Origin of the sequence: Escherichia sp. WS1118, assembly GCF_046487695.1 — a bacterium.
Taxonomy (GTDB): Bacteria; Pseudomonadota; Gammaproteobacteria; order Enterobacterales; family Enterobacteriaceae; genus Escherichia; species Escherichia coli.
The window spans coordinates 173015-273555 of the sequence record NZ_JBJQIZ010000008.1; the positions used below are offsets into that span (position 1 = coordinate 173015).

Here is a 100541-nt window from a genome sequence, read left to right on the forward strand (position 1 = left end):
ATTACACATTTACATCCAGATGGTGATGGTGTGGTAGGACGAGGCGGTGCTGGCTATGGTCTGGTGCTGTCGTTAACTATGCGCCCGGCACTGATGGTAACGGGACTAATAGCCGCTTATACGATGCTTCCGATACTTGGTGGGGTGATTAATGAAACGTTCTCCGGCGCGTTCGGTATGATGTCAGCCAACGCCGGGATTAGCATCATAGAATCACTGGCCCTGATTGCTGTTTACATTGCGCTGATGTTTACGGTTGTGAAGAAATCGCTTTCGCTGATCCATGTTATTCCAGATGAAATTATGAAGTGGCTTGGCGTTCATAGTGGTCAGAGCATGTCGGGTTATGCTCAGTCGGCATCGAAAGGTGTGGAATCGGCAGTATTGGCAAAAACAGTATTAGATCAGTTATCACATTCTTCGAACGCGTTAGGTAACCAGATCAGAAACGGGCAAATGAATAAAGACCGTGAACAACAACGTGAGCTTCAACAGCAGCAACAAGTTCAACAAGGGAAAGCTCAGGCTTCCAGTAGATCCAGTGATACTGGATCTGCATTCCGCACCCATATGAGTAATGCAGGACCGCTTGATCAGCAGGATGAATATCAATCTCTTGAAAGTGCCAACTCTGCTTACAGTGCGGCTGAGGCTGCAGATGCTGTTGGTGATACAGCGGGAGCTGCTGGTTATATGGATGTCGCTCAAAAAGCTGCTAACAGAGCGGTATCTTTTGGCGAGCATAACAGGCCATTGTTGCCACTAAATCTTCAAAGTAAAGCGTCTCCTATAGAGAGTTTTAAGACTCCGGGTAAAGGTGATGGTGGCGGATCTTCTGGTGGAAGTGAAGAACCGAGTCAATGATGAATAAAGGTATTAGAGGGCTTCGGTCCTCTTTTTAATGGATTGTATCCTTCATCCTTATTGTATTTTCGCCTTTGACGTGTTTTTAGGATAAATACATCATCAACAGGGGCAATCTCTTAGAGTTGCTACACAAAATATAGTTTTCCTATCTATTTAAGAACAAAATCTATATATCTAAGTAATAAACTAACTAACTAACTAACTAACTAACTTAGTCTCAGTAGGTTTAATATGAATGTGTTGCTGTTCTTTAACAGACCCTACCGGGAGTGTTGTTAAACCTGAGAGGGGCAACATTTCTTAATTGTCATTAGTTCTTTCTTCATATTTCTGGAACGCAGATTGTATTCAAGGTATCTTTAGCGAAGTGAGAGTTTCTACATTTCATGAATGTCAAACTGAATGTTAGAAAAGGAATATCTCATATACATACGATTTATAACTCGGGAGATGACATGTTAAGAATCAATCAAATAGTAAAGATCCTTGGTGAAATGAAGGCATATGCCCCTTATACATACAAAAGTAAAACAGATAAAGTGGTTGATAAAATACATGGTAGATTAGTCAGGCTCGGGGTTTTTATCATCGCTTTACTTGCTTTATGCATTGCTTTGTATAAATTCAATAGTTGTTTTAGAACCGAGACAGTTGTAGATGTTATTTTTGGGTTGTATTTTACAGGGGTGCTAATAGGATTAGTAATAATGGCATTGCCACCTATCTTAGGAATAAAACATTTGATTGATTGGAAGAAAGAAGCTTTTAATGACTTTATTTGCGAAATATCACATGATGAAGATAACGCAAAGCGTCTTTTAGATTATTCAGAAAAAGAATTATTGTATGCGATTCACTGGATACAACTTAAGATTAATAGAATAACGATGAGAGTTAGTAGCTTTTTTGGCGAAAAAACAGCAGTACTCTCGGTATTGGGTCTCTGCTATTCGGCAGTACAGGCATCAATTGGCTTTGATAAATTAAGTCAAACATTTATTGGAGACCTTTCTAATGCGGATTCTACTAATACTATTATCATGTTTGGATTAGCACTTTTGCTGGGTATGTCATTGGGGGCATTAATGTTGAAAAAAGTTGCCAGCCACCAGTTATATCTGAAAGAAATTGTTGAGTTGGCAATAAGAATCAAGAAAGATGTCGAAAACAAAGGAGAAATATCGGAATAAGGTTAGTGTCATACATAAATATCAAACATGAGCCATGTAGAAATCATGGCTTAATTGCGTATGTTATAATATTATATTTGACAAATGAAATATTAAGATGTAAATAGAATGAAGATACAAAAAAAGCCAACTTATCAAAGTTGACTTTTTAAGGACTAAAAAAGTTTTGCCGACTTTTGAAGCCTCGTAATCAGTTAACCAGATAACATGACTACAAATATAATAAAGTATTAAATAATCTTTTTATATTTGTCAAATCTAAATCTCAACTTTTTACAAGTCTGTCAAATACCATTTCCAAAAACGAATCTAGTTCTCAAAAGCAATAACGTTAAACCTGATTGTACGGGTCTGAGAAGGTAGGAGCGAAAGTGTTTGATTCATTCTCAAGGTTATTGTCGATGCCAAAGCGGGGAGTCTGCGTAACATCAACTCGAAGCGCACATCTAAGGCTTATAAAAACAGCAGTGTAATTTTCTTTAGCAAAACGAGAAAATGTTTTTATAGCTATGATGTTGTCTATGGGAGTGCAGAAGGGTGTCGCAATATGGAAACGTATTGCAATTCTAAGTCATAGCATGAGAAGCGTCTTGTCCTATTACGTGTATAAAATTTGAAAATCTTGAGATTGTTTTGAAACTTTAATATGCGGATTAGGAGAGGCGAAGCTCTAGAAAAACCATACTACTCCTGACGGAGTTCCCTCTAAAACCCTAAATCTTTTAAAATAAATTAAATAGTAAAACTAGTACAGAAAAATATAAATCTAAAGTGATTTGTGAAAATATGCATTTTAAATGGTTTTAAAAAAACGAGTTAATTTGAAAAAAAAAATTTTAATTGTATTAAATAGATAACTTACATAATAAAGAGTCAGAAAAATGAAAAACGAAACTGAAGAAGGTTCTGTAACAAATAATAACGAGGGAAGTTTTAATGGAACCAATATTGAAGATGGAAACAAAAAAACAGATCTCGGGATTAAAAAAGAGAAAAAACAAATGGATAAAAATATGAATAAGCATGGTCGTTTAAGAAGCGTGACAGTATCGGAAAAGAAATTTCTTGATGATGCAGTGTGTGAGGCAACGAAAGTGAAAGGTAAAAATCTTACCAAAGAAGAACGAAGAAAGGTATTGTGTGTTGCTCGTGAACAAATTTGTTCTCAGCGTAAAGCTAATCAGATTAAAAGTGAAAAAACTAAAGCAAGACATGCTGTAGTGTTTGAATGGAAACGCCCTGATTCTTTTCGTCGCTAAAAAACTCCATCCGAATTTGTTTAAATATTATAAATCGACATGGCAATTCTCTTAATGATGATTCAGGAGTGAATATATTAATCTGAGTTGGTTTTAAAATCTATGCTTTTTAAAAACGATAAGGGATCATTAAGCATAGTCAGAACAATTGACAATTCATTTTTAATTTATTAATTAATAAAGAATGTAATGAATTAAAGGGAGTGTGTGATGAGTCATGGTAATTTCAAAATAAAAAGAATAGCAGCGACTTCGATTTTGTGTTTTTCTGTTCTGTATTCAAATACAGCTTTTGCTGTCTGGCCCGTCACGGAAGAAGTATTGACACCTTACGTAATGGGGGCATCCCCTCAATCTATGGGAAATGGAATGATTGAGACATTAGTCTCAATGAATGACAAACTTGCACAGGCTAATATTACTGCTAATGAGAATCAAAAGAACTCTGTTATAAGCAATGCAAACCAAGCTATTCAGGAGCAAAGAATGCAAAATATCCTTAAGCGAATTCCAGATGCTAATGCTTGTGAGGAAGCTACAGCAGCAGGAGGTAGAGGGTCGGCAGGATCAAACACAAGCTCAGCTAAAGCTGCTTTAGCTGAAAATAGTGTGAAAATGTTTACGGGAGCAAGCACCGGTATAAATGAGGCTAAAAATAACGTGATGGGCCGAGTCTCAATTGAAGTCTGTTCTGACGAGGATGTGAAATACAACAGAGGTGGATGTAGTTCTATTGGTGCATATGCTGATAAAGATAAATCTGCTACCTCACTCACCACACCACCGTTATCCATATCTGATGCTCAGGGGAATAAAGTTTCAAACCAATCTTATGATGTTAAACAGATGAAAGTGGCTGATGCTGCTAAGCGAAATCTGATTGGTAATTTACCGCTACAGCAGCTAAACGACAGGAGTCTTGAAGATACGAAAGAAGGACGCGAATACCTGTCAGCATTCTCGAGTTTTGTTGCCAGAAGCACAGCGGGAACTAATGCTGTTGATTCTATTCTGGCAATAAAGAAATCTGGTGATGTATCAGTAAACTCAAGAGGGGTAAATATCGGCTCAGGACTGGGTGCTACAGCAGGAGCAAGTCAGGCGTGGACTGATGCGTCTGTGAAAACCAAGTATGCGACATTATTCCCCGGAGCAGAGTTCCCGTCTAAACCTTCGGAATGGGAAATGTTGAGATATGAGATCTATTCTCGCTATGCGGATACTACTGGTGCTGATGCATGGCAGGTCAAGATCAGCAGTACAGATGAAAAAGAAACCGCACATGAGCAGGCAAGAATGCAGGCCATTGATTTAAGATTACAGATGCTTCTAATAGAAAGAACAGAAGACACAAATATTTTATTAGCAGCTCTATTAGGGCAGCAACTACAACCTGTTGATAAGGTGATGTTGAATAACCTGAAAATCAATGCGACAAAATCAACACAGGCAGCAACGAAATAATAATTTATAAGGTTAATATGGAAAATAAAAAATGTAAAAAGATGATCTCAATAAAAACGATACTCATGAAGAAAAAACTATGGATGAAATTTCCGTTTTTACCTTGTTTTTCTACCTGTTATCTGCGTGATGATAACCATCATCAGTGGAAAACTGTGTTATTTCTATTGGGTGTTTTTTGGATAAATATCGTAAAAAAAGTAATGTTAAGTCAGAGATGTTTGTATGAAAATAACAAGCGAAAATATTTTTTATGTTAGTGGTAATGCTAAAGAAGCTGTAATTTCAAGATATTTTTATTTTTTACTTGAAGATAATGTATCATCTTATGATGACGATAGTGACTATTTTATGTTGTATAAATATATTTCCTTTTCTTATAGTGAATGCAACAGATTAGATGCTTTTATTCATTCATTAATATCAAAAAGTGATCTTAATTTTATTCGAGCACTAGAGGATTATAGGGCTTATAGATCCAGAAAAGATTTTAAAGTTATTTTGTAAAGAGCGTAAATAATGAGTTATTTTTGTTCTAAAGATATATTTAAAAAAGGCACTTCGAAAGAAATACATCAAATGATTACAGGAAAGTTGCCACCTATTGATGGAGCGTATATATGGCATGGTCGTGGGCTAAACTTATCTCTTTTGCGCAATGATGTTTCTTCAACACCAAAACGTTCAGCGATACGACGTGCGCCATCGTGTCCGGCAAGATAATGATTAACGGCAGCTAATCTGGTTTCGAGAGAATATTTTGGCTTTGCCACAAAAAACTGCACCTTAATCAGTTGGGTGTCCAACTTTTGGGGCGCAGTCCATTATGCTGAGGCTTATTTTTAAGGTCTCGGTCTTCTTAGCTTAACTGGAGAGATATTTTCTACACCATGCTCTTTCTCTAAATATTCGAATAATTTCACTTTTTCCTCGTCGTGAAGGTTGTCGTATTCCTCATTAGAATCTTCAATTTTTTGGTATGGGGATATGTCCTTGAGTTTATCGGGTGAGCCGTCTTTGAATTTGGCTACTTCTGCCTTGTAAATGGGAATACTACTGTAGTTCAACTTATAGCATTCCAGAATAGCGGCTTTTTCATCATCAGGAAAGCTGTTCTTGTATGTTAAACCTACAGTGTCGTAAATAATATACATATAGCTCATTTCTGATTTATCTATTTTTCCTTTAATAACTTCACTGGGAGCAATATTGCTCATAAGATATTTTGGAAGGACGATTAGCTGTACAACATACCGAGGATTAGAAACGATGGTCATATTGAACGTTCCATAAGGTGAGTGAATTTTAGACGTATTTGTAGGAGACACAGTAGAGAAGTGTCTTATTGAAATTTAATTGAATGTTATGAAAAAATACTTAGTTTCTTCTTATGTCTTGTTCTTTATCTCGCGCTCTGGGTAAGGGAATTTTAAGCAATTAGCTTCTGGTGTAAGGCCACCATCATTGACCCATTTCCACCATTTCTCTTTGTATTCTTCAACCGAACAGTAATCTTTCTGGTGTTGAATTTCGTCTAAGATGCTTTCTTTTTTTTCAGGCCATTGCTCTTGAAGGCGATTTAACGTTCTCTCAAATATATTTACCTTCATGATCAATTTAAAAGAAATTGCTTTTTGTTCTTCCAAACGCTGCTCATAATCAGCAATAGCCTTTTTATGACTGTTGATTGTATTATTCAACTGCACCTGTATTCTACTAACCCTGTCATTAGCCATAGATGCTTCAAACTGAGCTTGCTGAGAGTTCAGTCTGGCCTCATTAGCCTGTTGATATGAATCTACTATCTCTCTGTTGCGTTGTGCTGCATTATAATCATAATTCCAGAATGGATTTTTTCCAGACATAAATAAACCTCATTATTAAATATTACATGTGTATATAATTAAATATTAATTTCTAAAAAAGCAAATATATTTGCGGTTTCCTTTATAAAAGAATTAACATTTTATGTTTTATTTTATATACTGTTAAATATCTGCTCATCAAATATGTTAATCCATCTCTCACAAACTCTTTCATTGTCTTCCGACCTAACAGTAAACTTCCATAAAGCATTGTTGCTTCCAGATGTGAGAATACAGATCTCTGCCTCACCGAAATCAGTGTTTTGTAATGTGTAATTAATTTCCCGGATTTGGTCATAGTCATATGCGGCATTCATGCAAGATACATTATTGAATAGCCGCACAAAACATTTATTCAGATCAATGGAGAATCCTGACTGTTCATAGACATATGATAAAACAGCACTGTCAGACATTGTTTGAATGCTGCCGGTTTCCTTGTCGATGACTTCCATATCCACCTCACCAGATCCTACTGAACGACCTACGCGAAGCATATCATTTTGTGAACAGATCTCAATAAAATGATCGATATAAAAGATCGATAATTGATTATTGATAGGTTTTGACGATTGATTGTGCGTTTTCGAGCGGTGATTAATTGTTATAATCGATCGAATATCTATTTATGATAGTTAATAACTATCACGTGGTCGTTTTTGATCGTTTTAAACGATATGACGAGACGCTAAAAGAATTGAATCCTATCAATTGGTTAAGCGGTGGTTTTGCCATGTGATATCAGCCGGATCCCGCAACAACTCTAGCCCTGACCGAATTAGGTCAAAAATTTAGGCACTTTGATTATCAGGATGGATAAGCAGATGAAGAAGATTTTACTTGTTGTAGGCGCAGCTCTGGCACTGGCGGGATGTGGTGAGAAAGGTGATTTTGAGAAAGCGATCAATGCCAAGATTGGGCAGGATAAATACTGCTTCTCGCTGGATAACAATAACACCAGTTTCCCCATCCGTCTTGCCAAGCCACTACTTGATTCGACTGGCACAGGGACCAATTCATTGATCCTCGACGGTTTTATTGAGCAGGGCCTGATGGTTTTTGAACAGGGCTATGACTCGAACGTATTAGGGATAACAGAGGAAGGCAAAAAAGCCAAAGTCTGGAGCACAGCAGACGGTGCCTGTGTTGGTCGTCGTGCTGTTGACGAGATTAAGGAATGGACTGAGCCGGGAAACGGTAATCAGAAAGTAGTTCGCGTGACTTATACGTGGAAGCTGGTTGACGTTCCGGGCTGGATTGACAAAAAAGCCTTCGCCAGCGTTAAAGGGATGAATGAACCTGCTGATGCTGCAATGAATCTTGTTAAAACAAGTAATGGCTGGAAAGCCAATTAAGGAAACCAATATGGAAAACAATACCATCAAATGCCCGTTCTGTTTCAAAGAGAGCCAGCGTGGGGTTCACGTCTGCACAGGCTGTTTAGCAACGGTGTTATATGGCACTTATCCCGGCTGGTATGCTTTCGTGATCATCCTGTTGTCTTTTGGCATGTCTTTTCTCATTGGCATCTCTACAGGTATGGCTGGAGCTACTATCAGTTTGCCAGTAATCGCTGCTGTTGGGTTTGTCGCAGGTAAAGCAATTTTCTCTGATAATGTTGTGTTCAGGAGAAGGATGTAATTTTTAAGGGGCTGGACATTTTATTGACCAGCCCCAGAATTTTAAACATCAGGCACTGAAGATAGGAGTGCTATTATTTCCTTAATGGTAGTATCAAGTTGTTCTATGAAATGCCTTTTTAGCATAGTCAGATGGGGTATTTCTTGCGAGATTATATTTTGTAACTCAATCCAAAACGCCTCTTCAACTTTCAAGTAATTATATGCTCTCAGACCATTGAGAGTATCTCTTGAAGTATAACGTTCCTCTATAATGTGATTAAAGTAAGATGTTATGTGATTACTTGATTGCAATAAGACCTTCATTAAGTCTTCAGCATTTAATTTATTGAAAAATGGCTCAAATTGATTTTCAGTATATAAAATATTGATCAGCTCATCCTTGTTTCCTTGCGAAAGATATGTAAATATTTCATTTGCTCTGATGATTTCTGCTTGGTGCTTTAATTTGTCAGAGATAGATTTGCGTTCAGACCTGAGTAAATTAAATAGTTTTCTAAAGTCTTCATCTGAATCATTGTAGTAGCTATAGCCAGTATTGTTTCCAAATACTATATCTTCATTAGAGCGATTGTCCAAAATAGCCCAGCCGTCTTTATAGGTTTTAATGTATTCATAAACTGTATTGTTTATTTCATCGATTCCCTTGCTAATTAGAGCATTTTTTGAGAAGTAAATGATTAAGGCTAATTTATGTAAGTAAACCTGATGCTCTTCCTCCTGAAGAGAGTCGAACTCCAAAACTAGCTGATTGGTAAGAGAAATAAACTGTTCTTCATTCAGTGTGCTAAAATTCCATAATTTGAACCAGAGGGGATGTTCATTGTTTTTTTGTCGTTTAAAATAAACAAGCTCATCAGTTGCTGACTTTAAATTACTTGCATCACCCTTGAACAAAATATCAGCCCATAGATCACCTGCATACAAATTTCTGTAGCTAATGTCATATTTATAAAATACATTATTAGAACCATCGCTATTGGTTTTTCCATTTTTGAATGGTTCATTTTTTCTTAATTCACTCTCGCTTAACTCACCACTTTTAATTTCTAATGATAAGGCAAAGAAAACGCGTATTAAAAGCGATGAATACTCGTCATTTTTAAGTTGTTCTTCATCGATATAATTTGCAATGTATCCAAAATCTAAAATACTTTGCTTAATTTTTCTGAGATTTGTATCATCTGAGCGTATATAGATATTTTTAATGACATCCCTATGTCTCTTTAATGGCTCACATTCTGATTCATTGAGGAAACTATCCAAAACATTATCAATATTATGTTTTATTTGGAATGTTTTACCTATAACTTTTTCTTTAAATTTTGAATAAACATCCTTAGTTTTATCCTCGGATGATTTATCCTTTTCATGTAGGATTTTTTCATTAGCTATGAGAATGACTTTAACCTTTGAAATTTCTACAAGATAATTAACATACCCAAGAATTTCTTTTAACGGGATATCAGTGCGCTCAAGATCATCTAACGCGATAATTATTTGTCCGGTATCCGTATTAGTGGAGAATATTTCGCTGAATTTTATTTTATCTAAACTTGCATTAATATCTACATCTGATTTGCTATCACCGTTTATATCTATCTTACAACCGAGCTTTAATGCTCCCTTTAGAATATTACCTGCTAACTTGGTATATCGGTGGCCTAATAGTGGATGTAATGATTGGAAAATCATTTCATCAATGCTGGATGTGGTTTTAAAACCGAACAAACTTATTTTTATTATTTTATTTCCAGACTGATTATCAATGGCGTTTTTATTATATTCCTTTATGAAACTTTCTATAAAATGGGTTTTTCCCGCTCCCCACCCACCAGTAATCATGAAAGCATATTCTGGAGTGTTTGTATTTAAATAATAATTTAAATTATCAATTATATGATTATTAAGATCCATTTTTAACAAACCATTCGATGTAGAGTGGTTTTACATTCTATATCAAAAGTATTTGGTTGTCATTTGCTCTTAGTGATATTAGAGCCTGATGGTTTGAGTTTTAGAAATTTTACCCCCTTCATTAGTTCGGGAGGTAATGAAGGTGATGCCCCATTATCGTAATCACTAACGGATTTAACGCTATTAATACGACTTGGGAAACGCCTTATCTCATCCGGTGTTGGCTTGCAATCATCTTGGTTAAACTTAGCTCGTTTCTCATATTCAGCACGTGGAACAGGGTGACCTAATACTTCGTCAAAGACATAGTTTTCAGCAATACGCTTGTCATGATCAGCATCAATGGTATCGGGTTTCCTTCTCGCCCATACAAATCTCTCTTTGAAGAAGTCCACGATGAGCAGTGTAAAACGTTTAAACAAACCGTTCTGGCGAGGCTTAGTCTGCTTTCTGATATGTATAGGAGCACGGTTCATCGCTCTGGTGTTTTGAAGAGATGGTGTTTTCAATTTAGTGGATGCAGTTGGTTCAGGAACAACCAGAACAGGGGATTTCTTCCCTGAAACATTTACTTTACTGACCTTACTGGGATCACGGTAAGATTTTGCTGCTGGTCTTCTGCTTGTGGTAGGTGTCTCCATAGCAGGTTGCTGTTCTACTGTTGCAGGGGAGTCTGGAAGAACAATCTCTTCGGGTTCAGCAAGATGTGTAATCGTAAAGCTTCTGACATCAACCACGATCTCCAGTGGTAGCTCACTGAATGTGGTGTAGATCTTCTTTGCTTCCTCAATTTGATGATCGCGTTGAGCTTGTTCAGCAGAGCGCTGTTCCTGTGACTCGGCGTCATTCCATTTAGCACGATGAACACGTTGCATTGCCGGACGGTTTGTTTCCGTTGCTTTGGCAAGCCAGAATGCTTTCTCTTCAGCGCTGAATGCTTCTTCTGCCTGAGCAAGGGCATCAGCACATTGAGTTCTGAGAGAACGGTGATCGATACGTTCTTCACAGCCTGCGGCTTCAAGGTAGCTGTTTGACATCGTGGCCCATGACTCACGCCATTGGATCATTATCTTCTTATCATTCCAGCTTCTGTCTTTTTTACCGAAGCCAGCAGCGGTGATAGTTTTCAGGGTTAACATGACATGAGCATGGGGATTCTTACCATTCAAATCGTGGAATGCGATATCAGCAATCATTCCTTTATCAACAAAGTTCTTCTGGCAGTATTCGGCAACTAATTTTTTCTTGTCATCGTTGTTGAGTTCTACGGGAATAGCGACATCAAAATAACGGGCTGTTTGACCATTGTTCTGGCGTTCCACTCTTTCAACTTCATTCCAGAGTGCTGAGGAGCTTTCAATAATATGAGCAGGTGTGGAAACAGGGGCTAATATAATATGACCATGAAGATCTGTTCTGTGGCTGAAATCAAATGTTTCGCCAATGCGATCATCTGTAATACGTGTACGGGCATGGTAGGCCGCTTTTGCAACGGAAGTCATGCCCTCGCTTCGTTTCACAATTTTAAAATCCAGATGAAAAATCGCCATTAAAAATATAACCTCAAATATATAAGCTGCTGTTAGTTTTTCGTAAGAAAAACTTCGGGGTTGACGTTGACCTTGGTTTTGCTTTTAGCCTGCGGCAGGCAACCGTCGGTAGACCCCACACACTGCGTAGCAGTGTATAGGTGGGCATTGTCTTTAAGAAAATAAGGCAATGTAAAATGCCCCTCTTATTAATTAATACGAAATATATGTATGGTTGTAAAATAATACGCCGGAATAAGCGGCGCAAACTGGATTAAAGGTGTAGGTTTCACGTCCACAGAACAAAAAGAGTAAAGAAAAGGCCCGTAAGGGCAAAAGAGGTATTAATTATTCCCGCCGTAAGGCGGGATAGCTAAATTTGATGGAAAAAACCAATAAAACAGAGAGTGTTATGTGTTGCACAATTCACAGGTTGAGGTGAAAATATAGAGTTAAAAATTGATAGGTGAAAATAAAATCACGAATGCGTAAAAATAAGTAACGCGGAGAGTGCCAGATATTTTTAGTTAGTAATTACTATCGTATGTGTTGCATTATTTTGTTTATGGATGCTCCAAATCTATTTTATCTGACAAAATCGTGTAAATTTGACGTTATTCATCTTTGTGATAATTAAATACGTGTAAACAACAAGAGGTGATAACTATGGATAATGAAATTAAAAAAACAAGAACAGAAAAAACATTAAAACAAAAGGTGGCTTTTGCTCAGCTTGAACTTAACCGACTTAAGTCTCTAGAAAAATCAGAACGAAAGAAAGTTGAAACCCGGCTAAAGATTATACTTGGTGCGGAAGTAGCTAAAGCTATGCATTGCGATATCGAACAGGTGGATAAGGAACTTGTCATGGGGATTTTGCTTTCAGTTTCTGACCTGAATGATATTGAAAGAATAAAGTATATAAAAGCAGGGAGATGGTTTCTTGCTCAAATGGATGGAAGACAAAAATAAAAAAACTAAATTTATTTTGCTTCAGGTATTGATATCTAATTATTATCTGTTATCTATATAAAAGAACAGAACACAGGATCATCCTTTATTAATATTTTTTCCTTTTTAATCATGCGTTCTGTTTGACCAGTAATCTGTTAATTTTTATCTTTATGTAGTGAACGTCATTATTACTTTTTTATCAGATATGATAAATATCCCATGAGGAAGTAGTAATGACAGTAGTAGTGATAACAAATGTTGTTTTTAAATCTCCCGGGAGGCAAAGAGAAATCTTTGCCTTTTTTAATTCATCCGTCTATCAGATAGAGTTAAATATATCTTGCTCTTTCTATTGCCAGATAGGAGAGAAGCGTTATAACAGGAGTTATCATTAAAACAAAAAAGGAGATAATAATGGTTTTATTAAATAACAAAAGAAAAAGCAAGAAAGGTTTCTCACTACTCGAACTATTACTTGTTTTAGGCATCATTGCTGCATTAGTGGTAGCGGCTTTTATCGTTTATCCCAAGGTTCAGGCTTCACAAAGAGCGCAGGCAGAATCCAATAACATTGCCACCATACAGGCAGGTGTTAAAGCGTTATACACGTCGGCATCAAGCTTTACTGGCCTGACAAATACTGTGGCTGTTCAGGCAAAAATCTTCCCTGACAATATGTTAAGTGGGTCAGGAACGGCAGCTAAACCCATCAATGCCTTTAAAGGTAATGTGACGCTGGTGGCTACAGCTACAGGTCCGTCATCAGCAGCGGGCTCTTCTTTCACTATCACATACGATAATGTGCCAGCAGCGGAATGTGTGAAAATTGCGACAGCGGCAGCAGGTAATTTTTACATTACTACGGTTGGAACCAAGGTTGTTAAAGCTGCTGGAGGAACACTCGATGTGGCAGCTACGGCAGCAGCATGTACGAATGCCACAAGTAATACATTAGTTTTCACGTCTATTTAATGAAGAGGGCGCAGGCCCTTTTCATTCTTATTGCTAAAACAGGGAGATAATTATGATAAAGAAAAAAGGATTTACCTTACTGGAAGTGACTATTGTGTTAGGTATTGGAACGCTTATCGCTTTTATGAAGTTTCAGGATATGAGAAACGATCAGGAAGCGGTATTGGCTGATAATGTCGGAACACAGATTAAACAGCTTGGTGAAGCGGTTAACCGCTATATCAGTATTCGCTATGACAAGATATCCACACTGTCATCATCCAATAATCAAAGCAGCGATCCGGGGCCAAGAACCTGTTCGGCTGCTGGTTGTGAAATCACTTACCAGACGTTAATTAATGAAGGTCTGTTGCCTGTAGGCTATACAGGAACTAACGCGCAAAAAGCATCCTACAAGATTGTGTTAAAGCGTTCAGGAGCAGCGCCTGATTACGTCATTAATGGCCTTATAACAACAACCAGTCCGTGGACAGAAGGAAAGAACATTCGCTATGACCTGTTAGGAAAAGCGGTTCAGGCGGCAGGTGTTGATGGTGGGATGAGCAGAAACACCAAGATAGCTTCCGGCTATGGTGGTCAGTGGAGTGAGAACTCTAACAGCTACAATAACATTACGGGTGGTGGATTACTGGCTTACCGCGTAGGGTATAACTCTTCAATGTATTCTGTTTATCTGCGTCGTGATGGAACGTTGCCTATGACGGGTGATCTAAATCTTGGTGGGAAGAGCATCAAAAACATCAAAGACATTACGGCATCAGGGACAACAACAACGGGAGAACTAAAGACAACGGGTAATGCGTCTGTTGCATCAGATCTGACAGTCGGTGGAACCTCTACCCTTAATGGTCCTGTAAATATCAACAACAACCTGAAGGTAAAATCCGATACCTATCTGAACACGCTATCTACAACCGGACTGGCTAAGTTCGGAGGACGTATAGCAACCAACGGACTTAATCCAAACGATTTGCCTGCTGGGTGGGCTGGCGGTGTTCGCACCTATGATTTATATGCGTCAGGGACTGTTGGTGCTGGAACAGGGAAAACAGTTAAAGCTTACATGAACAATGCGGGTAATATTTACGCGTCAGGTAATCTAACTGCCGGAACGATAAAATCTAATGGCACAATGGAATCAACTGGCAGAATCAAGGTTGGTGAATATCTTCATTTGAATGGTCAGGCAACGTTAAATGCGAAATGTACGCCTAATGGTCTGGTGGGGCGAGACAGTACAGGTAGAGTCTTATCGTGTGTTAACGGTAAATGGCAGACAGCAAGCGGTGATGGCCTGAAAGGTATTTTTATAACAATAACCGATCAAACATCTGGATATAAATGTGTAATACCAAATAGTGATACAGGTGCATGTGCCTGCCCGGGATCAACGTATAGTCCTCAGTTTGGTTATATATCTGGAACACTTATTGCGGAATATGATGAACGTCGTTGTAGTGGTAGTAAGAACGAGCACTGTTATAGTAATTTCAGAAGGTTATATGCATGTAAATAAAAGTAGTATACAGAATTGATTTTGTATTAATTATTTGAATCAAAAATGCACGACATAGTAAGAATTAAATGTGTTGTGCATTTTGATTTCAACAGCCTACTTTAACCGAAAAGAGGAGTTGAACGATGATCTGACGATTTCTTTACAGTTTCTGTGCTATATCCCAGATAAAACCAAATGGGTCTTTCACACGGGCTTTTAAATCACCCCAGAACATTTCAGCAGGTTCATTTAGAACAGTCGAGCCAGCTTCAACCATTTCATTTACCAGAGTGATCATATCATCTACATACATATAAAAAATAAAGGGAGGCATAGCTCCCGAAGTATTTGGGCTTTTCAGGTCGGAATCCCATCCTTCCTTATTTATGGTGAAGTTTGTGCCACGGTAACGGATACGAGCAAATAATACATCACCACCATCACCCTCAAGTTCAGAAATTACCACCATCTTCATTACTTCAGTGTAAAAATTAATAGCTGCTTTTACATCAGGGACATTTAGTGCTGTTGTCAACCATGTCAGCCCCATACCTTCCCAAGGATGTGGGCGATTTTCTACGTTATTGAACCAGTCCAGTTTACTCATTTCATTTTTCTCCTTAAAAACAGCATATTCATGTGAAACGTTTCTGTCGTATATTACTCTAAATTGATAAATCTTATACAATCATTAAGAATTTATGGTGTCAGTTCATAAAGGGCGGGGACTATTTGTAGCTAATTAGAACTTCTAAGAAACACAATACCCCGACCACTCATCCATCAACGCCATCCGCTTAGGCCATAAGGTCCCACGTTGATACGCTGCCTCAGCCTTATCTGCCAACTGATGAGCTAACGCATGTTCAATTACCTCACGCGGATAGTTGGTCGTTTCACCAGCCCAATCACGGAATGTCGATCTAAACCCATGCTGCGTTAAGTCGGTATGTCCCATTCGCTTTAGGACTGCCAGTAAAGCAGTATCCGAGAGTTGTCCCTTCCGAGTGGCAGGGAATACAAAATTTATACCCTTAAAGCGTGGTAAAGCTTTTAACAAGGCAACAGCAGCGTTAGACAGAGGAACTCGATGTTCCTTCGCTGCTTTCATTCGACTGGCGGGTATAGTCCATGTTTTACCTTCAAGATCGATCTCTGACCACTCGGCACCACGAATTTCACCTGAGCGTGCTGCGGTCAGTATGGCAAACTCAAGCGCACGAGGAGAAACGCCGCTTCGTTCACGCAACTCTTTCATAAAGGTGCCGATCTGGTTATAGGGAAGGGCGGCATGGTGTTTGGTGACCTGAACTTTACTTGGCTGAGGCAGGAGAGGTTTCAACATACCTTTCCATGCGGCAGGATTATCACCTTCAAAGTATTCTTTAGCCTTAGCGTAATCAATCACTGTTTCAATGCGTCCACGTAGACGACTGGCGGTTTCATTCTTGGTTAACCAGATAGGTTCCAGAATTGCCAGAAGATCCACTTTGGTGATTTCACTAACGGCCTTTTTGCCAATGAAAGGGTAGGCATAGGTTTCCAGTGTGGAACGCCATTGCGCGAGATGTTTTTTGTTCTTCATCTCACTGTTTTTGACTTCCAGAACTTCTTCACAACATTCAGCAAAGGTCTTTTTCTTCCGGGCCAGTATTTCCTGCCGGGCTTTTTGTTCGTGTTTTTCTTGAAGGGGATTAATACCATTACGGATTTGTTTACGTAGCTCACGCGCTTTGTCACGCGCTTCGGCTAAGGAGACTTCCGGGTAAGGGCCAAGCCCCATATTCAAACGTCTTGGAACTGTTCTACCGAGATTGTTGATTCGGGTTCCCATAGCCACGCAAAGAACCCATGCGCGAGACTGATTTCTGATGCGAAGGTATAAACCATCCACACCACCAACGGCATACATGCCTTCGGATTTTAATCGTGAAACGACGAGTCCTGAGAGTTCCTTGGCCTTCTTTGGCATAGCAAAATCCTGTCATACAACCCGCCATACATACGGTACTGCATAAAATAGCTGATTGTTTGCACAGTAGCAATACGCCACCGAACAAAAAAATAATGACAACATTTTGTTTTTAAAGGAAAAATAGCACTTAGGTGGGCATTATCGGACACTAAAAATTTAGACCCTCTCTCCGCCACTTTATCAATGACTTATCTCCCGACTTCCCGCCTTGCTTTTCCTAAACAGAACAATCGTAGAATATTCTTGAAGGGTTAGATCGTCACTGTTTTCTGTTCGATACTGTGACATTCAGCACTTGATTCGCTATGGAGCTGACAGGAAGGTTTCGAGCGAAAATCTACAGTTATTCAGTCGTTTTCTTATCGATCACCATTATTCTTTTAGACATTGATCCTATGAAACTGCCGCAAAGTTGCTGGCGGGAACTGAAGTTGCGTAGAGAAGGGGTCAATAATTGAGCCAAAAAAGGAACGCGGCCGTCAGATTAAAGCCGCGGGACAAAGTCCATAATTTCCAAGAGTTGTTGAATTTCCCAGCTTTTTTGAAAGCCTTTGTATCATACTAACAAATAAAAAAGGTTTAAACACCAAAATTAACCTATATTTCTGGTTAGCTTTACCATGACAGATGACTTGCTCCTGGAAACATTTGCGCTGCCAGTCTGTATGGCTGAGTTGTGTATTTATTGTTCGCCTTTTTCGCAGTTTTTTTCTACAGACATAATAAAAAAGACACGACTCAAGTATGAGCGTGTCTGAGTTTGTCTTACTTATTTGTCTTGGCAAATTATTGTTGTTACTACCAGGCACTGTTCTGTTAAATAACTGAAGTCAGCGCAAAAAAATCAATGAGACATCATCTCCTCGACCACTTCTTCGCTACTCAACTGATAGGGATAATACGTTGGCCAGTTTTCCATTTCATTCAATAAAGATTGCTGGGAATCATTACCCATAAAAATGTGAAAATGAGATGATTTTCGTGGTGCAATTATATGATCGCTAAATTGTATATATTTAGGGGCTTTGCTTTCAGGATCTTTACATTCGAATAAGTAACGAACGCCTTTCTTGCCTGATTTATAGGTGAGTATTTTGTATCCATCGTAATCATATTTACAGGATGTTGTTTCATTATTTCTATGGAATTCGACAATGCCGTCCTCAATGCCAATCATTTCGATATCTGTCGCATAACCTTTGCGATAATAATCTTTAATTTCAGCAAATGTTTTGGTTTTATCTGCATCCGCTTTCTTCTGAAAGACGGGGTCAAGTTTGCCACTTTGCAGTAAAGGGTAAACGGATTGCCAGACTCCATCCCAGTCACTGAGCGTTCGGTTTTGTACATTGGTATCATCAAAAACACCATTAGCAGCTTTTTGTTCGACCTCTGTTAAGGGTTTGCCATGAGAATGATGACCATGCGAAAAGGCAGGAGCGCTAACAATAAAGACACCTAAAGCAACAGCCAGTTTATGAAGACGAATCGCCAAAACAATTTCCTCCAGAGTTAATGTACATGATGTGTAATGTTATATTGTAACATATGAAAAAATGCAACAACTCATTAGGAAATGAGAGCATGGTATTCTCAGGTGTATTGAACTATCTTATTGAAATAAAATAAATTATTCTGGTGATGAAAGGTTGATGACAAACGAAACATAACTTGATGCGATCTGTGTGGGCCGGATAGGGCGCTCGCGCCGCATCCGGCCGGGATAACGCGAAGTTTGTCGGCAATATGAAGTTATAGAGATAATTTGTTGTGGGCCTGCTTGCGTAACCGGTTGAAAAGGGAAAGCAACTTCTTATACCGTAAGGCTAAAAGCAGTACAGCCAGCCCAGCGTAGATGAGTGGCTGCGGTGAAATAATCTTCACTGACCACAGATAATGTATTGGGGTCAGGATCGCGACAAGATAGACGAAGTTATGCAACTGTTGCCAGTGTTTGCCGAGTTTTCGCTGCATCGACTGGGTTGAAGTGAACGCTAAAGCAAGCAAAATAACCCAGCTGATAATTCCTAACGTTAAATAAGGCCGGGTAATTAACTCCTTACCTAATAACGCCAGATTATTCACGCCCAACTCCAGCAATGCGTAACTGGTTAAATGCAGTGTCGCCCAGGCAAAGCACCATAAGCCTAACAGGCGGCGAGTGCGTATCAATAACGGCTGTTTTGCGTAGCGTGCCAGAGGTGTGATTAACAAGGCCGCAAGCAAAAATTTCAGTGCAGTGCGACCGGTAAAATGCTGAATATCTTTCACCGGATCGGCACCTAGTCCACCGTGATTGATCGCCCAGACCAGCCAGAGAAACGGCAACAATCCGGCAAGATGCAGGCAAACTTTCAGCCATATCACCTGTTTTGCTGTCAGGCGCATTTAGAAATTCTCCCGCAAATCCAGGCCACGATACAGCGATGCCACCTGGTCGGCGTAACCATTAAACAGTAGTGTTGGCTGGCGCTGAACATCGAGAATGCCGCCTGAACCAATAAATCGTTCGGTAGCCTGTGACCAGCGCGGGTGATCAACATGCGGATTAACGTTGGCGTAAAAACCGTATTCGTCAGGCGCTGCCAGATTCCAGGTGGTTGGCGGACGCTCGCGGGTCAGCTTAATACTGACGATCGATTTAATCCCTTTAAAGCCATATTTCCACGGCACAATCAGTCGCACCGGCGCGCCATTTTGCGGTGGTAACGCCTTGCCATAAACACCTACGGTCATCAGTGTGAGCGGATGCATTGCTTCGTCGAGACGCAATCCTTCGACATAAGGATATTTCAGCCCGCCGCCGATAAAGCGGTCCTGCTGGCCTGGCATCTGTTCCGGCGCATAAATCGTTTCGAAAGCGACATATTTCGCATTGCTGGTGGGTTCGGCAAGCGCCAGCAATTTGTGTAGCGGAAAACCAATCCACGGCACCACCATCGACCACGCTTCCACGCAGCGCATACGATAAATACGCTCTTCCAGCGGGAAGCGACGGGTTAAATCATCATGATCGAGGGTCAATGGTTTTGCCACTTCGCCGCTGATTTTCAGTGTCCATGGATCGGTTTTCAGGCTACCAGCATTAGCCGCGGGATCGGCTTTATCCAGCCCGAATTCATAGAAGTTGTTATAACCAGAGACTTTATCTGCTGGCGTCAGTGGCAGGTTATTTTGCCAGGCGGCAGGCTTGCTGAACTCCAGCGGTTTTCCGGCGGGGGCGGGCGGACGATCGTTCCCTTTAAACCAGCTAAGCAGATCGGCATGCGCAGCGTGAGGCAAAGAAAATGCAGCTGCGCTGATGCCCAGTGCTTTTAACACCTGCCGACGCTTCATAAAGAATACCGACTCGGCCGTAACATCTGATTCTTTTAAAAATTGATTCTTTTTCATAAGCCATCACACTTTTTTGTCGTTAGCCAACAAGAGCCGTTTACTGTTAATCTGTCAGGGAGTCACCTCCCTAACAGTAGCAGAGATCAGCTTTTACATATTTACGCATTAACTGCCACGATAGGTTGAATACCCATATTGGCTGAGTAACAAAGGCACATGATAATGCTCGTTCACTTTATTAATATGAAATTCAACGGGAATCTCAGGGAAGAAACTTTCAAGATTTTGTTTCTTGAAATAGTCCCCGGTTTTAAATACGACACGGTAATCGCCAGTAGTCGCAGTTTGCTCGGGCCACAGTGCCTTAATTCGTCCATCCTTATCTGTTTTGGCGGTATTAAGTTGTAACCAGCCGTTATCCGCTTTCTTTTCAAGAGTGACTGTCACGTCGGCAGCGGGTTTTCCTGTTTGCTGGTTCAAAATGTGCACGCTAAGAATGTTTTGTTGTGCGGCATAAACCAAAGAAGGTAATGAAAATGCTGCCGTTGCTACCGAGAGTACTAAATAACGCTTTAACATGTTTATATCCTTGTCATGTGAATGAGTTTTGAGGATAGCGAAAAAACGTCCAGGGTAACCTTACAGCAGCATTACAATTTTGTAATGAACCAGGTTGTTTCTATAACATATGATTTATGGCATATTATTTTCATGAAGATTCTACTTATTGAAGATAATCAAAGGACCCAGGAATGGGTAACGCAGGGGCTTTCCGAAGCGGGTTATGTCATTGATGCCGTTTCTGATGGCAGAGATGGGCTTTATCTTGCGCTGAAGGATGATTATGCATTGATCATTCTGGATATTATGCTTCCGGGTATGGATGGCTGGCAGATCTTACAAACGTTAAGAACGGCAAAGCAAACCCCTGTTATTTGCCTTACTGCAAGGGATTCTGTCGATGACAGAGTCAGAGGGTTGGACAGTGGGGCAAATGATTATCTGGTAAAACCTTTTTCATTTTCTGAGTTGCTGGCAAGGGTTCGGGCACAATTAAGGCAACATCACGCTCTGAATTCAACATTAGAAATCAGTGGCTTAAAAATGGACTCTGTCAGTCAAAGTGTGAGCAGGGACAATATCAGTATTACACTGACGCGCAAGGAGTTTCAGTTACTTTGGCTACTGGCCTCCAGAGCTGGCGAGATTATACCCAGAACGGTTATTGCGAGTGAAATTTGGGGAATCAACTTTGATAGTGATACCAATACGGTGGATGTCGCCATTCGCAGGCTCCGCGCAAAAGTTGATGATCCTTTTCCTGAAAAGCTAATCGCCACAATCCGGGGGATGGGCTATTCATTCGTAGCGGTAAAAAAATAATGAAAAGATTATCTATAACCGTCCGTTTAACCTTGCTTTTTATATTTCTGCTGTCTGTTGCTGGCGCTGGAATTGTATGGACTCTCTATAATGGCCTGGCAAGTGAGTTGAAATGGCGCGATGATACAACACTCATTAACCGGACAGCGCAGATCAAGCAGTTGTTAATTGATGGGGTAAATCCAGATACGTTACCTGTGTACTTTAACCGGATGATGGATGTTAGTCAGGATATTTTGATCATTCATGGTGATGGCATCAATAAAATTGTTAACCGGACAAATGTCAGTGATGACATGTTAAATAACATACCTGCTAGTGAGACAATCAGCGCAGCAGGTATTTACAGAAGCATTATTAATGATACAGAGATAGATGCTTTCCGAATTAATATTGATGAAGTTTCGCCATCATTAACGGTTACTGTGGCTAAATTGGCTTCAGCCAGACATAACATGCTTGAACAGTATAAAATTAATAGCATTATAATTTGCATTGTCGCCATTATATTGTGCTCAGTATTAAGTCCGTTGTTAATCAGAACGGGGTTGCGAGAGATCAAAAAGTTGAGTGGCGTAACGGAAGCGCTGAATTATAACGATAGCCGAGTGCCGGTTGAGGTTAGCGCATTACCGAGAGAACTAAAACCTCTTGGGCAGGCGTTGAATAAAATGCATCATGCTTTAGTCAAAGATTTTGAGCGCCTTAGTCAATTTGCTGACGATCTCGCTCATGAACTTAGAACGCCAATTAATGCATTACTGGGTCAGAATCAGGTTACGCTCAGTCAAACCAGAAGTATCGCTGAATATCAAAAAACAATTGCCGGAAACATTGAAGAGCTGGAAAATATTTCGCGGTTAACAGAGAATATACTGTTTCTTGCCAGGGCAGACAAAAACAATGTTTTGGTGAAACTGGATGCGCTTTCTCTCAATAAGGAAGTTGAAAATCTTTTGGACTATCTTGAATATCTTTCAGACGAGAAAGAGATTCGTTTTAAGGTCGAGTGCAATCAACAAATCTTTGCGGATAAAATTTTACTGCAACGAATGTTATCGAATCTTATTGTTAACGCCATTCGATATTCACCAGAAAAATCGCGTATTCATATAACCAGTTTTCTTGATGCCAACGGCTCTCTTAATATTGATATCGCCAGTCCTGGAACGAAAATTAATGAGCCTGAAAAACTCTTCCGTAGATTTTGGCGGGGAGATAATTCGCGTCATTCCGTAGGTCAGGGACTTGGCCTTTCTTTAGTCAAAGCGATTGCCGAATTACATGGAGGAAGTGCTACGTATCACTATCTCAGTAAGCATAACGTGTTCCGAATTACGTTACCGCAAAGAAATTAACATCGGGCTTCAGTACGCCATAAGTTAACCGTGAAAAAACGCAGCCACGTCGTGAGTATTAACGTGGCTGCGATTGATTATGCGCTTACATTACAATGTAACAGGGATTAACTCGCGTAAGCTGCCAGCATTTCCTGCGCCGCCAGTTTACCCAACGCATTCGCTGCAAAAGGACTGTCGCCGGTGAGAAGTTTACGGTCCTTATGTACTCGCCCGGTGATGTCGTCATTAATGATGTTCATGCCCATTTTCTTCAACTCTTCGCCGAAGTACCAGGTGAGATGACCCGGCATATAGCCAATATCTGGCGTTTGTTTGTCTGCGGCGTCTGGGAATGCGCAAATAGAATAACCATTCAGTGGGTTATCGCTGTGGCGAAGTGCCAGAAAAGCCGCCGGACCGTGGCAAAGGGAGATAACAAAACGGTCATTTTTGATTGCCCACTGTAAAGCGGCAGCCACGTCCTGGCTTTCTGGTAAACCAATAAGTGCGCCATGCCCACCAGGAACAAAGATTGCTGCATATTCGCTATCAGCGTTGAGGCTGGCGACAACATCCGCGAGTTTCTTCGGATTACGGAATAACGATTTATGCTGTTCAAAGAATGGCATTACTTTTTCATCTTTGTGCGGCATAGCCCAGTATTCAAACTTGGTCATCAGACCGGAAATGGTCGCCACTTCGAATTCGAAACCTGCAGCATGGAGATGATACAACGGCAGCAACGTTTCAATCGGATGGTTACCGGTCGAGAACAGTTTTCCGTTATCGGTCGGCAAATAACGTTCGTCCGCGGCGATCACCAGAATTTTATGTTTACCGCGATACGGTTTTGGATAGTCCACGCCATCAAGATCAGAGACGGGACTCGTATATTGGCTAAGCGAATATTCTGAAGGGAAGAACGCATTATCTTCAGCAATATCGACCTGCGGGTTTTTACTTGTTTGAACAGTCATAGTGTATTCCTTATTGTTGCTTAGTTAGGGTAGTCACTATATTTGCGACTGAGCTGGTCGCTATTTTTAACCAGGCTGAAAAATTGAGTCAATATATCGAAAGCGGTAGTTGGCGGGCATAAGTATGTAATGATGATGCTGCACTGGTGTTGAATATTATTCACGCCAAACTTTCCTTATTGAGTAACGTCGTCGCAAGTGGCCTCAATGATTTTAGACCATTATCAGAGGTTTGGGGGCGATGGGGAGAGATTTAGTGCTGTGGAATGTTGTGGTACTGATGAATATTTATATCCCGGATTGGTAGGGAAAAAGCTTTTTTCATGCACTATTTTTGCAAATATTTCTATATGGGAAGCGGTTTTGTTACAGATTAAATTTATAAAGAAATGCATTTGGGGTGTTGGCTGGAAGAGTTGCTGGTAGAGGATATTGTGCCAGTAGGGGCAGGGTAAGGGGCTGTATCGATATGCTTTGGCAATTGCGTGCGCCGCAGATGGCGATGAAATGCAAATAAAAAAAGCCTGAGTTCGATGAGGGACGAACTCAGGCTGGTGTTATGTTTTACAGTAACACGCCTCGGCGCGTTGGCTGATTAGAACTGGTAGACGATACCAACTGCCAGTTGGTCGTCGGTGTTCAGTCCATGAGCGAGAACATAATCACTCTTATCAAGCAGGTTGATCTGATAAGCGGTATATACGTTCATATTCTTATTGAAGTAATACCAGGTACCGATTTCAATATAGTTCAGACGATCAGAATCTTTGTAACCTGCTACGTCCAGTGCTTTAGAATAGGAGTAACCGATGGATGGACGCAGACCAAAGTCGAACTGATATTGCAGAACAGCTTCGAAGTTTTGTGTTTTGTTCACAACATCACCGTCGTCGGAATTCATGTTGTGAGATTCACCGTACATCACAGCAGCATAGACATTGTTAGCGTCATATTTTGTTGACAACGCCCAAACTTCGGCTCTTTCGCCTTTACCATCACCAGACTGCCAATCAGTACGGTCAGAGTTTGCATAAGCACCAGCAAATGAGAAACCGTCAATAGTGTAAGTTGCAGATAAACCATGGCCATCGCCATTTGCTTTGTAGTTGCCTGTACCTTCATTTTTACCCTGATATTGCAGAGCAAAATTTAGACCTTCAACCATGCCAAAGAAATCTGTGTTACGATAGGTTGCAACACCGTTGGTACGGTTGGTCATGAACAGGTCAGTACCAGCCCATGAGTCACCGCCCCACTCAACAAACATATCAGTAAATGCTTCTGCATCATACGCGACACCGACATTACGACCGTAGTCGAATGAACCAAAATCTTTGTAACTCAAACCAGCATATGCCAAACGAGTTTGGTCAGGGTTGTGTCTGTTTGATGCTTCCAGGTCTAGTTCAAACTGACCGTAACCAGTCAGTTCAGGGTTGATCTGAGTTTCACCTTTCACGCCTACACGGGCATAAGAGGTATCTTGAGAATTATCGCCTTTTTCACCATTTTCACGGTCGGTCAGAATTCGCTCACCAACCATCTTGCCGTATAGCTCAACTTTATTGCCATTTTTATTATAAATTTCAGCCGCATTTGCTGCGCCAGCAACTAATAACGCCGGGACCAGCATTGCCAGAACTTTTCTTTTCATTATGTATTCCCTTGTGATTATAATCTTCATGAATATATCAATAAGTGCTGTTATCCAAAAAAAGCACATTTGGATACTATTCTATGAAGTTCATTTTATTTTAAAGATTACATGTAACAAATGTATTTAAAAGATTTCAAAATGTTTCTAATCTATTTAATATAATTCATAGTTATGAATTCTGAATATAAATATTCACGAATATTATGGATATATATCAATATGTTATGAGTTGATCGAAAAGATAGGGAGTATCAATGATTGTTGCGCTAAACGGCTGGTGTGATCTCGCGCACATTAATGAAGGCATAAAAAAAAGCCGGCATCATGCCGGCCCAAAAAATATAAACAAGACGATAAAAGGCTAATAACGGAGGCATGATGACACAGAAAAATAAAAAGGTATAATTGTAATCAGTACCAATATATTGATTGAATGAATTAATAAAGCCGAAATCAAAGATAAATAACATCGTTCAAATCGATTTTTCCTGTATTCACCGCCGTTGCGCAAAATTTATCTATTTGTTCAAAAAATGATTGAGTCTTGACTGGCTCATCCAATGTGGAAAAATGTGACTTTTATCACATAATAGTTCTAAGTCTGAATTTTCCGGGTTATCTCAAAATGGAATACGGTTCGACAAAGATGGAAGAGAGACTCTCTCGCAGCCCTGGCGGCAAATTGGCTTTGTGGGCTTTCTATACATGGTGTGGCTATTTCGTCTGGGCAATGGCGCGATACATCTGGGTGATGAGCCGGATCCCCGATGCCCCCGTGTCGGGATTTGAAAGTGATTTAGGATCTACCGCGGGGAAGTGGTTAGGAGCATTGGTCGGATTTCTGTTTATGGCCCTGGTTGGTGCCTTGTTAGGCGGCATTGCATGGTACACCCGACCTCGTCCCGCACGTTGCAGACGCTATGAATAAAAACTGCTAAGGTTGCGACTCTTTGGCAACGGAGCGCGTATGGAGTTACAACACTGGCAGGCACAGTTCGATAACTGGTTGAAAAACCATCATCAACATCAGGACGCGGCGCATGACTTGTGTCATTTTCGCCGTGTCTGGGCTACGGCACAGAAACTGGCGGCAGATGACGATGTCGATATGCTGGTGATTTTAACCGCCTGTTATTTTCACGATATCGTGACCCTGGCGAAAAATCATCCGCAACGGCAGCGTTCTTCAATCCTGGCGGCAGAAGAGACGCGTCGCCTGCTCCGTGAAGAGTTCGCGCAATTTCCGGCGGAGAAAATTGAGGCCGTTTGTCATGCCATTGCCGCTCACAGTTTCAGCGCGCAAATCGCCCCCTTAACAACGGAAGCTAAAATCGTCCAGGATGCGGATCGGCTGGAAGCCCTGGGGGCGATTGGCCTGGCGCGCGTATTTGCCGTTTCAGGGGCATTGGGCTTGGCGCTGTTTGATGGCGAAGATCCGTTCGCACAGCATCGCCCGCTTGATGATAAACGCTACGCGCTGGATCATTTCCAGACAAAGTTACTGAAATTACCGCAAACCATGCAAACCGCAAGAGGCAAGCAGCTGGCACAGCACAACGCGCAATTTTTAGTCGAGTTTATGGCGAAGCTCGGTGCCGAACTGGCGGGGGAGAATGAAGGTATCGATCACAAGGTGATAGATGCGTTTTCACCCGCTGGCTGAGCGCGTGGCCCTAAACGGCAGTAATTATGTTAACCTGTCGGCCATCTCAGATGGCCGGTTAAATCTATGCAGGAAAATATATCAGTAACCGATTCATACAGCACCGGGAATGCCGCACAGGCAATGCTGGAGAAACTGCTGCAAATTTATGATGTTAAAACGCTGGTGGCGCAGCTTAATGGTGTGGGTGAGAATCACTGGAGCGCGGCAATTTTAAAACGTGCGCTGGCGAATGACTCGGCATGGCACCGTTTAAGTGAGAAAGAGTTTGCCCATCTGCAAACGTTGTTACCCAAACCACCGGAACATCATCCGCATTATGCGTTTCGCTTTATCGATCTATTTGCCGGAATTGGCGGCATCCGTCGTGGTTTTGAATCGATTGGTGGACAGTGCGTGTTTACCAGCGAATGGAACAAACATGCGGTACGCACTTATAAAGCCAACCATTATTGCGACCCGGCGACGCATCATTTTAATGAGGATATCCGCGACATCACCCTCAGCCATCAAGAAGGCGTGAGTGATGAGGCGGCGGCGGAACATATTCGTCAACACATTCCTGAACACGATGTTTTACTGGCCGGTTTCCCTTGTCAGCCATTTTCGCTGGCTGGCGTATCGAAAAAGAACTCGCTCGGGCGGGCGCACGGTTTTGCCTGCGATACCCAGGGCACGCTGTTCTTTGATGTGGTGCGCATTATCGACGCGCGTCGTCCGGCGATGTTTGTGCTCGAAAACGTCAAAAACCTGAAGAGTCACGATAAGGGAAAAACGTTCCGCATCATCATGCAGACGCTGGACGAACTGGGCTATGACGTGGCTGATGCAGAAGATAACGGGCCGGACGATCCGAAAATCATCGATGGTAAACATTTCCTGCCGCAGCACCGTGAACGCATCGTGCTGGTGGGTTTTCGTCGCGATCTGAATCTGAAAGCCGATTTTACTCTGCGTGATATCAGCGCATGTTTCCCTGCACAGCGAGTGACGCTGGCGCAGCTGCTGGACCCGATTGTTGAGGCGAAATATATCCTGACGCCGGTGCTGTGGAAGTACCTCTATCGATATGCGAAAAAACATCAGGCGCGCGGTAACGGCTTCGGTTATGGAATGGTTTATCCGAACAATCCGCAAAGCGTCACCCGTACGCTGTCTGCTCGTTATTACAAAGATGGCGCGGAAATTTTAATCGATCGCGGTTGGGATATGGCCACGGGTGAGAAAGACTTTGACGATCCGCTGAATCAGCAACATCGTCCACGTCGGTTAACGCCTCGTGAATGCGCGCGCTTAATGGGTTTTGAAGCGCCGGGAGAAGCGAAATTCCGCATTCCGGTTTCGGACACTCAGGCCTATCGCCAGTTCGGTAACTCGGTGGTCGTGCCGGTCTTTGCCGCGGTGGCAAAACTGCTTGAGCCAAAAATCAAACAGGCGGTGGCGTTGCGTCAGCAAGAGGCACAACATGGTCGACGTTCACGATAAGGCCACCCGCAGCAAAAATATGCGCGCGATTGCCACGCGTGATACGGCGATTGAGAAGCGCCTCGCCAGTTTGTTAACCGGGCAGGGCCTTGCGTTTCGCGTTCAGGACACCAGTCTGCCCGGACGCCCGGATTTTGTCGTTGATGAATATCGCTGCGTGATATTTACCCACGGCTGCTTCTGGCATCATCATCACTGCTATCTGTTTAAAGTGCCTGCGACCCGAACCGAGTTCTGGCTGGAGAAGATAGGTAAAAATGTTGAGCGCGATCGCCGCGATATCAATCGCTTGCAGGCACTCGGCTGGCGCGTACTGATTGTCTGGGAGTGTGCGTTACGTGGGCGCGAGAAGCTGACGGATGAAGCGCTTACCGAGCGTCTGGAAGAGTGGATCTGCGGCGAAGGTGCCAGCGCGCAGATCGACACGCAGGGGATTCATTTACTCGCTTGATGCATCCTGAATAACTGGCGCGACAACGGGTTTGGCCGGGAAGAGATATTTTCCCAACGTGACCAGTACCACCGCGAAAACAATTACGCCGAGCGCCAGCCATTCAATCTTCGACAGCGTCTCTCCGCCCAGTCCCGTACCCAGCAAGACCGCGACCACCGGGTTAACGTAGGCGTAGCTGGTGGCTAGAGCCGGACTGACATTACGGATTAAATACATATAAGCGTTAATGGCGATAATCGAACCAAACAGCGCCAGATAGCCGACCGCAAGGAAGCCTGACAGGGAAGGGAGCGCCGTCAGTTTTTCACCCGCAATCATCGACGCGATCATTAACACCACGCCTGCCGCCAGCATCTCAATCGCACCCGCCATCATCCCTACAGGTAAGGTAATGCGCGAGCCATAAACTGAGCCAAACGCCCAGCTAATCGAGCCGATTAAAATCAGAATCGCGCCCCACGGATTGCCGCTTAAATTTCCACCGCTATTGAGCATGATGATTCCGGCAAGCCCAATGGCGATACCCACCCATTCCAGTTTGCGCGTTTTAATGCCAAACAGGCGACTGAAGCACAGGGTAAAGAGGGGCACGGTTGCAACCACTACGGCGGCGATGCCGGAAGGAACATTTTGATGTTCGGCAACCGTCACCATGCCATTACCGACAGCCAGCAATAACAGGCCAATCAGCGCGGCATTGAGCAGCGGACGTAGCGGGGGAAGTTTGTGTCCGCGCAGTAGCAAAAATGCCAGCAATAAAATACCGGCTGCCAGGAATCGAACGCCCGCCATCATTAACGGAGGCCAGCTTTCCACGCCAATCCGAATGACAAAATAGGTTGAGCCCCAAATGATATACAACGCAAACAGCGCGCCAAAAAGCGGTAACAACTGGCGGAAACGCATAATCCCTCACGGCGGAAATAAAAAGGTGGTTCATAGTAAACGTGAAAATCATTCTGCTGGCGAGAGATATAATTGCACTTGATTGTTAAATAAATGTTGACCTGTGAAGCAAGTATCAGAGCTGCCGTTTTTGCTTCATACTTACACCCTTCAACAATAAAAATGAGAGGGAATGCTTTTGGCCGGGAGTAGTTTACTGACGTTGCTCGATGATATCGCCACACTGCTGGACGATATCTCCGTGATGGGCAAACTGGCGGCGAAGAAAACCGCCGGTGTATTAGGGGATGATTTATCGCTCAATGCGCAACAAGTTTCAGGCGTGCGGGCCAACCGGGAACTTCCCGTGGTCTGGGGCGTGGCGAAAGGATCGCTGATCAATAAAGTGATTCTGGTGCCGCTGGCGTTGATCATCAGTGCGTTTATCCCGTGGGCGATTACGCCACTGTTGATGATTGGTGGCGCGTTTCTCTGCTTTGAAGGGGTAGAGAAAGTGCTGCATATGCTGGAGGCGCGTAAACATAAAGAAGATCCAGCGCAGAGCCAGCAGCGTCTGGAGAAGCTGGCGGCGCAGGATCCGCTGAAGTTTGAAAAGGACAAAATTAAAGGGGCGATTCGTACCGATTTTATTTTGTCTGCGGAAATCGTCGCCATTACGCTGGGGATTGTGGCAGAGGCACCGTTGCTTAATCAGGTGCTGGTGCTTTCAGGCATCGCGCTGGTAGTGACCGTGGGCGTCTACGGTCTGGTAGGGGTTATCGTTAAGATTGATGACCTGGGGTATTGGCTGGCGGAAAAATCCAGCGCGCTGATGCAGGCATTAGGTAAAGGGTTATTGATCATTGCGCCCTGGCTGATGAAAGCATTATCGATTGTCGGCACGCTGGCGATGTTCCTCGTCGGCGGCGGGATTGTGGTACATGGTATTGCGCCGCTGCATCACGCTATTGAACATATCGCCGGGCAGCAAAGTGCAGTGGTGGCGATGATATTACCGACTGTTTTAAATCTGATTCTTGGATTTATCATCGGCGGCATCGTGGTGCTGGGAGTGAAAGCAGTAGCGAAAATGCGCGGTCAGGCACATTAATACTCGCACTGGCTATTATGCAAAATTCGCCATCTTCAACTAAGGTGAACAAGTTTCACTCGAAAAAAGGAGGCGAGTATGAGCTTTATGGTTAGTGAGGAAGTTACGGTTAAAGAGGGCGGCCCGCGGATGATTGTCACTGGATACTCCAGCGGTATGGTTGAGTGTCGTTGGTATGACGGTTACGGGGTCAAGCGGGAAGCTTTTCATGAAACCGATCTTGTTCCGGGGGAGGGGAGTCGTTCTGCGGAAGAAGTTTGAAAGGGTATCATTAACACCAGGCCGGATCACATCCGGCCTGGTGTCCCAATGCCTGCAATGAATGATAGTCGCGTCTTATCATGCCACCATTATAAAATTATCGCTGTTTTGCGGTACGCTATCGCCGGGTTATGCCAGAATCATAAAAAAGCAGGTTGGGAGTCGTCAGGGTGCAGCACGAGACAAAAATGGAAAACCAGAGCTGGTTGAAAAAACTCGCACGCCGCCTGGGGCCCGGTCATGTCGTTAATCTCTGCTTTATCGTGGTATTGCTTTTTTCCACCTTGCTCACCTGGCGTGAAGTGGTGGTGCTGGAAGATGCCTATATCTCCAGCCAGCGTAATCATCTGGAAAACGTAGCCAACGCGCTCGATAAGCATTTGCAGTATAACGTCGACAAACTGATCTTTTTGCGTAATGGCATGCGCGAAGCTCTCGTGGCGCCACTGGATTTCACCTCTCTGCGTAATGCCGTAACCGAGTTCGAACAGCATCGCGACGAGCACGCCTGGCAAATCGAACTCAACCGACGGCGCACCCTGCCAGTCAATGGCGTATCGGATGCATTAGTCAGCGAGGGGAATCTCCTGTCTCGCGAAAATGAAAGCCTCGACAATGAAATTACCGCTGCACTGGAAGTTGGTTACTTGCTGCGACTGGCGCACAACTCCTCGTCGATGGTTGAACAGGCGGTGTATGTCTCGCGTGCTGGATTTTACGTTTCGACGCTGCCGACCTTGTTTACGCGCAATGTACCAACGCGTTATTACGGCTATGTCACCCAACCCTGGTTTATCGGCCATTCACAACGAGAAAATCGTCACCGCGCGGTACGCTGGTTCACTTCGCAACCGGAACACGCCAGCAATACTGAACCGCAGGTTACCGTCAGTGTTCCGGTAGACAGTAATAACTACTGGTATGGCGTGCTGGGGATGAGTATTCCCGTGCGTACTATGCAGCAATTTTTAAGAAACGCCATCGATAAAAACCTCGATGGTGAGTATCAGCTCTATGACAGTAAGCTGAGATTTTTGACCTCTTCAAATCCTGACCATCCAACAGGGAATATTTTTGATCCTCGTGAACTGGCCTTGCTGGCGCAGGCAATGGAACATGACACGCGGGGCGGCATTCGTATGGACAGTCGCTATGTTAGCTGGGAACGTCTGGACCATTTCGACGGTGTGCTGGTGCGCGTCCATACGCTAAGCGAAGGCGTGCGCGGCGATTTCGGCAGTATCAGCATTGCATTAACCCTGCTGTGGGCGCTCTTTACCAGCATGTTACTCCTCTCCTGGTATGTGATTCGCCGGATGGTCAGCAACATGTATGTTCTGCAAAGCTCGTTGCAGTGGCAGGCGTGGCACGACACCTTAACGCGTTTATATAACCGTGGCGCATTGTTCGAAAAAGCCTGTCCGCTCGCTAAATTGTGTCAGACGCACCAACATCCTTTTTCTGTCATTCAGGTCGATCTTGACCATTTTAAAGCGATTAATGACCGCTTTGGTCATCAGGGGGGCGACCGTGTTCTTTCTCATGCTGCCGGATTAATTAGCAGTTCCTTGCGTGCGCAGGACATTGCCGGGCGGGTCGGTGGTGAGGAGTTTTGTGTGATTCTGCCAGGCGCGAATCTGACGCAGGCTGCGGAGGTCGCAGAACGTATTCGCCTGAAGTTAAATGAAAAAGAGATGCTGATCGCCAAGAGTACAACGATACGCATTAGTGCCTCGCTGGGGGTAAGCAGCAGCGAGGAAACCGGTGATTATGATTTTGAACAACTCCAGTCATTGGCCGACCGTCGGCTTTACCTCGCAAAACAGGCCGGGCGCAATCGGGTATTCGCGAGCGATAACGCTTAACGGGCGGAGAAAAAATGGTCCAGCCCTTCACGCCAGCCTTCCGGTCCTTCACGCTGCGTTCGCCAGACGCGGGCCGGATCCTCATTATGCAGATGGACCCCTTCACGGTTTAGCCCTTTCACAATCACCGCGTAATCCATTACCTCCAGTAAAGGCGCATCGTTCGGCCCATCGCCCAGGCCAAGTGTGGTTGGGCGTCTGCCTGACAATTGTTGATAGGTCGCGATAATCCAGTTGGCAGCCTGATCTTTTCCGACAGAGGCATCCAGTACGTGCCAGAAGCGCGCACCCTGCATAAACTGCAAGCCCAGTTCGTTCAGACGAGCGATAAATTGTGCCATACGCTCGTCACTGTCGCGCCAGATTAGCGTTACCGACGCCTCATGCAGCTGCGTCAGCGCCGCCTGGCTACGGCTTAATCCCGTCCATTCGGCAATGGTTGCATCGTCGACATCATCAAAAGTCGTGAATTTAAAATGTTCTTTCTCGCGTAGCGTATTTAAAACCTGGCAGATTTCGCCATGGCTAATACCTGAGATGATGCGTGGAAAACCGTCTATATCCTGCCATTGTTCAGCAAGCTGGATCACTGCGCCATTCTCTGCAATCAGCGGTAAGCCTTGTAGCCCCAACATTTTTTGCAAGTACAGCATTTCCGCTGAAGTTTTACTGCTACAGAGAATGACGGGAATATTGGCTTCGTGTAAACGGCTGAGCCAGGGGGCTGCCGGTTGCCAGTCATAACTATGACTGTCCAGCAGGGTGCCATCAAGATCGCTAAAAACCAGTAGTGGTTGTTGAATTGAAAACATGGGCGCAGTACTCCCCTTACCAGGATGATTCTCAAAACAGCACAAATAATCAAAGATGATTTTTTCGGGAGCGATCCCGTTGACACCAGAGCCACCAAGGGGTGACGCGCGTCACATTTCTATTCATAAGTAGCGTTAATCATTCATGGCGCGAATATTTTCTTGTCAGCGAAAAAAATTGCAGATAAGGTGATGAACACATCAGATTTCCTGGTGTAACGAATTTTTTAAGTGCTTCTTGCTTAAGCAAGTTTCATCCCGACCCCCTCAGGGTCGGGATTTTTTTATTGTGCATTCAACGATTCACTTCAGAGACGCTGAAGTCATGAATATCCAGTTCGAAGGCATCCGCCAATTCACGCCATGTATGATATTCACGTCCATCGACGCTAACGTGTTCAGAATCGTTCTGGCTGCGATGAACTTCGCTTTCGCTAATTTCATTGATCGCCGCCAGCAGGGCATCGACATCGACGCTGACCTCACGTTTTGCGGTATCGCTGTACTCTTTTGCGGTTTTCATCATCTTTCCTCGCAACCGTTACTCTGTTGTTGCCGCCAGTCGTTAAGTCCGCCTGGCATCTCTTAAGTATAGACCGTCGAGAAAATCAGCACTCGCGCGCGCCTGGCGCTGCCAGAAAAACGAAATTGTTCTACACTGGCACAAAGCCACAGGAGGAAAACGATGAAGGTGAATGATCGGGTAACAGTCAAAACGGATGGCGGTCCGCGTCGTCCTGGCGTGGTACTGGCAGTTGAGGAGTTTAGTGAAGGCACAATGTACCTGGTTTCGCTGGAAGACTACCCGCTCGGCATCTGGTTCTTTAATGAAGCAGGGCATCAGGACGGTATCTTTGTTGAGAAAGCAGAGTAATCTTATTCAGCCTGACTGGTGGGAAACCACCAGTCAGAATGTGTTAGCGCATGTTGACAAAAATACCATTAGTCACATTATCCGTCAGTCGGACGACATGGTAGATAACCTGTTTATTATGCGTTTTGATCTTACGTTTAATATTACCTTTATGCGATGAAACGGTCTTGGCTTTGATATTCATTTGGTCGGAGATTTGAATGGTTCCCTGACCTGCCATCCACATTCGCAACATACTCGATTCGGTTCGGCTCAATGATAACGTCGGCATATTTAAAAACGAGGTTATCGTTGTCTCTTTTTTCAGAATATCGCCAAGGATATCGTCGAGAGATTCCGGTTTAATCGATTTAGAACTGATCAATAAATTTTTTCTGACCAATAGATATTCATCAAAATGAACATTGGCAATTGCCATAAAAACGATAAATAACGTATTGGGATGTTGATTAATGATGTGCTTGATGCGCTGACTGTTAGAAGCATCGTGGATGAAACAGTCCTCATTAATAAACACCACTGAAGGGCGCTGTGAATCACAAGCTATGGCAAGGTCATCAACGGTTTCAATGTCGTTGATTTCTCTTTTTTTAACCCCTCTACTCAACAGATACCCGGTTAAACCTAGTCGGGTGTAACTACATAAATCCATAATAATCGTTGACATGGCATACCCTCACTCAATGCGTAACGATAATTCCCCTTACCTGAATATTTCATCATGACTAAACGGAACAACATGGGTCACCTAATGCGCCACTCTCGCAATTTTTCAGGCGGACTTACTATCCCGTAAAGTGTTGTATAATTTGCCTGGAATTGTCTTAAAGTAAAGTAAATGTTGCGATATGTGAGTGAGCTTAAAACAAATATTTCGCTACAGGAGTATCCTGGAAGATGTTCGCAGATATTATTTTTCGGATAATCCTTAGGGTAGCATGATAAACGTTACGGAATTATATTAATGGTAATTCACTAATAATATCAGCCAGCAAATTAAAAATTTCACTGAATAAATGTTCGCAAAAAGGCGCAATTAACGGCATTAATGCCGCCATTAAAGAGATGCCGACAGTCAGAGTTAATGGAAATCCAATAACAAAAATGGATAATTGCGGAGCCATACGATTCAGTAAACCTAATGCCAGATTCAGGGTCAGCAACAGAGTAATGAGCGGTAACGCCAGCATCAGCCCGTTAAGGAAAATCAAACTCCCTGCTTTGGTGAGTGCCAGAAACGCATTGCTGTTCAACGGTTCGCTACCAATCGGCAGGGTGTGAAAGGTATCGACCAGCAGTGAAATCAACCATAAATGACCGTTAAATGTCAGGAACAGCAGTAATGCCAGCATATCCATGATGCGCGCTAAAACGGGCATATTGAGATGGCTGCCAGGATCGACAAATGTCGCAAATGACAGCCCCATTTGCAGACCGATAATTTCGCCAGCGGTTCGCACAGCGGCAAAGGCAAATTGCATGGTAAAACCAAGCGCAATGCCGATCAGGATCTGCTGCACGGCCAGCCACAGAGCAAAGAACGAAAAAACAGGAACATCGTTGGCAGGTAATGATGGGGCAATGGCGAACGTGATCATCATTGCCAGACCCAGTTTTACCCGTTTCGGCACGCTGCGTTCGCTCAGAATTGGCGCGGTAGAAATGAGCGCCAGCACGCGCAGTAACGGCCAGAAGTACAGGCTTAACCAGGAAAGCCATTGATCGCTTGTCACCTGCATCATTGTACGGGCTACCCGATGATATACGGCAGGTTAGTGAACAAGGTGCGGACGTAATCCAGCAACAGATTGAGCATCCACGGTCCGGCAATAATAATGGCGATAAATACGGCGATGATTTTCGGAATAAACGACAGCGTCATTTCGTTAATCTGTGTGGCGGCCTGCAAAATACTGATGATAAGGCCCGTGACCAGCGCCACCAGCAACAGCGGGGCTGCCAGTGCCAGCGCGACTTTCATCGCTTCAGTCCCCATCATCATGACCGATTCAGGTGTCATTTTGCCTCTCTAGCTGTAAAAGCTCTGCGCCAGCGAACCGACCAGCAATTGCCAGCCATCCACCAGTACAAACAGCATCAGTTTAAAGGGCAGAGCAATGGTGGCAGGGGGAACCATCATCATCCCCAATGCCATCAACACGCTGGCAATCACCAGGTCGATAATCAAAAAAGGGATGAAAATCGTGAAGCCTATCTGAAATGCAGTTTTCAACTCGCTGGTCACGTAGGCCGGGAGCAAAATACGCATCGGCACAGCTTCAGGCCCCTGCAACGGGCCGGTATTCGCCAGTCTGGCAAACAACCCTAAATCTGCCTCGCGGGTCTGACGCAGCATAAACTCACGCAGCGGCTGCGCCCCTTTTTCCAGCGCCTCCTGCATTGAGATTTTCTCTTCGCTGAATGGCTGGTACGCATCGACATAAATTTTGTCGATCACTGGCGACATAATAAAAAAGGTCAAAAACAGTGCCAGCCCCAGCAATACCTGGTTAGGTGGCGCGGAGGGCGTTCCCAGCGCGTTACGCAATAAACCAAAAACAATAATGATGCGGGTGAAACTGGTCATCATCAGTAAAATCGCTGGAATGAACGTCAACGAGGTGATGAACACCAGCGTCTGCACCGGGAGCGACCAGCTTTGTCCACCGCCAGGTAGCGGCTGGCTGGTGATACCCGGCAGTTGCGCGAAGGCGAGGGGCGTAATCAGCCAGAGAAGGACCGGTGCGACAGAAAACAAACGACGCATCAGGATCTCCCGCCACGCTTAAGCAAATTTTTCATGACCGACTGAAAATCAGTCTGCGGTATCTCTTCCGTTGGTGCTGAAGGGGGAAGTTTATGCAGCAGATTGATTTGCCCAGCGGTAACGCCGAGCACCAGCCGTGCATCTTCCACATCGACCACCACGACCCGTTCACGCGCGCCCAGCGAAGCACTGGCGCTAATTTTCAGACCGTTAACGCCAGTGCGTTTAGGGGCAAATCCCAGCCGTTTTACCAGCCAGGCAGCAGCGAGGATCAGGGCAATAATGGCGATGAGTGCGCCGCTCACCTGCAGCAGTGGCTCAGCAGAAACCGGCGCGGAAGATTGCACAGTAGCATGGTTATTCATCACTAACGGCTCAGGCGGCGCATCCGCTCGGACGGGGTAATGATATCGGTGATCCGCACGCCATATTTATCGGCAACAACCACCACTTCGCCCTGGGCGATTAAATAACCGTTGATCAGAATATCCAGCGGTTCGCCCGCCAGACCGTCCAGCGCCACGACTGACCCTTGCGTCAGACGCAACAGCTCTTTGATGGTCATCCGCGTACGGCCCAGCTCGACGGTCAGCTTGACCGGAATATCCATAATCAGGTCGATATCCTGCAACGCCCCGCTGACATCACCACCGCCAAATTGCTGGAACACCGCGTCGGCAGCGCTTTTTCCGCTGGTTGATTTTTGCTCGCTCAACGCTTCAGCCCACAGATCGTCCATTGCGCCGTTGTTGTCATCGGCCGGATTATTCATGTCACTCATTTGGGCTGTTCCTCGTTCAGAGAATTTAAAATCGGGTTAATCAAATGTTCTATCCGTAACGCATACTGACCGTTGAGAGTGCCGTACTGACTGGTCAGAACCGGGACGCCGTCAACATGGGCGATGATGCGATCGGGTTTTTCTATCGGCAGGACGTCGCCGGGTTTCAGTTTTAAAATCTGCGACAGGCGTAGCGAGATATCGGCAAAGTTGGCCACCAGTTCCAGCTGTGAATGCTGCACCTGGCGCACCAGGTTATCGCGCCAGTTCTGATCTTCATTACGCGAGTTTTCCAGCGGCGGGTTAACCAACAATTCCCGTAGCGGCTCGATCATGCTGAATGGCAGGCAGATATTAAATTCGCCGGTCAGGTTGCCAATCTCCACATGGAACGGCGTGTTAACCACAATGTCGTTTGGCGAGGTGGTGATATTGGTAAATTTCACCTGCATTTCCGAACGCACGTACTCAACTTCCAGCGGATTAATCGCCTTCCATGCGTCGCTATAGCCTTCAAGCGCCAGTTTCAACATGCGGTTGATGACGCGCTGTTCGGTATGGGTAAACTCGCGGCCTTCCACTTTGGTCGGGAAGCGTCCATCGCCGCCAAACAGGTTATCCACGGCGATAAACACCAGGCTCGGCGAGAACACCACCAGCCCTGTGCCGCGCAGCGGTTTCAGATGAATAAGGTTCAGGTTGGTCGGCACCGGCAGGTTGCGGGCAAATTCATGGTACGGCTGAATGCGGATGGCCCCGACGGTAATATCCGGGCTACGGCGCAGCAGGTTGAACAGCCCCATACGAAAATGGCGAGCAAAGCGCTCATTAATGATTTCCAGCGCCTGCAAACGTTCGCGCACAACCCGTCGTTGGGTATTCGGATCGTACGGACGAATGTCACTTTCGCCGCTAACACTGGCTGTCGGTTCGTCTTTGACTTCGCTGTCGCCATTCAACAGCGCATCAATTTCAGCTTGAGAAAGAATACTATCGCCCATGTCGTTATCGCAGAATAAAAGCGGTATACAGCACGTCGGTGACATCCTGTTTCGGTTGCCCGGCAACAAGCGGGGTGGAAAGTGTGGTTTTAATCTCGGCAATCAGGTTTTTCTTGCCTTCTTCTGTCGCCAGTACGGCAGCATCCTGACGCGAAAACAGTAACAGCAAACGGCTACGGACTTCCGGCAAATACTCACTCAGCCGCGAGCGGGTAGCTTCATCTTTCAGTCGCAGGGTTATGCCGATATAAAGCACGCGATCCGCATCGCCCAAATTGACCGTAAAGGTATCCAGCGCATAGAAGACCGGGGAGGGCACGACGCGTTGCTGCGCTTTGTCGTCAGCGGCAACCTGATGCGAATGCCAGTAGCTGTAACCTGCGCTGGCACAGGCCGCGAGGGTAATGAATACCAGAATCGGGATCCAAAGCGATCGCTTGCTTTTCTTGCTTATCGCGTAATCAGTCATGTGTTGCGGTCTTCCTGTGTCGCTACTGCTTATCGGCTAATTATCCTGCGTCTTGAGCGCAACAAAGCGGGGAAAAGACGCGGATTACGGTGCTACCTCTGACGTTAGGCGAAAATATCAACGCCGCTGTTACCTGTTACACGCCCTTGTAAAGAGACGGGAACCAGAAGCGTATCGTCATCTTCCCCCGCCAGAGGTTCATGGTTTGCTGTGCGTTGGCTTTGCTGTTGCTGGGAAGCGGCCTGCTGCTGACCACTAAAGCTTTCGCCACTAATGTTGCTTTGCCCTAACTGAATGCCACTTTCGGCCAGCTGCGTACGCAGTACCGGCAGCGCTGCTTCCAGGGCGGCGCGTACGTGCTGATGCGGTGAAATCATCTGGATCTGCGCCTGGTTATCATCCACTTTGAGGGAAATTTGCACTTCACCTAAATCCTGTGGGTGCAGACGCAACTCTGCACTTTGTTGCCCCTGGCGGGTGAACAGCGAAATATGCTGGCTTAATGATTGTTGCCATTCGTGAGAACCCAGCGGTGCACTCAAAACAGGCGCGGCGACGGTGGGCAGTGGCTGTGTCTGGTGTGGAGTGATTAGCGGGCTGGCGTCAGCGGTCACCGGCGAAGGCGTGCTGATGACTTCCGCTTTACTCTGGGCTTCTGCTACCAGCGGTGTTAATGGCTGAGCTGGTGTGCCGGGGGCGTCATCAGGCTGTGCTGTAGTGAGTTGCGCAGAAGTCAGTTTTGTGAAGAGCGTTGGTTTCTCTGCCGGTAACACGGTTGACGGTGCATCAGTCACTTTGGGCGTATTGTCAAAACCCGGCAACATCGCAAAAAGGGCGCTCAGACTTGCGGTGACGTCTTCATTAAGGTCATCCGCTTTTTCGTCTTTTGTCGTATTTTTGTCAGCCACCGCAGCCAACGTCATCGTCTGAGCGGTGGTTAACGGTGTTGATGTGGATTGTTCGTCGTTGATGACAGGAAGTGTTTCATCCACAGGAATCAGTAAATCCGCTTGTTGCGCATCGGAAACAATATCGCTGACCAGCGGTTCGCCTTTTGTCGTGGGCTTATCTGTTGCCACCAGCAACTGGGGGGCCGCTTTGTCGGTTGTTGTCTCGCCTGCTAATGCTTCGCTCAACAACGCGAGAAAATCTTGTGCAGCATCGCTGGCTTTGCCGCCAGGCAATGTGGTGGTGTCAACGTCGGCGGTAATCAAGGGCGCTAAGCGAATCATTCAGGTTTCCTCATGGCGGCGCGCTGGGCGAACTCATCCATCCTTTTCTGATCGAGGCGGTTTTCTGCAAGCAGTGCCGCCGTGGATTGCCGTTCCTGCAGTGTCTGCCAGGCCTGCAAACGTTGTTTCTTTTCTCGCCAGCTGTTCAGGGCAATGTCAACTTTCTGCGTCCACTGATTAAGTTGCTGGCGATGCTGAGTAATGGCTTTTTCCAGCGTCTGGATAAACTGCTGATAGTTGATCCAGCGGTTGCTGGTCATCCCGGCACTCATATCGCTATTGAGGTTATTGCGATATTCATTCTGATAATCGATCAGCATTTTGAGCTGTTCTTCCGCCTGCTGACATCCGCGACGCATTTCACCCAGCAGGCGAGCGGCATCCTCTACCTCTTTTTCTGCCAGATCTTTCAGGGTCGCCAGCGCACCATGTTCCGCCATCTGCCGTTATCTCCTGGGTTATGACACTGTCGGGAAAATACGTTCCAGCCCCTGGAGAGACGCTTCCCAGTCCGCGCGTTCAAAAATGCCTTGTTGCAAATAGCCCTCCAGCTGCGGCCACAGGGCGATAGCTTTATCGAGCATCGGATCGCTGCCTTTGGCATACGCACCGACGCTAACCAGATCGCGGTTACGCTGAAAACTCGACAACAGCTGTTTGAAGGTGCGCACTCGCGCATAATGTTGCTCGCTGATCAACGCCGTCATTGCGCGGCTGATCGACGCTTCGATATCGATAGCCGGATAGTGCCCGGCTTCCGCCAGTCGGCGAGACAGCACAATGTGACCGTCGAGGATTGCTCGCGCGGAGTCGGCAATGGGGTCCTGCTGGTCATCGCCCTCGGTGAGCACGGTATAAAACGCGGTAATCGAGCCGCCGCCGCTAATGCCATTTCCGGCACGCTCGACCAGTGCCGGTAATTTGGCAAACACCGACGGTGGATAACCTTTAGTGGCGGGTGGTTCGCCAATCGCCAGCGCAATTTCACGCTGGGCCATCGCGTAGCGGGTGAGGGAGTCCATAATCAGCAACACATGCTGACCACGATCGCGAAAATCTTCGGCAATGCGCGTGGCATAGGCGGCACCCTGCATTCGCAGGAGCGGAGAAACATCCGCCGGAGCGGCAATCACCACGGAGCGTGCACGTCCTTCGGCACCGAGGATATTCTCAATAAAATCTTTTACTTCGCGCCCTCGTTCACCAATCAAACCCACGACAATGACATCGGCGCGGGTGTAACGGGCCATCATCCCCAACAGCACACTTTTACCAACGCCGGACCCGGCAAACAGCCCCATACGCTGCCCGCGTCCGACGGTAAGCAGGGCATTGATTGGGCGCACGCCGGTGTCCAGCACATGTTCAATCGGTGTACGTTGCAACGGGTTAAATGGCGGGGTAATCAGCGCACCGGTTTCCGTCGTATCGGGGGAGGGGAGGCCATCGAGCGGTTTACCGCTGCCGTCCAGAACGCGACCTAATAACGCCGGACCGAGCGGCAACTGCTTGCCGCTTTGCAGTCCTTCAGCCGAAATGTTTTTGGCATAAACACGCGCGCCGGGCAGGACACCTTCCACTTGCTCCAGCGGCATTAAAAACAGCCGTTGACCGTTAAAGCCAACGACTTCGCTTTCTACTTCGTGAGTTTCGCTGCCGTTCTGGCGCTCAATCACACAGGTTGCGCCGAGCGGCAATTGTAATCCGGTGGCTTCCAGCACCAGCCCGGTAGCGCGGGTTAATCGCCCGTAGCGACGTACCGCAGGCAACTGCGCCATTTTAGCTTCGAAGTTATCCAGCGTGGTTAGCCAGCGAGTCAGGCGCGTGGTCATTACACCACTCCTGGTGCTGCCAGACGGCAGAGTTCTTGCCAGCGGGTGGCGACACTGGCGTCGAGATCGCCTTCATCGGCGGAGACTTTACAGCCGCCAGGATGGAGGGTGGGATCGCCCCGCAAGCGCCAGCCATGCAAACTTAAAGTTGCGCCGAGCATATCATCAACACGTTGCAGATCATCGGGGTGCACGCGCAGCTGCGGTTTACCGCTGAACAACGGTTCTTGCTGCAACAACTGTTGGATCTGTTTGATCAGTGCCGAGTTATCCACCGTTGGCGTCTGACCGATCACCTGACGTGCCGCCTCCAGCGCCATCTGCATCAGGCGCGAAGCAATCACACTATCAAGCGCATCAAGGGTAGTTTGAAATTCGCTGACCAGTTGCTGCATCCGGGCATGAATTGGCGCTTGTTGAGACTTCGCCTCTGCCAGACCTTGTTCCAGCCCCTGGGCCAGGCCTTCCTGATAGCCCTGCTCATGACCTTGCTGGAGACCTTCGGCAATCCCCGCCTGATAACCCTGCTCGTGGGCCTGCATTTTCAGTTGCGCCAGTTGCTGCTCAAGGCTGGGTTCGGCCTCTTCAATAATGGTTTCTTCCGACTCGACCATTGGCACAAACTCTGCCGGTGGTGGCGCGAGATCGTCCGGCGTCCAGGTTTTCCACGGCAGATTATCAGACATAGGTATCCTCGCCGCTGCCAATCACCATCTCGCCAGTTTCGGCAAGACGGCGCACAATCAGCAGAATCGCTTTCTGTTCGTTTTCCACCTGCGACAGACGCACCGGACCACGGTTGGCGAGATCGTCGCGCAGAATATCGGCGGCACGCTGCGACATATTGCGCAGGAATTTCTCGCGCAGTGGCTGCTCGGCCCCTTTCAGCGCGATCAGCAGCGATTCGGAATCCACTTCCTGCAACAGACGCTGAATGCTGCGATCATCGACATCCACCAGATTCTCGAACAGGAACATCTCATCGATGATTTTCTGCGCCAGCTCGCCGTCGAATTCACGCACGGCGGTAATAACGGCTTCTTCCTGCTGAGTTTTCATCAGGTTGATAATTTCGGCTGCCGTTCTCACGCCGCCCATTTTACTGCGCTTGAGATTCTGACCGTCGAGCAAGCCATTCAGTACTTCGGTCAGCTCCGCCAGCGCGGCAGGCTGCACGCCGCCAAAGGTGGCGATACGCAACATCACGTCGTGGCGCAGACGTTCATCGAACAACGCCAGAATATCGGCGGCCTGGGCGCGCTTCAGATGCACCAGAATGGTGGCGATAATTTGCGGATGCTCATCGCGAATCAGATCGGCGGCGCTCTGCGGCTCCATAAAGTTGAGCGTTTCAATACCGCTGGCGGTATCGCGAGTTTCGAGAATATCTTCCAGCAGGCTGGCGGCACGTTCTTCACCCAGAGCTTTGACCAATACCGAACGCAGATAATCGTTGGCGTTGATATTCAGTGCGGCAAACTGTTCAGCTTCTTGCTCAAACTCCGCCAGCACATCGGTTAGCTGCTTGTTGGAGATCTGCGTGACGTTCGCCATTGCAGCGCTCAGGGTTTGCACTTCGCGCTGGGAGAGGTGCTTGAACACCTCTGCCGCCCGGTCTTCGCCAATGGTCATCAGCAGGATGACGCTTTTATCGGTGCCTGTCAGGTTACTCATGATCGTTATTTATCCACTGGCGAATGACCAGCGCCACCACGCGCGGATCGTTATCAGACATTTCACGGATACGCTGGCTCATGACTTCTGCCCCCAGACGTTGGTTAGCGCGCCGTTGTTGGAGTTGTTCGTCTTTGCTCAGGCGGACTTCCACCGCATCTTCCACTTCCTCGCGGGCCTGCGCCTGTTGCTGTACAGCTTTCATCGCCTCAGCGCGACGTGTTAGCTGCGGGCGTACCGCTTTACGCCACAGCAGCCACGCCACCAGCAGTACCAGCAACCAGCGACCGGCAGCAAGTAACTGATCGATAAACACTTGCTGTTGCCAGAACGGCAGTGCTCCGCCGCTTTCGTCACTGCTATTGAACGGCGAGTTAACAACATTGAGCGAGTCACCGCGTTTTTCAGAAAAGCCCATCGCCTCGCGGGTCAGATCTTCAATTTGTTTCATCTGTTCGTTGCTGAGAGGCAATGGTTTACCGTCTGGCAAGGTTTTGTAATTCACCACTACCGCGACTGACAGACGTTGCACATCGCCCACGTTCATTTTGGTATGACGAATGGTGCGATCGACTTCGTAGTTACTGGTTTCATTCCGCTGTGTGCTACGCGGCCCACTATTGCTGGTGGTGCTCGCCTGCTGCTGGCGGTTATTTTGATTTGCCGGAGGCGTGCTGATTGGCGCGTTATTCGCAGGTGCCGGTTGATTCGACAACGCCCCCGGTACGCCGCCCGGATAACCGGAACCGCTTTGCTCGCTCTCATTAAGCTGGCGTGAACGAAGCGCCGCCTGAGATTCATCACCGTTAGGGCGATACTGTTCTTCCGTTTGTTCTTTACTGGCGAAGTCCAGTTGCGCCGTGACCTGGGCGTGAATATTACCGTTACCAACAATAGGCGACAGGATCGCTTCAATACGCCGCTGAATACGGCCTTCGACATCGCTGGCATATTTCAACTGAGCATCATTAAGATCGCGCCCGCTGGTATTGGACTGGGTTAACAGATGTCCGCCCTGATCCACCAGCGTGACGTTCCCCGGCGGCAGACCAGCCACCGCGCTGGAAACCAGATGCACAATGGCGCTAATTTGCCCTTCATCGAGTGCGCGGCCGGGTAACAGATTTACCGTCACCGATGCAGAAGGGGATTTTTGTTCACGGACGAATAAAGACGGTTTCGGCATTGCCAGATGTACGCGCGCCCCTTTTACCGGGCCGATAGTTTCGATGGTACGAGAAAGCTCGCCTTCCAGCGCCCGCTGATAATTCACCTGTTCGCTGAACTGGCTGATACCAAACTTTTCCTGATCGAGCAGTTCGAAACCGACCGCGCCGCCTTTGGGCAAACCTTGTTGCGCCAGGCGCAGGCGCAGTTCGTGAACTTTATCTGCCGGAACTTCAATAGCGCCGCTGGCTTCGCTGAAGCGGTAAGGAATATTCATTTGCGTCAGTTGACTGACAATTGCGCCACCATCCTGATCGGAAAGATTGCTGAATAATGTACGGTAGTCGGGGGTTTTCGCCCACAGGATCAGTGCGACCATGACCGCCACTGCCGCGGAACCGGCAACAATCAATGGAATTTTCGGATTCGCACGCAGGCGATTAAGCCACTCAAGAGATTTTGTCTGGGCTGCAGTCGCATTCATCGCGCACCTCGTGGCTGATTATGGACGGCGTTATTGGCAAAGTGGAACAAGACTCACTCCCGGGTCAGCAAACTCGAAAAATTGACGCTCCCATTATTTGTGCTTTCGTTTTTTTCTATCCGCCAATAAACCCGTTTTTTTGTTGCTATTTAGCGCCTTTGTCTTATTGACTTACTGGTAGGCTTTGCTATCAGAAATTATTCGGGAGACGAAAATGTCAGCGATACAGGGGATTGAAGGGGTTATCAGCCAGTTACAGGCTACGGCGATGAGTGCGCGTGCGCAGGAATCACTGCCGCAACCGACCATTAGTTTTGCCGGGCAGCTGCACGCCGCGCTCGATCGCATAAGCGATACACAAACAGCCGCCCGTACCCAGGCAGAAAAATTCACCCTCGGTGAACCCGGCGTGGCGTTAAACGATGTGATGACCGATATGCAAAAAGCCTCAGTTTCAATGCAAATGGGGATTCAGGTGCGTAATAAACTGGTGGCGGCGTATCAGGAAGTGATGTCCATGCAGGTGTAGGTTGTGTAACCTGTTGACTATGCTTGTTTAATTATATCCGATCCCACAGCGTGGGGCATGGATGGGGCAAACTCACTCAATTTCTGGTTTAAAATGGATACCTGATCCTGGTTGTTTTCTGCCATCCACGATCCGTAAACGCGATAACATGTTTTGTCTTCGCTTTGCTCCCAGGAAGAGTGAACTCATTCGTTAGCCTGGGGTTCCTTCTGATCATTATTGTTCCTGCCTTTATCTCTTGCCACGCCAGAGCCCCCTGGATACACATACACCAGGATGAAAACGGTGAGTTGTGTTCAAACTGTAGTACAATTCTCTCCAGTATGAACAGGAAAGAATATGCTATGAACCCTTATATTTATCTTGGTGGCGCAATACTTGCAGAGGTCATTGGTACAACCTTAATGAAGTTTTCAGAGGGGTTTACACGGTTATGGCCCTCTGTTGGCACAATTATTTGCTATTGTGCATCATTCTGGTTATTAGCTCAGACGCTGGCTTATATACCTACAGGGATTGCTTATGCTATCTGGTCAGGAGTCGGTATCGTTCTGATTAGTTTGCTTTCCTGGGGATTTTTTGGTCAACGACTGGACCTGCCAGCTATCATAGGCATGATGTTGATTTGTGCCGGTGTGTTAGTCATTAACTTGTTGTCACGAAGTGCACCGCATTAAAAAATAATTATCCTTGAGATAACAGGAATCTGATTTGTGCATATTATGGCTAATGTTCGGGGCACCTTTATAATTATGATTGCATTTGCGCGATCATTGCGCCTTTATGCATAATGAGATCAAGGCACATCAAATAAAATAACGATAGGTCACAACAATGAGGTTTTTATGAAAAAACTTATCGTTTCAAGTGTATTGGCATTCATAACATTTTCTGCGCAGGCCGCAGCATTTCAGGTCACTAGTAATGAAATAAAAACAGGAGAGCAACTTACAACGTCTCATGTATTTTCTGGATTTGGGTGTGAAGGTGGTAATACATCGCCCTCATTAACCTGGTCTGGTGCTCCTGAAGGCACCAAAAGCTTTGCCGTAACTGTGTATGATCCAGATGCTCCTACAGGCAGTGGATGGTGGCACTGGACTGTTGCTAATATTCCAGCAACTGTAACATATTTGCCCGCTGATGCAGGAAGACGTGATGGTACAAAACTTCCGACTGGTGCTGTTCAAGGCCGAAATGATTTTGGTTATGCAGGATTTGGTGGAGCATGTCCTCCCAAAGGAGATAAACCCCATCATTACCAGTTTAAAGTATGGGCTCTAAAAACTGATAAGATTCCTGTGGATTCTAATTCCAGCGGAGCGTTAGTTGGTTATATGCTTAATGCCAATAAAATTGCAACCGCTGAGATAACACCAGTTTATGAGATAAAGTAGGGTAAGAGTATGCTGGCAAAAGATAAGACTAACCTAAAGATTGAAGAAATACGGATGCATAAACATCATGAGATTCACAGGGTTAAGCCTCTTATGCCAGCTTTATGTCGTATCCGTCAGGGAAAAAAAGTTATCAATTGGGAGACGCATAGTCTAACTGTTGATAATAATCAGATAATATTATTTCCCTGTGGATATGAATTCTATATTGCGAATTATCCAGAAGCAGGTCTTTATCTTGCAGAAATGCTTTATTATCCCATTGATCTAATTGAAAAGTTTCAAAAATTTTATGCGATAACTGATCAAATTCGTAACACGACAGGTTTCTGCTTACCTCAGAACCCCGAGTTAATATATTGTTGGGAGCAACTAAAAACATCTATTTCCCGAGGCTTCTCAACGCAAATTCAGGAACACTTAGCAATGGGCGTTCTACTTTCATTAGGAGCACATCATGTTAATTGTTTACTTTTATCAGATAGTAAACAATCATTAATAAGTCGTTGTTATAACCTAATGCTATCCGAACCTGGAACAAAATGGACAGCAAACAAGGTAGCGAGATATCTCTACATTTCTGTTTCCACATTGCATCGCCGTCTGGCAAGCGAGGGAGTAAGTTTTCAAAGTATATTGGACGACGTGAGGTTAAATAATGCGTTGTCTGCTATACAAACGACAGTAAAACCCATCAGCGAGATTGCCAGGGAAAATGGTTACAAGTGTCCTTCTCGTTTTACTGAAAGGTTCCATAATCGTTTTAAGATAACACCAAGAGAGCTAAGAAAAGCGTCCAGAGAGTAAAAGTATTTTATGAAGGAGCAACAGCATCGATTTTTATTTTGGAAAATAAATACGGCATACTCAACCTATTGGAGCCTGAACAATCCGGTGACTTCTGCGCTAATCGGGGACGTTTATAAGCACATATAATTGATACTATCTTCCTCCATCACAATTTCAGAAATGCACGTGTGATTTTTTTGCATCCGGCGTTTGGACTATGTGGAGCTCAAGAGTGGGAAAGTTACAAGAGGTTGAGGGGATAATTAAAGGGATACTTATGACATTAGATATCAGGTTAGGTACGGATATCGTTGTTATTAAATCTAGTTGATACGTTAATTGTTCACTGGGTATTATTAAAAATGGGGCGTTGAAACGCCCCAGAAAATAAAGGGTAATATATAACAGAAGGTTTATATAGTCAGAAGCAAGATAGTGCTTCTAAGGAAAGTGGCTTGAGGGGGCCACTTATATGTTGGGGAGGCAAAGCCTCCCACAACATATCTTTGAGTAATCAGATTAGAACTGGTAAACCAATCCTACAGCAACGATATCATCGGTAGCAACGCCAGATGCTTTCGTGAAATCGCTCTTATCAATCAGGTTGATTTTGTAATCAACAAAAGTGGACATATTTTTGTTGAAGTAATAGGTTGCACCTACATCAATATATTCAACCAGGTCCTGATCACCCCACGCACCCAAGTCTTTTCCTTTAGATTGCAGGTAAGCAACGGACGGACGCAGACCGAAGTCGAACTGATATTGTGCAACTACTTCGAAGTTTTGTGCTTTGTTGGCAATATGGTTATTACCAAAAACAGTCATGTTCTGGGTTTCAGAATAGGTGGTAGCCAGATAGATGTTGTTCGCATCATATTTCAGACCAGCTGCCCATACTTCAGCATTTTGACCAGATGCATTCAGGCTGTTGTTACCGTAGATAACCTGATCATTAGTGCGGTCAGATTTAGCATAGGTTGCACCTACACCGAATCCTTCATACTCATAAGTAGTGGAGAAACCGAAACCATCACCGTTAGCTTCAGTTACGTCAGTGCGGTCATTTTTACCCTGATACTGAGCAGCAAAGTTCAGACCATCAACCAGACCAAAGAAGTCGTTGTTACGATAGGTTGCAACACCTGTGGTGCGACCAGTCATGAACACATCTGTTTGGGTCCAGGTATCGCCACCGAATTCTGGCAGAACGTCGGTCCATGCACCGATATCGTATGCTACACCGTAGTTACGGCCATAATCGATGGAGCCGTAGTCACCGAATTTCAGGCCAGCGAAGGCAAGACGGGTTTTATCTTTGGAAGAACCTTGAGATTCAGCACGGTTGCCTTTGAATTCATATTCCCACTGACCGAAACCAGTCAGTTGATCGTTGATTTGAGTTTCGCCTTTGAAGCCCAGACGAACATAAGTTGTGTCGCCATCATCTGCATCGTTAGAAGAGAAGTAGTGCTTAGCATTAACTTTTCCGTACAGATCCAGCTTGTTACTGTCTTTATTGTAAATCTCTGCTGCCTGAGCAGACATCGCCATCAGTACTGATGCAGCTACAGCAGAAATTGCCACTGTTAATTTTTTCATCGTGAGCCCTTTTATTTGAACTATTATTTAAAAATGATGTCACTGCACTACAAATATTCATCTAATCAATGAGATTATTTCAAGATGTAAGTTTTAGTTTCTCATTTAAATTGTGAAGTAGATCCCTATTTTTATCTGAACTGTTTCTATTGCACACAATGCATGACTATTTTGTGAACGAATATAAATTTGGTAGTCAAATTATATTAAAGGTTGTTATTTATGATTGGCTCATAATTTATTTTTTTAATTTAAACGGCCTAAAAATAACCATGGAAATTATTTGCATGATGTTTGTTTAGATTTATTAATGTAATTGAGGTGGTTTTATTTAATACGCAATATAGCGCCGCTTGATATTAGTTCTATTTTTTTTGCGTAAGATAGATGAGACAAACTGAGACGCATAATGGTTTGCAAGGCTTTAAATACTTTGATGTTGAGGATGTGATGGGGCATGTACGGGCATAGTACAATGATGTCCATCCAGGTGTAGATAATCTCCAGGCTTATCAAACAGGTTGAATTAACTCCGCGCCCTGGTTTTTAACATTACCCACCGCGCACGATACCGGGTGCCAGGTGAACTGGTTTGCTGGAACACAGCCACTGGCCGCGATTTCTGAGGCTTCTTTATCGCCAACCTCTTGCCGCATCCATTCCCGTGCAGTTTCTGGCGACAGTACCAGCGGGCGGCGGTCATGAATATCTACCAGGCCCTGGTCTGCTGCTGCAGTGACAATTAAAACTCCTTCGGCTTCGTCACCGCGCTCAAACGGTGTGCTACCTATCGCGGCTATAAAAACAGGTTGTCCATCAGCGCGATAGATAAAATAAGGCTGTTTTTTGTCGCCTTCTTTTTTCCACTCAAACCAGCCATCGGCAAAGCATATTACCCGACCATGTTGCCAGAGCGGTTTAAACATGCGACTGGTTGCGGCAGTTTCTACGCGGGCGTTAATCAGCGGCGGTTTATCCCACCATCCGGGAGCATATCCCCAGAAAACCGGATCCAGATGAAGGTGTTCATCACGTTCACTGAGCAGAAGGACTTTGGTTCCCGGCGCGACGTTGTATCTGCCAATAGGTTCGGGATCGTAGGGAATATCGCGTTCAATATCTTCCGCGAGAAACGCGAGGTAATCTTCACGCGTTTGGGATTGGGCAAAGCGTCCACACATAGAAACCTCCTGAGAGCACACTGAAAAGAATAGGAGAGGGGGCGGGTAAAATCTATGTGATAGAGAGGTAACGATGTTCCCGCTGTGGGCCACAGCGGGAATGAGGGATTACTTCTGAATTAAATAACGAATGGTCGGCCCGTCTTGCTGAATATCCAGCACCGTATAGCCGTGATTACGCGCATCCAGTGGAATATTATTGATCGACTGCGGACAGTCGCTCACCACTTCCAGGATCTCCCCTTTTTTTAACTGCGGCATCGCCTCAAGGGTTGCGACAGCCGGATAAGGGCAGGGTTCACCCACCATATCAAGACGGTAATCAGGAACGATATTTTTCATGCGATCTCCTTAGCAATCTGCGGTGCCGCACGGCGGAAGAAGCGTTTTTCCCAGCCGATAATCAACATTAGAGCTGCAAACAACAGCAAATATGTCACCAGCAGGCCACCCATCGGACCAAAGGTTTTCAGCAGGTTGATTTTGTCCCAGTCGGTGGCCAGCGCCGGAGCGAAATCATCCCAGTAATACGCCAGAATCGTTGAGCCGATCACGTTGCCCAGACCGACCCACCAGTAGTGCACCTGGCCTTCTACCGCGCGGTACATCCAGCCGGTTTCGCAGCCGCCTGCCAGCACGATGCCAAAACCAAACAGTAAACCACCAATTACCGCGTTTGGTCCCGCCCACATGATTTTGGGTTCAACGCCTAACTGTACGTAACTGAAGATCCCGATGGCACTTACCGCCATACCGATAATGATTGCTTTCGCCATATGGGTACGTCCGGTGATCCACATATCGCGGAACGCCGAAGTAAAGCAGATTTGCGCACGTTCAATCAGTAAACCAAAGCCGACGCCAAACAGCATTGCCAGCCCCAGTTTGGGTTGGTTCATCGCCGTGAGCAGCGCCCAGCCCAGCATGCCGAAAAAGACCAGCATCCCGAGACGAAAACGACGCCGCGCCTGATCCGGTTTTTGCGTCAGCGGTGAGGCGGCAGAAACTTTCTGCATTTTCACGGGAATACGGAAGATGGGCAGCAGGGTAAAGCGCGCGCCAAACCATGAACCAATGGCAGTGGCGATGGCAAAGAACCAGGCGTGCAGCGAGAACTGTGGAATTCCGGTAAAGAACGCCGCCAGGTTACAGCCCATTGCCAGACGTGCGCCAAAACCGGCGATAATACCGCCAATGATGGCCTGCATAATGCGGATACGGCTGCGCGGCATGCGCAGTTTGACATTGTTGGCCCACAGCGCTGCGGCAAAACAGCCGCCAAACATACCGAGGATCATCATTCCGTCGATGCGGGTTAATGGCGATCCTTCCAGATGGATAATTTTAAAATAACCCCACTCTTCAGCATGGACGCCGAACAACTGCAGGAGCTGACCGCCCCAACGGGTAAATTCACCCGTGACTGCCCAAAATGTGCCAGTGATGCCAAAATAGTAAGTGGAGAGAATACCCGCCGCGATGACCGCAGGGATGGGTGCCCAGAATTTAATCAACCAGGCGTGTTTGAATTGCTGCCATGACATGAATGTAGCCTCTGAACTCAGAAGGTTTGAAACAAGAGTCGCGAATCATACACCATGCAAATTTATTTTCGGGGTAATAATTCACAAAAATAATGGTTAGATCAAATTTCTCTCTGAGCCTGGAAAGGCTGGCGACATCAGGGCTTTAATGCCACAATCCTCTTTTCTTCTCATGCAGGACGAATGATGAAAAAACTCGCAATTGCAGGTGCGCTCATGTTGCTGGCGGGCTGTGCCGAAGTCGAAAACTATAACAATGTCGTGAAAACCCCCGCGCCGGACTGGCTGACGGGTTACTGGCAGACCAAAGGGCCGCAACGTGCGCTGGTCAGTCCGGAAGCGATAGGCAGCCTCATTGTCACTAAAGAGGGCGATACCCTGGATTGCCGTCAGTGGCAGCGGGTGATTGCCGTGCCGGGTAAGTTGACATTGATGTCTGATGATCTCACTAACGTTACCGTAAAACGTGAGCTGTACGAGGTTGAGCGTGACGGTAACACCATTGAGTACGATGGTATGACGATGGAGCGTGTGGATCGCCCGACGGCAGAGTGTGCCGCCGCGCTGGATAAAGCGCCGTTACCGACGCCACTGCCGTAATGAAATCTCCCCGGCTTGCCGCCGGGGATGGATTTAAATCACCTCTTCGATAACCCACACGCTAACGCTGCCGCCGTTGCAAAAGAAGGTCGCTTCGCCGTTTTCGTCTGTCACTACGCTCTCTTGCCGGTTCCCCAGAAAATCACGCCAGGTTTTATTGCCGTAATTCTCTCCCAGATGAATGGTTTTTTCGCCATCATCTCCGTTCGACATGACCACCACGCAGCCGGGATATTCGTCGGTGCCACTGCGGCTAAAGGCAATGCAGTTCGGATGGTCGAAAAATAACGTCTGTACACCGTGGGCGAAACGCTGACGGGCGAGAATTAACTCATCAAGCTGTTCGATTATTGGCATATCTATCGGATAGGTTTGCCCGTCACCACCGACATCTTCGTAATGTGCACCGTAGAGGTCCGGATAGAACACCGAAGGAACGCCATTTTCCCGCAACAAAATTAAGGCATACGCCAGCGGTTTAAACCACGGTTCGACCGGTGCTTCGAGGGCTTGCAACGGTTGGGTGTCGTGGTTGGCAACGAGGGTTACGGCGTGAAAAGGATCGGCTTCCACCAGCGTCCCAGTGAAGATCTGCGTCATGTCGTAGTCGCGACCCATGCGCGATGCTTCATGGAATTTCATCTGCAGCGGCGCATCAAACAGCATGGTTTTGCCTTCCACCTGATCAATATACGTTTGCAGTTTATCGACTTCATGCGACCAGTATTCAGCCACAATAAACAGCGGCTTTGGCGCAACTTCCTGTACGTGTTCGATCCACTCTTTATAAAACCATGCCGGAATATGTTTGACCGCATCAAGACGAAAGCCGTCGCATTGCGTTTGTTCCATCACCCAGCGCGCCCAGTATTTAATCTCTTCCGTCACGGCATGATTGCGAAAATCGATATTCTCACCCATCAGATAATCGAAATTACCGAGTTCATCATCAACCTGATCGTTCCAGCCTTCTCCGGTATAGTCGTTAACAATTTTAAAAATGCCATCTTCATCAGGGTGTTCGATATGGTCGATACCGCTAAAACATTTGAAATCCCAGATAAACTGCGAGTATTGCCCGGCACGAGCGGGGAAGGTGTAACGCGTCCAGCCTTCACACTCAATGATTTCTTCGTCAATTTGCGTACGGTCATCAGCATTTACACGCTGCACGCGAATAGCTTCTTTTTCATCCGCGCCCATTTTGTGGTTGACTACCACGTCCAGCAGCACCGCAATGTCATTACGTTTCAGGGCGTCAATGGCGGCCAGCAGTTGTGCTTTATCACCATATTTAGTAGGGATGCTGCCTTTCTGATCAAACTCACCTAAATCAAATAAATCATAGGAGTCGTAGCCGACCGAATACCCGCCCGATGCGCCTTTATAGGCGGGCGGCAACCAGACCATATTGATACCAATATCATTAAAACCGTCTGCGCGCTCGGCCAGTTCAGGCCAGAGCTTACCGCCTTCCGGGTAATACCAGTGAAAACATTGTAACAGCGTGGGATTACGCATTCTTCGACTCCATTCAAGGGGAATATTAGAAGCGTAGCCGTAATCGGATTATTCGCGAGCCATCGGCTCATTAAGATTCAAAAGAGGTTATCCTGCGGAGCTAGCACAAAGCCGCCCTGATCGCCATAGGCACTTAACACCGATTTTTGCACCGATGACTGACCGACCAGTTTCGCCAGTTCATCCATCCGAATCTGTAATAACTGCTTTACCTTGCTTTCGTTGTCGAGAATCAGGTGCAGCATCGGGCGGAGCTGCTCCTGCATCGTAGTGGACGGGGCAACCTCTTCAGTCAGGTGTGCGATCTCCTGCACCGCATTCACATACGCCATTTCGCTGGCGATGAGTTCGTCCCATTGTTCTTCCGTTGCCAGGCGTAACATGAGCTGGCTTTTTTCGACGAGTTGTTGCCAGGCGAAATACAAATGCGGTGCATTGTTCATCAGACTGGGTCCTGAATCAAAGAAGGGGAGAGTAAAGACTCTTTCCAGGCATCGGCAATATTACGCATTAATGCTTCCACCTCTTCGACTGCGGAGACATCGTTGCGTAAATTGGCTTGCAGCAAACGCCTGACCATATAGCTATAAAGAGCAATTAAGTTTTGGGTTAATTCGTCTTTGCTCTCTTCATCAAGACTCACCCGCAGTCCGTTCTCAATGATGTTGATCGCTTTTGACAAAGAGACACCTTTGCCTGGCTGATTGTTGTCCTGCATAAACAGGCGCGCTCTAACCAGTGCGCTCAGCACTCCATCAAATAGCATGGTGACCAACTGCTGTTGGCTGGCGCTCATTACGGCGCTTTCGACGCCAATTTGTGCATAGGCCTGGGTGCCTTTTGCCGCGTACATAGTCTCTCCTGAAGATTATTTCGAGTTGCTATTTGAGGTGTCGAACTGCTGTGTCAGATAGCTACTAGTGGAGTTCAGCGAGTTCATTAACACATCTAATTGGGTGAACTGGGCTTTATAGCGCGTCATTAAGGTATCGATACGTTCACTGGCTGCGTTGTACTGGTCGGTCAAATTATTCAGCGTTTTGCTGACGCCATCTTTTGCTGCCTGGATTATCCCGGTGGAAGAGAGCCAACTGGTCAGGTTGCTACTAATGCCGGTGGTTACCCCAGTACTTTTGCCGTCACCTATAAACATTTCACCGATACCAGCGGCATCATTTTTTAGCGCCGTTTGCAATTTGTCAGTCGCGATTTCCAGCTTGCCGGTACTGGCATCGCTGGTAATGCCAATCTGTGCTAGCGTTTTATAGTTTGAACTGCTGTGAGTATTGGCAAGCAAGGTTTTAAGCTGAGTCTGGATGGTACGCAGTGTGGAGTCACCGAGTAATGCGCCATTACTGGAGTCCTGACTTTCAGCTCCGGCATCGACAGCGGTGTATTTGGTTAAGCTGCTGAATGTATCCTGCAATGTGTTATAGGCATCCACCCACGCTTTAACCGCATTTTCAGCTTTGGATGTGTCTTTACTGATGGTCAGTGTCTGATTACCGGTGGTGACGTCATTCAGGTTGAGGGTGATATCTTCCAGTGAGTCGCTGATAGTGTTACTGCTGTTTTCAATCTCAACGTTATTGACTGTCAGTTTGGCGTTTTGCGCGGTGACGCTTTCAATCATGCCATTGCTGCTATCACCCGGCGTTCCGTTGTAACCCATAAAACTTTCCAGGGCGCTGTCGCCGCTGACGCTAAGTTTCATAGCGTTATCGCTGCCTGTATCGTTAGCGGTGATGGACAGACGATATTCGCCGTTTCCCACATTGATGATACTGGCGCTGACACCAGCTTTGGCGTTGTTAATGGCATCGCGAATGCCGGAAAGTGACGAGTTACCCGCGCTGATATCAATCGTGACCGGATCTTTACCGCCGCCTTGTTGGATGGTCAGTACGCTATCGCTGGTGGCGATGGCGGCTTTACTGTCTTTTTGACTATTTTTTGTTGTCAGCGTCTGTGCCTGCGCCAGTTGGCTAACGCTAATGGTGTATTTCCCAGCAATCGCGCTGCCCGTGGTGGTGGCGCTGAAAGCCGATGAACTGCTGGTGGTTGAGGTGGCGGTAAATAAATCGGCTTTATTCAGTGCTGTGTTGGCTGTCTGGAAACTCTCTAGTGCACTTTTCAGCGTCCCGTAGGCGCTCAGTTTCGCGGTGTAAGAGCTTTGCTGTTTTGATATCGGCGTCAGGGTAGATTTTTCTGCCGCCTCCAGACTGTCAAGGATGCTGCTTAAGTCCAGCCCCGACCCAACCCCAAGCGTTGAAATACTAGCCATATAGTTTCCTTAATCATGCGACGTGTATAGAACGAATACCGGGGTTATCGGCGTAAGCGGGGTAAAGTTTACGATTTATTTTTTGCCTTAATGGCACGAACAGCAACGAGGAAGGGGAGTATTTCGACCGCTAGAAAAAAATTCTAAAGGTTGTGAGTGACCAGACGATAACAGGGTTGACGGCGACGAAGCCGAAGGGTGGAAGCCCAATACTTAAACCGTAGACTTGAAAACAGGAAAATGAATTATGGCACAAGTCATTAATACCAACAGCCTCTCGCTGATCACTCAGAACAACATCAACAAAAACCAGTCTGCGCTGTCGACTTCTATCGAGCGCCTCTCTTCTGGTCTGCGTATTAACAGCGCTAAAGATGACGCCGCGGGCCAGGCGATTGCTAACCGCTTCACTTCTAACATCAAAGGTCTGACTCAGGCCGCACGTAACGCCAACGACGGTATCTCTCTGGCGCAGACCACTGAAGGCGCGCTGTCTGAAATCAACAACAACTTGCAGCGTGTGCGTGAGTTGACCGTTCAGGCGACGACCGGGACTAACTCTGATTCTGACCTGTCTTCTATTCAGGACGAAATCAAATCCCGTCTGGATGAAATTGATCGCGTTTCCGGTCAGACCCAGTTCAACGGCGTGAATGTGCTGGCGAAAGATGGTTCGATGAAGATTCAGGTTGGCGCGAATGATGGGCAGACTATTAGCATTGATTTGCAGAAGATTGACTCTTCTACATTAGGACTGAACGGTTTCTCCGTTTCGGGTCAGTCACTTAACGTTAGTGATTCCATTACTCAAATTACCGGTGCCGCCGGGACAAAACCTGTTGGTGTTGATTTCACTGCTGTTGCGAAAGATCTGACTACTGCGACAGGTAAAACAGTCGATGTTTCTAGCCTGACGTTACACAACACTCTGGATGCGAAAGGGGCTGCTACATCACAGTTCGTCGTTCAATCCGGCAATGATTTCTACTCCGCGTCGATTAATCATACAGACGGCAAAGTCACGTTGAATAAAGCCGATGTCGAATACACAGACACCGATAATGGACTAACGACTGCGGCTACTCAGAAAGATCAACTGATTAAAGTTGCCGCTGACTCTGACGGCTCGGCTGCGGGATATGTAACATTCCAAGGTAAAAACTACGCTACAACGGTTTCAACGGCACTTGATGATAATACTGCGGCAAAAGCAACAGATAATAAAGTTGTTGTTGAATTATCAACAGCAAAACCGACTGCACAGTTCTCAGGGGCTTCTTCTGCTGATCCACTGGCACTTTTAGACAAAGCTATTGCACAGGTTGATACTTTCCGCTCCTCCCTCGGTGCGGTGCAAAACCGTCTGGATTCCGCAGTAACCAACCTGAACAACACCACCACCAACCTGTCTGAAGCGCAGTCCCGTATTCAGGACGCCGACTATGCTACAGAAGTGTCCAACATGTCGAAAGCGCAGATTATCCAGCAGGCCGGTAACTCCGTGCTGGCAAAAGCCAACCAGGTACCGCAGCAGGTTCTGTCTCTGCTGCAGGGTTAATCGCCGTAACCTGATTAACTGAGACTGACGGCAACGCCAAATTGCCTGGTGCGCTGCGCTTATCAGGCCTACAAGGGGAATTGCAATTTATTGAATTTGCACATTTTTGTAGGCCGGATAAGGCGTTTGCGCCGCATCCGGCAACATGAATGGTAATTTGTCAGCAACGTGCTTCCCCGCCACCGGCGGGGTTTTTTCTGCCCGCAATTTACCGGTAACCCCCAAATAACCCCTCATTTCACCCACTAATCGCCCGATTAAAAACCCTGCAGAAACGGATAATCATGCCGATAACTCATATAACGCAGGGCTGTTTATCGTGAATTCACTCTATACCGCTGAAGGTGTAATGGATAAACACTCGCTGTGGCAGCGTTATGTCCCGCTGGTGCGTCACGAAGCATTGCGCCTGCAGGTTCGACTGCCCGCGAGCGTGGAACTTGACGATCTGCTACAGGCGGGCGGCATTGGGTTACTTAATGCCGTCGAACGCTATGACGCCCTACAAGGAACGGCATTTACAACTTACGCAGTGCAGCGTATACGTGGCGCTATGCTGGATGAACTTCGCAGCCGTGACTGGGTGCCGCGCAGCGTGCGACGCAACGCGCGTGAAGTGGCACAGGCAATAGGGCAACTGGAGCAGGAACTTGGCCGCAACGCCACGGAAACTGAGGTAGCGGAACGTTTAGGGATCGATATTGCCGATTATCGCCAAATGTTGCTCGACACCAATAACAGCCAGCTCTTCTCCTACGATGAGTGGCGTGAAGAGCACGGCGATAGCATCGAACTGGTTACTGATGATCATCAGCGAGAAAACCCGCTACAACAACTGCTGGACAGTAATCTGCGCCAGCGGGTGATGGAGGCCATCGAAACGTTGCCGGAGCGCGAAAAACTGGTATTAACCCTCTATTACCAGGAAGAGCTGAATCTCAAAGAGATTGGCGCGGTGCTGGAGGTCGGGGAATCGCGGGTCAGTCAGTTACACAGTCAGGCCATTAAACGGTTACGCACTAAACTGGGTAAGTTATAACGTCAGTAAATGCCGCACTTTAATTTTGACTACCAGGAGTTCTTAATGATGGTGCAGCACCTGAAAAGACGGCCATTAAGCCGCTATCTTAAAGACTTTAAACACAGCCAGACCCATTGCGCGCATTGCCGTAAATTACTCGATCGCATTACCCTCGTTCGCGACGGCAAAATAGTGAATAAAATCGAGATTTCCCGCCTGGACACGCTGCTTGATGAAAATGGCTGGCAAGTGGAACAACAATCATGGGCGGCATTGTGCCGATTTTGCGGTGATTTACATTGCAAAACGCAGAGTGATTTTTTCGATATTATCGGCTTTAAGCAATTTCTTTTTGAGCAAACTGAAATGAGCCCTGGTACGGTGCGTGAATATGTCGTTCGTCTGCGCCGTTTGGGGAATCATCTACACGAGCAAAATATTTCCCTCGATCAGCTGCAGGACGGTTTCCTTGATGAAATCCTCGCCCCGTGGCTGCCCTCCACCAGCACCAACAATTACCGCATCGCGTTACGGAAGTATCAACACTATCAGCGTCAAACGTGTACCGGACTTGTGCAGAAATCCTCCAGCCAACCTGCTTCTGATATATATTAAATAAGAATAAGATGTAGCGGAGTTGTTTTTGTGTTTACAAACAATGGCTCTACACTGCAAACAGACATAACAACATTCGGGGTAAATATGAAATTAGCACATCTGGGACGTCAGGCATTGATGGGTGTGATGGCCGTGGCGCTGGTTGCGGGTATGAGCGTTAAAAGTTTTGCAGATGAAGGTCTGCTTAATAAAGTCAAAGAGCGCGGCACGCTGCTGGTAGGGCTGGAAGGAACTTATCCGCCGTTCAGTTTTCAGGGGGATGACGGCAAATTAACCGGTTTTGAAGTGGAATTTGCCCAACAGCTGGCAAAACATCTTGGCGTTGAGGCGTCACTAAAACCGACTAAATGGGACGGTATGCTGGCGTCGCTGGACTCTAAACGCATTGATGTGGTGATTAATCAGGTCACCATTTCTGACGAGCGCAAGAAAAAATACGATTTCTCTACCCCGTACACCATTTCTGGTATTCAGGCGCTGGTGAAAAAAGGTAACGAAGGCACCATTAAAACGGCTGCTGATCTGAAAGGCAAAAAAGTGGGTGTCGGTCTGGGCACCAACTATGAAGAGTGGCTGCGTCAGAATGTTCAGGGTGTCGATGTGCGTACCTATGATGATGACCCGACCAAATATCAGGATCTGCGCGTAGGCCGTATCGATGCGATCCTCGTTGATCGTCTGGCGGCGCTGGATCTGGTGAAGAAAACCAACGATACGCTGGCAGTAACCGGTGAAGCATTCTCCCGTCAGGAGTCTGGCGTGGCGTTGCGTAAAGGAAATGAAGACCTGCTGAAAGCAGTGAATGATGCAATTGCGGAAATGCAAAAAGACGGCACTCTGCAAGCGCTTTCCGAAAAATGGTTTGGTGCTGATGTGACCAAATAATCAGCATAATGACAAAAAAGGGCGCTTTCACTAGCGCCTTTTTTATTTACGCGTTTTCAGCGTGCATAATAAGAAAATCACAACAACACACATCGGAGGCTGTTATGCCACTGCATAATTTAACCCGTTTTCCACGGCTGGAGTTTATCGGCGCGCCAACGCCGCTCGAATATCTGCCGCGCTTTTCTGATTATCTTGGACGGGAAATTTTCATCAAACGGGATGACGTCACTCCCATGGCAATGGGCGGCAATAAATTACGTAAGCTGGAATTTCTCGCGGCAGATGCTCTGCGTGAAGGTGCCGATACGCTGATTACTGCCGGGGCGATCCAGTCTAACCATGTGCGCCAGACTGCCGCAGTCGCTGCGAAACTCGGTCTGCATTGCGTGGCGCTGCTGGAAAATCCTATTGGTACAACCGCGGAAAACTATTTAACCAACGGCAATCGTTTGTTGCTGGATCTGTTCAATACCCAGATTGAAATGTGCGACGCACTGACCGATCCCAATACCCAACTGGAAGAGCTGGCGACGCGAGTCGAAGCACAAGGCTTTCGCCCGTATGTCATTCCGGTTGGCGGTTCTAATGCTTTGGGCGCGCTGGGTTATGTGGAGAGTGCGCTGGAAATCGCGCAACAGTGTGAAGGGGCGGTTAATATTTCGTCGGTGGTGGTCGCATCGGGCAGTGCCGGAACTCACGCCGGACTGGCTGTTGGGCTGGAACACCTGATGCCTGAAAGCGAACTGATTGGCGTGACTGTGTCGCGTTCTGTTGCCGATCAATTGCCGAAAGTGGTTAACCTCCAACAGGCGATTGCGAAAGAACTGGAGCTGACCGCATCAGCGGAAATTTTACTCTGGGATGACTATTTTGCACCTGGCTACGGCGTGCCGAACGACGAAGGCATGGAAGCAGTGAAATTGCTGGCGCGGCTGGAAGGCATTCTGCTTGATCCTGTGTATACCGGAAAAGCGATGGCGGGGCTGATTGACGGTATCAGTCAGAAACGCTTCAAAGATGAAGGGCCGATTTTGTTTATTCATACCGGCGGTGCGCCTGCGCTGTTCGCCTATCATCCCCACGTTTAGCTCCGGGAACGCTCATGCAAGAAAGTATACAACTGGTTATTGATTCCTTGCCGTTCCTGCTGAAAGGGGCTGGGTATACGCTGCAACTCAGTATCGGCGGCATGTTTTTTGGCTTACTGCTCGGGTTTATTCTCGCGCTGATGCGCCTGTCGCCAATCTGGCCCGTGCGCTGGCTGGCGCGTTTTTATATCTCTATTTTTCGTGGTACGCCGCTCATCGCACAACTGTTTATGATCTATTACGGACTGCCACAGTTTGGTATCGAATTAGATCCCATTCCGTCAGCAATGATTGGTCTGTCGCTGAACACTGCCGCCTATGCTGCCGAAACGCTGCGCGCCGCCATTTCTTCTATTGATAAAGGTCAGTGGGAAGCTGCAGCCAGTATTGGCATGACGCCATGGCAGACCATGCGTCGCGCGATTTTGCCACAGGCGGCGCGGGTGGCGTTGCCGCCGCTGTCGAACAGCTTTATCAGCCTGGTAAAAGATACGTCGCTGGCCGCGACAATCCAGGTGCCGGAGCTGTTCCGTCAGGCGCAGTTGATTACCTCGCGCACGCTGGAGGTGTTCACCATGTACCTGGCGGCTTCGCTCATCTACTGGATTATGGCGACTGTGTTATCGACGTTGCAGAACCATTTTGAGAATCAACTTAATCGCCAGGAGAGGGAACCCAAATGAGTGCCATTGAAGTTAAGAACCTGGTGAAAAAATTCCACGGTCAGACGGTGCTGCATGGTATCGACCTTGAGGTGAAGCCTGGCGAAGTAGTGGCTATTATCGGTCCGAGTGGTTCCGGCAAAACCACGTTGCTACGCAGCATAAATCTGCTGGAACAACCGGAAGCGGGAACCATCACCGTTGGCGATATCACTATTGATACTGCACGTTCATTAAGTCAGCAAAAATCGCTGATTCGCCAGTTGCGTCAGCACGTCGGGTTTGTCTTCCAGAACTTTAATCTGTTTCCGCATCGTACGGTGCTGGAAAACATTATTGAAGGGCCGGTGATCGTCAAAGGCGAACCGAAAGAAGAGGCCACGGCGCGCGCTCGCGAGCTGCTGGCGAAAGTTGGGCTGGCCGGTAAAGAAACCAGTTATCCACGTCGTTTGTCTGGCGGTCAACAGCAGCGCGTTGCGATTGCGCGTGCTCTGGCAATGCGTCCTGAAGTGATTTTGTTTGATGAGCCAACGTCGGCGCTGGATCCAGAGCTGGTGGGCGAAGTCCTGAACACCATTCGTCAGCTGGCGCAGGAAAAGCGCACGATGGTGATTGTGACGCACGAAATGAGCTTTGCCCGGGATGTTGCGGACCGGGCGATTTTTATGGACCAGGGGCGGATAGTCGAGCAGGGGGTAGCAAAAGCGTTATTTGCTGATCCTCAGCAGCCTCGCACCCGCCAGTTCCTGGAGAAGTTTCTGCTGCAATAATAAGAAAAAATCAGCCCCGACGATTCACCAGTCGGGGCGGGACGCCATTTCAAACGTGATAAAACTGCTTAACAAATCAGCATAACTCATTAATAACATAAGAGAATGCGATGGCTTGCAAAAGTAATTCATTGCCTGAATAATATAAATTATATATAAATCTTATTTATGTGATAGTTTGAATTATCATTATAAATGATACTCACTCTCAGGGGCGTTGCGGTTTACTATGCAGGATACGGATTTTTTCAGCTGGCTTCGCACGATGTTGTTGCGTTTTCAGAGGATGGAGGCCGCAGAAGAGGTCTACCATGAAATAGAGCTTCAGGCTCAGCAGCTGGAGTACGATTACTATTCGTTATGTGTTCGCCACCCGGTACCATTCACGCGACCTAAAGTGGCTTTCTACACCAATTACCCTGAGTCGTGGGTTAGTTATTATCAGGCAAAAAATTTTCTCGCAATTGATCCGGTGCTGAACCCTGAAAACTTTAGTCAGGGCCATTTAATGTGGAATGATGACTTATTCAGCGAAGCACAGCCGTTATGGGAAGCTGCGCGCGCACATGGTTTACGCCGCGGTGTCACTCAGTATTTAATGTTGCCAAATCGGGCGTTGGGTTTTTTGTCCTTTTCCCGTTGCAGCACGCGCGAAATACCCATTCTTAGTGATGAACTGCAATTAAAAATGCAGCTACTGGTGCGCGAAAGTCTGATGGCTCTGATGCGTTTAAATGATGAAATAGTGATGACGCCAGAGATGAATTTCAGCAAGCGCGAAAAAGAAATTCTGAAATGGACGGCGGAAGGTAAGACATCAGCAGAGATAGCGATGATTTTGTCAATCTCTGAGAATACGGTCAATTTCCATCAGAAAAACATGCAGAAAAAAATCAATGCACCGAATAAGACGCAGGTTGCCTGTTACGCGGCCGCTACTGGCTTAATTTGATCTCTTTTCTGTTCTGCGTGCCAGATGCAAAAACCGGCTGAAAGGCACGCTCTCAGCCGGTTTTATATTACTGACGGTAGGCTTGTTTAATTTGCTTAACCGTTTTGGAAAATACTGCAGCCTGGGTTTCGTCTTCGATCAGCGCAAGCTGTTTTTCCATCTTTAACATCACGCGGCCCGCGTCAGCTTGTCCCATCGCCTGCAGCATCAGCGTCAGCATCGCTTTCAGGCAGGAGACTTCATTTGCCAGTTCTTGATTATTCTCGGCAGTAGAAAAATCAGGCGTACTCATTTATTTTCCTCGTCATGTTGCAATGAAAATTTGCGGTGAAAAATGTTAAGGCGGCGGAGTATACCATAAGCTTTGCTAAAAATAGCAGTGGTTGTTTTTTGAGCGTGATATCAACAGTACTATAAAATACGTTAATATAATGACCAATAAATATTTTTATCATGAATGTTTTTTGCCCGTATTGTTCGGGTTAATTAATGTTACATATTCAGCGGGCTGATTTTCATTTTTGCTGAATAAAGTCAATTTTTGTCACATTTCATCGCCGGGCTTACTGTGAAACGATCCCGGAAGCCGTTGGTGACGGGCGTGACCATAACTGTGGACAATCGAATTGACAAAAACGAGAGAAAAATCGAATACCCACCATTTTTAACGTTTCAAAGTTGCAATAAAAACCGCTAATATACGAATGACTAACTATCAGTAGCGTTATCCCTATTTCTGGAGATATTCCTTTGATCAACGTTCTACTTGTTGATGACCACGAACTGGTGCGCGCAGGGATACGACGCATTCTGGAAGATATAAAGGGTATAAAAGTCGTCGGTGAGGCATCGTGCGGTGAAGACGCCGTTAAATGGTGCCGGGCAAATGCCGTTGACGTGGTGCTAATGGACATGAGTATGCCGGGCATTGGCGGTCTTGAGGCGACGCGTAAAATCGCGCGTTCCACAGCTGATGTCAAAATCATCATGCTTACCGTCCATACAGAAAACCCTTTACCAGCGAAAGTCATGCAGGCCGGAGCTGCGGGCTACCTCAGCAAAGGCGCGGCTCCGCAGGAAGTCGTGAGTGCGATTCGTTCTGTCTATTCAGGGCAGCGTTACATTGCTTCTGATATCGCTCAACAAATGGCGTTAAGCCAGATCGAACCAGAAAAAACAGAAAGCCCATTTGCCAGTTTGTCTGAACGTGAATTGCAGATTATGCTGATGATCACCAAGGGCCAGAAGGTCAATGAGATCTCAGAACAGCTCAATCTCAGTCCGAAAACGGTGAACAGCTACCGCTATCGTATGTTCAGTAAACTAAACATTCATGGCGATGTTGAGCTGACTCACCTGGCAATTCGCCATGGTCTGTGTAATGCGGAGACATTATCAAGTCAGTGAGTGATCAGTTTGACGCAAAAGCGTTTTTAAAAACCGTAACCAGCCAGCCAGGCGTTTATCGCATGTACGATGCTGGTGGTACGGTTATCTATGTCGGCAAAGCGAAAGACCTGAAAAAACGGCTTTCCAGCTATTTCCGTAGCAACCTCGCTTCGCGCAAAACCGAAGCGCTGGTCGCCCAGATCCAGCAAATTGATGTAACGGTTACTCATACAGAAACCGAAGCGCTGTTACTGGAACACAACTACATCAAACTTTATCAGCCGCGTTACAACGTTTTGCTACGCGATGATAAATCATATCCTTTTATCTTCCTGAGTGGCGATACCCACCCGCGTCTGGCGATGCATCGTGGAGCGAAGCATGCCAAAGGTGAATATTTCGGCCCGTTCCCGAATGGCTATGCCGTACGTGAAACACTGGCGCTACTGCAAAAGATTTTCCCCATTCGCCAGTGCGAAAACAGTGTTTATCGCAACCGCTCGCGTCCGTGTCTGCAATATCAGATAGGGCGCTGTCTGGGGCCGTGCGTTGAAGGACTGGTGAGTGAAGAAGAATACGCTCAGCAGGTCGAGTATGTGCGCCTGTTTTTGTCTGGCAAAGATGATCAGGTGCTTACGCAACTCATTAGTCGTATGGAAACTGCCAGCCAGAATCTGGAGTTTGAAGAAGCGGCGCGGATTCGCGACCAAATTCAGGCGGTGCGACGTGTCACCGAAAAACAGTTTGTTTCCAATACCGGCGACGACCTTGACGTTATTGGTGTGGCGTTCGATGCGGGTATGGCTTGTGTCCACGTATTGTTCATTCGTCAGGGCAAAGTGCTCGGCAGCCGCAGCTATTTCCCGAAAGTGCCTGGCGGTACGGAACTGAGCGAGGTGGTGGAAACCTTCGTAGGTCAGTTCTATTTACAAGGCAGCCAGATGCGCACCTTACCGGGTGAGATCCTGCTCGATTTTAATCTTAGCGATAAAACGCTGCTCGCCGATTCCCTTTCAGAACTGGCGGGACGCAAGATTAATGTTCAAACCAAACCTCGTGGCGATAGAGCGCGTTATCTGAAACTCGCGCGCACCAATGCGGCGACGGCCTTAACCAGCAAACTTTCGCAGCAATCTACCGTTCACCAGCGGCTGACCGCGCTTGCCAGCGTGTTGAAATTGCCGGAAGTGAAGCGGATGGAGTGCTTTGACATCAGCCATACCATGGGTGAACAAACCGTCGCTTCCTGTGTGGTGTTTGATGCTAACGGCCCGCTGCGTGCGGAGTATCGGCGCTATAACATTACTGGCATCACGCCGGGCGATGATTATGCGGCGATGAATCAGGTGCTGCGTCGGCGTTATGGTAAAGCCATTGACGACAGTAAGATCCCGGATGTGATCCTTATCGACGGCGGCAAAGGCCAGCTTGCGCAGGCGAAAAATGTCTTCGCCGAACTGGATGTCTCATGGGATAAAAATCATCCGCTGCTACTTGGCGTTGCCAAAGGTGCAGATCGTAAGGCTGGGCTGGAAACGCTGTTCTTTGAGCCGGAAGGTGAGGGATTCAGTTTGCCGCCAGATTCTCCCGCGCTGCATGTTATCCAGCATATTCGCGATGAATCTCACGATCACGCGATTGGTGGGCACCGTAAGAAACGGGCGAAGGTCAAAAATACCAGTTCCCTGGAAACCATTGAAGGCGTCGGGCCAAAACGTCGGCAAATGTTGTTGAAATATATGGGCGGTTTGCAAGGTTTACGTAACGCCAGCGTTGAGGAAATTGCAAAAGTGCCGGGTATTTCGCAAGGTCTGGCAGAAAAGATCTTCTGGTCGTTGAAACATTGATGTCTCTGTAGCAACATAGGGGTAATCTTACTGACAACAGATAGTTACCCGTCATTATGCAATTTAATATCCCTACGTTGCTTACACTGTTCCGTGTCATCCTTATCCCATTCTTTGTATTGGTCTTTTATCTGCCTGTCACCTGGTCGCCGTTTGCCGCCGCGCTCATTTTCTGCGTCGCGGCGGTGACTGACTGGTTCGATGGTTTTCTGGCACGCCGCTGGAACCAGAGTACCCGGTTTGGTGCTTTCCTTGACCCTGTCGCAGATAAAGTTCTCGTGGCTATCGCCATGGTGCTGGTAACCGAGCATTACCACAGCTGGTGGGTGACCTTACCGGCAGCAACGATGATCGCCCGTGAAATTATTATTTCTGCGCTACGCGAATGGATGGCGGAGTTGGGTAAACGCAGTAGCGTGGCTGTCTCCTGGATTGGGAAAGTGAAAACCACTGCCCAGATGGTGGCGTTAGCCTGGCTGCTGTGGCGTCCGAACATTTGGGTTGAGTACGCCGGTATTGCACTTTTCTTTGTGGCTGCGGTACTGACTCTGTGGTCAATGTTGCAATATTTGAGCGCTGCGCGTGCAGATTTGCTTGATCAGTGATCGTTTCGGCGCAATTTTCAGCAAACGATCAAAAGTGGTGAAAAATATCGTTGACTCATCGCGCCAGGTAAGTAGAATGCAACGCATCGAACGGCGGCACTGATTGCCAGACGATAATAAAATCAAGTGATTAACTGATTGCTTGATGAATGCGGGAATAGCTCAGTTGGTAGAGCACGACCTTGCCAAGGTCGGGGTCGCGAGTTCGAGTCTCGTTTCCCGCTCCAGTTTAAAAGACATCGGCGGCAGCGGATGTCTGGCTGAAAGGCCTGAAGAATTTGGCGCGTTAACAAAGCGGTTATGTAGCGGATTGCAAATCCGTCTAGTCCGGTTCGACTCCGGAACGCGCCTCCACTTTCTTCCCGAGCCCGGATGGTGGAATCGGTAGACACAAGGGATTTAAAATCCCTCGGCGTTCGCGCTGTGCGGGTTCAAGTCCCGCTCCGGGTACCATGGGAAAGATAAGAATAAAATCAAAGCAATAAGCAGTGTCGTGAAACCACCTTCGGGTGGTTTTTTTGTGCCTGCAACTTGTCGTTACACCCTCCTTAATTTTTAATCACCGGCAAAGCCACTCAAAAAGTATCTCTGATACGGACCGGCATGTAAGATAGGTGCTGGCGAGTTGAGATCCACAAGGAAAAGCGTATGAAAACGGGACCGTTAAACGAAAGTGAGTTGGAATGGCTGGACGATATTCTGACCAAATACAACACTGACCACGCCATTCTTGATGTGGCGGAGCTGGACGGTTTATTGACGGCGGTGTTGAGTTCTCCGCAAGAGATTGAACCGGCACAGTGGCTGGTTGCCGTGTGGGGTGGGGCTGACTATGTGCCGCGCTGGGCGTCAGAGAAAGAGATGACGCGCTTTATGAACCTGGCTTTTCAACATATGGCCGATACCGCAGAGCGTCTGAACGAATTCCCGGAGCAGTTTGAGCCGTTATTCGGCTTGCGAGAAGTCGATGGCAGCGAGCTGACGATTGTTGAGGAGTGGTGCTTTGGCTATATGCGGGGCGTGGCACTTTCTGACTGGTCAACGTTGCCCGATTCGTTAAAACCAGCGCTGGAGGCGATTGCGCTGCACGGTACTGAGGAAAACTTCGAGCGGGTAGAGAAGATGTCGCCAGAAGCGTTTGAAGAGAGCGTAGATGCCATTCGACTGGCGGCGCTTGATTTACATGCATACTGGATGGCGCATCCGCAGGAAAAAGCTGTTCAGCAACCGATCAAAGCAGAAGAGAAACCGGGGCGTAACGATCCTTGTCCGTGCGGTAGTGGTAAGAAATTTAAGCAGTGCTGCCTGCATTAAGAGGTCACATTGGGTGTCAGCGTTAATTCTGGCACCCAATAAGGAATTTGAGGCTATCTAATCATCCCACTTCTGGTAACAAGCCTGCCGCAATCAAAAATTGCACGCCAATCACAGCAATACCACAGAGAAACACCACCACCAGCGCCGGACGACCACCTTTCACCCGGTAACCCGCCTGAGGATTGTGCTTCCTGCTTTGCCAGGTCAACAGCGAAGGGATAATCAATGCCAGTACCGCCAGTGCCACACCGGCGTAACCCAGCGCCATCACAAATCCTCGTGGATAAAACAGTGCAAACGCCAGTGGCGGCAGAAAGGTAATTGCACCAGTTTGCAATCGTCCACCAACGGTATTTGAACGCTGAAACAAATCTGCCAGATAATCAAATAAGCCTAACGCTACGCCGAGGAAGGACGTGGCGAGGGCTAAATCAGCAAATAAATGCACTGCCAGCTCAACATGCGGAGAGGCCACCATTTCGCGTAACGCCTGTAACAGCCCGTTTAATCCGGCATGATTAGCCAGCAATCCCATAAAGGTTGTTGAATCAATGCTGCCAAGGGTCGCCAGCTGCCAGAAAATATATGCCACCAGGGGGATCGCACTACCGATTATAAACACCCAGCGTAGCTTACGAATGTTGCCATCCATATAGCTGACAATACTCGGCACGCTACCGTGAAAACCAAACGACGTAAAAATCACCGGGATTGCAGACAGTGCCAGTCCCTGTTGCAACGGCAGGGTTAAAAGATTCACTTTGTGAATATGCGGTAGCAGCAATACCAGCATCACCACCAAAAAAATAATTTTGGCGCTGAACAGAAAACGGTTAAATAAATCGACCAGCGAAGTTCCGACACAAACCACGCCACCGGCAACAAAAGTGAACAACAGCACGCCAGCGGTTGCCGACATTGAAATACCTGTCCAGTCGCTGATGCTGGAGGCCAACAATTCACCGGCACCGCTGATGTATGCCGCAGTCAGAGCATACATTAAGAACATCATACTGAAGCCCGTCAGCCACTGACCGTAGCGTCCCAGATAGCGTTTTGCCAGCGTGCCCAGACCGGTATCTGCCGGGACATGCTGGTACACCTCCAGCAGTAATAGCGCCGTGTAGCACATCAATGCCCAAAGCCCAATTAACAAGATTAACGTGACGCTAAAACCAACACCTGCCGCAGCCAGCGGCATTGCCAGCATGCCTGCGCCAATTGTGGTTCCCGCCACGATAAAAACACTTCCCAGAGTTCTGTTTTTCACGCTTTCTTCTGTCCTGACGATCTTTATGAGTGATATCTGCGGCGCAGGTTAAGGCATAACGGCTGATTCGTCAAACCGACGTTACATATAGTGTAAATATAAATGTACAATAAAAAGCGTTCAGTTCTGCGCTGGCGCAAAGTCTTCATAAGCAGCAATCGCTACGCTAGGCTTTTTTTGAGGAGGAACGATGGACTCTATTCACGGTCATGAAGTGTTAAATATGATGATTGAATCAAGCGAGCAATATACGCATGCCAGTCTGGAAGCAGCAATTAAAGCGCGTTTTGGTGAACAGGCACGTTTTCACACCTGCTCGGCAGAAGGGATGACTGCGGGAGAGTTGGTGGCGTTTCTGGCAGCAAAAGGCAAATTTATACCTTCAGAAGAAGGTTTTTCAACCGATCAGAGTAAGATTTGCCGTCACTGATTTGAAACGGCGGCAGAAAACCTGCCGCCGGAGAGCATTAGTTTTGTGTGTCGAGGGTAGAGAGTTCTTTGTCGATAAAATACAGACCTTCGCCACTTTTGCCTGCCAGGCTTAATTTATCAATAATCGATTTGAACAGTTTCTCTTCTTCATGCTGCTCAGAAACATACCATTGCAGGAAATTAAATGTTGGGTAGTCCTGATTGGTCATTGCAGCATGAGCCAGTTCGTTAATTTTCTGCGTGATTAATTGTTCGTGTTTATAGGTTTCCTGGAATAATTCATCAAGTGAGGAATATTCAGCAAACGGAGATTCAACGGTATTAATACGCGGTAAGTTGCCGGTATCAGTCAGGTAATCAAACAGACGCTGCATATGCGTCATCTCTTCCTGGGCGTGACGGCGCAGGAACGCGGCAGCACCTTCGAAGGTATGATAGCTGCACCAGGCGCTCATTTGCTGATAAAGCAGTGAAGAGTACAGTTCCAGGTTCATCTGCTCATTAAGTTTTTCAATCATTTCTGGTTTCAGCATGATAGTGCTCCACAAAGGTTATATTTGTTGCTGTAGCGTCACTATAATTTGTTATTTTATTATTTGCAAAAGGTAAAATATAAACATCATTTATTAAAAATACGAATGGGAATAAAACGCATTACCGCTATTTATTTAATCAGCGAAGATCCCCCTCGCTGATTAAAACGTTTAGAGAAAGACAGGGAAGGCGGAATGATGGCACTGATATGACAAAGTGAATTCCGTATTCAAACATAAGGAACCCGCAAAGAGGCTACAGTTGCCTACTGGCTGACCAAAGGGGATAGCGTGGGTATAGCCTGCCTGCTGGCATGCGCGATCGGCGATCCCGCGACTGACATAACGATCGGTATGGGCATGCTGCAAAAAAAACTGGTCATAAACCAACCGTACAATACCTGTTGCCGCGTCAACTTCGCTCACATGGGCCTGGCGAGTAACCGTACACCCCGCCAGCGTTATTAATGAAAGAGTCAGAATCAGAAGTCTCATGGTCCAGCCAGAAGAGTAAAAGAAAGCACTATTTTACGCGCTACAGCGCTGCGACAATGGCCGGAAAAGACGCCTGGCAGGCGCTATTTCTTGCCATCTGTAGGTGTCAGAAATGGGGTAGCTGCTTTTTGATTATCATTTTTATAACATTAAAGGGGTATTTATGTGATTTGCATCACATAAAGATTGATTTTTGTGATGGTTGTCATATTATAAGCGCAAAGACAATAACACCTGTATAACAAATGGTCGGAGTGCCGCGATGAAACTGCGCAAAATCCTGAAAAGTATGTTCAATAACTATTGCAAGACGTTCAAAGACGTACCGCCAGGCAATATGTTCCGATAACAAAAAACCTGCTCCGGCAGGTTTTTTTGTGTCCTGATGACGGTGGATGTGACTATCGCTGAAGATGTGAAGCCGCTACTATAACGGCTTTCAAAATGCTATCAGGAGTTTACGATGTCCCAGCCGCTGAATGCCGATCAGGAACTGGTTTCTGATGTGGTTGCTTGCCAGTTGGTTATCAAACAAATTCTGGATGTTCTCGATGTAATCGCGCCCGTTGAAGTTCGCGAAAAAATGTCCAGCCAGCTGAAGAATATCGACTTTACTAACCATCCCGCCGCCGCAGACCCGGTCACCATGCGGGCAATCCAAAAAGCCATCGCGCTGATTGAACTCAAGTTTACCCCACAGGGCGAATCCCATTAAAAAAACCGCTGCTTCAAAAAGATGAGGCAGCGGTTTCTCAAAAACTTCATCGGCGCAATGCATTAGCGCCGATGTATGATCAATGCAGCTGATGCGACACGACATTCAGAACATGTTGGTCGGTCTGCACAGGGCACATACCCGCAAGTTTCGCACTGCGCACTTCATCAAGAATGGTTTGCAGCAACAGGCCATCATGCTGCTGTTCTTTTTCCAGATCGCGCAGGAAATTGACGGTTGAATCATCATTCAGTTCTTTCGCTTCATCGGCTAACTGTGCCAACGTACTAGAACGTTGCTCGTATTCTTCCATCGTTTTTTGGAACAGTTCTTCCAGAGAGTTCAGTTTTTCACCGGGAACATCAATGGCTTTAACGATGGGGGTAGCGCCGACACTCTTCATAAAGTTAAACATGCGCATCATTTGGGTCACATTACTCTGTGCCTGGGCACGAAGGAAAGTGGCGGTGCCGTTCAGACTCTGTTCAGAACACCAGTTACTCAGGTGAAGGTAGAGATTGGATGCGTAAAACTCGCGGTTCATTTGAGAGTTGAGTTTGAGAAGCATTCCAGCGGTTGCCATACCTAATATCCTTATATCCAGAAGTGGAGAGGTGCAAGATAAATCAAAACACCATAATTACTGTTTGCAGAATAATTCCTTTCTGCCGGTCCGAAATGTGATCGTGGAGTCAATTCTGACGATGATCTGAAATAAGAATAACGTCTGAACGGATATAAGAAAATGCTTAAATCATCAAGTTTATATATTTTTACATTTCATTGATGAAATCAATGTAACTGCAATGAATTTTAATGATAGTGCTTTTTGTATCTTGTTGATATTAATCGATGAATTTGAATTCATGATGAGGCAATGATTTTATAAAACGTTTTTTCATTTTTGCGATATGGTTCTCATTATACGTGTTCTGTTAATTAATGAGCACAGTGATAATTAATGGCGAAATGAATGACGCGCATTTTCCACATCTTTAAGTTGCGGTTATTACACCATTGCAAAAACTCAACGCCAGGTAATGAGGCCTATTGACTGGTTAAAAAGAAAACATCCCGCATGGGTACCAAAGACAACAAGGACTTCCAGGCTAATCTTATGGATTATTCTGCTGTGCACTCGATAATTTGTCTGACAAATTCGCTTTTCCTTATGTCTTTTCCCGCTAAATTTATGCACGTTCTCACTGTAATTCTGCGATGTGATATTGCTCTCCTATGGAGAATTAATTTCTCGCTAAAACTATGTCAACACAGTCACTTATCTTTTAGTTAAAAGGTAATGCTTTGTTTTCCGATTAATTTAACGAATGTCATTCGTTTTTGCCCTACACAAAACGACACTAAAGCTGGAGAGAACCATGCACAAATTTACTAAAGCCCTGGCAGCCATTGGTCTGGCAGCCGTTATGTCACAATCCGCTATGGCGGAGAACCTGAAGCTCGGTTTCCTGGTGAAGCAACCGGAAGAGCCGTGGTTCCAGACCGAATGGAAGTTTGCCGATAAAGCCGGGAAGGATTTAGGGTTTGAAGTTATTAAGATTGCCGTGCCGGATGGCGAAAAAACATTGAACGCTATCGACAGCCTGGCTGCCAGTGGCGCGAAAGGTTTCGTTATTTGTACTCCGGACCCGAAACTCGGCTCTGCCATCGTGGCGAAAGCGCGTGGCTACGATATGAAAGTCATTGCCGTGGATGACCAGTTTGTTAACGCCAAAGGTAAGCCAATGGATACCGTTCCGCTGGTGATGATGGCTGCGACCAAAATTGGCGAACGTCAGGGCCAGGAACTGTATAAAGAGATGCAGAAACGTGGCTGGGATGTCAAAGAAAGCGCGGTGATGGCGATTACCTCCAACGAACTGGATACGGCTCGTCGCCGTACTACGGGGTCTATGGATGCGCTGAAAGCTGCAGGATTCCCGGAAAAACAAATTTATCAGGTACCTACCAAATCTAACGACATCCCGGGGGCATTTGACGCTGCCAACTCAATGCTGGTTCAACATCCGGAAGTTAAACATTGGCTGATTGTCGGTATGAACGACAGCACCGTGCTGGGCGGCGTACGCGCGACGGAAGGTCAGGGCTTTAAAGCGAGCGATATCATCGGTATCGGTATTAACGGTGTGGATGCGGTGAGTGAACTGTCTAAGGCACAGGCAACCGGCTTCTACGGTTCCCTGCTGCCAAGCCCGGATGTACATGGTTATAAGTCCAGCGAAATGCTTTACAACTGGGTTGCAAAAGGTGTTGAACCGACCAAATTCACCGAAGTTACCGACGTGGTGCTGATCACGCGTGACAACTTTAAAGAAGAACTGGAGAAAAAAGGTTTAGGCGGTAAGTAATTTGCCGGAAAAATTCCCCTCTGCATGATGCAGAGGGGGTGTGAACGACCAGTGATTCACGGAGACGTTATGCAACAGTCTACCCCGTATCTCTCATTTCGCGGCATCGGTAAAACGTTTCCCGGCGTTAAGGCGCTGACGGATATTAGTTTTGACTGCTATGCCGGTCAGGTTCATGCGTTGATGGGTGAAAATGGCGCAGGAAAATCAACTCTCTTAAAAATCCTCAGCGGAAACTATGCGCCAACCACGGGTTCTGTAGTGATTAATGGGCAGGAAATGTCCTTTTCCGACACGACCGCAGCACTTAACGCGGGTGTGGCGATTATTTATCAGGAACTGCATCTCGTGCCGGAAATGACCGTCGCGGAAAACATCTATCTCGGCCAGCTGCCGCATAAAGGCGGCATTGTGAATCGTTCATTGCTGAATTATGAGGCAGGTTTACAAATTAAACATCTTGGTATGGATATTGACCCGGACACGCCGCTGAAATATCTCTCCATTGGTCAGTGGCAGATGGTTGAAATCGCCAAAGCGCTGGCGCGTAACGCCAAAATTATCGCCTTTGATGAGCCAACCAGCTCCCTCTCTGCCCGCGAAATCGACAATCTTTTCCGCGTTATTCGTGAACTGCGAAAAGAGGGGCGGGTGATCTTATACGTTTCTCACCGTATGGAAGAAATATTTGCCCTCAGCGATGCCATCACCGTCTTTAAAGATGGGCGTTATGTCAAAACCTTTACCGATATGCAGCAGGTTGACCACGACGCACTGGTGCAGGCGATGGTCGGGCGAGACATTGGCGATATCTACGGCTGGCAACCGCGTAGTTATGGCGAGGAGCGGCTGCGTCTTGATGCTGTGAAAGCACCAGGCGTGCGTACGCCAATAAGTCTGGCGGTTCGCAGTGGAGAAATTGTCGGTCTGTTTGGTCTGGTCGGGGCAGGGCGTAGCGAATTAATGAAAGGCATGTTTGGCGGTACGCAAATCACCGCCGGTCAGGTTTATATCGACCAACAGCCGATCGATATTCGTAAACCGAGCCACGCTATTACCGCAGGCATGATGCTCTGCCCGGAAGATCGCAAAGCGGAAGGCATTATTCCTGTGCACTCCGTTCGCGACAATATCAACATCAGTGCCAGACGCAAACATGTGCTCGGCGGTTGTGTAATCAACAACGGTTGGGAAGAAAACAATGCCGATCACCACATTCGTTCGCTCAACATCAAAACGCCGGGCGCTGAGCAACTGATCATGAATCTCTCAGGTGGAAATCAGCAAAAAGCCATTCTGGGCCGCTGGTTATCGGAAGAGATGAAGGTCATTTTGCTGGATGAACCTACGCGCGGCATTGATGTTGGTGCTAAGCACGAAATATATAACGTGATTTATGCGCTGGCGGCGCAGGGTGTGGCGGTGCTGTTTGCCTCCAGCGACTTACCTGAAGTCCTCGGCGTTGCCGACCGGATTGTGGTGATGCGGGAAGGCGAAATCGCCGGTGAATTGTTACACGAGCAGGCAGATGAGCGTCAGGCACTGAGCCTTGCGATGCCTAAAGTCAGCCAGGCAGTTGCCTGAGTAAGGAGAGTATGATGTCTTCTGTTTCTACATCGGGTTCTGGAGCACCTAAGTCGTCATTCAGCTTTGGGCGTATCTGGGATCAGTACGGCATGCTGGTGGTGTTTGCGGTGCTTTTTATCGCCTGTGCCATTTTTGTCCCAAATTTTGCCACCTTCATTAATATGAAAGGGTTGGGCCTGGCAATTTCTATGTCGGGGATGGTGGCGTGTGGCATGTTGTTCTGCCTTGCTTCCGGTGACTTTGACCTTTCTGTCGCCTCCGTAATTGCCTGTGCGGGTGTCACCACGGCGGTGGTTATTAATCTGACTGAAAGCCTGTGGATTGGCGTGGCAGCGGGGTTGCTGCTGGGCATTCTCTGTGGTCTGGTCAATGGCTTTGTTATCGCCAAACTCAAAATAAATGCCCTGATCACGACACTGGCAACGATGCAGATTGTTCGAGGTCTGGCGTACATCATTTCAGACGGTAAAGCGGTCGGTATCGAAGATGAAAGCTTCTTTGCCCTTGGTTACGCCAACTGGTTCGGTCTGCCTGCGCCAATCTGGCTCACCGTCGCGTGTCTGATCATCTTTGGCTTGCTGCTGAATAAAACCACCTTTGGTCGTAATACCCTGGCGATTGGCGGGAACGAAGAGGCTGCGCGTCTGGCGGGTGTACCGGTTGTTCGCACCAAAATTATTATTTTTGTTCTCTCTGGCCTGGTATCAGCAATAGCCGGAATTATTCTGGCTTCACGTATGACCAGTGGGCAGCCAATGACGTCGATTGGTTATGAGCTGATTGTGATCTCCGCCTGCGTTTTAGGTGGCGTTTCTCTGAAAGGCGGCATCGGAAAAATCTCATATGTGGTGGCGGGTATCTTAATTTTAGGCACCGTGGAAAACGCCATGAACCTGCTTAATATTTCTCCTTTCGCACAGTACGTAGTTCGCGGCTTAATCCTGCTGGCAGCGGTGATTTTCGACCGTTACAAGCAAAAAGCGAAACGCACTGTCTGATGCTTTTTTCCACAACAATTTAGCGTTTTTTCCCACCACAGCCAGCCGCCACAACGGTTGGCTGTTCTTCGTTGCAAATGGCGACCCCCGTCACACTGTCTATACTTACATGTCTGTAAAGCGCGTTCTGCGCAACACAATAAGAAAAGAGAAGGAGGAGAACCGGGTGACAGAACCGTTAACCGAAACCCCTGAACTATCCGCGAAATATGCCTGGTTTTTTGATCTCGATGGAACGCTGGCGGAAATCAAACCGCATCCCGATCAGGTCGTCGTGCCTGACACTATTCTGCAAGGACTTCAGCTACTGGCAACCGCAAGTGATGGTGCATTGGCATTGATTTCAGGGCGCTCAATGGTGGAGCTTGACGCACTGGCAAAACCTTATCGCTTCCCGTTAGCGGGCGTGCATGGGGCGGAGCGCCGTGACATCAATGGTAAAACGCATATCGTTCATCTGCCGGATGCGATTGCGCGTGATATTAGCGTGCAACTGCATACGGTCATCGCCCAGTATCCCGGCGCGGAGCTGGAGGCGAAAGGGATGGCTTTTGCGCTGCATTATCGCCAGGCTCCGCAGCATGAAGACGCATTGATGACATTAGCGCAACGTATTACTCAGATCTGGCCACAAATGGCGTTACAGCAGGGAAAGTGTGTTGTCGAGATCAAACCGAAAGGTACCAGTAAAGGTGAGGCGATTGCTGCCTTTATGCAGGAAGCTCCCTTTATCGGGCGAACGCCCGTATTTCTGGTCGATGATCTGACCGATGAATCTGGCTTCGCAGTCGTTAACCGGCTGGGCGGAATGTCAGTAAAAATTGGCACAGGTGCAACTCAGGCATCATGGCGACTGGCGGGCGTGCCGGATGTCTGGAGCTGGCTTGAAATGATAACCACCGCATTACAACAAAAAAGAGAAAATAACAGGAGTGATGACTATGAGTCGTTTAGTCGTAGTATCTAACCGGATTGCACCACCAGACGAGCACGCCGCCAGTGCCGGTGGCCTTGCCGTTGGCATACTGGGGGCACTGAAAGCCGCAGGTGGACTGTGGTTTGGCTGGAGCGGTGAAACAGGGAATGAGGATCAGCCGCTAAAAAAGGTGAAAAAGGGTAACATTACGTGGGCCTCTTTTAACCTCAGCGAACAGGACCTTGACGAATACTACAACAAATTCTCCAATGCCGTTCTCTGGCCCGCTTTTCATTATCGGCTCGATCTGGTGCAATTTCAGCGTCCTGCCTGGGATGGCTATCTACGCGTAAATGCGTTGCTGGCAGATAAATTACTGCCGCTGTTGCAAGACGATGACATTATCTGGATCCACGATTATCACCTGTTGCCCTTTGCGCATGAATTACGCAAACGGGGCGTGAATAATCGCATTGGTTTCTTTCTGCATATTCCTTTCCCGACACCGGAAATCTTCAACGCGCTGCCGACATATGACACCTTGCTTGAACAGCTTTGTGATTATGATTTGCTGGGTTTCCAGACGGAGAACGATCGTCTGGCGTTCCTGGATTGCCTTTCTAACCTGACCCGCGTCACGACACGTAGCGCAAAAAGCCATACGGCCTGCGGCAAAGCGTTTCGAACGGAAGTTTACCCGATCGGCATTGAGCCGAAAGAAATAGCGAAACAGGCTGCCGGTCCACTGCCGCCAAAACTGGCGCAACTCAAAGCAGAACTGAAAAACGTACAAAATATCTTTTCTGTCGAACGACTGGATTATTCCAAAGGTTTGCCGGAGCGTTTTCTCGCCTATGAAGCGTTACTGGAAAAATATCCGCAACATCACGGTAAAATTCGTTATACCCAGATCGCGCCAACGTCTCGTGGTGATGTGCAAGCCTATCAGGATATTCGTCATCAGCTCGAAAATGAAGCCGGACGAATTAATGGTAAATATGGGCAATTAGGCTGGACGCCGCTTTATTATTTGAATCAGCATTTTGACCGTAAATTACTGATGAAAATATTCCGCTACTCTGACGTGGGCTTAGTGACGCCACTGCGTGACGGGATGAACCTGGTGGCAAAAGAGTATGTTGCCGCTCAGGACCCAGCCAACCCGGGCGTTCTTGTTCTTTCGCAATTTGCGGGAGCGGCAAACGAGTTAACGTCGGCGTTAATTGTTAATCCCTACGATCGTGACGAAGTTGCAGCTGCGCTGGATCGTGCATTGACTATGTCGCTGGCGGAACGTATTTCCCGTCATGCAGAAATGCTGGACGTTATCGTGAAAAACGATATTAACCACTGGCAGGAGTGCTTCATTAGCGACCTAAAGCAGATAGTTCCGCGAAGCGCGGAAAGCCAGCAGCGCGATAAAGTTGCTACCTTTCCTAAGCTTGCGTAGGTGCGGTTAATCTCCCGTAAGTGGAACTAACAGCACATCGACCTCACTTGAGGTAATCACTCTTTTCGCCGAGCAGGATGCTCGCGAAAAGAAACTGTGATTGTGATTACCGCAAATCACCAAATCGAAATGATGTTTGCGACAAACTTCCAGAATATGTTCGCTTAACTCACCGTAGGCAATAAACGTCTTGTCAACGGGATACCCCGCATCCTGAATTAACTTATCAAGAAAGCTTTGCGTTTCTTCCTGCATCACGCTGCGTAAATCTTCAAGCATCGGCGCAGCTAATTGATTGTACATTTCCGGGTCGGAAGCGAGAGTAATTAAACTGATGTGTCCCTTTACTGGCCTGGCGATAGATACCGCTTTTGCCAGCAGTTGCTGACTTTCCGGTGTAACCGCAACGGCGACAAGAATATTGCTATAGCTCATAACCTGTTCCTTATTCTGTGAACTTCAGGTGACATTAAAGCTTTACTCCTAATGGAGAAACGACGCAATCCCAACTCAGTTAAACAGGTAAATATTAGTCTGGTCATTAGTAAATACAATTAATCAATTGCTCTTGGTTATCATATGATTTCAACTGTATTTATAAGAAAATAATGTACTGATTTCCCATATTGAACAAGTGGTTAATATATGTAAAACATTTTATTAACATTAGGTTGATTGTTGCCTTTCTTTGTAGTTAATTAGTTTGTTGTGCGGTAAGTGTTTGTTTAAAAATGGCTTATCTGGTATTGCATTAAAGCGATTATTTATAGCAGATGATTATTTACGGTGAGTTATTTTAACTGTGCGCAACATCCCATTTCGATTATTCCTGTTTCATTTTTGCTTGCCAGTGTAGCGAAAAATTTTTTAACAGATTGAAATACACCCAAAACAAAAGTATGACTTATACATTTATGTTAAGTAATTGAGCGTTTTGTGTGATCTGCATCACACATTATTGAAAATCGCAGCCCCCCTCCGTTGTATGTGCGTGGAGTGACGAGTACAGTTGCGTCGATTTAGGAAAAATCTTAGATAAGTGTAAAGCCCCCCTTCTATTTGTAAGGACTTATTAAACCAAAAAGGTGGGTCTGCTTATTGCAGCTTATCGCAACTATTCTAATGCTAATTATTTTTTACCGGGGCTTCCCGGCGACATCACGGGGTGCGGTGAGACCGCATAAAAATAAAGTTGGTTATTCTGGGTGGGAATAATGCATACCTCCGAGTTGCTGAAACACATTTATGACATCAACTTGTCATATTTACTACTTGCACAGCGTCTGATTGTTCAGGACAAAGCGTCCGCTATGTTTCGTCTCGGCATAAATGAAGAAATGGCGACAACGTTAGCGGCACTGACTCTTCCGCAAATGGTTAAGCTGGCAGAAACCAATCAACTGGTTTGTCACTTCCGTTTTGACAGCCACCAGACGATTACTCAGTTGACGCAAGATTCCCGCGTTGACGATCTCCAGCAAATTCATACCGGCATCATGCTCTCAACACGCTTGCTGAATGATGTTAATCAGCCTGAAGAAGCGCTGCGCAAGAAAAGGGCCTGATCATGAGTGAAAAAAGCATTGTTCAGGAAGCGCGGGATATTCAGCTGGCAATGGAATTGATCACCCTGGGCGCTCGTTTGCAGATGCTGGAAAGCGAAACACAGTTAAGTCGCGGACGTCTGATAAAACTCTATAAAGAACTGCGCGGAAGCCCACCGCCGAAAGGCATGCTGCCATTTTCAACCGACTGGTTTATGACCTGGGAACAAAATGTTCATGCTTCGATGTTCTGTAATGCATGGCAGTTTTTACTGAAAACTGGCTTGTGTAATGGCGTCGATGCGGTGATCAAAGCCTACCGTTTATACCTTGAACAGTGCCCGCAAGCAGAAGAAGGACCGCTGCTGGCATTAACCCGTGCCTGGACATTGGTGCGGTTTGTTGAAAGTGGATTACTGCAACTTTCCAGCTGCAACTGCTGCGGCGGAAATTTTATTACCCATGCTCACCAGCCTGTTGGCAGCTTTGCCTGCAGCTTATGTCAGCCGCCATCCCGGGCAGTAAAAAGACGTAAACTTTCCCAGAATCCTGCCGATATTATCCCACAACTGCTGGATGAACAGAGAGTACAGGCTGTTTAACTGATACGGTGTGGCGAAACATTCCAGCAGCGGTAACGATGTACCGCTGCTTTTTTTGCCCCTATCGCGAGTTAACGCCTGACGACTGAACATCCTGTCATGGTCAACAGTGGAAGGATGATGTCGTGCTTATCTTATTAGGTTACCTGGTTGTTCTCGGTACAGTTTTCGGCGGTTATTTGATGACCGGTGGAAGCCTTGGAGCACTCTATCAACCCGCTGAACTGGTGATTATTGCCGGTGCAGGGATTGGGTCGTTTATCGTCGGCAATAATGGCAAAGCGATTAAAGGCACGCTGAAGGCGCTGCCGTTGCTGTTTCGTCGCTCCAAATACACCAAAGCAATGTATATGGATCTGCTGGCTCTGCTTTATCGGTTGATGGCGAAATCGCGGCAGATGGGGATGTTTTCGCTGGAACGCGATATTGAAAATCCCCGTGAGAGTGAGATCTTCGCCAGCTACCCACGCATCCTTGCGGATAGCGTCATGCTTGAATTTATCGTCGATTATCTGCGCCTGATTATCAGTGGTCACATGAACACCTTCGAAATCGAAGCTCTGATGGATGAAGAGATTGAGACGCACGAAAGCGAGGCAGAAGTCCCGGCGAACAGTCTGGCGCTGGTCGGGGACTCACTTCCGGCGTTTGGTATTGTTGCGGCTGTAATGGGGGTCGTTCACGCGTTAGGTTCAGCCGATCGTCCTGCCGCCGAGCTGGGGGCGCTTATCGCTCATGCGATGGTGGGGACTTTCCTCGGTATTTTATTGGCTTACGGATTTATTTCCCCATTAGCGAGTGTTTTACGTCAGAAAAGCGCCGAAACCAGCAAAATGATGCAGTGCGTCAAAGTCACACTGCTATCTAATCTGAACGGTTACGCACCGCCTATCGCCGTTGAGTTTGGTCGCAAAACGCTCTATTCCAGCGAACGTCCGTCGTTTATTGAGCTGGAAGAGCATGTGCGTGCGGTGAAAAATCCGCAACAACAGACGACAACCGAGGAAGCATGAAGAATCAAGCGCATCCGATTATTGTCGTCAAACGACGCAAAGCCAAAAGCCACGGAGCAGCACATGGATCGTGGAAGATTGCTTATGCCGACTTTATGACCGCAATGATGGCCTTTTTTCTGGTGATGTGGCTGATCTCTATCTCCAGTCCAAAAGAGCTGATTCAGATTGCGGAGTACTTCCGGACTCCACTGGCGACTGCGGTTACGGGCGGCGATCGCATTTCTAATAGTGAAAGCCCAATTCCCGGTGGGGGTGATGATTACACCCAAAGCCAGGGGGAAGTGAATAAGCAGCCGAACATCGAAGAGCTGAAAAAACGCATGGAGCAAAGTCGATTGCGGAAATTGCGTGGCGATCTCGACCAGTTGATTGAGTCCGATCCGAAACTGCGGGCGTTACGTCCACATCTCAAAATCGATCTGGTCCAGGAAGGTCTGCGTATTCAGATCATCGATAGCCAGAATCGCCCGATGTTTAGAACTGGCAGTGCCGACGTCGAACCCTATATGCGCGACATTCTGCGCGCCATCGCGCCCGTACTGAACGGTATTCCCAACCGAATTAGCCTCTCGGGTCATACCGATGATTTTCCCTACGCCAGTGGTGAGAAAGGTTACAGCAACTGGGAGCTTTCTGCCGATCGTGCCAATGCATCCCGCCGCGAACTGATGGTTGGTGGGTTGAATGGCGGCAAAGTGTTACGTGTCGTCGGCATGGCGGCAACGATGCGCTTAAGCGATCGCGGACCTGATGATGCCGTCAACCGTCGCATCAGCCTGTTGGTACTGAACAAACAAGCCGAACAGGCCATTTTGCATGAAAACGCCGAAAGCCAGAATGAGCCAGTAAGCGCCCTGGAAAAACCTGAGGTTGCACCACAGGTCAGTGTTCCCACAATGCCATCAGCCGAACCGAGGTGACAGCGTGAGCATGGATATAAGCGATTTTTATCAGACATTTTTTGATGAAGCGGACGAACTGTTGGCTGATATGGAGCAGCATTTGCTGGTTTTGCAGCCGGAAGCGCCAGATGCCGAACAATTGAATGCCATCTTTCGGGCTGCCCACTCGATCAAAGGAGGGGCAGGAACCTTTGGCTTCAGCGTTTTGCAGGAAACCACGCATCTGATGGAAAACCTGCTCGATGAAGCCAGACGAGGTGAGATGCAACTCAACACCGACATTATCAATCTGTTTTTGGAAACGAAGGACATCATGCAAGAACAGCTCGACGCTTATAAACAGTCGCAAGAGCCGGATGCCGCCAGCTTCGATTATATCTGCCAGGCCTTGCGTCAACTGGCATTAGAAGCGAAAGGCGAAACGCCATCTGCAGTGACCCGATTAAGTGTGGTTGCCAAAAGTGAACCGCAAGATGAGCAGAGTCGTAGTCAGTCACCGCGACGAATTATCCTTTCGCGCCTGAAGGCCGGCGAAGTCGACCTGCTGGAAGAAGAGTTGGGGCATCTGACAACGTTAACTGACGTGGTGAAAGGGGCGGATTCTCTCTCGGCAATATTACCGGGCGACATCGCCGAAGATGACATCACAGCGGTACTCTGTTTTGTGATTGAAGCCGATCAGATTACCTTTGAAACAGTAGACGTCTCGCCAAAAATATCCACCCCACCAGTGCTTAAACTGGCAGCCGAACAAGCGCCAACCGGTCGCGTGGAGCGGGAAAAAACGACGCGCAGCAGTGAATCCACCAGCATCCGTGTAGCGGTAGAAAAGGTTGATCAATTAATTAACCTCGTCGGCGAGCTGGTCATCACCCAGTCCATGCTTGCTCAGCGCTCCAGTGAACTGGACCCGGTTAATCATGGTGATTTGATTACCAGCATGGGGCAGTTACAACGTAACGCTCGTGATTTGCAGGAATCAGTGATGTCGATTCGCATGATGCCGATGGAATATGTCTTTAGTCGCTATCCCCGGCTGGTGCGTGATCTGGCGGGAAAACTCGGCAAGCAGGTAGAACTGACGCTGGTGGGCAGTTCCACTGAACTCGACAAGAGCCTGATAGAACGCATTATCGACCCGCTGACCCACCTGGTACGCAATAGCCTCGATCACGGTATTGAACTGCCAGAAAAACGGCTCGCTGCAGGTAAAAACAGCGTCGGAAATTTAATTCTGTCTGCCGAACATCAGGGCGGCAACATTTGCATTGAAGTGACCGACGATGGGGCGGGGCTAAACCGTGAACGAATTCTGGCAAAAGCGGCCTCGCAAGGTCTGACCGTCAGCGAAAACATGAGCGACGACGAAGTTGCAATGCTGATATTTGCACCTGGCTTCTCCACGGCGGAGCAGGTCACCGACGTCTCCGGGCGTGGCGTCGGCATGGACGTCGTTAAACGTAATATCCAGGAGATGGGCGGTCATGTCGAGATCCAGTCGAAGCAGGGTACTGGCACTACGATCCGCATTTTACTGCCGCTGACGCTGGCAATTCTTGACGGCATGTCCGTACGCGTTGCGGATGAAGTTTTCATTCTGCCGCTGAATGCTGTCATGGAATCACTGCAACCCCGTGAAGCCGATCTGCATCCACTGGCTGGCGGCGAGCGGGTGCTGGAAGTGCGGGGTGAATATCTGCCTATCGTCGAACTGTGGAAAGTGTTCAACGTCGCGGGCGCGAAAACCGAAGCCACCCAGGGAATTGTGGTGATCTTACAAAGTGGCGGTCGCCGCTACGCCTTGCTGGTGGATCAATTAATTGGTCAACACCAGGTTGTGGTTAAAAACCTTGAAAGTAACTATCGCAAAGTCCCCGGCATTTCTGCTGCGACCATTCTTGGCGACGGCAGCGTGGCACTGATTGTTGATGTCTCCGCCTTGCAGGCGATAAACCGCGAACAACGTATGGCGAACACCGCCGCCTGAATGAGTAAAAAGGTAACAATATGACCGGTATGACGAATGTAACAAAGCTGGCCAGCGAGCCGTCAGGCCAGGAATTTCTGGTATTTACCCTTGGTGATGAAGAGTACGGTATTGATATTCTGAAAGTGCAGGAGATCCGTGGCTACGATCAGGTGACACGGATTGCGAACACGCCAGCGTTTATCAAAGGCGTCACGAATCTGCGCGGCGTTATTGTGCCGATTGTTGACTTACGAATTAAGTTCAGCCAGGTGGATGTGGACTATAACGACAACACGGTAGTTATCGTCCTGAATCTCGGACAGCGGGTGGTCGGCATCGTGGTTGACGGCGTCTCAGACGTGCTTTCATTGACGGCGGAGCAAATTCGTCCGGCACCGGAATTTGCCGTGACGCTTTCAACCGAATATCTCACAGGACTGGGCGCACTGGGCGACCGCATGTTGATTCTGGTGAACATCGAAAAACTGCTGAACAGCGAAGAGATGGCGCTGTTAGATAGCGCGGCGTCAGAAGTGGCGTAATTCTCCCGATTTCCTCAATTGAAATGAACCCGATGATCTGCGCATCGGGTTTTTTATTTCAATTTCGCGGCGGGTGGCATCAGCAATAAAGTTTCCCCCCTCCTTGCCGATAACGAGATCAACTTGTTTTCAGGAAGGTGCCTTATGATTAACCGTATCCGCGTAGTCACGCTGTTGGTAATGGTGCTGGGGGTATTCGCACTGTTACAGCTTATTTCCGGCAGTCTGTTTTTTTCTTCCCTTCACCATAGCCAGAAGAGCTTTGTGGTTTCCAATCAATTACGGGAACAGCAGGGCGAGCTGACGTCAACATGGGATTTAATGCTGCAAACGCGCATTAACCTGAGTCGTTCAGCGGTGCGGATGATGATGGATTCATCCAATCAGCAAAGTAATGCCAAAGTTGAATTGCTCGATAGTGCCAGGAAAACATTGGCCCAGGCCGCGACTCATTATAAAAAATTCAAAAGCATGGCACCGTTACCTGAAATGGTCGCTACCAGTCGTAATATTGATGAAAAATATAAAAACTATCACACAGCGTTAACTGAACTGATTGATTATCTTGATTATGGCAATACTGGAGCTTATTTCGCTCAGCCAACCCAGGGAATGCAAAATGCAATGGGCGAAGCGTTTGCTCAGTACGCCCTCAGCAGTGAAAAACTGTATCGCGATATCGTCACTGACAACGCAGATGATTACCGATTTGCCCAGTGGCAACTGGCGGTTATCGCGCTGGTGGTGGTATTGATTCTGCTGGTGGCGTGGTACGGCATTCGCCGTATGTTGCTTACACCGCTGGCAAAAATTATTGCGCATATTCGCGAAATTGCCGGTGGTAACCTGGCGAATACCCTGACCATTGACGGGCGCAGTGAAATGGGCGACCTGGCGCAGAGCGTTTCACATATGCAACGCTCTTTGACTGACACCGTCACTCATGTGCGCGAAGGTTCAGATGCCATCTATGCCGGTACCCGTGAAATTGCGGCGGGCAACACCGATCTTTCCTCCCGTACTGAACAGCAGGCATCCGCGCTTGAAGAAACTGCCGCCAGCATGGAGCAGCTCACCGCGACAGTGAAGCAAAACGCCGATAACGCCCGCCAGGCCTCGCAACTGGCGCAAAGTGCCTCCGACACCGCCCAGCACGGCGGCAAAGTGGTGGATGGCGTAGTGAAAACGATGCATGAGATCGCCGATAGTTCGAAGAAAATTGCCGACATTATCAGCGTTATTGATGGTATTGCCTTCCAGACTAATATCCTCGCGCTGAATGCCGCTGTTGAAGCCGCGCGAGCGGGTGAACAGGGCCGTGGTTTTGCCGTGGTGGCGGGTGAAGTGCGTAATCTTGCCAGTCGCAGTGCACAGGCGGCAAAAGAGATCAAAGCCCTCATTGAAGACTCCGTCTCGCGCGTTGATACCGGTTCGGTGCTGGTCGAAAGCGCTGGGGAAACAATGAACAATATCGTCAATGCTGTCACTCGCGTGACTGACATTATGGGCGAGATTGCATCAGCATCGGATGAACAGAGCCGTGGCATCGATCAAGTCGCATTGGCGGTTTCGGAAATGGATCGCGTCACGCAACAGAACGCATCGCTGGTGCAGGAATCAGCTGCCGCCGCAGCTGCGCTGGAAGAACAGGCGAGTCGTTTAACGCAAGCGGTTTCCGCGTTCCGTCTGGCAGCCAGCCCACTCACCAATAAACCGCAAACACCATCCCGTCCTGCCAGTGAGCAACCACCGGCACAGCCACGACTGCGAATTGCTGAACAAGATCCAAACAGGGAAACATTTTGACGAGTATTTACTAAAGCGGTCATTGCCGCCTGATGGGGAGCGTTGATGTTTAATCGTATTCGAATTTCGACCACGCTGTTTTTAATTTTGATTCTCTGCGGGATCTTGCAGATTGGCAGTAACGGCATGTCTTTTGGGCATTTCGCGACGATTTGCAACGACTGAATCAGGCCGACCATCTTTCGTCGCGTGTGGCGGTATTTACCCTTGAAGAACATGAAGTAGCACGACATGAGTCGGCGCAGTTACAAATTGCGCCAGTGGTATCCTGAAGTGATTGAGAAGGCGCTATGACTTCATCTCTGCCCTGTGGGCAAACGTCTTTATTGTTACAGATGACCGAGCGCCTGGCGCTTTCCGACGCGCATTTTCGGCGGATAAGTCAATTGATCTATCAACGAGCCGGGATCGTTCTGGCTGACCATAAACACGACATGGTTTACAACCGACTGGTTCGTCGTTTGCGTGCGCTGGGACTGGCGGATTTCGGTCATTACCTGAACTTGCTGGAATCTAATCAGCACAGCGGTGAGTGGCAGGCGTTTATCAATTCGCTGACCACGAATCTGACGGCATTTTTCCGTGAGGCACACCATTTTCCTCTGCTCGCGGATCACGCACGTCGCCGTTCTGGCGAGTATCGCGTATGGAGCGCGGCGGCTTCAACCGGCGAAGAGCCGTACAGCATAGCGATGACGCTGGCTGATACATTGGGCACCGCGCCCGGACGCTGGAAAGTGTTTGCCAGCGATATCGACACCGAAGTGCTGGAAAAAGCCAGAAGCGGTATTTATCGCCATGAAGAGTTGAAAAACCTGACGCCGCAGCAACTGCAACGGTATTTCATGCGAGGGACGGGACCGCATGAAGGGCTGGTACGCGTGCGTCAGGAGCTGGCGAACTATGTTGATTTTGCCCCGCTGAATTTACTGGCGAAACAGTACACCGTGCCGGGGCCGTTTGATGCGATCTTCTGTCGTAACGTCATGATCTACTTCGATCAAACTACCCAGCAGAAGATTTTGCGCCGCTTTGTTCCGCTCCTTAAACCCGACGGATTGCTGTTTGCGGGTCACTCTGAAAACTTTAGCCACCTTGAGCGCCGCTTCACGCTGCGTGGTCAGACGGTGTATGCGCTAAGTAAGGATTAACGATGAGCAAAATCAGGGTGTTATCTGTCGATGATTCGGCACTGATGCGCCAGATCATGACAGAAATCATCAACAGCCATAGCGACATGGAAATGGTGGCGACCGCCCCTGATCCGCTGGTTGCGCGTGATTTGATTAAGAAATTCAATCCCGATGTATTGACGCTGGATGTTGAAATGCCGCGGATGGACGGACTGGATTTCCTCGAAAAATTAATGCGTTTGCGTCCAATGCCCGTTGTGATGGTTTCTTCCCTGACCGGCAAAGGGTCAGAAGTCACGCTGCGCGCGCTGGAGCTGGGGGCGATAGATTTTGTCACCAAACCGCAACTGGGTATTCGCGAAGGAATGCTGGCGTATAGCGAAATGATTGCTGAAAAGGTGCGTACGGCAGCAAAGGCGAGCCTTGCAGCACATAAGCCATTGTCGGCTCCGACAACGCTGAAGACGGGGCCGTTGTTGAGTTCTGAAAAACTGATTGCGATTGGTGCTTCAACGGGTGGAACTGAGGCAATTCGTCACGTACTGCAACCGTTGCCGCTTTCCAGTCCGGCACTGTTAATTACCCAGCATATGCCGCCCGGTTTCACCCGCTCTTTTGCCGACAGACTTAATAAGCTTTGCCAGATCGGAGTTAAAGAAGCCGAAGACGGAGAGCGCGTCTTGCCGGGACATGCCTATATCGCGCCGGGCGATCGGCATATGGAGCTGGCGCGTAGTGGCGCAAATTATCAAATCAAAATTCACGATGGCCCGGCGGTTAATCGCCATCGGCCATCGGTTGATGTGTTGTTCCATTCTGTGGCCAAACAGGCGGGGCGTAATGCGGTTGGGGTGATCCTAACCGGTATGGGCAACGACGGCGCGGCGGGAATGTTGGCGATGCGTCAGGCGGGGGCATGGACCCTTGCGCAAAACGAAGCAAGTTGCGTGGTGTTCGGCATGCCGCGCGAGGCCATCAATATGGGTGGTGTCTGCGAAGTGGTCGATCTTAGCCAGGTAAGTCAGCAAATGCTGGCAAAAATTAGTGCCGGACAGGCGATACGTATTTAAATCAGGAGTGTGAAATGGCGGATAAAGAACTTAAATTTTTGGTTGTGGATGACTTTTCCACCATGCGACGCATAGTGCGTAACCTGCTGAAAGAGCTGGGATTCAATAATGTTGAGGAAGCGGAAGATGGCCTCGATGCTCTCAATAAGTTGCAGGCAGGCGGTTATGGATTTGTTATCTCCGACTGGAACATGCCCAATATGGATGGCCTGGAGTTGCTGAAAACGATTCGTGCGGATGGCGCGATGTCGGCATTGCCAGTGTTAATGGTGACTGCAGAAGCGAAGAAAGAGAACATCATTGCTGCGGCGCAAGCGGGGGCCAGTGGCTATGTGGTGAAGCCATTTACCGCCGCGACGCTGGAGGAAAAACTCAACAAAATCTTTGAGAAACTGGGCATGTGAGGATGCGACTATGATGCAACCATCAATCAAACCTGCTGACGAGCATTCAGCTGGCGATATCATTGCGCGCATCGGCAGCCTGACGCGTATGCTGCGCGACAGTTTGCGGGAACTGGGGCTGGATCAGGCCATTGCCGAAGCAGCGGAAGCCATCCCCGATGCGCGCGATCGTTTGTACTATGTTGTGCAGATGACCGCCCAGGCTGCGGAGCGGGCGCTGAACAGTGTTGAGGCGTCACAACCGCATCAGGATCAAATGGAGAAATCAGCAAAAGCGTTAACCCAACGTTGGGATGACTGGTTTGCCGATCCGATTGACCTTGCCGACGCCCGTGAACTGGTAACAGACACGCGGCAATTTCTGGCAGATGTCCCCGCACATACCAGCTTTACTAACGCGCAACTGCTGGAAATCATGATGGCGCAGGATTTTCAGGATCTCACCGGACAGGTCATTAAGCGGATGATGGATGTCATTCAGGAGATCGAACGTCAGTTGCTGATGGTGCTGTTGGAAAACATCCCGGAACAGGAGTCGCGTCCAAAACGTGAAAACCAGAGTTTGCTTAATGGACCTCAGGTCGATACCAGCAAAGCCGGTGTGGTAGCCAGTCAGGATCAGGTGGACGATTTGTTGGATAGTCTTGGATTTTGATTTGTATTGCCTGATGTGACGTGGCCGCGTCACATCAGATCTTCAAGGTTGGATAAGGCGTTTACGCCGTACCCGACAAACATGTCACCATGCCTGATGTGCTGTGGCAAAAGCCCTAAATCCCGCCTGTTTTGCCCCTTACTCAAACCATTGAACACTTTGCGCTCTGGCATCATTTACGCTTAATACTCTTTCCAGGATTGGCGACGTGTCTGACGAGAGCGACGACAAAACAGAAGCCCCCACACCTCACCGACTAGAAAAAGCGCGGGAAGAGGGGCAAATCCCGCGTTCCCGTGAACTGACTTCACTGCTGATTTTGCTGGTGGGCGTTAGTGTTATCTGGTTTGGCGGTGTGGCGCTGGCCCGTCGATTGTCGGGCATGCTCTCCGCAGGGCTGCATTTTGATCACAGTATTATCAATGACCCGAATCTGATCCTCGGGCAGATTATTCTGCTGATCAGAGAAGCCATGCTGGCGCTGCTACCGCTGATTAGCGGCGTGGTGCTGGTGGCGATTATTTCTCCGGTTATGCTGGGGGGGCTGGTATTTAGCGGAAAATCCTTGCAGCCGAAGTTTTCCAAACTCAACCCGCTACCGGGCATTAAACGGATGTTCTCGGCACAGACTGGCGCGGAGTTGCTTAAGGCAATTTTGAAAACCATCCTGGTTGGCAGCGTGACGGGGTTTTTTCTCTGGCATCACTGGCCGCAGATGATGCGCTTAATGGCCGAGTCTCCGATTACCGCCATGGGTAATGCGATGGATCTGGTAGGGCTATGCGCGCTGCTGGTGGTGCTTGGTGTCATTCCAATGGTGGGATTTGACGTCTTTTTCCAAATCTTCAGCCACCTGAAAAAGCTGCGAATGTCACGGCAGGATATTCGTGATGAGTTCAAACAAAGCGAAGGCGACCCCCATGTTAAAGGGCGGATCCGTCAGATGCAGCGAGCGGCCGCACGGCGTCGGATGATGGCCGATGTGCCGAAAGCGGATGTCATTGTCAATAACCCGACCCACTATTCGGTAGCGTTGCAGTATGACGAAAACAAAATGAGCGCACCGAAAGTGGTCGCTAAAGGTGCAGGGCTGGTCGCGCTGCGCATTCGTGAAATTGGCGCTGAAAATAACGTCCCGACGCTTGAAGCGCCGCCGCTGGCGCGTGCGCTGTATCGACATGCGGAGATCGGTCAACAAATCCCGGGTCAACTGTACGCCGCGGTGGCGGAAGTGCTGGCCTGGGTCTGGCAACTGAAACGCTGGCGTCTGGCCGGTGGACAACGCCCTGTACAACCTACTCATCTTCCGGTGCCGGAAGCCCTGGATTTTATTAACGAGAAACCGACCCATGAGTAATCTGGCCGCGATGCTGCGCCTGCCTGCAAACCTGAAATCGACACAATGGCAGATCCTTGCCGGACCGATTTTGATCCTGTTGATCTTGTCGATGATGGTACTGCCTCTGCCCGCATTCATACTCGACCTGCTGTTTACCTTCAATATTGCCTTGTCGATCATGGTGTTGCTGGTGGCGATGTTTACCCAGCGCACGCTCGAGTTTGCTGCGTTTCCGACCATCCTGTTGTTTACCACGCTGTTGCGTCTGGCACTTAACGTGGCTTCAACCCGTATCATTTTGATGGAAGGGCATACCGGCGCGGCGGCGGCTGGAAAGGTGGTCGAAGCGTTCGGTCACTTCCTCGTTGGTGGCAATTTCGCTATCGGTATCGTGGTGTTCGTCATTCTCGTGATCATCAACTTTATGGTCATTACCAAAGGTGCCGGGCGTATCGCAGAAGTGGGTGCGCGCTTTGTTCTCGATGGTATGCCGGGTAAGCAGATGGCGATTGACGCCGACCTTAACGCCGGATTGATTGGTGAAGATGAGGCGAAAAAACGCCGCTCCGAAGTGACTCAGGAAGCCGATTTTTACGGCTCGATGGACGGGGCAAGTAAGTTTGTCCGCGGCGATGCCATCGCCGGGATCCTCATCATGGTCATTAACGTTGTCGGCGGATTGCTGGTCGGTGTGCTGCAACATGGCATGAGCATGGGGCACGCGGCGGAAAGTTATACGCTATTGACCATTGGCGACGGTCTGGTGGCACAAATTCCGGCGTTGGTGATTTCTACCGCCGCGGGGGTCATCGTTACACGTGTCAGCACCGATCAGGATGTTGGCGAGCAGATGGTGAATCAGCTTTTCAGTAACCCAAGCGTTATGTTATTAAGCGCCGCCGTGCTCGGTTTACTCGGCCTGGTGCCTGGAATGCCGAACCTGGTATTTTTGCTGTTCACTGCCGGATTGCTGGGGCTGGCCTGGTGGATCCGCGGACGTGAACAAAAAGCGCCTGCTGAACCAAAACCGGTAAAAATGGCAGAGAATAATACCGTTGTCGAAGCGACGTGGAACGATGTACAACTGGAAGATTCTCTGGGAATGGAAGTGGGTTATCGACTGATCCCGATGGTCGATTTCCAGCAGGATGGTGAGTTGTTGGGCCGTATACGCAGTATTCGCAAGAAATTTGCTCAGGAGATGGGGTTTCTACCCCCAGTGGTGCACATCCGCGATAACATGGATTTGCAACCAGCCCGCTATCGTATCTTGATGAAAGGTGTCGAAATGGGGAGTGGTGATGCTTATCCGGGGCGCTGGCTGGCAATTAATCCAGGCACTGCCGCCGGAACATTACCTGGTGAAGCGACCGTTGATCCGGCATTTGGCCTGAATGCTATCTGGATTGAAAGTGCGCTTAAAGAACAGGCGCAGATTCAGGGGTACACCGTGGTTGAGGCCAGCACGGTGGTGGCAACGCATCTTAACCACCTCATTAGCCAGCATGCCGCAGAGCTGTTTGGTCGTCAGGAGGCGCAACAGCTGCTGGATCGCGTCGCCCAGGAGATGCCAAAGCTGACGGAAGATCTCGTTCCTGGCGTCGTCACGCTTACCACACTGCATAAAGTGCTGCAAAATCTGCTCGATGAAAAAGTGACGATTCGCGATATGCGCACCATTCTCGAAACGCTGGCGGAACATGCGCCCATCCAAAGCGATCCGCATGAATTAACCGCCGTCGTGCGCGTAGCGTTGGGACGGGCGATTACCCAGCAGTGGTTTCCTGGCAAAGATGAAGTCCATGTTATTGGCCTCGATACACCGCTGGAACGTTTGTTGCTACAGGCATTGCAGGGCGGGGGGGGACTGGAGCCAGGGCTGGCGGATCGCTTGTTGGCGCAAACTCAGGAAGCGCTATCCCGTCAGGAGATGTTGGGTGCGCCGCCGGTACTGTTGGTGAACCACGCGCTGCGACCATTATTGTCTCGCTTCCTGCGCCGCAGCTTGCCGCAGTTAGTGGTGCTGTCGAATCTGGAACTATCAGATAACCGACATATCCGTATGACGGCGACGATTGGCGGCAAATAATGAGAGCCTTATTAGCAATATTATTGTTTCCGCTGCTGGTGCAAGCCGCCGGGGAGGGGATGTGGCAGGCGAGTAGCGTGGGCGTTACGCTAAATCATCGCGGTGAATCGATGTCGTCAGCGCCTCTTTCTACGCGACAACCTGCTTCAGGATTGATGACGCTGGTGGCGTGGCGTTATCAGCTTATCGGTCCGACACCTGCAGGACTGCGGGTTCGCTTGTGTTCACAATCTCGTTGTGTCGAATTAGAGGGGCAGAGTGGAACCACCGTGGCCTTTTCCGGTATACCGGCGGCAGAACCGTTGCGCTTTATCTGGGAAGTGCCTGGCGGTGGGCGGTTAATTCCGCCGCTAAAGATTCAACGGAATGAAGTGATTGTAAATTATCGTTAATGATAAAAAAGCCGATGTCTGCAATGACATCGGCTGTTGCCGTATAACGCGATTACATACGCTCTACTGTCTCAATACCCAGCGTATCCAGACCCAGCTTCAGCGTCTTCGCCGTCAGTTGTGCCAGTTTCAGACGGCTGTTACGCACTTCTTCGTTTTCTGCGCTGAGGATCGGGCAGTGCTCGTAGAAGCCAGAGAACAGACCGGCCAGATCGTACAGGTAAGCACACATCACATGCGGCGTGCCTTCACGGGCAACCACAGTGAGGGTTTCTTCAAACTGCAGCAGGCGAGCTGCCAGTTGCGCTTCACGATCTTCACGGATGATTACCGGAGCTGCAGCCAGTTGCTCTTCGTCAATTTCTGCTTTACGGAACACGGATAATACACGCGTGTAAGCATACTGCATGTATGGCGCGGTATTACCCTCAAACGCCAGCATGTTGTCCCAGTCGAAGATGTAGTCCGTGGTGCGGTTTTTGGAGAGATCCGCATATTTCACCGCACCAATACCAACCGCGTTAGCCAGTTTTTCCAGCTCGTCGGCTGGCATATCCGGGTTCTTTTCTGCCACCAGACGGCGTGCACGCTCCAGGGCTTCATCCAGCAGGTCTGCCAGTTTCACTGTACCACCCGCGCGGGTTTTGAACGGTTTGCCGTCTTTACCCAGCATCATGCCGAACATGTGGTGTTCCAGCGGTACGGATTCCGGTACATAGCCTGCTTTGCGGACGATAGCCCACGCCTGCATCAGGTGTTGATGCTGACGGGAGTCGATGTAATACAGCACGCGATCGGCATGCAGTGTTTCATAACGATATTTCGCACAGGCGATATCAGTGGTGGTGTAGAGATAGCCACCATCTTTCTTCTGAATGATCACGCCCATCGGTTCGCCTTCCTTGTTTTTGAACTCATCAAGGAATACAACGGTCGCGCCTTCACTTTCTACTGCCAGACCTTTGGCTTTCAGGTCCGCCACGATACCCGGCAGCATTGGGTTGTAGAGGCTTTCACCCATCACGTCATCACGGGTCAGCGTCACGTTCAGACGATCGTAGGTGATCTGGTTCTGCGTCATGGTGATGTCGACCAGTTTGCGCCACATCTCGCGGAAATATTCGTCACCGCTTTGCAGTTTTACCACGTAGTTACGTGCACGCTCGGCAAACTCTTCATCTTCGTCGTAATGCTTTTTCGCATCGCGGTAGAAACCTTCAAGGTCAGCCAGCTCCATTTCACCGGCGTTTTCCTGCTGCTGCTTTTCCAGCCACGCGATCAGCATACCGAACTGAGTGCCCCAGTCGCCGACGTGGTTTGCGCGAATCACTTTGTGACCGAGGAACTCCAGAGTACGAACTGCTGCGTCACCAATAATGGTAGAGCGCAGGTGACCGACATGCATCTCTTTCGCCACGTTTGGCGCAGAGTAGTCAACCACAATGGTTTGTTTTTCTGGCGTAGCAACACCGAGACGATCGGACGCCAGCGCCTGCTGAACATGTTCAGCCAGGAATGCCGGATCAAGGAAAATGTTGATAAAGCCTGGACCGGCGATCTCAACTTTGCTGGCGATACCGTTAAGATCCAGATGAGTCAGCACCTGCTCTGCTAATTGTCGCGGTGCCATACCCAGTTTTTTAGCAACTGCCATCATGCCGTTAGCCTGATAGTCGCCGAACTGAACTTTTGCTGACTGACGAACCTGCGGTTCGCAATCCGCAGGCGCGCCTGCCGCAATCATGGCCTGACGGACTTTTTCTGAGAGAAGAGCCTGAATATTCACCGGAATACCTTACATTGATGAAGCGAGCAAAAATTGCCCGCACCAGTTAAAGAAATTAGGGCGGGAGTATACTGCAAATGGCTGTTTTCGTCAGCAACGTGCGCGTGGCGTATTGCCGTTTTCACTATTGCATCAGAAGCGGCGTGAAATCAGCGGTTGGTTGGCGCAGGGCAACAGGGTAAATTAACGCTTTTAATGAAAGACGAAGAGTGATTATGGCGAACTGGCAATCTATCGACGAGCTGCAGGATATTGCATCGGATTTACCGCGATTTACCCACGCATTAGATGAACTTTCCCGCCGTCTGGGGTTGGATATCACTCCGCTGACTGCCGATCACATTTCCTTGCGTTGCCATCAAAACGTCACCGCTGAACGCTGGCGTCGCGGGTTTGAACAGTGCGGCGAGCTTTTGTCAGAAAATATGATCAATGGCAGACCGATTTGTCTGTTTAAATTGCATGAACCGGTACAGGTTGCGCACTGGCAGTTTTCCATTGTGGAGCTACCGTGGCCCGGGGAAAAACGTTACCCGCACGAAGGTTGGGAACATATTGAAATCGTTCTGCCGGGTGATCCAGAAACGCTGAATGCCCGTGCGCTGGCATTGCTTTCTGATGAAGGACTCAGCCTGCCGGGGATCTCAGTTAAAACCAGTTCGCCAAAAGGTGAGCATGAACGATTACCGAATCCGACGCTGGCGGTCACCGATGGTAAAACAACCATTAAGTTTCATCCGTGGTCCATTGAAGAGATCGTTGCCAGCGAGCAGTCGGCGTAACTAAGGAGCAAAAATGGCATTACTGGAAATTTGCTGTTACAGCATGGAATGCGCGCTAACGGCGCAGCAAAACGGCGCTGACAGAGTTGAATTATGCGCAGCTCCAAAAGAGGGGGGCTTAACGCCGTCGTTGGGGGTACTGAAATCCGTGCGCCAGCGGGTGACGATCCCAGTGCATCCGATTATCCGCCCACGCGGTGGTGATTTTTGCTACAGCGACGGTGAGTTTGCCGCCATTCTTGAAGATGTGCGCACAGTCCGCGAATTAGGTTTTCCTGGACTGGTGACGGGCGTTCTCGATGTTGACGGGAATGTCGATATGCCACGAATGGAAAAAATAATGGCTGCTGCCGGTCCGCTGGCAGTGACTTTTCATCGCGCCTTCGATATGTGCGCTAACCCTTTAAATACACTCAATAATCTTACGGAATTGGGCATTGCCCGGGTACTGACATCAGGGCAAAAATCAGACGCACTGCAAGGTTTATCAAAAATTATGGAACTTATTGCCCATCGTGATGCTCCAATCATTATGGCCGGAGCAGGAGTCCGTGCGGAAAACCTGCACCACTTCCTCGATGCCGGAGTGCTGGAAGTCCATAGCTCCGCGGGAGCGTGGCAAGCCTCACCGATGCGTTATCGTAATCAAGGATTGTCCATGTCATCAGATGCACACGCGGACGAGTATTCGCGTTATGTCGTAGACGGGGCGGCGGTTGCTGAAATGAAAGGAATCATTGAACGCCATCAGGCCAAATGATTTTTACCGTTGCATCATGTCGCCCAATATGATGCTTGCTCGTACCAGGCCCCTGCAATTTCAACAGGGGCCTTTTTTTGTGCACAGAAAACCCCCAGCTAGGCTGGGGGTTCCGGAAAGCTTTCAGCTTTGAGCCAGTTATTAAAACCCCTTTTGATTTGTTAAAACACCTTGCGGTCTGGC

Annotated in this window: 108 protein-coding genes, 3 tRNA genes and 1 pseudogene (1 of these 112 cut by a window edge); 65 read left to right on the plus strand and 47 right to left on the minus strand. The window is 47.6% G+C overall.

Features of this window, described 5'->3' with window-relative positions; all coding sequences use genetic code 11:
• The 5 genes from ACJHYO_RS15250 to ACJHYO_RS15270 all read left to right on the plus strand — a co-directional run.
• Positions 1–864 carry the 3' portion of a DotA/TraY family protein gene (locus tag ACJHYO_RS15250; RefSeq protein WP_170988207.1) on the plus strand. The gene continues 1770 nt to the left of window position 1, outside the view, so 864 of the gene's 2634 nt are visible here — the last part of the coding sequence; its start codon lies off the left edge, out of view; the stop codon is at positions 862–864.
• A gap of 458 nt (positions 865–1322) precedes the next feature.
• Positions 1323–2057: a hypothetical protein gene (locus tag ACJHYO_RS15255; RefSeq protein ID WP_001607561.1), complete on the plus strand. Its 735-nt coding sequence runs from the start codon at positions 1323–1325 to the stop codon at positions 2055–2057.
• An 881-nt stretch (positions 2058–2938) separates the two neighbouring features.
• Entirely contained in the window at positions 2939–3316 is a 378-nt protein-coding gene (locus ACJHYO_RS15260) for a hypothetical protein (protein ID WP_077776442.1), read from the plus strand.
• Positions 3317–3526: 210 nt separating this feature from the next.
• Entirely contained in the window at positions 3527–4780 is a 1254-nt protein-coding gene (locus ACJHYO_RS15265) for a hypothetical protein (protein ID WP_064238354.1), read from the plus strand.
• A 225-nt stretch (positions 4781–5005) separates the two neighbouring features.
• Complete coding sequence (locus tag ACJHYO_RS15270; protein WP_072018577.1) at positions 5006–5287, plus strand: hypothetical protein; 282 nt, start codon at positions 5006–5008, stop codon at positions 5285–5287.
• A 68-nt stretch (positions 5288–5355) separates the two neighbouring features.
• On the opposite strand, the gene ACJHYO_RS15275 is transcribed toward ACJHYO_RS15270, so the two are convergent.
• The 4 genes from ACJHYO_RS15275 to ACJHYO_RS15290 form a co-directional block, all read right to left on the minus strand.
• Entirely contained in the window at positions 5356–5553 is a 198-nt protein-coding gene (locus tag ACJHYO_RS15275; RefSeq protein ID WP_077572384.1) for a transposase, read from the minus strand.
• Between the two features lie 69 nt (positions 5554–5622).
• On the minus strand, positions 5623–6057 hold the full coding sequence (locus ACJHYO_RS15280) for a hypothetical protein (protein ID WP_085455394.1): 435 nt from the start codon (positions 6055–6057) through the stop codon (positions 5623–5625).
• A 111-nt stretch (positions 6058–6168) separates the two neighbouring features.
• On the minus strand, positions 6169–6645 hold the full coding sequence (locus tag ACJHYO_RS15285; RefSeq protein WP_001773957.1) for a hypothetical protein: 477 nt from the start codon (positions 6643–6645) through the stop codon (positions 6169–6171).
• 113 nt (positions 6646–6758) lie between these two features.
• A complete protein-coding gene (locus ACJHYO_RS15290; protein WP_410232502.1) occupies positions 6759–7100 on the minus strand; it encodes a hypothetical protein in 342 nt (113 codons plus the stop codon).
• Positions 7101–7469: 369 nt separating this feature from the next.
• Between ACJHYO_RS15290 and ACJHYO_RS15295 the strand changes: the two genes are divergently transcribed.
• Together ACJHYO_RS15295 and ACJHYO_RS15300 are read left to right on the plus strand one after the other, a co-directional pair.
• Positions 7470–8000, plus strand: a complete 531-nt coding sequence (locus ACJHYO_RS15295) for a lipoprotein (RefSeq protein ID WP_085455392.1) — start codon at positions 7470–7472, stop codon at positions 7998–8000.
• Between the two features lie 10 nt (positions 8001–8010).
• Positions 8011–8286, plus strand: coding sequence for a hypothetical protein (locus ACJHYO_RS15300; protein ID WP_085455391.1), 276 nt, complete (start codon positions 8011–8013; stop codon positions 8284–8286).
• Positions 8287–8327: 41 nt separating this feature from the next.
• Here the strand turns inward: ACJHYO_RS15300 and ACJHYO_RS15305 are convergent, their stop codons facing one another.
• Positions 8328–10202: a P-loop NTPase fold protein gene (locus ACJHYO_RS15305; RefSeq protein ID WP_085455390.1), complete on the minus strand. Its 1875-nt coding sequence runs from the start codon at positions 10200–10202 to the stop codon at positions 8328–8330.
• 59 nt (positions 10203–10261) lie between these two features.
• Complete coding sequence (mobQ, locus tag ACJHYO_RS15310; RefSeq protein WP_085455389.1) at positions 10262–11752, minus strand: MobQ family relaxase; 1491 nt, start codon at positions 11750–11752, stop codon at positions 10262–10264.
• A gap of 645 nt (positions 11753–12397) precedes the next feature.
• Between mobQ and ACJHYO_RS15315 the strand changes: the two genes are divergently transcribed.
• From ACJHYO_RS15315 to pilV, 3 genes are all read left to right on the plus strand, one after another.
• Positions 12398–12703, plus strand: a complete 306-nt coding sequence (locus ACJHYO_RS15315; protein WP_085455388.1) for a conjugal transfer protein TraD — start codon at positions 12398–12400, stop codon at positions 12701–12703.
• 396 nt (positions 12704–13099) lie between these two features.
• Complete coding sequence (locus ACJHYO_RS15320; RefSeq protein WP_059227193.1) at positions 13100–13657, plus strand: type 4 pilus major pilin; 558 nt, start codon at positions 13100–13102, stop codon at positions 13655–13657.
• Positions 13658–13709: 52 nt separating this feature from the next.
• On the plus strand, positions 13710–15173 hold the full coding sequence (gene pilV, locus ACJHYO_RS15325; RefSeq protein WP_085455387.1) for a shufflon system plasmid conjugative transfer pilus tip adhesin PilV: 1464 nt from the start codon (positions 13710–13712) through the stop codon (positions 15171–15173).
• A 142-nt stretch (positions 15174–15315) separates the two neighbouring features.
• Here the strand turns inward: pilV and ACJHYO_RS15330 are convergent, their stop codons facing one another.
• The 6 genes from ACJHYO_RS15330 to hiuH all read right to left on the minus strand — a co-directional run bounded on the left by ACJHYO_RS15330 (position 15316) and on the right by hiuH (position 21045).
• A complete protein-coding gene (locus ACJHYO_RS15330) occupies positions 15316–15762 on the minus strand; it encodes a VOC family protein (RefSeq protein ID WP_001773947.1) in 447 nt (148 codons plus the stop codon).
• 144 nt (positions 15763–15906) lie between these two features.
• Complete coding sequence (locus ACJHYO_RS15335; RefSeq protein ID WP_085455386.1) at positions 15907–17127, minus strand: tyrosine-type recombinase/integrase; 1221 nt, start codon at positions 17125–17127, stop codon at positions 15907–15909.
• Between the two features lie 847 nt (positions 17128–17974).
• Complete coding sequence (gene zinT / locus ACJHYO_RS15340; protein ID WP_001007778.1) at positions 17975–18625, minus strand: metal-binding protein ZinT; 651 nt, start codon at positions 18623–18625, stop codon at positions 17975–17977.
• Positions 18626–18882: 257 nt separating this feature from the next.
• On the minus strand, positions 18883–19518 hold the full coding sequence (msrQ, locus tag ACJHYO_RS15345; protein WP_001240063.1) for a protein-methionine-sulfoxide reductase heme-binding subunit MsrQ: 636 nt from the start codon (positions 19516–19518) through the stop codon (positions 18883–18885).
• Positions 19519–20523, minus strand: coding sequence for a protein-methionine-sulfoxide reductase catalytic subunit MsrP (msrP, locus tag ACJHYO_RS15350; protein ID WP_000740067.1), 1005 nt, complete (start codon positions 20521–20523; stop codon positions 19519–19521). It lies immediately after the preceding gene.
• 108 nt (positions 20524–20631) lie between these two features.
• Complete coding sequence (gene hiuH / locus ACJHYO_RS15355) at positions 20632–21045, minus strand: hydroxyisourate hydrolase (protein ID WP_000920127.1); 414 nt, start codon at positions 21043–21045, stop codon at positions 20632–20634.
• A 132-nt stretch (positions 21046–21177) separates the two neighbouring features.
• Here hiuH and hprR point away from each other — a divergent pair, with 132 nt between their 5' ends.
• Both hprR and hprS read left to right on the plus strand, forming a co-directional pair.
• Entirely contained in the window at positions 21178–21849 is a 672-nt protein-coding gene (hprR, locus tag ACJHYO_RS15360) for a response regulator transcription factor HprR (protein ID WP_001347103.1), read from the plus strand.
• A complete protein-coding gene (gene hprS, locus ACJHYO_RS15365) occupies positions 21849–23207 on the plus strand; it encodes a two-component system sensor histidine kinase HprS (protein ID WP_000826708.1) in 1359 nt (452 codons plus the stop codon). The genes hprR and hprS overlap by 1 nt, the downstream gene beginning before the upstream one ends.
• Before the next feature lie 107 nt (positions 23208–23314).
• On the opposite strand, the gene hchA is transcribed toward hprS, so the two are convergent.
• Positions 23315–24166, minus strand: a complete 852-nt coding sequence (hchA, locus tag ACJHYO_RS15370; RefSeq protein WP_000218217.1) for a glyoxalase III HchA — start codon at positions 24164–24166, stop codon at positions 23315–23317.
• A gap of 595 nt (positions 24167–24761) precedes the next feature.
• The gene (locus tag ACJHYO_RS15375; protein WP_000824389.1) at positions 24762–25820 is read right to left on the minus strand and encodes a porin; all 1059 of its coding nucleotides are present in this window, start codon (positions 25818–25820) and stop codon (positions 24762–24764) included.
• 649 nt (positions 25821–26469) lie between these two features.
• Here ACJHYO_RS15375 and drpB point away from each other — a divergent pair.
• From drpB to vsr, 4 genes are all read left to right on the plus strand, one after another.
• Positions 26470–26751, plus strand: a complete 282-nt coding sequence (gene drpB, locus ACJHYO_RS15380; RefSeq protein WP_001441990.1) for a cell division protein DrpB — start codon at positions 26470–26472, stop codon at positions 26749–26751.
• A 39-nt stretch (positions 26752–26790) separates the two neighbouring features.
• Positions 26791–27486 carry a phosphohydrolase gene (locus ACJHYO_RS15385; RefSeq protein ID WP_001296176.1) on the plus strand — a complete coding sequence of 232 codons (696 nt, stop codon included), beginning with the start codon at positions 26791–26793 and terminating at the stop codon, positions 27484–27486.
• 66 nt (positions 27487–27552) lie between these two features.
• Complete coding sequence (gene dcm, locus ACJHYO_RS15390) at positions 27553–28971, plus strand: DNA-cytosine methyltransferase (RefSeq protein ID WP_001157266.1); 1419 nt, start codon at positions 27553–27555, stop codon at positions 28969–28971.
• Positions 28952–29422 (plus strand): VSPR family DNA mismatch endonuclease, encoded by a 471-nt coding sequence (vsr, locus tag ACJHYO_RS15395; RefSeq protein WP_000228690.1) that lies wholly within the window; start codon positions 28952–28954, stop codon positions 29420–29422. Before dcm ends, vsr begins: the two co-directional genes overlap by 20 nt.
• Here vsr and yedA read toward each other — a convergent pair.
• Entirely contained in the window at positions 29411–30331 is a 921-nt protein-coding gene (gene yedA, locus ACJHYO_RS15400; protein ID WP_001212226.1) for a drug/metabolite exporter YedA, read from the minus strand. The two genes, vsr and yedA, sit on opposite strands and share 12 nt — an antisense overlap.
• A gap of 172 nt (positions 30332–30503) precedes the next feature.
• Here yedA and ACJHYO_RS15405 point away from each other — a divergent pair, with 172 nt between their 5' ends.
• The 3 genes from ACJHYO_RS15405 to dgcQ all read left to right on the plus strand — a co-directional run bounded on the left by ACJHYO_RS15405 (position 30504) and on the right by dgcQ (position 33547).
• Positions 30504–31421, plus strand: coding sequence for a DUF808 domain-containing protein (locus ACJHYO_RS15405; RefSeq protein WP_000922688.1), 918 nt, complete (start codon positions 30504–30506; stop codon positions 31419–31421).
• 78 nt (positions 31422–31499) lie between these two features.
• The gene (locus tag ACJHYO_RS15410) at positions 31500–31682 is read left to right on the plus strand and encodes a YodC family protein (protein WP_000009302.1); all 183 of its coding nucleotides are present in this window, start codon (positions 31500–31502) and stop codon (positions 31680–31682) included.
• Positions 31683–31852: 170 nt separating this feature from the next.
• Positions 31853–33547: a cellulose biosynthesis regulator diguanylate cyclase DgcQ gene (dgcQ, locus tag ACJHYO_RS15415; protein ID WP_410232504.1), complete on the plus strand. Its 1695-nt coding sequence runs from the start codon at positions 31853–31855 to the stop codon at positions 33545–33547.
• Here the strand turns inward: dgcQ and ACJHYO_RS15420 are convergent.
• Positions 33544–34359, minus strand: a complete 816-nt coding sequence (locus ACJHYO_RS15420) for a mannosyl-3-phosphoglycerate phosphatase-related protein (RefSeq protein ID WP_000491485.1) — start codon at positions 34357–34359, stop codon at positions 33544–33546. The genes dgcQ and ACJHYO_RS15420 overlap by 4 nt on opposite strands.
• Before the next feature lie 295 nt (positions 34360–34654).
• Complete coding sequence (gene yodD / locus ACJHYO_RS15425; RefSeq protein WP_000844800.1) at positions 34655–34882, minus strand: peroxide/acid resistance protein YodD; 228 nt, start codon at positions 34880–34882, stop codon at positions 34655–34657.
• A gap of 162 nt (positions 34883–35044) precedes the next feature.
• Between yodD and dsrB the strand changes: the two genes are divergently transcribed.
• Positions 35045–35233, plus strand: a complete 189-nt coding sequence (gene dsrB / locus ACJHYO_RS15430; RefSeq protein ID WP_000867217.1) for a protein DsrB — start codon at positions 35045–35047, stop codon at positions 35231–35233.
• Between the two features lie 43 nt (positions 35234–35276).
• On the opposite strand, the gene rcsA is transcribed toward dsrB, so the two are convergent.
• From rcsA to fliF, 14 genes are all read right to left on the minus strand, one after another.
• Positions 35277–35900: a transcriptional regulator RcsA gene (rcsA, locus tag ACJHYO_RS15435; RefSeq protein ID WP_000103994.1), complete on the minus strand. Its 624-nt coding sequence runs from the start codon at positions 35898–35900 to the stop codon at positions 35277–35279.
• A gap of 289 nt (positions 35901–36189) precedes the next feature.
• Positions 36190–36975 carry a flagellar biosynthetic protein FliR gene (gene fliR, locus ACJHYO_RS15440; protein WP_000983988.1) on the minus strand — a complete coding sequence of 262 codons (786 nt, stop codon included), beginning with the start codon at positions 36973–36975 and terminating at the stop codon, positions 36190–36192.
• An 8-nt stretch (positions 36976–36983) separates the two neighbouring features.
• Positions 36984–37253, minus strand: coding sequence for a flagellar biosynthesis protein FliQ (fliQ, locus tag ACJHYO_RS15445; RefSeq protein ID WP_000187358.1), 270 nt, complete (start codon positions 37251–37253; stop codon positions 36984–36986).
• A 9-nt stretch (positions 37254–37262) separates the two neighbouring features.
• Complete coding sequence (gene fliP, locus ACJHYO_RS15450; protein ID WP_001253318.1) at positions 37263–38000, minus strand: flagellar type III secretion system pore protein FliP; 738 nt, start codon at positions 37998–38000, stop codon at positions 37263–37265.
• Entirely contained in the window at positions 38000–38365 is a 366-nt protein-coding gene (fliO, locus tag ACJHYO_RS15455; RefSeq protein ID WP_001298519.1) for a flagellar biosynthetic protein FliO, read from the minus strand. The genes fliP and fliO overlap by 1 nt, the downstream gene beginning before the upstream one ends.
• 2 nt (positions 38366–38367) lie before the next feature.
• Positions 38368–38781: a flagellar motor switch protein FliN gene (gene fliN / locus ACJHYO_RS15460; RefSeq protein WP_001282088.1), complete on the minus strand. Its 414-nt coding sequence runs from the start codon at positions 38779–38781 to the stop codon at positions 38368–38370.
• A complete protein-coding gene (gene fliM, locus ACJHYO_RS15465) occupies positions 38778–39782 on the minus strand; it encodes a flagellar motor switch protein FliM (RefSeq protein WP_001295641.1) in 1005 nt (334 codons plus the stop codon). Before fliM ends, fliN begins: the two co-directional genes overlap by 4 nt.
• Before the next feature lie 4 nt (positions 39783–39786).
• Complete coding sequence (gene fliL / locus ACJHYO_RS15470; RefSeq protein ID WP_000133106.1) at positions 39787–40251, minus strand: flagellar basal body-associated protein FliL; 465 nt, start codon at positions 40249–40251, stop codon at positions 39787–39789.
• A 104-nt stretch (positions 40252–40355) separates the two neighbouring features.
• Positions 40356–41483 carry a flagellar hook-length control protein FliK gene (locus ACJHYO_RS15475; protein ID WP_000620083.1) on the minus strand — a complete coding sequence of 376 codons (1128 nt, stop codon included), beginning with the start codon at positions 41481–41483 and terminating at the stop codon, positions 40356–40358.
• A complete protein-coding gene (fliJ, locus tag ACJHYO_RS15480) occupies positions 41480–41923 on the minus strand; it encodes a flagellar export protein FliJ (RefSeq protein WP_085446690.1) in 444 nt (147 codons plus the stop codon). The genes ACJHYO_RS15475 and fliJ overlap by 4 nt, the downstream gene beginning before the upstream one ends.
• A gap of 18 nt (positions 41924–41941) precedes the next feature.
• Entirely contained in the window at positions 41942–43315 is a 1374-nt protein-coding gene (gene fliI, locus ACJHYO_RS15485) for a flagellar protein export ATPase FliI (protein ID WP_410232505.1), read from the minus strand.
• Complete coding sequence (fliH, locus tag ACJHYO_RS15490) at positions 43315–44001, minus strand: flagellar assembly protein FliH (RefSeq protein WP_085455385.1); 687 nt, start codon at positions 43999–44001, stop codon at positions 43315–43317. The genes fliI and fliH overlap by 1 nt, the downstream gene beginning before the upstream one ends.
• The gene (fliG, locus tag ACJHYO_RS15495) at positions 43994–44989 is read right to left on the minus strand and encodes a flagellar motor switch protein FliG (RefSeq protein WP_000067950.1); all 996 of its coding nucleotides are present in this window, start codon (positions 44987–44989) and stop codon (positions 43994–43996) included. Before fliG ends, fliH begins: the two co-directional genes overlap by 8 nt.
• Positions 44982–46640, minus strand: a complete 1659-nt coding sequence (gene fliF, locus ACJHYO_RS15500; RefSeq protein ID WP_085455384.1) for a flagellar basal-body MS-ring/collar protein FliF — start codon at positions 46638–46640, stop codon at positions 44982–44984. The genes fliG and fliF overlap by 8 nt, the downstream gene beginning before the upstream one ends.
• A gap of 214 nt (positions 46641–46854) precedes the next feature.
• Between fliF and fliE the strand changes: the two genes are divergently transcribed.
• The 4 genes from fliE to ACJHYO_RS15520 all read left to right on the plus strand — a co-directional run bounded on the left by fliE (position 46855) and on the right by ACJHYO_RS15520 (position 49373).
• On the plus strand, positions 46855–47169 hold the full coding sequence (fliE, locus tag ACJHYO_RS15505) for a flagellar hook-basal body complex protein FliE (RefSeq protein WP_001274299.1): 315 nt from the start codon (positions 46855–46857) through the stop codon (positions 47167–47169).
• A gap of 344 nt (positions 47170–47513) precedes the next feature.
• The gene (emrE, locus tag ACJHYO_RS15510) at positions 47514–47846 is read left to right on the plus strand and encodes a multidrug efflux SMR transporter EmrE (protein ID WP_001070440.1); all 333 of its coding nucleotides are present in this window, start codon (positions 47514–47516) and stop codon (positions 47844–47846) included.
• Between the two features lie 168 nt (positions 47847–48014).
• On the plus strand, positions 48015–48566 hold the full coding sequence (ybcL, locus tag ACJHYO_RS15515) for a Raf kinase inhibitor-like protein YbcL (protein WP_001310919.1): 552 nt from the start codon (positions 48015–48017) through the stop codon (positions 48564–48566).
• Positions 48567–48575: 9 nt separating this feature from the next.
• Positions 48576–49373 (plus strand): helix-turn-helix transcriptional regulator, encoded by a 798-nt coding sequence (locus ACJHYO_RS15520; RefSeq protein WP_000879825.1) that lies wholly within the window; start codon positions 48576–48578, stop codon positions 49371–49373.
• A 501-nt stretch (positions 49374–49874) separates the two neighbouring features.
• On the opposite strand, the gene ompC is transcribed toward ACJHYO_RS15520, so the two are convergent.
• From ompC to yedE, 4 genes are all read right to left on the minus strand, one after another.
• Positions 49875–50957 carry a porin OmpC gene (gene ompC / locus ACJHYO_RS15525; RefSeq protein ID WP_000737290.1) on the minus strand — a complete coding sequence of 361 codons (1083 nt, stop codon included), beginning with the start codon at positions 50955–50957 and terminating at the stop codon, positions 49875–49877.
• Between the two features lie 512 nt (positions 50958–51469).
• Entirely contained in the window at positions 51470–52138 is a 669-nt protein-coding gene (locus tag ACJHYO_RS15530) for an SOS response-associated peptidase (RefSeq protein WP_085455383.1), read from the minus strand.
• A 108-nt stretch (positions 52139–52246) separates the two neighbouring features.
• On the minus strand, positions 52247–52480 hold the full coding sequence (gene yedF / locus ACJHYO_RS15535) for a sulfurtransferase-like selenium metabolism protein YedF (protein WP_000790504.1): 234 nt from the start codon (positions 52478–52480) through the stop codon (positions 52247–52249).
• Positions 52477–53682, minus strand: a complete 1206-nt coding sequence (gene yedE / locus ACJHYO_RS15540) for a selenium metabolism membrane protein YedE/FdhT (RefSeq protein WP_000118896.1) — start codon at positions 53680–53682, stop codon at positions 52477–52479. Before yedE ends, yedF begins: the two co-directional genes overlap by 4 nt.
• 186 nt (positions 53683–53868) lie before the next feature.
• Between yedE and yedD the strand changes: the two genes are divergently transcribed.
• On the plus strand, positions 53869–54282 hold the full coding sequence (yedD, locus tag ACJHYO_RS15545; protein ID WP_001296171.1) for a lipoprotein YedD: 414 nt from the start codon (positions 53869–53871) through the stop codon (positions 54280–54282).
• Positions 54283–54315: 33 nt separating this feature from the next.
• Here yedD and amyA read toward each other — a convergent pair whose 3' ends face one another.
• The 4 genes from amyA to fliD form a co-directional block, all read right to left on the minus strand.
• Positions 54316–55803, minus strand: a complete 1488-nt coding sequence (gene amyA / locus ACJHYO_RS15550; RefSeq protein ID WP_001245691.1) for an alpha-amylase — start codon at positions 55801–55803, stop codon at positions 54316–54318.
• Between the two features lie 77 nt (positions 55804–55880).
• Positions 55881–56246 carry a flagella biosynthesis regulatory protein FliT gene (gene fliT, locus ACJHYO_RS15555; protein ID WP_001057836.1) on the minus strand — a complete coding sequence of 122 codons (366 nt, stop codon included), beginning with the start codon at positions 56244–56246 and terminating at the stop codon, positions 55881–55883.
• Positions 56246–56656, minus strand: a complete 411-nt coding sequence (gene fliS / locus ACJHYO_RS15560; RefSeq protein ID WP_000270658.1) for a flagellar export chaperone FliS — start codon at positions 56654–56656, stop codon at positions 56246–56248. Before fliS ends, fliT begins: the two co-directional genes overlap by 1 nt.
• Before the next feature lie 15 nt (positions 56657–56671).
• Positions 56672–58087, minus strand: coding sequence for a flagellar filament capping protein FliD (fliD, locus tag ACJHYO_RS15565; RefSeq protein ID WP_000146828.1), 1416 nt, complete (start codon positions 58085–58087; stop codon positions 56672–56674).
• A gap of 247 nt (positions 58088–58334) precedes the next feature.
• On the opposite strand from fliD, the gene ACJHYO_RS15570 reads away from it, so the two are divergent.
• From ACJHYO_RS15570 to sdiA, 8 genes are all read left to right on the plus strand, one after another.
• A complete protein-coding gene (locus ACJHYO_RS15570) occupies positions 58335–59645 on the plus strand; it encodes a FliC/FljB family flagellin (protein ID WP_001538885.1) in 1311 nt (436 codons plus the stop codon).
• Between the two features lie 319 nt (positions 59646–59964).
• Positions 59965–60684, plus strand: a complete 720-nt coding sequence (gene fliA / locus ACJHYO_RS15575; protein ID WP_001087467.1) for an RNA polymerase sigma factor FliA — start codon at positions 59965–59967, stop codon at positions 60682–60684.
• A 45-nt stretch (positions 60685–60729) separates the two neighbouring features.
• Complete coding sequence (fliZ, locus tag ACJHYO_RS15580; protein ID WP_001298510.1) at positions 60730–61281, plus strand: flagella biosynthesis regulatory protein FliZ; 552 nt, start codon at positions 60730–60732, stop codon at positions 61279–61281.
• 87 nt (positions 61282–61368) lie between these two features.
• Complete coding sequence (gene tcyJ / locus ACJHYO_RS15585) at positions 61369–62169, plus strand: cystine ABC transporter substrate-binding protein (RefSeq protein WP_001295643.1); 801 nt, start codon at positions 61369–61371, stop codon at positions 62167–62169.
• Between the two features lie 104 nt (positions 62170–62273).
• Complete coding sequence (gene dcyD / locus ACJHYO_RS15590) at positions 62274–63260, plus strand: D-cysteine desulfhydrase (RefSeq protein ID WP_001128237.1); 987 nt, start codon at positions 62274–62276, stop codon at positions 63258–63260.
• A gap of 14 nt (positions 63261–63274) precedes the next feature.
• The gene (gene tcyL, locus ACJHYO_RS15595) at positions 63275–63943 is read left to right on the plus strand and encodes a cystine ABC transporter permease (protein WP_001158220.1); all 669 of its coding nucleotides are present in this window, start codon (positions 63275–63277) and stop codon (positions 63941–63943) included.
• Complete coding sequence (gene tcyN, locus ACJHYO_RS15600; protein WP_001273000.1) at positions 63940–64692, plus strand: L-cystine ABC transporter ATP-binding protein TcyN; 753 nt, start codon at positions 63940–63942, stop codon at positions 64690–64692. Before tcyL ends, tcyN begins: the two co-directional genes overlap by 4 nt.
• A 229-nt stretch (positions 64693–64921) precedes the next feature.
• Entirely contained in the window at positions 64922–65644 is a 723-nt protein-coding gene (gene sdiA / locus ACJHYO_RS15605; protein ID WP_001154255.1) for a transcriptional regulator SdiA, read from the plus strand.
• A gap of 67 nt (positions 65645–65711) precedes the next feature.
• Here sdiA and yecF read toward each other — a convergent pair whose 3' ends face one another.
• On the minus strand, positions 65712–65936 hold the full coding sequence (gene yecF / locus ACJHYO_RS15610) for a DUF2594 family protein YecF (protein WP_000106474.1): 225 nt from the start codon (positions 65934–65936) through the stop codon (positions 65712–65714).
• Entirely contained in the window at positions 65923–66099 is a 177-nt protein-coding gene (gene yecU, locus ACJHYO_RS15615) for a protein YecU (protein ID WP_001307856.1), read from the minus strand. Before yecU ends, yecF begins: the two co-directional genes overlap by 14 nt.
• A 295-nt stretch (positions 66100–66394) precedes the next feature.
• On the opposite strand from yecU, the gene uvrY reads away from it, so the two are divergent.
• The 7 genes from uvrY (at position 66395) to yecA (ending at position 70799) form a co-directional block, all read left to right on the plus strand.
• Positions 66395–67051: a UvrY/SirA/GacA family response regulator transcription factor gene (gene uvrY, locus ACJHYO_RS15620; RefSeq protein WP_000611328.1), complete on the plus strand. Its 657-nt coding sequence runs from the start codon at positions 66395–66397 to the stop codon at positions 67049–67051.
• Positions 67048–68880: an excinuclease ABC subunit UvrC gene (gene uvrC, locus ACJHYO_RS15625; RefSeq protein ID WP_001283421.1), complete on the plus strand. Its 1833-nt coding sequence runs from the start codon at positions 67048–67050 to the stop codon at positions 68878–68880. Before uvrY ends, uvrC begins: the two co-directional genes overlap by 4 nt.
• Positions 68881–68936: 56 nt before the next feature.
• Complete coding sequence (gene pgsA / locus ACJHYO_RS15630; protein WP_001160187.1) at positions 68937–69485, plus strand: CDP-diacylglycerol--glycerol-3-phosphate 3-phosphatidyltransferase; 549 nt, start codon at positions 68937–68939, stop codon at positions 69483–69485.
• A 151-nt stretch (positions 69486–69636) separates the two neighbouring features.
• A tRNA-Gly gene (locus ACJHYO_RS15635) sits at positions 69637–69712 on the plus strand.
• A gap of 53 nt (positions 69713–69765) precedes the next feature.
• A tRNA-Cys gene (locus ACJHYO_RS15640) sits at positions 69766–69839 on the plus strand.
• A gap of 12 nt (positions 69840–69851) precedes the next feature.
• Positions 69852–69938 (plus strand) — tRNA-Leu (locus tag ACJHYO_RS15645).
• A 195-nt stretch (positions 69939–70133) separates the two neighbouring features.
• A complete protein-coding gene (gene yecA, locus ACJHYO_RS15650) occupies positions 70134–70799 on the plus strand; it encodes a UPF0149 family protein YecA (RefSeq protein ID WP_000847882.1) in 666 nt (221 codons plus the stop codon).
• A 61-nt stretch (positions 70800–70860) separates the two neighbouring features.
• Here the strand turns inward: yecA and tyrP are convergent, their stop codons facing one another.
• Positions 70861–72072 carry a tyrosine transporter TyrP gene (gene tyrP / locus ACJHYO_RS15655; RefSeq protein ID WP_000797555.1) on the minus strand — a complete coding sequence of 404 codons (1212 nt, stop codon included), beginning with the start codon at positions 72070–72072 and terminating at the stop codon, positions 70861–70863.
• A 190-nt stretch (positions 72073–72262) separates the two neighbouring features.
• Between tyrP and ACJHYO_RS15660 the strand changes: the two genes are divergently transcribed.
• Entirely contained in the window at positions 72263–72502 is a 240-nt protein-coding gene (locus ACJHYO_RS15660; protein ID WP_000377245.1) for a YecH family metal-binding protein, read from the plus strand.
• Between the two features lie 37 nt (positions 72503–72539).
• Here ACJHYO_RS15660 and ftnA read toward each other — a convergent pair whose 3' ends face one another.
• A complete protein-coding gene (gene ftnA, locus ACJHYO_RS15665) occupies positions 72540–73037 on the minus strand; it encodes a non-heme ferritin (RefSeq protein WP_000917208.1) in 498 nt (165 codons plus the stop codon).
• Positions 73038–73208: 171 nt separating this feature from the next.
• The gene (locus ACJHYO_RS15670) at positions 73209–73532 is read right to left on the minus strand and encodes a YecR-like lipofamily protein (RefSeq protein ID WP_094258950.1); all 324 of its coding nucleotides are present in this window, start codon (positions 73530–73532) and stop codon (positions 73209–73211) included.
• Positions 73533–73794: 262 nt separating this feature from the next.
• Here ACJHYO_RS15670 and azuC point away from each other — a divergent pair, with 262 nt between their 5' ends.
• Both azuC and yecJ read left to right on the plus strand, forming a co-directional pair.
• Positions 73795–73881, plus strand: a complete 87-nt coding sequence (gene azuC / locus ACJHYO_RS15675; RefSeq protein WP_010723106.1) for a stress response protein AzuC — start codon at positions 73795–73797, stop codon at positions 73879–73881.
• 114 nt (positions 73882–73995) lie between these two features.
• Positions 73996–74247 (plus strand): DUF2766 family protein YecJ, encoded by a 252-nt coding sequence (gene yecJ / locus ACJHYO_RS15680; protein WP_000082127.1) that lies wholly within the window; start codon positions 73996–73998, stop codon positions 74245–74247.
• Between the two features lie 79 nt (positions 74248–74326).
• On the opposite strand, the gene ACJHYO_RS15685 is transcribed toward yecJ, so the two are convergent.
• Entirely contained in the window at positions 74327–74830 is a 504-nt protein-coding gene (locus ACJHYO_RS15685; RefSeq protein ID WP_000179469.1) for a non-heme ferritin-like protein, read from the minus strand.
• Positions 74831–75626: 796 nt separating this feature from the next.
• Here ACJHYO_RS15685 and araF point away from each other — a divergent pair.
• The 5 genes from araF (at position 75627) to otsA (ending at position 81567) form a co-directional block, all read left to right on the plus strand.
• Positions 75627–76616 (plus strand): arabinose ABC transporter substrate-binding protein AraF, encoded by a 990-nt coding sequence (araF, locus tag ACJHYO_RS15690; RefSeq protein ID WP_001298461.1) that lies wholly within the window; start codon positions 75627–75629, stop codon positions 76614–76616.
• Positions 76617–76685: 69 nt separating this feature from the next.
• The gene (gene araG, locus ACJHYO_RS15695; RefSeq protein WP_001187788.1) at positions 76686–78200 is read left to right on the plus strand and encodes an arabinose ABC transporter ATP-binding protein AraG; all 1515 of its coding nucleotides are present in this window, start codon (positions 76686–76688) and stop codon (positions 78198–78200) included.
• A 14-nt stretch (positions 78201–78214) separates the two neighbouring features.
• Positions 78215–79201, plus strand: a complete 987-nt coding sequence (araH, locus tag ACJHYO_RS15700) for an arabinose ABC transporter permease AraH (protein ID WP_000100203.1) — start codon at positions 78215–78217, stop codon at positions 79199–79201.
• 166 nt (positions 79202–79367) lie between these two features.
• Positions 79368–80168 (plus strand): trehalose-phosphatase, encoded by an 801-nt coding sequence (gene otsB, locus ACJHYO_RS15705; RefSeq protein WP_410232507.1) that lies wholly within the window; start codon positions 79368–79370, stop codon positions 80166–80168.
• Positions 80143–81567, plus strand: a complete 1425-nt coding sequence (gene otsA, locus ACJHYO_RS15710) for an alpha,alpha-trehalose-phosphate synthase (protein ID WP_001296148.1) — start codon at positions 80143–80145, stop codon at positions 81565–81567. Before otsB ends, otsA begins: the two co-directional genes overlap by 26 nt.
• 6 nt (positions 81568–81573) lie before the next feature.
• Here otsA and uspC read toward each other — a convergent pair whose 3' ends face one another.
• Positions 81574–82002 (minus strand): universal stress protein UspC, encoded by a 429-nt coding sequence (gene uspC / locus ACJHYO_RS15715; protein WP_000122431.1) that lies wholly within the window; start codon positions 82000–82002, stop codon positions 81574–81576.
• A 779-nt stretch (positions 82003–82781) separates the two neighbouring features.
• Here uspC and flhD point away from each other — a divergent pair.
• The 15 genes and pseudogenes from flhD to flhe all read left to right on the plus strand — a co-directional run bounded on the left by flhD (position 82782) and on the right by flhe (position 97030).
• Complete coding sequence (flhD, locus tag ACJHYO_RS15720) at positions 82782–83132, plus strand: flagellar transcriptional regulator FlhD (protein WP_001295647.1); 351 nt, start codon at positions 82782–82784, stop codon at positions 83130–83132.
• Between the two features lie 2 nt (positions 83133–83134).
• Positions 83135–83713 (plus strand): flagellar transcriptional regulator FlhC, encoded by a 579-nt coding sequence (gene flhC / locus ACJHYO_RS15725; protein ID WP_001291603.1) that lies wholly within the window; start codon positions 83135–83137, stop codon positions 83711–83713.
• 125 nt (positions 83714–83838) lie between these two features.
• Positions 83839–84726: a flagellar motor stator protein MotA gene (gene motA / locus ACJHYO_RS15730; RefSeq protein ID WP_000906342.1), complete on the plus strand. Its 888-nt coding sequence runs from the start codon at positions 83839–83841 to the stop codon at positions 84724–84726.
• Entirely contained in the window at positions 84723–85649 is a 927-nt protein-coding gene (motB, locus tag ACJHYO_RS15735; protein WP_000795636.1) for a flagellar motor protein MotB, read from the plus strand. The genes motA and motB overlap by 4 nt, the downstream gene beginning before the upstream one ends.
• 4 nt (positions 85650–85653) lie before the next feature.
• Positions 85654–87618, plus strand: a complete 1965-nt coding sequence (gene cheA / locus ACJHYO_RS15740; protein ID WP_001533409.1) for a chemotaxis protein CheA — start codon at positions 85654–85656, stop codon at positions 87616–87618.
• Positions 87619–87638: 20 nt separating this feature from the next.
• Positions 87639–88142 carry a chemotaxis protein CheW gene (gene cheW, locus ACJHYO_RS15745; protein ID WP_000147302.1) on the plus strand — a complete coding sequence of 168 codons (504 nt, stop codon included), beginning with the start codon at positions 87639–87641 and terminating at the stop codon, positions 88140–88142.
• 144 nt (positions 88143–88286) lie between these two features.
• Positions 88287–89948 (plus strand): methyl-accepting chemotaxis protein II, encoded by a 1662-nt coding sequence (tar, locus tag ACJHYO_RS15750; protein WP_085455380.1) that lies wholly within the window; start codon positions 88287–88289, stop codon positions 89946–89948.
• A gap of 45 nt (positions 89949–89993) precedes the next feature.
• Positions 89994–90145, plus strand: a pseudogene (locus ACJHYO_RS15755) (Tar ligand binding domain-containing protein); the annotation flags it as partial.
• Positions 90146–90238: 93 nt separating this feature from the next.
• Positions 90239–91099, plus strand: a complete 861-nt coding sequence (gene cheR, locus ACJHYO_RS15760; RefSeq protein ID WP_410232508.1) for a protein-glutamate O-methyltransferase CheR — start codon at positions 90239–90241, stop codon at positions 91097–91099.
• 2 nt (positions 91100–91101) lie between these two features.
• The gene (cheB, locus tag ACJHYO_RS15765) at positions 91102–92151 is read left to right on the plus strand and encodes a protein-glutamate methylesterase/protein glutamine deamidase (RefSeq protein WP_085455379.1); all 1050 of its coding nucleotides are present in this window, start codon (positions 91102–91104) and stop codon (positions 92149–92151) included.
• Positions 92152–92165: 14 nt separating this feature from the next.
• Positions 92166–92555: a chemotaxis response regulator CheY gene (gene cheY, locus ACJHYO_RS15770; protein ID WP_000763860.1), complete on the plus strand. Its 390-nt coding sequence runs from the start codon at positions 92166–92168 to the stop codon at positions 92553–92555.
• 10 nt (positions 92556–92565) lie between these two features.
• On the plus strand, positions 92566–93210 hold the full coding sequence (gene cheZ / locus ACJHYO_RS15775; protein ID WP_000983609.1) for a protein phosphatase CheZ: 645 nt from the start codon (positions 92566–92568) through the stop codon (positions 93208–93210).
• A gap of 208 nt (positions 93211–93418) precedes the next feature.
• Positions 93419–94567 (plus strand): flagellar biosynthesis protein FlhB, encoded by a 1149-nt coding sequence (gene flhB, locus ACJHYO_RS15780; RefSeq protein ID WP_001278929.1) that lies wholly within the window; start codon positions 93419–93421, stop codon positions 94565–94567.
• Positions 94560–96638: a flagellar biosynthesis protein FlhA gene (gene flhA, locus ACJHYO_RS15785; protein WP_085455378.1), complete on the plus strand. Its 2079-nt coding sequence runs from the start codon at positions 94560–94562 to the stop codon at positions 96636–96638. Before flhB ends, flhA begins: the two co-directional genes overlap by 8 nt.
• Entirely contained in the window at positions 96638–97030 is a 393-nt protein-coding gene (gene flhe, locus ACJHYO_RS15790; protein ID WP_001202078.1) for a flagellar protein FlhE, read from the plus strand. Before flhA ends, flhe begins: the two co-directional genes overlap by 1 nt.
• A 52-nt stretch (positions 97031–97082) precedes the next feature.
• Here the strand turns inward: flhe and argS are convergent, their stop codons facing one another.
• Positions 97083–98816: an arginine--tRNA ligase gene (gene argS / locus ACJHYO_RS15795; protein ID WP_001025322.1), complete on the minus strand. Its 1734-nt coding sequence runs from the start codon at positions 98814–98816 to the stop codon at positions 97083–97085.
• A 215-nt stretch (positions 98817–99031) separates the two neighbouring features.
• On the opposite strand from argS, the gene ACJHYO_RS15800 reads away from it, so the two are divergent.
• Together ACJHYO_RS15800 and cutC are read left to right on the plus strand one after the other, a co-directional pair.
• Positions 99032–99598, plus strand: coding sequence for a VOC family protein (locus ACJHYO_RS15800; RefSeq protein ID WP_001304291.1), 567 nt, complete (start codon positions 99032–99034; stop codon positions 99596–99598).
• A gap of 13 nt (positions 99599–99611) precedes the next feature.
• Complete coding sequence (cutC, locus tag ACJHYO_RS15805) at positions 99612–100358, plus strand: copper homeostasis protein CutC (protein ID WP_001185734.1); 747 nt, start codon at positions 99612–99614, stop codon at positions 100356–100358.
• The last annotated feature ends 183 nt before the right edge of the window (positions 100359–100541 follow it).

What these genes read in the sequence shown, in the direction of transcription:
- ACJHYO_RS15255 (WP_001607561.1), top strand. Translation starts at nt 1,323, where the DNA reads ATGTTAAGAATCAATCAAATAGTAAAGATCCTTGGTGAAATGAAGGCA.
- ACJHYO_RS15260 (WP_077776442.1), top strand. Translation starts at nt 2,939, where the DNA reads ATGAAAAACGAAACTGAAGAAGGTTCTGTAACAAATAATAACGAGGGA.
- ACJHYO_RS15265 (WP_064238354.1), top strand. Translation starts at nt 3,527, where the DNA reads ATGAGTCATGGTAATTTCAAAATAAAAAGAATAGCAGCGACTTCGATT.
- ACJHYO_RS15270 (WP_072018577.1), top strand. Translation starts at nt 5,006, where the DNA reads ATGAAAATAACAAGCGAAAATATTTTTTATGTTAGTGGTAATGCTAAA.
- ACJHYO_RS15280 (WP_085455394.1), bottom strand. Translation starts at nt 6,057, where the DNA reads ATGACCATCGTTTCTAATCCTCGGTATGTTGTACAGCTAATCGTCCTT.
- ACJHYO_RS15285 (WP_001773957.1), bottom strand. Translation starts at nt 6,645, where the DNA reads ATGTCTGGAAAAAATCCATTCTGGAATTATGATTATAATGCAGCACAA.
- ACJHYO_RS15290 (WP_410232502.1), bottom strand. Translation starts at nt 7,100, where the DNA reads ATGGAAGTCATCGACAAGGAAACCGGCAGCATTCAAACAATGTCTGAC.
- ACJHYO_RS15295 (WP_085455392.1), top strand. Translation starts at nt 7,470, where the DNA reads ATGAAGAAGATTTTACTTGTTGTAGGCGCAGCTCTGGCACTGGCGGGA.
- ACJHYO_RS15300 (WP_085455391.1), top strand. Translation starts at nt 8,011, where the DNA reads ATGGAAAACAATACCATCAAATGCCCGTTCTGTTTCAAAGAGAGCCAG.
- ACJHYO_RS15305 (WP_085455390.1), bottom strand. Translation starts at nt 10,202, where the DNA reads ATGGATCTTAATAATCATATAATTGATAATTTAAATTATTATTTAAAT.
- mobQ (WP_085455389.1), bottom strand. Translation starts at nt 11,752, where the DNA reads ATGGCGATTTTTCATCTGGATTTTAAAATTGTGAAACGAAGCGAGGGC.
- ACJHYO_RS15315 (WP_085455388.1), top strand. Translation starts at nt 12,398, where the DNA reads ATGGATAATGAAATTAAAAAAACAAGAACAGAAAAAACATTAAAACAA.
- ACJHYO_RS15320 (WP_059227193.1), top strand. Translation starts at nt 13,100, where the DNA reads ATGGTTTTATTAAATAACAAAAGAAAAAGCAAGAAAGGTTTCTCACTA.
- pilV (WP_085455387.1), top strand. Translation starts at nt 13,710, where the DNA reads ATGATAAAGAAAAAAGGATTTACCTTACTGGAAGTGACTATTGTGTTA.
- ACJHYO_RS15330 (WP_001773947.1), bottom strand. Translation starts at nt 15,762, where the DNA reads ATGAGTAAACTGGACTGGTTCAATAACGTAGAAAATCGCCCACATCCT.
- ACJHYO_RS15335 (WP_085455386.1), bottom strand. Translation starts at nt 17,127, where the DNA reads ATGCCAAAGAAGGCCAAGGAACTCTCAGGACTCGTCGTTTCACGATTA.
- msrQ (WP_001240063.1), bottom strand. Translation starts at nt 19,518, where the DNA reads ATGCGCCTGACAGCAAAACAGGTGATATGGCTGAAAGTTTGCCTGCAT.
- msrP (WP_000740067.1), bottom strand. Translation starts at nt 20,523, where the DNA reads ATGAAAAAGAATCAATTTTTAAAAGAATCAGATGTTACGGCCGAGTCG.
- hiuH (WP_000920127.1), bottom strand. Translation starts at nt 21,045, where the DNA reads ATGTTAAAGCGTTATTTAGTACTCTCGGTAGCAACGGCAGCATTTTCA.
- hprR (WP_001347103.1), top strand. Translation starts at nt 21,178, where the DNA reads ATGAAGATTCTACTTATTGAAGATAATCAAAGGACCCAGGAATGGGTA.
- hprS (WP_000826708.1), top strand. Translation starts at nt 21,849, where the DNA reads ATGAAAAGATTATCTATAACCGTCCGTTTAACCTTGCTTTTTATATTT.
- hchA (WP_000218217.1), bottom strand. Translation starts at nt 24,166, where the DNA reads ATGACTGTTCAAACAAGTAAAAACCCGCAGGTCGATATTGCTGAAGAT.
- ACJHYO_RS15375 (WP_000824389.1), bottom strand. Translation starts at nt 25,820, where the DNA reads ATGAAAAGAAAAGTTCTGGCAATGCTGGTCCCGGCGTTATTAGTTGCT.
- drpB (WP_001441990.1), top strand. Translation starts at nt 26,470, where the DNA reads ATGGAAGAGAGACTCTCTCGCAGCCCTGGCGGCAAATTGGCTTTGTGG.
- ACJHYO_RS15385 (WP_001296176.1), top strand. Translation starts at nt 26,791, where the DNA reads ATGGAGTTACAACACTGGCAGGCACAGTTCGATAACTGGTTGAAAAAC.
- dcm (WP_001157266.1), top strand. Translation starts at nt 27,553, where the DNA reads ATGCAGGAAAATATATCAGTAACCGATTCATACAGCACCGGGAATGCC.
- vsr (WP_000228690.1), top strand. Translation starts at nt 28,952, where the DNA reads ATGGTCGACGTTCACGATAAGGCCACCCGCAGCAAAAATATGCGCGCG.
- yedA (WP_001212226.1), bottom strand. Translation starts at nt 30,331, where the DNA reads ATGCGTTTCCGCCAGTTGTTACCGCTTTTTGGCGCGCTGTTTGCGTTG.
- ACJHYO_RS15405 (WP_000922688.1), top strand. Translation starts at nt 30,504, where the DNA reads ATGCTTTTGGCCGGGAGTAGTTTACTGACGTTGCTCGATGATATCGCC.
- ACJHYO_RS15410 (WP_000009302.1), top strand. Translation starts at nt 31,500, where the DNA reads ATGAGCTTTATGGTTAGTGAGGAAGTTACGGTTAAAGAGGGCGGCCCG.
- ACJHYO_RS15420 (WP_000491485.1), bottom strand. Translation starts at nt 34,359, where the DNA reads ATGTTTTCAATTCAACAACCACTACTGGTTTTTAGCGATCTTGATGGC.
- yodD (WP_000844800.1), bottom strand. Translation starts at nt 34,882, where the DNA reads ATGAAAACCGCAAAAGAGTACAGCGATACCGCAAAACGTGAGGTCAGC.
- dsrB (WP_000867217.1), top strand. Translation starts at nt 35,045, where the DNA reads ATGAAGGTGAATGATCGGGTAACAGTCAAAACGGATGGCGGTCCGCGT.
- rcsA (WP_000103994.1), bottom strand. Translation starts at nt 35,900, where the DNA reads ATGTCAACGATTATTATGGATTTATGTAGTTACACCCGACTAGGTTTA.
- fliR (WP_000983988.1), bottom strand. Translation starts at nt 36,975, where the DNA reads ATGATGCAGGTGACAAGCGATCAATGGCTTTCCTGGTTAAGCCTGTAC.
- fliQ (WP_000187358.1), bottom strand. Translation starts at nt 37,253, where the DNA reads ATGACACCTGAATCGGTCATGATGATGGGGACTGAAGCGATGAAAGTC.
- fliP (WP_001253318.1), bottom strand. Translation starts at nt 38,000, where the DNA reads ATGCGTCGTTTGTTTTCTGTCGCACCGGTCCTTCTCTGGCTGATTACG.
- fliO (WP_001298519.1), bottom strand. Translation starts at nt 38,365, where the DNA reads ATGAATAACCATGCTACTGTGCAATCTTCCGCGCCGGTTTCTGCTGAG.
- fliN (WP_001282088.1), bottom strand. Translation starts at nt 38,781, where the DNA reads ATGAGTGACATGAATAATCCGGCCGATGACAACAACGGCGCAATGGAC.
- fliM (WP_001295641.1), bottom strand. Translation starts at nt 39,782, where the DNA reads ATGGGCGATAGTATTCTTTCTCAAGCTGAAATTGATGCGCTGTTGAAT.
- fliL (WP_000133106.1), bottom strand. Translation starts at nt 40,251, where the DNA reads ATGACTGATTACGCGATAAGCAAGAAAAGCAAGCGATCGCTTTGGATC.
- ACJHYO_RS15475 (WP_000620083.1), bottom strand. Translation starts at nt 41,483, where the DNA reads ATGATTCGCTTAGCGCCCTTGATTACCGCCGACGTTGACACCACCACA.
- fliJ (WP_085446690.1), bottom strand. Translation starts at nt 41,923, where the DNA reads ATGGCGGAACATGGTGCGCTGGCGACCCTGAAAGATCTGGCAGAAAAA.
- fliI (WP_410232505.1), bottom strand. Translation starts at nt 43,315, where the DNA reads ATGACCACGCGCCTGACTCGCTGGCTAACCACGCTGGATAACTTCGAA.
- fliH (WP_085455385.1), bottom strand. Translation starts at nt 44,001, where the DNA reads ATGTCTGATAATCTGCCGTGGAAAACCTGGACGCCGGACGATCTCGCG.
- fliG (WP_000067950.1), bottom strand. Translation starts at nt 44,989, where the DNA reads ATGAGTAACCTGACAGGCACCGATAAAAGCGTCATCCTGCTGATGACC.
- fliF (WP_085455384.1), bottom strand. Translation starts at nt 46,640, where the DNA reads ATGAATGCGACTGCAGCCCAGACAAAATCTCTTGAGTGGCTTAATCGC.
- fliE (WP_001274299.1), top strand. Translation starts at nt 46,855, where the DNA reads ATGTCAGCGATACAGGGGATTGAAGGGGTTATCAGCCAGTTACAGGCT.
- emrE (WP_001070440.1), top strand. Translation starts at nt 47,514, where the DNA reads ATGAACCCTTATATTTATCTTGGTGGCGCAATACTTGCAGAGGTCATT.
- ybcL (WP_001310919.1), top strand. Translation starts at nt 48,015, where the DNA reads ATGAAAAAACTTATCGTTTCAAGTGTATTGGCATTCATAACATTTTCT.
- ACJHYO_RS15520 (WP_000879825.1), top strand. Translation starts at nt 48,576, where the DNA reads ATGCTGGCAAAAGATAAGACTAACCTAAAGATTGAAGAAATACGGATG.
- ompC (WP_000737290.1), bottom strand. Translation starts at nt 50,957, where the DNA reads ATGAAAAAATTAACAGTGGCAATTTCTGCTGTAGCTGCATCAGTACTG.
- ACJHYO_RS15530 (WP_085455383.1), bottom strand. Translation starts at nt 52,138, where the DNA reads ATGTGTGGACGCTTTGCCCAATCCCAAACGCGTGAAGATTACCTCGCG.
- yedF (WP_000790504.1), bottom strand. Translation starts at nt 52,480, where the DNA reads ATGAAAAATATCGTTCCTGATTACCGTCTTGATATGGTGGGTGAACCC.
- yedE (WP_000118896.1), bottom strand. Translation starts at nt 53,682, where the DNA reads ATGTCATGGCAGCAATTCAAACACGCCTGGTTGATTAAATTCTGGGCA.
- yedD (WP_001296171.1), top strand. Translation starts at nt 53,869, where the DNA reads ATGAAAAAACTCGCAATTGCAGGTGCGCTCATGTTGCTGGCGGGCTGT.
- amyA (WP_001245691.1), bottom strand. Translation starts at nt 55,803, where the DNA reads ATGCGTAATCCCACGCTGTTACAATGTTTTCACTGGTATTACCCGGAA.
- fliT (WP_001057836.1), bottom strand. Translation starts at nt 56,246, where the DNA reads ATGAACAATGCACCGCATTTGTATTTCGCCTGGCAACAACTCGTCGAA.
- fliS (WP_000270658.1), bottom strand. Translation starts at nt 56,656, where the DNA reads ATGTACGCGGCAAAAGGCACCCAGGCCTATGCACAAATTGGCGTCGAA.
- fliD (WP_000146828.1), bottom strand. Translation starts at nt 58,087, where the DNA reads ATGGCTAGTATTTCAACGCTTGGGGTTGGGTCGGGGCTGGACTTAAGC.
- ACJHYO_RS15570 (WP_001538885.1), top strand. Translation starts at nt 58,335, where the DNA reads ATGGCACAAGTCATTAATACCAACAGCCTCTCGCTGATCACTCAGAAC.
- fliZ (WP_001298510.1), top strand. Translation starts at nt 60,730, where the DNA reads ATGATGGTGCAGCACCTGAAAAGACGGCCATTAAGCCGCTATCTTAAA.
- tcyJ (WP_001295643.1), top strand. Translation starts at nt 61,369, where the DNA reads ATGAAATTAGCACATCTGGGACGTCAGGCATTGATGGGTGTGATGGCC.
- dcyD (WP_001128237.1), top strand. Translation starts at nt 62,274, where the DNA reads ATGCCACTGCATAATTTAACCCGTTTTCCACGGCTGGAGTTTATCGGC.
- tcyL (WP_001158220.1), top strand. Translation starts at nt 63,275, where the DNA reads ATGCAAGAAAGTATACAACTGGTTATTGATTCCTTGCCGTTCCTGCTG.
- tcyN (WP_001273000.1), top strand. Translation starts at nt 63,940, where the DNA reads ATGAGTGCCATTGAAGTTAAGAACCTGGTGAAAAAATTCCACGGTCAG.
- sdiA (WP_001154255.1), top strand. Translation starts at nt 64,922, where the DNA reads ATGCAGGATACGGATTTTTTCAGCTGGCTTCGCACGATGTTGTTGCGT.
- yecF (WP_000106474.1), bottom strand. Translation starts at nt 65,936, where the DNA reads ATGAGTACGCCTGATTTTTCTACTGCCGAGAATAATCAAGAACTGGCA.
- yecU (WP_001307856.1), bottom strand. Translation starts at nt 66,099, where the DNA reads ATGATAAAAATATTTATTGGTCATTATATTAACGTATTTTATAGTACT.
- pgsA (WP_001160187.1), top strand. Translation starts at nt 68,937, where the DNA reads ATGCAATTTAATATCCCTACGTTGCTTACACTGTTCCGTGTCATCCTT.
- yecA (WP_000847882.1), top strand. Translation starts at nt 70,134, where the DNA reads ATGAAAACGGGACCGTTAAACGAAAGTGAGTTGGAATGGCTGGACGAT.
- ACJHYO_RS15660 (WP_000377245.1), top strand. Translation starts at nt 72,263, where the DNA reads ATGGACTCTATTCACGGTCATGAAGTGTTAAATATGATGATTGAATCA.
- ftnA (WP_000917208.1), bottom strand. Translation starts at nt 73,037, where the DNA reads ATGCTGAAACCAGAAATGATTGAAAAACTTAATGAGCAGATGAACCTG.
- ACJHYO_RS15670 (WP_094258950.1), bottom strand. Translation starts at nt 73,532, where the DNA reads ATGAGACTTCTGATTCTGACTCTTTCATTAATAACGCTGGCGGGGTGT.
- azuC (WP_010723106.1), top strand. Translation starts at nt 73,795, where the DNA reads ATGAAACTGCGCAAAATCCTGAAAAGTATGTTCAATAACTATTGCAAG.
- yecJ (WP_000082127.1), top strand. Translation starts at nt 73,996, where the DNA reads ATGTCCCAGCCGCTGAATGCCGATCAGGAACTGGTTTCTGATGTGGTT.
- ACJHYO_RS15685 (WP_000179469.1), bottom strand. Translation starts at nt 74,830, where the DNA reads ATGGCAACCGCTGGAATGCTTCTCAAACTCAACTCTCAAATGAACCGC.
- araF (WP_001298461.1), top strand. Translation starts at nt 75,627, where the DNA reads ATGCACAAATTTACTAAAGCCCTGGCAGCCATTGGTCTGGCAGCCGTT.
- araG (WP_001187788.1), top strand. Translation starts at nt 76,686, where the DNA reads ATGCAACAGTCTACCCCGTATCTCTCATTTCGCGGCATCGGTAAAACG.
- araH (WP_000100203.1), top strand. Translation starts at nt 78,215, where the DNA reads ATGTCTTCTGTTTCTACATCGGGTTCTGGAGCACCTAAGTCGTCATTC.
- otsA (WP_001296148.1), top strand. Translation starts at nt 80,143, where the DNA reads ATGAGTCGTTTAGTCGTAGTATCTAACCGGATTGCACCACCAGACGAG.
- uspC (WP_000122431.1), bottom strand. Translation starts at nt 82,002, where the DNA reads ATGAGCTATAGCAATATTCTTGTCGCCGTTGCGGTTACACCGGAAAGT.
- flhD (WP_001295647.1), top strand. Translation starts at nt 82,782, where the DNA reads ATGCATACCTCCGAGTTGCTGAAACACATTTATGACATCAACTTGTCA.
- flhC (WP_001291603.1), top strand. Translation starts at nt 83,135, where the DNA reads ATGAGTGAAAAAAGCATTGTTCAGGAAGCGCGGGATATTCAGCTGGCA.
- motB (WP_000795636.1), top strand. Translation starts at nt 84,723, where the DNA reads ATGAAGAATCAAGCGCATCCGATTATTGTCGTCAAACGACGCAAAGCC.
- cheW (WP_000147302.1), top strand. Translation starts at nt 87,639, where the DNA reads ATGACCGGTATGACGAATGTAACAAAGCTGGCCAGCGAGCCGTCAGGC.
- tar (WP_085455380.1), top strand. Translation starts at nt 88,287, where the DNA reads ATGATTAACCGTATCCGCGTAGTCACGCTGTTGGTAATGGTGCTGGGG.
- cheR (WP_410232508.1), top strand. Translation starts at nt 90,239, where the DNA reads ATGACTTCATCTCTGCCCTGTGGGCAAACGTCTTTATTGTTACAGATG.
- cheB (WP_085455379.1), top strand. Translation starts at nt 91,102, where the DNA reads ATGAGCAAAATCAGGGTGTTATCTGTCGATGATTCGGCACTGATGCGC.
- cheY (WP_000763860.1), top strand. Translation starts at nt 92,166, where the DNA reads ATGGCGGATAAAGAACTTAAATTTTTGGTTGTGGATGACTTTTCCACC.
- cheZ (WP_000983609.1), top strand. Translation starts at nt 92,566, where the DNA reads ATGATGCAACCATCAATCAAACCTGCTGACGAGCATTCAGCTGGCGAT.
- flhA (WP_085455378.1), top strand. Translation starts at nt 94,560, where the DNA reads ATGAGTAATCTGGCCGCGATGCTGCGCCTGCCTGCAAACCTGAAATCG.
- flhe (WP_001202078.1), top strand. Translation starts at nt 96,638, where the DNA reads ATGAGAGCCTTATTAGCAATATTATTGTTTCCGCTGCTGGTGCAAGCC.
- ACJHYO_RS15800 (WP_001304291.1), top strand. Translation starts at nt 99,032, where the DNA reads ATGGCGAACTGGCAATCTATCGACGAGCTGCAGGATATTGCATCGGAT.
- cutC (WP_001185734.1), top strand. Translation starts at nt 99,612, where the DNA reads ATGGCATTACTGGAAATTTGCTGTTACAGCATGGAATGCGCGCTAACG.